This window comes from Chromobacterium phragmitis (genome assembly GCF_003325475.1).
GTDB lineage: Bacteria > Pseudomonadota > Gammaproteobacteria > Burkholderiales > Chromobacteriaceae > Chromobacterium > Chromobacterium phragmitis.
In genome coordinates, this window is record NZ_CP029495.1 from 2,921,475 (window position 1) to 3,035,895 (window position 114,421).

Consider the following 114,421-nt stretch of genomic DNA (forward strand, 5'->3'; position numbering starts at 1 on the left):
GGGATGGTCGAAGGGGTGCTCGCCCAACAGCCACAGCACCGGCGCGGAGATGCGCCGCCAGCAAGCCATCGCTTCCTCCAGCCGGTACAGCACGGGATTGACCATTTTGTGGCGCGGGTCGGCGCGGTAGACCAGGCCGCCATCCACCGGACGGGTCAGCGCGGCCGCCAGCCAGCGCGCCCGCTCCGGCGTCAGCAGCGGGTTGCGCGCGAGCAGCCTGTCCGCGGGTTGCTCCAGGCTCGCCATCGTGTCGAAGCGGATGTCCTGGGCGCTTTCGCGCAGCCAGCGGCCGTAGCGGCCGGGCGCTTCGGCGGGGCGGGTGGGATTGAGGCCGAAGCCTTCGGCCAGCACCAGCTTTTCGATTCTTTCCGGACGGACGCCGGCGTAGATGCCGGCGATCATCGCGCCCATGCTGTGGCCCAGCAGCTTCACCGGGCGGTTGGGCGACAGCTGTCGCAGCAGATCGTCCAGATCGGCCAGGTAATCCGGGAAGTAGTAGCCGCCATCGTTCCATTGGCTGTCGCCGAAGCCCCGCCAGTCAGGCGCCGCCACCTGCCATTCGCCGGCGAGCGCGTCGATCATGAATTGAAAGGTGGCCGAGCTGTCCATCCAGCCGTGCAGCAACACCAGCAACGGCGCGTCTTCCGGCCCCCAGCGGCGGAGGTGATAGCGGCGATGGTTGACGGTCAGGTATTGGCTGCGGCTGTTCAGGCGAGGGCTCATGGCGGAGGGCGCGGGATTAGGGGGAACAGACAGTGTAACCGCAGCCGCGCGGCATAGACAGTCCGTTCGCGCGCGGGCCGGCGACAGGCCGGCCCGGAAGGGAGTCTGGCGTTTGGTCCGCCGTTTTTACATGTAGCGCAGGTCGAACTGCGCCAGGCCGTTCGCGCTGCCCGGCAGGATGCCGCCCGGCTGTCCGGGCGCGGCGGCGGCGCGCGTGGATTCGTACATCGCGTTGAAGCGCAGGCTGTTGCTGCCGTTGGTCAGCCCCACCAGCGGCGAGTATTCTCCCAAGGCGATGTCAGTGCCGCTGGGCGATTGCAGCCGGATGCCGATGCCGGCGGCGCTGCCGGTGATGGCCATCAGTTGGCGGTTTTCGTTGTCTTGCGGCCCGGTGAAGCGCACCGCCACCGTGGTCATGGTGTCGATCGAGCATTCGGTCAGGCGGATGTCGAAGGGCACCGCCTGCGAGCGGTCGCCTATCTTCTTGAAGCGCTGGCTGGACACCAGGCCCAGTCCAACTTCCAGGCGTTGGGAATTGGGGTCCAGGCCGCAGGCGCTGGTGACCAGTTCGCCGTACACGTCCAGGCGGCCGTCGCCGGCATGGGCCAGCGGCGCGGCGATGGCCAGGGCGATCAGGATGGCGCTGAGTTTCATGTGATTTTCTTCCATTTCAAGCCGTCAGATATAGAGCAGGTCGATCGTGATGGTGCCCTTGAACGGTCCCGGCTCAACCATGCCTAGATTGGTCGGCACGATAACGCCGTACATCTGCACGGTTTTGTCGTGGTCGCCCTGCTTGAAGGTGGCGAGGTATTCAGATTGTTCGAAGCGCAGCCGATTGCCGTTGCCGTAAAAGAGCTGTACGCCCAGACCGCTGTCGCTGCCATCCTTCTTCTTGACCAGGGTTGCGGTGTAGTCGTCCTTCTTGCCGTTGAGGCCTCGGAAGTAGCCGTTGATCTGCACGGGGTCGTCGCATGTCTTTTGCAGCCCCAGTGTGAATCCTTTGCTTGGCGCGGAGGGCGTCAGCCCGGTTTTGCTCTTGACGATTCGGCCGAAGTCCAGCGTATTGGTGGCGGGATTGAGCCACACTTTCACCGCGCAGGGTATGAAGCGGATCTTGTCCAGCCCGGTGACCTTGTAGACCAGATTGCTATTGGGTGCGTTGTTGATGCCGTATTTGCCATCGAATTGCAGCACCTGGAATTGGTTGAGGCCGACTAGGCCATTGACTGGATATGGCTTCTTGGTGGCGATCGTCACTTTGAAGCTGAGTGTGAAGTTGACGGTGGGGCACTTGTCCAAGGAGACATTGCTGGGGCACGCAGGTATGTCATATCCGGTGGGAATGCCGTTGCCATTGGGGCTGAGGTCGCTCCGATAATAAGTCTGGCCTTTGTATTCCACACCGAACTTCACCCCTTGCGAGGTATTGTTGTTTCTCGGATTGGGATAGAAGTAAATGCCTTCCGCTTCGCGGATATTGTTGTCCTTGTAACAGAAAACATTGACTGTACGTTGCTGGGAATACCAGATTTCCTTGCCGTCTACTTCCGTGATGGGCACAGCGACAGTGGAGCCGATGTCTTCGCTGATCAGCACATTTCCGCCGCGGCCGCCTTCTTTGCAGGCCAGCGCATGGCTAAGCGTAGGAAACACGGCGAGCGCGGCGAGCAACAGCAGGCGGGCGATACGGACGGTCAACATGGCATTCCCCTGTCAGGCTTAAACGGTTACTGCTTGTCTTCTTGGTAACGGCAGGCGCCGGCGGAGCAGGCGAAGGTGTAGGTGTCCTGCGCGCCGTAGTCGTTGATGTTGCTGAGCTTCAGCGATGCCGGCAGCGCCTTCAGCGGAATGGACGCCTCGCCCTTGGGCGGCACCATCTGGCCGTTCAGGTCGCGCGGCGACTTGTCGCCGGGCAGGCTGATGCCGGTCAGCGTGATGTAGTAGGGACTGGGATTCTTCAGCACCAGTTTGCCAGAAGCGGCATCGAAGGCTGGCTGCAACTGCTTGGCCGGATTTTCGCCGCGCGGCAGTTGCGCGTCCTTGGGACGGTAAAACACCTTGATGCGCGACTTGATCGCCAGTTGCAGCACGTTTTCCTTGTCGCTCTTGGGCGGAATTTCCTGGATGTTCAGGTAAAACAGCGATTCGCGGTCCAGCGGCAGCGCGTTGTCCGGGATGCGGGTCAGGCGCACCACGCCTTTTTCGGCTGCCTCTATCCGTTGCAGCGGCGGCAATACCAGGAAGGGCGAGGCCAGGCGTTTGCCGTCGCCGTCGCTGAGCCAGGATTGCACCAGGAAGGGCTGTTCGCTGTTTTTGTTGGTCAGCACCATGCTGACATTCTTGTCCTGTTCCAGGTAGATGACGCGAGTGCGGTCCAGCAGGATATTGGCCTTGGCGGCCATCGGCAGCGCCAGCGCGGCGAGCATGCCGGCCAGTCCCAGGCCACGTTGCAGCTTGTTCATGTTCGATTCCTTGTTCATTCGGTCGTCGGGGCGCAGACGGCGTCGCGGCCGCCCTGGCTCAGGTCGTAGTCTGCCGGCAGCGGCGCCAGGCGGCAACGTTGCGTGCCCCAGGATATCTCCATCGCGGCGGAAGCATTCAGGCCGGAGACGAAGGTCAGGCCATTGTCGCCCACCATGCCGATGCTGTGCTTGGTGGTCAGGTCGGTGACCGTGGCGCCAAGAGGCGGCGTCTTGCCATCCGGCAAGCGCACTTGCAGCAGCGCCTTGCGGCCCACCTTGACCGGGAATTCGCTCTTGCCCACCGCGCCCTCGGTCAGCACCACGCGGCGCACGGCCGCGCTGGCTTCCACGGTGTCCGGCATGTTGTCGGCGTCCAGGCGGACATCCTGGCCTTGGTAGGGGCTGACGCCAGTCAGCACCGCGTAGCCGTTGCGGTCGGTGGCCGCGGGCGCGCCGTAAACGGGCACGCCGGAGACGCCGCCGGTATCCACCAGCAAGCGGGTTTCGCCGGTGGAGGCGGTGCTCATGCTGACGCCGCCGGCGTGAACCAGCAGCGAGCTGGCGAGGCCGGCCGACAGGCTGCTGTAACCGCCTTGCTGTTTGCTGGCGGACAGGTCGGCGAGCAGCGCCGATCCGGCGTAGTGGTAGTCTCCGGACAGCTGAGGCTTGGCGTCCTGAGTATTGGCGCTGACCGAGACGTTGTAGCTGTGATTCTGGCGGCTATTGTCGGAATAGCTCAGCAGATGGTTGGTGTTGCCGGCGCTGTTCTGCACGTTGTAGTTGATGCGGCGGCTGTTCTCCAGCGGCACGCTGAAGCTCAGCGAGGTGCCTACCTTGTTGCCGCTCTGGTCGCGCAGCGATTGCAGTGACAGGTTGACGCTGACGTTGCGCAGCGGACCCAGGTCCATGTCCCGGTTCAGCGACAGGTCGACGCGCTGGGTGGGCGTGTTGTTCCAATATGTGGCGCGCTCCGCCGATACGAACATGGTGGTGCGGCCGAAGGCCTTGCTCGCGGTCAGGCCCAGACGCTGCTTGTCGTTGTTGGCATAGCTGCCGTTTTGGCTGTTCAGGTATTGGCTGAGCGAGCGGTAGGTCTGTTCGGAGAAGCGGTAATTGAACAGTCTCAGGTCGGCGTCGATGCTTTCCAGCTTCTTGGCGTAGTTGAGGCGATAGGATTTGCCGCTGTAATCCTTGCCGTCCAGCATGTGGGCGGACGCCTGGGTGACGTCGGCGGACAACGCGCCGAAGCTGCCCATGTCCTGGGCCACGCCCAGCGCCAGCGAGCGGTAGTCTGCGCTGGCGATGAAGCCGCTGTACACCGACAGGGTATCGCTCAGACCGTAGGACGCCTCGGCGGTGGCGATGTTCGGCCGCTTGGATGAGTTGGCCATGTCCGCCTGGCCGATGCCGGCCTTGTAGCGCAGCATGCCGCTGCGGGTGAGGAAAGGCACCGAGGAGGTGTTGACGGTGAAGCTTTGCTTGCTGCCGTCGGCCTCTTCCACGGTGACCTCCAGCTGGCCCTGCGCGGTGCTGCCGAGGTCGCGGATGGAGAACGGGCCAGGCGGCACATTGGTGGTGTACAGCACGCGGCCCTGGTTGCGCACGGTGACCTTGGCGTTGGTCTTGGCGATGCCGTTGATCTGCGGCGCGTAGCCGCGCAGGCTTTGCGGGATCATCCGGTCGTCGCTGGACAGCGTGGCGCCGCGCATGGAGAAGGCGTCGAAAATGTCCGAGGTCTTGAATACCTCGCCCAAGGCCAGCCGCGCCTGCAGGCCGCGCAGGTCGCGATAGACCTGCGTGCTGTTCCAGCTCAGCTTGCTGCCGTTCTGGATGCTGTCGTCGTACTGGTAGTTGGAGCGAAAGCGCCAAGGACCGAGGTTGGCGCCGGCCACGCCGTAGCTGGTGACCTTGCTGGTGCTGCTGCCCAGGCCGTTGTCGGTCTTCTGGTAAAACAAGCGGTAATCCAGCATCGCGGCGGGTATGCCGTCGTTCCAGGTTTCCGGCGGCGCGTAGTCTTCATCGCGAAAGGCGAGTTCGGCCTGCGGAATCTGGATGTCCAGCTTGCCCGAGCTTTTGGAGTAGCGGACCTTGGCCTGGCTGACAGCGGCCAGGTCGACGCATTGGCTGTCCTGCGGCCACAGTATGGACGCGCGCAGGCCAAGCTGGCGGACCAGATCGGGCGGCAAGCAGGGGCGTACTTCCTGCTCGGGGCCGTCTGGACGGAAGTCCAGCTCCATTTGCTGCAGGAAGCGTTGATTCAGGTAGATGTCTACGATATAGCGGCCGGGCACGATGTAGCCGGCCTTTTCGAATTGTTCCAGGTTGACGCTGTTGTCGGGACCCAGTTGCAGGAAGGCGTCGTTGAACTCGACCGCATGCGCGAAACCAGGGCCAAGCGCCAGGGCCAGTGCGGCGATGTAGGTGCGTTGTCTGTTCATGCCTGCGGGTATCCCAGTGTCGAGTGAGCGTGCAATCGCCCGAAGCCATTTCCATCCCCACGCCAGCGGCGGGGGCTTGCGCATCTCCGGATCGTTTCTGCTGACAACGGCTCACCCTGCCGCAGACAACGGCGGCATGGCCATTGGACTGATGAGGGAGGGGCTAACCCCGTGCCCTGGTTTGCAGACTACTCATCGCTGACAGCGGACAAACCTGATCCGTGTGGATCATTGGGGCACAAGGAAGCTGAGGCCGGAATGGAGATGCATTCCGTTTAAAGCGTTCGCGAATTAGTTGTAATTCAGGTCGAACTCAGCGTGGCCGTTGGCGGTACCCGGGGTAACGGTAGCGGCGGCGCTGGCGGCGCCCAGGGCTTCGTAAGCGGCGGTGAAGCGCAGGGTGTTGGTGCCGTCAACCAGGTTGACCGGGCTGCCGTATTGACCCAGTTGCAGCAGTTCGCCGGTGGAGTTCTGCAGACGAACGCCTACGCCGGAGGCGGAGCCGGTGGTAGCCATCAGTTGGCTGTTGCCCGGAGCGGCGGCGCCGGCGAAGCGGACGGCGACGGTCTTCAGGGTGCTGGTGTCGCACTCGGTCAGCTTGATGTCGAAGTTTTGGGAGGCGGAACGGTCGCCGCCCTTCTTGAACACGTGAGTCGGCACCTTGCCCAGGTTCACGACCAGGTTGGAGCTTTGCGGATCCACGCCGCAAGCCGCGGTCACGATTTCACCGTTCACGTCCAGGGTGCCGGCGGCGGCGAAGACGGAAGAGGCGGCAACAGCCATCAGGGAACCGGCAAAAACGAGCTTTTTCATGACTTAACTACTCCGTAAAGAAAGGGTCGATTCGGGCCGCGCGGCTGCCGTTTGGATTCGGATGACAGCATTGCAGCGTAGCCATCGGCTCTGTTCGTCAGATTTGATGGCAAGCGAATGTTACCAATAGAGACGATTGCATAGTGAAATTTGTTACATATTAAATATTTTGTTTAAAAAAAAGCCGGCAGTTCGCCTGATCGTAGTTTTAAGTAAATGATTGGTTAACTGTGTGAATTTCCTTTCAAATCATGTATTTATTAACAGATTTGACCTATTTGTAGAAAAACAACATAGAAACAGAAAACCCGGGCAACTTGCGTTGCCCGGGTTGCTTTATCGGGAGCGATTGACTAGCGGGAAGAGGTCAGAAGTAGGCGACTGTGAGGTTGACCGCGCCGGCATGAGCGGTCGCGCCGCGAAGCAACTGGCGGCTGGTATAGCTGTTCTGTCCCTTGTGCACGCTGAGCGCGGCTTGTTGATCACTCAGCGTCAGGGCTGCGGGGCTGGCGCACTCGTTCAGCTCGAGAGCGGACTTGGCGCTTTCTTGCTGGCTCAGTGCATGGGTTTGCGCGCTGCAGCCGCCTTCTACGATGGCTCCGTAGAAGAAGACTTCGCCGCCCTGGGCGGACGCGGCGGCGGAGAAGGCCGAAATCAAGGCTGCGAGAGTCAGCGCATGCAGTTGTTTCATGGTTGGCCTTCCTTTCTTGTTCCAGTTTAAATTAAACAGTTAATCAACTAGGCTTTTTTTGTTGATTAATGTTGTGAATCTATTCTAGTACAAGAAAACTTTAAATTGAAAGCATTATTTTACATATTTATTTACATATTCATTGATGTTATTTGTAATTGTTTGTTGCTAATGGCTGCATATTTAATAATTATCTGTGGTTTCATGGTGGCGGCCTCTCCGGGGATGCTGGGCTTTACTTGTTGCGAAGGCAGCCTGTAATCGAGTTATGGCACATGCGGAAGACTGTGGCAGAGAGGATTGGATACGCGTTTCCGCTTAGCGGCGCTGTCCCGCGGATGCCGCGTTAGCGTTGGGGGGAGCCCGCTTGGCGAAGCTTATGCGCCAAGGCTGCGCTGACGCAGGCCTGCAAGGAATGGCGGCGGCAAGAAGACGCGGCGGGGAGTGCGGGGGCCGCGGCGCAGGGCCATTTCGCGGCGCGAACGGACTGATGGCTGCGCTGTCTTTGGCTGGCAATGCCAGGAACCGCAGGCGATCCCGCCAGCGTCTGCGCCGGACGCGGCGAGGAGAGCCGCGTCCGGTTAGCCGCGAGACGGCGCGGCGCTTGGAATCTACCGGCGCTTAGTGCTGGTGGATGTCATTGCGGAAGGTTTCTTTCAGGAACAGCAGGCTGACGATCAGGCTGACGGCGTAGACCACGATCGGGTACCACAGGCCGTACAGGATATCCCCGGTATAGACCACCAGCGAGAAGGCGACGGTGGGCATCAGGCCGCCTATCCAGCCATTGCCCAAGTGGTAGGGCAGCGACATCGAGGTGTAGCGGATGCGGGTGGGGAACAGTTCCACCATCATTGCGGCCAGAGGGCCGTAGGTCAGCGCGGCGATCGTGGACAGCATCACCAGTATCAGGATCACCATCGCGTGGTTGATCTTGTCGGGATCGGCCTTGTCGGGATAGCCGGCCGCCTTCAGCGCGTCCTGCAGCGTTTTCTTGTCGAAGCTGGTCAGCACGGCATCGCCGATGTGGACCTCGGTCACGCCGACCGCCGCCGCTTTTTGTTGATAGGGCACGCCGTCCTTGGCCAGCAACGCCTTGGCCTGGTCGCATGGGGAATTCAGCTTGGCTTTGCCTATCGGGTCGAACTGGAAATGGCAGACGGAAGGATCGGACACCACGGTGACCGGCGCGCGGACCTGGGCGTCGGCGACATCCGGGTTGGCGTAGGCGGTCATCCAGCGGAAGGCGGGGAAGGTCAGCGCCAGGGCCAGGGCCAGGCCGACGATCAGCACCGGCTTGCGGCCGACGCGGTCCGACAGATGGCCGAAGTACATGAACAGCGGCGTGGTGAGGATCAGCGACGCGATCAGCATCAGGTTGGCGGTTTGCGGGTCCACTTTGAGAATCTGGGTCAGGAAGAACAGCGAGTAGAACTGCGCGCAGTAGAAGGTGACGGCCTGGCCGCCGTTGAAGCCGAACAGCGCGATCAGCACCACCTTGAGGTTGCGCCAGTTGCCGAAAGCCTCGCTGATCGGGGCCTTGGAGTGCTTGCCTTCTTCCTTCATCTTCAGGAAGGCGGGCGACTCCTCCATCGATAGCCGTATCCAGGTGGAGATGGCCAGCAGCACGATGGAAATCAGGAACGGAAGGCGCCAGCCCCATTCGTTGAAGGCGTCGCCGGTGAGCTTGCGGCAGGCCAGAATCACCAGCAGCGACAGCAGCAGGCCGACGCCGGCGGTCACCTGGATCCAGCTGGTGTAGCCGCCGCGCTTGTGGTCCGGCGCGTGTTCGGCCACGTAAATGGCCGCGCCGCCGTATTCGCCGCCGATGGCCAGGCCCTGCAGCATGCGCAAGGATACCAGCGCGATGGGCGCGGCGATGCCCAGCGTCGCGTAGCCGGGCAGCACGCCGACCAGGAAGGTGGACAAGCCCATGATGACGATGGTGGCGAGGAAGGTGTATTTGCGGCCTATCATGTCGCCCAGCCGGCCGAACACCAGCGCTCCGAACGGCCGCACCACGAAGCCGGCGGCAAAGGTCATCAGCGCGAAGATGAAGGCGGTGGTGTCGTTGACGCCGGTGAAGAACTGCTTGCCAATGATGGCGGCCAGCGCGCCATAGAGGAAGAAGTCATACCATTCGAATATCGTGCCCAGCGATGAGGCCAGGATTACCTTGCGTTCGGCGCGGCTGATGCCGACGGCGGAGGCCGTCGATGCCATGCTGTTGCTCATGTCGAAATCTCCTTTGCGGGTGTGGCCGGCGTCCGGATCGGCGCCGGGGTGTCGTTGTCCCGAGCGATCATCAGCGCCGCCTTGGCGGCGATCATCAGCGTCGGGCTGTTGGTGTTGCCGGAAGTGATGGTCGGCATGATGGAAGCGTCGGCCACGCGCAGGCCGGCCACGCCGCGCACGCGCAGCCTGTCGTCGACCACGGCCATGCCGTCCGTTCCCATCTTGCAAGTGCCGACCGGATGGAAGATGGTGGTGCCGATCCGGCCCGCCGCCTCGACCAGCTCCTCTTCGCTCTGAAGCTGAGGGCCCGGAAGATGCTCCTCGGGCTGGTAGCGCGATAGCGCCGGAGACGCGGCGATGCGCCGGGTCAGCCGGATGGCGGCGGCGGCCGCGCGGCGGTCTTCGGCATGGCTCAGGTAATGGGGCTGGATGATGGGCGGCGAGGCGAGGCTGGGGCCGCCGATGGCGACATGGCCTCGGCTTTGCGGCCGCAATTGGCAGACGGAGGCGGTGAAGGCGGGAAAGGGATGCAGCGGTTCGCCGAAGCGCTCCAGCGACAAGGGCTGCACATGATATTCCAGATCGGGCGTGGCGGCGTTTGGCTCGCTGCGGGCGAAGGCGCCTAGCTGGCTGGGCGCCATCGCCAGCGGGCCGCTGCGCGTCCATAGATATTCCCAGGCCATCGCCAGCTTGCCGCTCCAGCTGGCGGCGCGCTGGTTCAGCGTGGCCGCGCCCTGTATTTTGAACACCAGCCGCAATTGCAGATGGTCTTGCAGATTGGCGCCCACGCCGGGGAGGTCGCGCTGCGGCGCGATGCCGCGGCTCGCCAGCAACGGCGCCGGACCGATGCCGCTGCGCTGCAGCAGCAGCGGCGAGCCGATGGCGCCGGCGGCCAGGATGATCTCGCCGCGGCAGCGCGCCTGCTGCCGGCAGCCCTGGCGGATGAAGGAAACCGCGGCGGCGCGTCCATTTTCCAGCATCAGCCGTTCCGCTTCCGCTCCCGTCAGCACCGTCAGGTTGCGGCGATCGCGAGCGGGACGCAGGAAGGCGCTGGCGCTGCTCCAGCGCCAGCCGCTTTTCTGGTTGACCTCGAAATAGCCGCAGCCGGCGTTGTCGCCGCCGTTGAAATCGGCCACCGGGGCGATGCCCTGCTCGGCGGCGGCGTCGCGGAAGGCGTCCAGTATTTCCCAAGACACCCGCTGCTTCTCCACCCGCCATTCCCCGCCATGGCCGTGCAGCGGCCGCTCGGGATCAAAATGATCTTCCATCTCCATAAAGTGGGGCAGCACTTCGCTCCAGCTCCAGCCCTTGTTCCCCTGCGCGGCCCAATGGTCGTAGTCGGCGGCCTGGCCGCGCATGTAGATCATGCCGTTGATCGAGGACGAGCCGCCCAGCACCTTGCCGCGCGGGTAGGCCAGGGAGCGGCCATGCAGCCCATCCTCGGCCGCGGTGCGGTAGCACCAGTCGGTGCGAGGATTGCCGATGCAGAACAGGTAGCCGACGGGAATGTGTATCCAGGGATAGTCGTCCTTGCCGCCGGCTTCCAGCAGCAGCACGCGCTTGGCGGGATCGGCGGACAGCCGGTTGGCCAGCAGGCAGCCGGCGCTGCCGGCGCCGATGATGATGTAGTCGAATTCTGCGCTGAGCATGCGCGGCGCTCGCTTATATATTTGTCATTGGCGTCATGTAAGCAGAATTGCATTAGTCTGAGAATGGCCAAGCGGAAACAACGTATGTTAATTTTTGAACAACGGGCGGCGAGTCGGTTGTCATTTTCGTGTGCAAACGCACAAGCGCGATAGCGAGGGGAAGCATGTTCGATTGGAACGATGTCCGTTTTTTCCTGGCCCTGCAGCGGACGGGCAAGCTGCTGGGCGCGGCCCGGCAATTGGGCACGACCCACGCGACCGTCGCGCGCCACATCGCCGGGCTGGAGCGGGTGTTGGGGCGGCCGCTATTCATCCAACAGACCGACGGCTACGCGCTGACTGCCGCCGGGCGAGAGCTGCTGCCGTTGGCCGAGGCGCTGGAGAATACTGCTTCGCAGATGCTGGACTGCGGCGGGCAGGACCATGCCGAAGTCAGCGGCGTGGTGCGGTTGGGCGCGCCGGAAGGCCTGGGGGGCCTGTTCCTGGCGCGGCACATGCCGGCGCTGATGGCGAAGTACCCGGGATTGGAAATAGATCTGGTGGCGGTGCCGCGCTTCGTCAGCATCATCAGCCGCGAGGTGGACATCGCCATCTCGCTGGAGCGGCCGCAGGCCAATCTGGTGGTGACGCGCAAGCTCACCGACTATCGGCTGGGCCTGTACGCGACGCCGGCCTATCTGGCGGCCCATCCTCCGATACGGGAGCGCGAGGATTTGAACGGCCACGCGATACTCGCCTATGTCGACGACCTGCTGTTCACCCGCGAACTGATGTACCACCACGGCCTGTGCCGCAACCCCCGCATGCCCCTGCGCAGCACCAGCGTGGTGGCGCAGCGGGAGGCTGCCTTGGCAGACGGCGGCATCGCGGTGCTGCCTTACTACATGACTTGCGACGAGCCCAGGCTGCGGCAACTGCTGCCGGAGCTGCGCATCGTCCGCTCTTACTGGATCAGCGCGCGCAGCAACATCCGTCGCACGCTGCGCTACCGCGTGGTGTGGGACTACGTGGTGGAGTTGTGCCAGCGGATGCAATGGCTGCTGTTGCAACAGCCAACTCAGCAAAACGAATCAATCGACGCGAGATAAGCTCACTTCATGAGAACGCTCTATCGCAACGGCGGCCCGGATTCGCCGTATTTGTGGCGGATGCTGCGGGCGCTGGACTACCTGTGGCGCCATCTGGATGGGCCGGTTCCGCTGGAGAGGCTGGCGGAGGAAGCTTGCCTGTCGCCCTTTCACTTTCACCGCGTGTATCGCGGCCTGATGGCCGAAACGGTGGGGGAGACTCGGCAGCGGCTGTTGCTGCATCGCGCGGCCAAGCAGTTGGCCGATGGCTCGCTGCCTTTGTCTAGGGTGGCGGCGCGCGCCGGCTACGGCGGCACCGCGGCCTTCGTCCGGGCCTTCGCCAGGGCTTACGGCGAGAGTCCGGGCCGCTATCGCCAGCGTAGAGCGTTCATTTCTAGGCAAGACTGGGAGACCGTGATGCATGAAGTGACATTGCTCAAGCAGGATAAGGGGCTGAGGGTGCTGATGCGCCGCCATGTCGGCAGTTATATGGAGATCGGCCAGGCCTTCGGCGCTTTGCAGGCCATCAGTCCGGGTTGCGCGGTCGGCGACGAGCCGGGCCGCATATTCGGGATGTATCTGGATGATCCGGAACAGACGGAGGAGGCCAAGCTGCGCTCCATCGCCTGCGTGACGGTGCCGGATGCCTGGCAGGAGCGGCCGCTGCCGGATGGGTTCGAGTGGGGGGAGATTCCCGCCGGTGAGTACGCTTGCGTGACGCATCTGGGACCGTACGCGGAGCTGTCCACTACTTGGTCCTGGCTGTACCGGCACTGGCTGCCCGGCAGCGGGCGCGCGCCCGGCGGCGTGCCGTGCGTGGAAGAGTATTTGAATTCGCCTTACGACAACCCGCCCACGGCTTTGCGCACCCGGCTGATGTTGTCGCTGGCCTGAGTGGCGGACGCAAAAAAGCCCGCGCCATGCGACGCGGGCTTTTGTTTTTCCAGCGCGGGGGCTTAGCGCTCCACGTGGTAGTTCGGCGCTTCCTTGGTGATCTGCACGTCGTGGACGTGGGATTCGCGGATGCCGGCCGAGGTGATTTCGACGAACTGCGCCTTTTCGTGCAGCTCGGCGATGGTTGGGCAACCCAGGTAACCCATCGACGAACGCAGGCCGCCCACCAGCTGGTGGATCACCTGGCCGATCGGGCCCTTGTACGGCACGCGGCCTTCGATGCCTTCCGGCACAAACTTGTCGGCGGCGTTGGAGCTGTCCTGGAAGTAGCGGTCGGCCGAGCCCTGGCTCATCGCGCCCAGCGAGCCCATGCCGCGGTAGGACTTGTAAGAGCGGCCTTGGAACAGCTCCACTTCGCCCGGAGCTTCTTCGGTGCCGGCGAACATGCCGCCCAGCATCACCGCGTTGCCGCCGGCGGCCAGCGCCTTGGCGATGTCGCCGGAGAAGCGGATGCCGCCGTCTGCGATCATCGGCACGCCGGTGCCCTTCAGCGCCTCGGACACGTTGTGGATGGCGGTCAGTTGCGGCACGCCCACGCCGGCTACGATGCGGGTGGTGCAGATGGAGCCGGGGCCGATGCCGACCTTGACGCCGTCGGCGCCGGCCTTGACCAGGTCCTGCGCGGCCTGGGCGGTGGCGATGTTGCCGCCGATCACATCGACTTGCGGGAAGTTCTGCTTCACCCAGCGCACGCGCTCCAGCACGCCCTGGCTGTGGCCGTGGGCGGTGTCGACCACGATCACGTCCACGCCGGCGGCGACCAGCGCCTTGACGCGCTCTTCGGTGTCGGCGCCGGTGCCTACCGCCGCACCCACGCGCAGGCGGCCCTGGCTATCCTTGTTGGCGTTCGGGTGCTCGCTGGTCTTGATGATGTCCTTGACCGTGATCAGGCCCTTCAGCTCCCAGGCGTCGTTGATCACCAGCACGCGCTCCAGGCGGTGGGTGTGCATCAGCTCGCGGGCCTCGTCGATGCTGGCGCCTTCCTTGACGGTGATCAGGCGCTCGCGCGGGGTCATGATGGAGCCGACGGTCTGGTCCAGACGGGTTTCGAAGCGCAGGTCGCGGTTGGTGACGATGCCCACCACCTTGCCGGCTTCGATCACCGGCAGGCCGGAAATCTTGTACTGGCGGGTCAGCAGCACCAGGTCGCGCACCAGCATGTCCGGCGCGATGGTGATCGGATCTTTCACCACGCCGCTTTCATGGCGTTTGACCTTGGAAACTTCGGCGGCCTGTTTTTCCACGCCCATGTTTTTATGGACGATGCCGATGCCGCCTTCCTGCGCCATGGCGATGGCGAGACGGGCTTCGGTCACGGTGTCCATGGCGGCGGAAACCAGCGGCAGGTTCAGCGTGATGTTGCGGGTGAGTTTGGTGCTGAGCGCTACATCGCGCGGCAAAACTTCAGAATGGGCCGGGACGAGGAGGACGTCGTCGAAGGTGTAGGCTTTCTCGATGATGCGCATCGCATTTCCTTAGGCGGCAAAGCCGCATTATACCGGATTGCTGACTGCCCTGCAAAAACAACGCGATGGGGCGTTTTGCGCGGCGGGATGGCAGGCCTTACAATCGAGAATACCGCGACAACAGGCCTGGAATGCAGACATGAAGCCTTACCTAGCATGGGCGTTCGGCATGATCTTGCTGGCGCCGTCTCTGGCCGGCGCCGAGGTTTACTCCTGGACCGACGCCAACGGCAACAAAGTGTATTCCGACCAGCCGCCGCCGCGCGTCAACGCGCAACGGATGAATGTGAGAGCGCCGCAGGCCGCGCGGACGGCCTCCGCGCCGCAGGCCGAAAAGAAGGCGGAGAAAAAGGCCGACAACAAGGCGGTGGCTTCCGACAACGCCGCCATCGCCGCGGCCAACGCCAAGATCAAGGAACAGAATTGCAAGGCGGCCCAGACCAATCTGGCCACGCTGCAGCTGAACGGCCGCATCCGCCTGCCGGGCTCCACCGCGCTGGCCACCGACGCCCAGCGCGGCGAGATGATCCGTCAGGCCCAGAAAGACGTGCAGACTTGGTGCAATAAATAAGTGTCCAAAAACGAATTCGATTACCAGAACGTATTGCAGAACCTGCCGTCGCTGCCCGGGGTCTACCGGATGCTGGATAAGGACGGCAAGGTGTTGTACGTGGGCAAGGCGATAGATCTGAAGCGCCGCGTCAGCTCCTATTTCCAGAAGAACGATCAAAGCCCGCGCATCCGGCTGATGGTGAGGCAGATCGCCGACATCGAAACCACGGTCACGCGTTCCGAGGCCGAGGCGCTGATCCTGGAAAACAATCTGATCAAGGCGCTCTCGCCGCGTTACAACATTCTGTTTCGCGACGACAAGTCCTACCCGTATCTGATGTTCAGCGGCCACGATTTCCCGCAGATGGCTTATTACCGCGGCGAGCCGAAAAAGCCCAACCAGTATTTCGGGCCGTATCCAAACGGCTACGCCGTGCGCGAGAGCATGCAGATTTTGCAAAAAGTATTTCGGCTGCGCACTTGCGAGGACGCGGTGTTCGCCAACCGTTCCCGGCCCTGTCTGCTGTACCAGATCAAACGCTGCTCCGGTCCCTGCGTGGAACATGTCAGTAGGGAGGAATACGCGGCCGACGTGGCCAGCGCGGTGGCCTTTCTCAATGGCCGGCAGAGCGAGCTGATAGACGAACTGACGCGGCGGATGGCGGCGGCGGCCGAGGCGATGGCGTTCGAACAGGCGGCGGAGCTGCGCGACCAGATCCAGGCCTTGGCGCGGGTGCAGGAGAAGCAGTTCGTCGCCAGCAACCAGAGCCAGCAGGATTGCGACGTGGTGGCGGCGGCCATCCGCGACGGCATGCCTTGCGTCAATCTGGTGATGGTGCGCGGCGGACGCCACCTGGGGGACAAGAGCCACTTTCCTGTGGGCGGCGAGGCCGATTCCGCCCAGGAAATCCTGGAGGCCTTCGTCGCCCAGCATTACCAGCATGCCGGGGTGCCGACGGCGCTGGTGGTCAACGGAGAGCTGGACGAGGCGCTGCGACAGTTTTTGCAGGAGCGGGCCGGACGCAAGGTGTACATCGTGGGCAATCCGATAGGTGAGCGCCGGGTCTGGCTGGAGATGGCGGAGAAAAACGCCGAACTGGCCATTCTGCAAAGGCTGGGCAGCAAGGCCACGCAGAACCAGCGGCTGGCGCAGCTGAACGAGGCGCTGGAACTGGAGGACGCAGGCCGTTTCGAATGCTTCGACATCAGCCACACCATGGGCGAGGCCACGGTGGCGTCCTGCGTGGTGTACGACAAGGGCGCGATGCAGCCCGCCGAGTATCGCCGCTTCAATATCACCACCGCCGCGCCCGGCGACGATTACGCCGCCATGCGCGAGGTGCTGACCCGCCGCTACGGAAAACTGGCGGAGGGCGAGGGCAAGCTGCCGGACGCGGTGTTCATCGACGGCGGCAAGGGCCAGGTGGGCGTGGCGCTGGAAGTGATGGGCGAATTGGGGCTGAGTCTGCCCATCGTCGGCATCGCCAAGGGCGAGGAGCGAAAGCCCGGCCTGGAAACGCTGATCCTGCCTTACCTGGAAAAGACGCTACAATTGCGCCAGGATCATCCGGCGCTGCATCTGATACAGACGGTGCGCGACGAGGCCCACCGCTTCGCCATCACCGGACACCGCGCGCGGCGGGCCAAGGCGAGGACCTCGTCGACGCTGGAGGACATCCCCGGCATCGGCGCCAAGCGCCGCCAGCAGTTGTTGACCCGCTTCGGCGGCCTGCGCGGCGTGGCGGCGGCCAGCGTCGATGATCTGGCGCAGGTGGGCGGCATCAGCCGCACGCTGGCGGAAAAGATTTACAATGCTTTGCATTAAATGATGGCAAGCGGTCGCCGCCCCTGATCCAGGCTCGGGGCGGCGGCGGCGTGGTAGACGAGCCTGAAAGCGACAAGACCAAGACCGATGCCCTTCAATTTGCCGATATTACTGACCTGGCTCAGGGTCGCCCTGATCCCGATCTGCGTGGCGGTGTTTTTCCTGCCGGATTCCATCTTGCTGCTGCATAGCCGCAATGCCGTGGGGGCCGGCATTTTCGCGTTGGCGGCTGCCACCGACTGGCTGGACGGATTCCTGGCGCGCAAGCTGGGACAAACCTCGGCCTTCGGCGCCTTTCTCGACCCGGTGGCGGACAAGCTGATCGTCGCCGCCGCGCTGATCCTGCTGGTGCAAATGGGCCGCACCGAAGGCTGGATGGCGATGATCATCATCGGCCGCGAGATCACCATTTCGGCGTTGCGGGAGTGGATGGCCGGCATGGGCAGCCGCAGCAGCGTGGCGGTCGCCTATGTTGGTAAGCTGAAAACGGCGGCGCAGATGCTGGCGATCACGCTGCTGCTGTACGATGGACCGCTTTTCCCGGGGCTGGATGCGCATCGCTTGGGAAATTTTTCGATGTACGTTGCTGTCATATTGACTTTGTGGTCAATGGTTTATTATCTGCAGATGGCGGCCAAGGAGTTCGCGGGTAAAAAAATAGATGTTTGAAGTGTTGACAGGGCGGATCAAATCTCTATAATTCGCAGTCTCTCGCCGCCGCTGACACGGCAGCAGCGAGAAACAAGCAGCGTTGTAGCAAGTTACGCAGCGCGGGAATAGCTCAGTTGGTAGAGCGCAACCTTGCCAAGGTTGAGGTCGCGAGTTCGAGCCTCGTTTCCCGCTCCAGTAGCCTGAAACAATTTGCGATGCGGGAATAGCTCAGTTGGTAGAGCGCAACCTTGCCAAGGTTGAGGTCGCGAGTTCGAGCCTCGTTTCCCGCTCCAGTAGCTTGGAAAATTTGTGATGCGGGAATAGCTCAGTTGGTAGAGCGCAACCTTGCCAAGGTTGAGGTCGCGAGTTCGAGCCTCGTTTCCCGCTCCAAAAAAGTTTGAAAATCTGCAATGCGGGAATAGCTCAGTTGGTAGAGCGCAACCTTGCCAAGGTTGAGGTCGCGAGTTCGAGCCTCGTTTCCCGCTCCAGAATCAAACTTGAAACACTGTGTCGACGCGGGAATAGCTCAGTTGGTAGAGCGCAACCTTGCCAAGGTTGAGGTCGCGAGTTCGAGCCTCGTTTCCCGCTCCAAAATTCATGTAGATCAGATATGATCTGGTCGAAACGCCGGTTAACGGCGGGGTAGCAAAGTGGTTATGCAGCGGATTGCAAATCCGTCTACGCCGGTTCGATTCCGACCCCCGCCTCCAGACAAAACCCCGTAAATCTTTGGATTTACGGGGTTTTTCTTTATTCGTTCCATGATTTGATCCACGGTGAATCGACGGCTACCGCACTTTCCCGGCGGCGGCGGCTCCAAGACACAGGCAGGCGCCGCCTGAGGCGGATGGGCTCGCCCGGCGGTGGGAAAGCGAGAGGATATGGCGGATAGAAGACAATTTCTTCGCGGGGCGGGGCTGGCCGCGATGAGCGGATGGCTGCCGGCGGGCGCGGCGTCGAATGAGGCGGCAACCCTGCGGATAGACGCGACGCGCGAATCGGCGAATCAGGACTCGCGGGTTAGGGTGCTGGTGTTCCATTACACCGCCGAGGATTTCGAGACCTCGCTCAAGCTGCTGACCGAGCCTCGCTACCGGACCAGCGCGCATTATCTGATTCCAGACGCCGGGACGCTGGCAAGGGATCCTTCGGCGCTGAGGCTGGTGACCGAGGAGCGGCGCGCTTGGCATGCCGGAGTCAGCCATTGGCGCGGCGAGCGCTATCTGAACGACAACTCGATAGGCATCGAGATCGTCAACCGGGGCTATCCCTCGCCGGAGCAGGATGATTGGCCGCTGACAAGGCGGCAGTGGCGGGATTTCGACGACGCGCAAATCCGGCTGGCCGGCTGGCTGGCGGCCGACATCGTCGAGCGCCATGGCATCGCGCCGGACAATGTCGTCGGCCATGCCGACATCGCGCCGGGGCGCAAGGCCGACCCTGGTCCCCGCTTCCCCTGGGAGCGCCTCTACCGGGAGTTTGGAGTCGGCGCCTGGCCGGACGGCGACGATGTGCGCAGGCTGCTGGCGGCGCAGCCGCGCGCCGCGGATCCCGTCAGCTGGCAGCGGCGCTTGTCTGCTTATGGTTACGACGCGCCGCTGACCGGCAATTGGGATGGCAAGACCCGGGATGCCATCGCCGCTTTCCAGATGCATTTCCGCCAGTCCCGCTTCGACGGCGAGCCGGATGCGGAGTCGTCGGCGATATTGGACGCCTTGCTGCTTAAATACCGTGGCGCGGACATCGACGAGGGCGAGGGCGGCGGCGCCTGAGCGCGGGTTTCCGGTTACGCCAGTTACGTGTGGCGCGGTTTACGGCGGGAGCGAGGGTTTGTAATTTGACGGGGCTTTCCATTGATTGACGCGCGCCCGGCGAAAGACCGGCGTCGCGCCTTCGCTCAGGAGTTCGTGATGACCTATTCCCGCATATTCAGCCTCGGCGCCGGCCTGTTCGGTTGCCTTGCCCTCTTTTCCACTCCCGCCGCGGCGGCCAGCCAAACCGAGCTTGACCGCGCGGTGGCGGCGACGATTCCGCCCTTGATGCGGGCAAACGACATCCCCGGCATGGCTGTGGCGGTGCTGGCCGGCGGCCAGACCCATTATTTCAATTACGGCGTGGCCTCCAGGGAGAGCGGCCAGCCGGTAACCCGTGACACCGTGTTCGAGCTGGGGTCGATCAGCAAGACCTTTACCGGCATCCTGGGCGGCTATGCGCTGGCCCAGGGGAAGCTGGCGCTGACGGACTCGGCCAGCCGCCATCAGCCAGAGCTCAAAGGAAGCGTGTTCGATCGCGTGTCTATGCTGCAATTGGCCACTTACAGCGCCGGCGGCCTGCCGCTGCAGTTTCCGGACGCGGTGAGCGGCTACAGGGACATGTGGGCGTATTACCGTGACTGGCGACCGGGCTTCGCGCCGGGAGAGCGCCGACAGTATTCCAATCCCAGCATAGGCTTGTTCGGCCATCTGGCTGCGCGCGCCCTAGGCCAGCCGTTCGAGCGGGCGATGGAGGGGACGGTTTTGTCCAAGCTGGGTTTGGCCAGCACCTATCTTCACGTGCCGGCGGCCGCGCAGCCGCGATACGCCTGGGGCTATTCCAAGGCGGGCAAGCCGGTGCGGGTGTCGCCGGGCGCGCTCGACGCCGAGGCTTACGGCGTCAAGTCCAGCGCGGCGGACATGTCGCGCTACCTGCAGGCCAATCTTTCCGGCGCGGCCGATCCGCAGCTGAGCCGCGCGATCGCGGCGAGCCAGACCGCGTACTACCAAGTGGGCAATATGCTCCAGGGCCTGGGCTGGGAGGGCTATCGCTATCCCATCAGCCTGGACGGCTTGTTGGCCGGCAATTCCAATGAAATGGCGTTTCAGCCGCAGCGCGTGTCGTGGCTGAATCCGCCCAAGGCGGGAGAGGGCGAGATGTTGTGGAACAAGACCGGCTCCACCGGCGGTTTCGGCGCCTACGTTTTGTTCGTGCCGGCGCGCAAACTGGGCATCGTGATGCTGGCCAATCGAAACTATCCCATCGCCGAGCGGGTGAGGGCGGCGTACCGGATACTGTCGCAGCTGGATCCGGCGCTGGCCTCCTCCGCCCAGCCTTGACCGGCTTCAGGCCGGCTCGACCAGCAGCAGCATGCTGGGCAATTCCTCGCCATTGTCGGTGGGCAGTATTTGGTAGCGGTCGGTGGCGGCCGGCTCCGGATCATCTCTCAGCCGGCATTCCAGCACATTGCAGACATAGGCGAGCACCGTGGATTGCAGCGGCTGCAGTTCTTCGCTCAGCCGCAACGTGATGTAGGGGATGAAATGCTCGTCGGCGTGGGCGCGCGCGTGAAGGCCAGCCTTGGTCAGCAGGGTGACGATCTGGTCGGCGCGATGGATAAGCGGTTGGCGGACGTAGAGGGCGTCCAATTGGGCGCGGTAACGATCCGCGGCGTTTCTGACCAGTTCGGCGTAAAGGCTCATGGCTTGGCTCCCCGGCTGCCGGAGCGAGGGCGCTCCGGCGGCTATCATGCAGTCCTGTTCTAGGTTTAGCCGTTATGGAGGGGGAGGGCGTTCAGCCGCTTGGACAGTTTTGTCCGTTCACAACATCGCGGCGGCCGCGCGCACGACCGCCGCTTCCCGCCGGTCGCGCATCTGGTCCATTCTTTGCCTCGCCGCCGCCAGCACTTCCGGGCTGGCCAGTTCCGGCCGGCCGGAAGCGAACGGCGGAGCCGGCGCGTACTCCAGAGCCAATTGCACGGTCTGCGCGAACCGACGACCGGCTATCTTGGCCATCAAGGCCAGCGCCATGTCGATGCCGGCGGTGACCCCGCCGCCGCTGATCAGCTTGCCGTCCATGACGATCCGATCGGAACAGGGCTGGGCGCCGAAGGCGGCCAGGCTGTCCAGCCAGGCCCAGTGGCAGGCGGCGCGGCGGCCTCTCAGCAAGCCGGCCGCGCCCAGCAGCAGCGAGCCGGTGCAGACTGAGCTGATGTAATCCGCGCCGGCGGCCAGACGCCGCAGTTCGTCCAGGAATGCCCGGTCCTCCATTGCCTCCACGGTGCCCAGCCCGCCGGGCACCAGCAGCAGATCGCAATGTTCGATATTGGACAAGCGGGCAATATCGGAGAAGACGACGCCGCCATCGGCGCGGATGGCTTCGCCGTGTCGGGAAGCCAGCAGGCAACGGGCGCGGGGCAGCTTGCTCAGAAATTCCAGCGGGCCGGTGAAGTCCAGCTGGGTGACGCCCGGATACAGCGCGAAAACGATGAGATAGGGTTGGTGCATATGGCCTCCCGGCGCGGATTGACCTTTTCATCATCATTTGGCTATGCTTTGTCGTAAATGACAGTATTCCATCTTTTCATGCCATGACACGCGATATTGCCATTCTGCTGTTCGATGGGTTTCAGCTGTTGGACGCGGCGGGGCCGATCTCCGTCTTCGAGAGCGCGCTGCGCTATCGTCCTGGCGCCTACCGCTTGCGGGCGGTATCGTTGCGCGGCGGTTTGGCGCGCAGCTCGTCCGGGATGGCGATGGATAGCGACGCCTGGGGGGCGATGGCGCCGCCGGACACGCTGCTGGCGGCGGGAGGGGAGGGCGTGCCTGCCATTCTCGGGTGCGAGGAGACGCGGACATTCATCCGGCGCTGCGCCGAGCGGTCGCGGCGGGTGGTCAGCGTGTGCACCGGCGCATTTCTGCTGGCGGAGGCTGGCTTGCTGGATGGCCTGAGCGCCACTACGCATTGGGCGCATGGCGCGGACTTCGCGCGTCGCTATCCGCAGGTGTCGCTGGATGTCGACCGCATTTTCATCCGCCAGGGCGCGGTATGGACAGCGGCCGGCGTCAGCGCCGGCATCGACATGGCGTTGGCCTTGGTGGCGGACGATCTGGGCGATGACATCGCGCGGCGCTGCGCGCAGCGTCTGGTAATGTATTACCGCAGGCCGGGTGGGCAATCGCAGTTTTCCTCCTTGCTGGAAATGCAGGCTCCGAATGGCCGTTTCGCGCGGCTGCTCGACCAAGTGCGGCGCAATCTGGAAGCGGCATGGGATGTGGAGTCGATGGCCGCTTTCTGTTGCTTGAGCCCTCGCCATTTCTCGCGTCTGTTCCTGGCCGAAGTGGGCATGCCGCCGGCGAAGGCGGTGGAGCGTCTGCGGGTGGAGGCGGCGCGTGCTGCGTTGGAGAGCGGCACGCGCTCCATGCAGCGGGTGGCGCGGCAGTGCGGTTTCGGCGACGCGGAAAGAATGCGCCGCAGTTTTGTGCGGCAGCTGGGACGGCAGCCATCCGGCTTGTTGCGGCAGGCGGGCGAGGCCTGACTTCAGCGGCGCGCTTGCAGCAGGCGCCGCGCTTCGGCCGCCAGTTCGCGTTGGCTGGACGCCAGCAGCTTGAAGTCCAGGTCCTGGATGGCCAGTTGTTGGGCTTGCTGCTGGTTGACGGTCAGCAGTTGCTGTTCGCGCAGCTCTAGTTGTTCGATGCGGGCCTGCTGCGACGCGCCGCCGCCGAAGAGCTGGTCCAGCAACTGCAGCGGGAACAGCAAGGCCAGCGCGGCGAGGGCGAGGCGAAGCGCGGATGGGATCATGCGACTCTCCTGGCCCGTTCGTGGACCGCGGTCGGACGGGCGTCGTAAAGGGTTTCCAGATAGGCGGGGCCCTGCCGCATCCGCAGCAGCGCGGGCGGTCCCATCGGGGATGGACCAAATCTTCCGCTGGCAGGTCTTGTCTAGTTCCATCGAGCGAGAGTCGGAACGCCTGGGCCTGGGCGTCCGTTATTCTGCGCCGGATTCTCCCGTCTCTGCCGCCAGTCGGAGGAGATGGCCCACTCCGCCTCCAATCCTTGGTAGGCTGCGAGCAGGGCCGCAAAGCTTGGGGGCGAAGCTGTCTTGGCGCCGCGGCTTCGCCACCGCAGCTTCGGTTTCTCTTGCGAACCCGCGGTCGACTTGTCGGTTGGCGCCATGTGCGCAGCGCTTGGCGTGCAGAGCCCTTGCCCTTCTGTCCATGCGAGCCCTGGTGCAATGCGGGCATGCTGTTCTCCAAGTCGGAACGAGTGGCGCGATGGAATGTGACTAGGGCCAGTTTAGGGGCAGGGGCGGAGGGGAGGACAGCGGACGGATGTCAGTGCGAGGAGGCTCTGGCGACGCGCTCGGCATTTTCCGGCCAATGAAATAGGGGGAGAGATCAATATGCCGGCGGATTTTTGTGAAGAAAAGCAAATTTAAAGATATCTGGTTATTGGGCAGGCATTAAACCGAATTTTATTGACGCTTTGTCAATAAAATCCTTGTGTAATCGATTTCGTCGGGAGAGATAGCTATTTATGCATGGCGAGAGTATTGAATTCCGTCAATGAGACGGTTTATGCGCAGCGCATCGAGAGTGGTTCGCATTCCATCGACGCGGCGTTGACAGCTTTCGCCATTGCCGCTAAAGTTCACCACCTCGTTTGACGGCAATACTTTAAAATCAAATTGTTGCCGCTAATGAAAGCCGCCGCAATCCCGTTGTCGGAGCGCTTGGCCGCGAATTAGCATGCTTCGCATGCGGCACGCGGTCTTCCAGCGCAGCCAGGGGCTTGATATTTAAAATGCATTGTCAGTCTGTGTTTCGCTAGGCTACAATTGCCCGCTCTGTGCGGCCCCGGTGGTGAAATTGGTAGACACAAGGGACTTAAAATCCCTCGGCTTCGGCTGTGCCGGTTCGACCCCGGCCCGGGGCACCATCAGCAATCCGGTTGCGAAAACCGTTTTCGCCCTGTCGGCGAATGGCGGCATTCATCCTGCTGGATTAAAATTCACATCCTGGCGACGCCGTCGTCTAACTGGACAAGTGGCCGGTTGCATCGCGCCTCTTGATTGGGCAGCATGCGCTGTCTTTGCATCAACGGATCTAGATAGAAGTTCATGAAGCCAAATACTGAAACGGCACTCGGTGCTGCTCTCAAGTCTGCTGTTCAAAGCCTGTCCAAGAAAAAGCAGACCGAGATGATCGCGGATCACATCTACGGCAAGTTCGACGTGTTTCGTCAGTTCCGGCCGTTGGCGCTTGGCATTCACGAAAGCCTGATCGCGTCGTTGTCGCAGTTCGATCCGAACCTGATTTCCCGCGTGGTGGCCAACCACTGCCGCAAGCCGCGTTATCTGAAATCGCTGGCCCGCGGAGGCAAGCGCTTCGACCTGGCCGGCAAGCCGCAAGGCGAGGTGAGCGCGGAGGAGAAGCGCGCGGCCGAGTTGCAGATGCAGCCCAAGAACGCGACGGCCGCGGAGGCCGACCCGCAGACGGCGCCGACGGACGCCGCGCCCGCAGCCGTGGAAGCGGCGCCGCAGCAGGAAGGCCAAGCCGAGTCCTGATCCGGCCCGCCGCGAAGAAAAGCCCTGTCTTATGACAGGGCTTTTTGCGTCTTGGGTCTTGAAATGCCGGGGACGGACTCCATCTGCCCGCTATCGCCAACCTCAACAACCTTGACGAATATGAGCGCACAGAAAGAAACCCTGGGTTTTCAGACCGAAGTGAAACAGCTGCTGAAGCTGATGATCCACTCCCTGTATTCCAACAAGGAGATTTTCCTGCGTGAACTGATCTCCAATGCTTCCGACGCCGCCGACAAGCTGCGCTTCGAGGGCATGGCCAAGCCGGAACTGTTCGAAAACGATCCGGAGCTGAAGATCGGCATCTTCTTCGACAAAGACGCCCGCACCGTCACTATCGCCGACAACGGCATCGGCATGAGCCGCGACGAAGTGGTGGCCAATATCGGCACCATCGCCAAGTCCGGCACCAAGGCCTTCTTCGATCAGCTGTCCGGCGACGCCAAGAAGGACGCCAACCTGATCGGCCAATTCGGCGTGGGTTTCTACTCCGCCTTCATCGTCGCCGACAAAGTCACGCTGACCAGCCGCCGAGCCGGCGAAGCCGCCGCCACCCGTTGGGAATCGCTGGGCGAAGGCGAATACACGCTGGAGCAGGTGGAAAAGGCCGGCCGCGGCACCGAGATCGTGCTGCACCTGAAAGAGGGCGAGGACGAGTTGCTGAACGACTGGCGCTTGAAGGCCATCGTCCGCAAGTATTCCGACCACATCTCCATTCCGATCGAGATGAAGAAGGGCGCCGGCTACGGCGAAGACGGCGAAGTGACCAACAGCGACGAGCTGGAAGTGGTCAACTCCGCCTCCGCGCTGTGGACCCGTTCCAAGAGCGACATCACGGAAGAGCAGTATCAGGAGTTTTACAAGCACGTCGCGCATGACTTCACCGAGCCGCTGGCCTGGAGCCATGCCCGCGTCGAAGGCCGCCAGGAATACACCGAACTGTTGTATATCCCGTCGCGCGCGCCGTTCGACATGTACGACCGCGAGCGCAAGCAGGGCGTGAAGCTGTATGTGCGCCGCGTCTTCATCATGGAAGACACCGAAAAGCTGATGCCGCATTACCTGCGCTTCGTGCGCGGCGTAATCGACAGCAACGACCTGCCGCTGAACGTGTCGCGCGAAATCCTGCAGGAAAGCAAGGATATCGACGCCATCCGCGCAGGCTGCGTCAAGAAGGTGCTGGGCCTGCTGGAAGACCTGTACGCCAATCAGCCGGAAAAGTACGCCGCATTCTGGAAGGAGTTCGGCCAGGTGCTGAAGGAAGGCGTGGGCGAGGATTTCGCCAACAAGGATCGCATCGCCAAGCTGCTGCGCTTCACCTCCACCGCGTCGGAAGACGGCGCGGAGCCGTCCGTTTCGCTGGCCGACTACATCGGCAGGATGAAGGAAGGCCAGGACAAGATCTATTACATCACCGCCGACACGCTGGCCGCCGCCAAGAACAGCCCGCATCTGGAAGTGTTCAAGAAGAAGGGCGTGGAAGTGCTGCTGTTGACCGACCGCGTCGACGAGTGGGTGACCGGCTCGTTGTTCGAGTTCGATGGCAAGCCGCTGCAGTCCGTCGCCAAGGGCGCGCTGGATCTGGGCGCGCTGGAGGACGAGGCCGACAAGGAGGCGCAGAAGCAGGTGGAAGAAGCCTCCAAGCCGGTAGTGGAAAAAGTGCAGAAGGCATTGGGCGACAAGGTGAAGGAAGTGCGCGCCACCGCCCGCCTGGTGGACAGCCCGGCTTGCCTGGTGGCCGGCGAGCACGATATGAGCGCCCACCTGGAGCGGATGCTGAAGGCCGCCGGCCAGAAGGTGGAAGGCAGCAAGCCGACGCTGGAAATCAACCCGGAGCACGTGCTGGTGAAGAGGCTGGCCGAGGAGTCCGACGAGGCGCGCGCCGGCGATCTGGCCGCTGTGCTGTACGATCAGGCGCTGCTGGCCGAGGGCGGGAAGCTGGAAGACCCGGCTTCCTTCGTCAAGCGCATCAACAAGCTGATGCTGGAACTGTCGGCCTGAGTCCGTCCGCGCCAATGCCGCAAACGAACCGTCCTTTCGCAGGGCGGTTTTTTATTGCCATTGTCCTAACATGAGATTCCCTGCAATGGAACCAGGAGAAGGCGATGAGCGAAACGAGAGCGCTGCCGGGCGTGTATCCCAGCCTGTGCTACGACGACGCGGTGGTGACGATGGAATGGCTGGAGCGGGTGTTCGGCTTTCAGCGCCGCTTCGCCATGATAGAGGACGGCAGAGTGCATCATGCGGAGTTGAGCCTGGGCAATACCGTGATCATGGTGACCAGCCTCAAACCTGAGCAGCGGGATGGCGGCTTGTTCGGGCAGGCGCTGGCCTTGTGCGTCCACGTGGCGGACCCGGCCGCGCATTTCGAGCGGGCCAAAGAACTGGGCGCGAACATCATGCAGCCGCTGAAGCGCGAGGATTACGGCGCCAGCGGTTACCTTGCCCGCGATCCGGAAGGCCAGCAATGGTATTTCAGCGACTATCTGCCGGGCGAGTACTGGGAGTCCTGAGCGTCCTGAGTTTGTAGTGCGCAGTCAGCCGGCGCATGGCATCATGCCATTTTCATCTTCAAGATAGGGCCTGACCGTGCCGCAGCGATTCGCCACTTCCACGCCGCTGTTGTTGCTGATCGACATGCAACAGGCGGTCGATGATCCCAGCTGGGGGCCGCGCAACCATCCGCAGGCGGAGCGGGTGTGCGCCGAGCTGCTGGCCGCCTGGCGCGGGCGGGGCCTGCCGCTGATCCATATCCGCCACGATTCCGTCGAGCCGCGCTCCACTTACCGGCCCGGGCAGCCGGGCCACGCGTTCAAGCCCGAGACCTTGCCGTTGTCCGGCGAGACGGTGATCGGCAAGCAGACCAACAGCGCCTTCATCGGCACCGGTTTGGAGGCCCTGCTGCGCGAGCGCGGCTGGCGGGAACTGGTGGTGGCTGGCGTCAGCACCAGCAACTCGGTGGAAACTACGGCGCGGATGGCCGGCAATCTGGGTTTTAATGTCTGGCTGGCTGAGGATGGCTGTTTCACCTTCGACAAGGTTGATTGGCAGGGGCGTTTGCGCCGCGCGGAAGAGGTGCATGCGATGAGCCTGGCGAATCTTGACGGCGAGTATTGCCGCGTTTGCCGCAGCGAGGCCATTCTGGCGGAGCTGGGCAATATTCCCGCACGCGCGTGATCGCGGCCATCTGGCGTGGACGTGAAGGCGTCGCCCCTCAGGATTTGTCATTGTCATCATGATGAGACTCACGCTTTATCGCGGCTTGCCGCCAGGAGAACCGCGGGTTTTGGATCGCCTCGCGTTGCGGCAGGCTTTGCTATGGCAGCCTGGCTTGTCGGTCGAAGCGCGCATCGAAGGCCTGCTCGGGCCGCTGCGCAGGCTGGATGAGATGCCGCTGAGCCTGGCGGATAGGCTGCACGCGCTGAAGGCCGTGTATGAAGCCTGCCAGCCTCTGCTGTGGCGGGGCGGCGGCGCGGACAGCGATGTCTTGCTGCGCGGCCTGTGGCGCGAACTGCATGAGGCCTGCAAGCTGCTGGCCCAGGCCTGCGCCGCGCGCCGCGCCGGCCGCTTCGGCGACGGCGGTTTGCTGCGGCAGGCGCTGGGCATGGCGCTTGGCAGCGGCTGGCGGCTGCAGTGCGGCCACATGCTGGGTTACGCGCCGCTGTTTCCCGGCTTTTGGCAGGATTGCCACCAACTGTTCGCCGAAGCCCGCCGCCAGGGGTGGGAGGGCCAGCCGGCTCCGGGGGCCTGTTATCGGCAGATGCTGTTGCTGGGCATCACATCCAGCAATCGGCTGGATCCGATGCGGCAGCGACAACTGTTGGACTGGGTGGAGAGCCATGGGCAGGCGTTGAGGCTGGTGGGACCGCCCAAGAGAGGGGAGGGGGCGGAAGCCTGGCTGGTGTCGTTGGAGGCCGACAGTCCCGGCCGCTTCGCCACCATCGCCTCGGCAGAGGCCGCCGGCGGCTATTGGCGGGCGGAAGCTGCCGACGTGGTCCATCGTTTGAGGTCATCGGCCCAAGCGGAGCCGGAATCCTTCACGGCTGGGCAATGGCAGTTGCTGGAGAGGCTGGAGCGGGAATGGAGCCGGCCGCCGCAACGCCGCCATCTGCGGCGCAATCAGCGCAACGGCCAGCGCGTGGCCGTGGTGAGCGGTTTCGACGCCTGCTGGAGGCTGGCGGCGGAAGGGCGCGCGCCGGAAGACGCCGGCGAGCTGCTGTTGGGCAATCTAAGCACTTCGGGCATGCTCCTGTACGGCGATTGCCCGGCAGGCCTGCTGCAGGCCGGAGCGCTGGTGATGCTGAAGCGGCGGGGCTTCGAGTGGCAGCTTGGCTTGGTGCGCTGGATCAGCTTGCCCGGCGGCGACGCGCCGACCGAGTGCGGGGTGGAGTTCGTCGGCAAGCGGCCGCAGGCAATATGGGCCGGCGCGGTGACCAGCCACCCCGCAGGCGAACTGGAGCGGGGCCTGTTGTTGCAGGCGGAGAGGCGGTTCCGCCAGAAAGGCGTGCTGGTGGTGCCGGGAAGGCAATACCAGGCGCTGCGCCCTTTCCGGCTGCGCGCTGAGGCCGGGGAGTGGGCGGTGCGGGCGCAGCGTTTGCTGCAGCAGACGGCGAGCTGTCAATTGATGGAGATACGGCTGGAGGAGGCGCTGGCGACGCAGCCGGCTTAGGGGACGGGCCGACTGCGGAAGAGCGGCATGGCTGTGGTCAGGACCAGGCCGCCAGCGGGCGGGATGGATAGCAGGCCTGGCGGCTGCCGTCGCGGGCGTGGCAGTGGATGCTGAGCACGCGGCCGCTGGCCAAGTCGCCTTGCACCGCGAAGGTGACCCGCTGGGTCTTCCAGCCGTTGCGGGTGGTGCCCGACAGGCGGAAACGGTATTGACCCGAGCCGGTGCCGTCCTCCTGGGCGATCAGGCGGGTGGTTTCCGGATAGCCCAGCTCTTTCTCGATGATGCGGCGGCTCACTTCCTCGATCTCGCGCTTGCGCCAGAAATGGTCAGAGCTGGCGGATAGCCGGCGCGGCTCGGAGACGTGCGTCGCGCCGTCGCCATCCGGTCCGCAGGCGGAAAGGGGCAGGCACAACAAGCCGAGAATGACGGGCAAGGGATTCAGCGACACGCTGGGCGGCTTTCACAGGCGTAAAGCCAATTTGTGCGTCGCAGCGGGCAAAAGTTCAACCGGAGCGAGGCGGCTTGCTGGTATCCTTGTCGCCATGAGCGCCGTTCCCGAGAATCCCACCGCCTCCCCCGCAGCCGATTTCCAGCTGACCTCTCCCGAGCTGCCCCCCAGCGTGCCCATCGCGCACGTGTTCGGCCAGCCGGTGCTGGAGGTGCCGCAAGACCTGTTCATTCCGCCCGACGCGTTGCAGGTGATCCTGGAAAGCTTCGAGGGCCCGCTCGACTTGCTGCTTTATCTGATCCGCCGGCAGAATCTGGACGTGCTGAACATCCCCATGGCCGAAATCACCGCCCAGTACATGTCCTATATCGACGCGATGAAGCACGGACGCCTGGAGCTGGCGGCCGAGTATCTGCTGATGGCGGCGCTGCTGATCGAGATCAAGTCCCGGCTGTTGCTGCCGCGGCCGCAGCTGGACGAGGACGGCGAGCCGGACGATCCGCGCGCCGAGCTGGTGCGCCGGCTGTTGGAGTACGAGCAGATGAAGTTGGCGGCGCTGGCGTTGGACAAGATCCCGCAGGCCGACCGCGATTTCGCCTGGCTGGCGGTGCTGATCGAGCAATCGGCCGAGCAGCGGCTGCCGGACATCGGCGCCGCCGATCTGCGCCAGGCCTGGCTGGCCATCCTGTCCCGCGCCAAGCATCGCCGCCACCACAAGGTGGAAAAGGACGAGCTGTCGGTGCGCGAGCAGATGAGCTGGATTCTGCGCTACCTGGACGGCAAGGAGTATGTGCCGTTCGAGGAGCTGTTCGACGTCGACAAGGGCGTCGCCCACCTGGTGGTCAATTTCATCGCCGTGCTGGAGCTGGTGAAGGAGGGCATGGTCAAGGTCAGCCAGGACGCGCCCTACCAGCCCATCTATGTGCGGATCGCGCTGGTATGAGCATGATCCGTCTGGCCTTGGCGCAGCAGCCTGCTCCTGGCGATCCGTCCCGCCGGCTGCCGCTGCTGCGGCAGTGGTGTCATGAAGCGGCCGCGGATGGCGCGCATCTGCTATTGCTGCCCGAGATGTGGTCCACCGGCTACGCGCCGGAAAGGATGAACGCCGTCCATGCCTGGGACGACGATGAGCCGGTTCTGGCCGTGGTTGCCCGTTTGTCCGGCGAATTTGGGCTGGCCATAGGCTTCACTTACCTGGCCCGCCGCGATGGCGCGCTGCGCAACCGGCTGCGCCTGTACGGCGCTGACGGCTCCGTGGCGCTGCAATACGACAAGGTCCACATCTGCGACTTCACCGAAGGCACGGAAACCGCCTTGCAAGGCGGCGACAGCTTCGTTTGCGCCGACATCGCGCTTGGCGGCGAGACGGTGCGCGTCGGCGCGATGATCTGCTTCGACCGCGAGTTTCCCGAAGCCGGCCGCGCGCTGATGCGGCAGGGGGCCGAACTGGTGCTGGTCCCGAATGCCTGCCTGATGCGCGAGGATGCCGAACTGGGCGATGTCCGCCTGCAGCAGCTGCGCGGGCGGGCGCTGGAAAACCGCTTCGCCGTCGCGCTGTGCAATTATCCGGCTCCGCAGTACGACGGCGCCAGTTGCCTGATCGATGCCCAAGGCCGTTTGTTGGCCGTCGCCGATGAGAAAGTCCAACTGTTGCCGGCAGGCCTGGATCTGGCCGCATTACGGCGCTGGCGGGCCGAGCAGGACGAGGTGTGGGGCGAAACCGCCTTGAGGCCATCCAGCTACCGCTGAGCGTGAAATGTCCTTGTCATTGCCGTGCTATGATCGGCTTTGACCAATCGGACAAGGAGCGGACGCGATGGCGCAGCATCAGGCGGAAGTGATCTGGCGGCGCGGCGAGCAGGATTTTCTCGACCGCCGTTACAGCCGCAAGCATCTATTGAAATTTGACGGCGGGGCGGAAGTGGCAGGCTCCTCGGCGCCGCAGGTTGTGCCGCCACCGTACTCCGATCCGGCCGCGGTGGATCCGGAAGAAGCGTTCATCGCCTCCTTGTCCAGCTGCCATATGCTGTGGTTTCTCGATATCGCCGCGCGCGCTGGTTTCCGCGTCGACGAATACCACGATGTGGCTGTCGGCGAGATGGGGCGGAACGAAGCCGGCAAGGCCTGGGTGTCCCGGGTGACGCTGCAGCCCAGAACGTTCTTTTCCGGCGACAAGCTGCCGACGCAGGAGGATCTGGAGCGCCTGCACTATGCCGCTCATGCCGAATGCTTCATCGCCTATTCCGTTAAAACCGAAGTATTGTGCCAGCCCAGCCTGGCTTGATTTCGGAGAATCCCCATGAAGAAACTGCTGATCCTGTTGTCGCTGCTGCTGGCGAGCGCCGCCGCGCTGGCGGGCGATCTGCAATATGACGAGCAGGCCGATGCCAAGGCCGCATTGAGCCGGACGTTGGACGCGGCCAAGCAGAACCACCAGCCGGTGCTGCTGATTCTGGGGGCGAATTGGTGCCCGGATTGCCGCGCGCTGGATGAGGCGCTGAAGAAAGGCAAGAGCGCCGAGTTGCTGGCGCGCGAGTTCAAGGTGGTGAAGGTGGATGTAGGCAATTTCGACCATAACCTCGACATCGACGCCGAGTACGGCCACCCGATAGGCAAGGGCATTCCGGCCGCGGTGGTGCTGTCGCCGGACAACCAGGTGATCTACGCCACCCGCGCCGGCGAACTGGCCGACGCGCGGCGGATGAGCGAGACCGGCGTCTACGAATTTTTCGAACGGGTGAGCCGACTAGATCGGGTAGGTCAGTAGGCCTTGCTGACCGAAAGGGGCGACTTAGAACCTGTTCAAAGTCTGCTGCGCTTCGTGAAGCGTCGCACGGTGAGTACAAGCTCAAAATGCTCATGTACCACTTGTACATTCCGCTTTTTCGCTCGTTTTCGCCTTGTCTCGCTCTTGCTCGCGAGACTTTGAACAGGTTCTTAGAGCCGCAAAACCCCTGATCCTGCGTTACGCCTCCTTGTCGTACGACTGGTACTGCCTGCGTCGGCGTGCCTTGGCTCAGGCCCTCTGCGAGGTTTTGTTAGCGGCTATTAGTCGGAGTCAACCATATTGAATCGAGGTGGCGGTATGCCAGTTTTACCGGAAAACGCCGTGCTGGGCGATTACCAGCGTTATGTGTTTGAACTGGAAGAGGAACGCGGTTTCAGCCAACAGAATGCCCGAGATAAATGCCTGTTGCTGGGCGAGGAGATCGGTGAGTTGTTCAAGGCCGTGCGCAAGGTGGAAGGCATGGGGATCGATCCCAATGCGAAGATGGGGGAGCTGGAGGGCGAGCTGGCCGACGTTTTCATTTACTTATGCGCGATAGCCAACCGTTTTGACGTCGACTTAGGCATGGCATTTCGACGGAAAGAAGCAATCAATCGCACTCGCCGCTGGGTATAGCTTTTGCTAGCTGAGGCAGGACAAGGCCATAGGCGTGCCCTGCCTTTAGTCTCTCAGTCTCAGGCGCTCCAATTCACCAGGCCGCTCCACCATGTGCCAAGCACCACCAAGCCGAAGGCGATGCGGTACCAGGCGAACACGGCGAAGCTGTGCGTCGAGATGAAGCGCAGCAGCGCGCGGATGGCGAGGAAGGCGAACACGAAGGACGCGGCGAAGCCGACGGCGAACACGCCGATGTCGTCGGCGCTCAGCGCGTCGCGGTGCTTGATGAGGCTGTACAGCGAGGCGGCGCCCAGGGTGGGGATGCCGAGGAAGAACGAGAATTCAGTGGCGGCCTTGCGCGACAGGCCCAGGAACAGGCCGCCGATGATGGTGGCGCCGGAGCGGCTGGTGCCGGGAATCAGCGCCAGGCACTGGCACAGGCCCACTTTCAGCGCGTCCTTCAGGCTCAGGTCGTCGACGGTCTCCACCGCGACTTTATGCTCGCGCTTTTCCGCCCACAGGATGATCAGGCCGCCGACGATGAAGGCGATGGCCACGCATACCGGGTTGAACAGCACGGCCTTGATCTGTTTGGAAAACAGCAGGCCGGCGATGGCGGCCGGAATGAAGGCGATGACGATGCCGAGCAGCAGGTTGCGCTCGCTGCCCGGACGGACGGCGCCGGCCATTGTCGAGCCTATCTTGCGGCGGTATTCCCACACCACGGCCAGCATCGCGCCCAGCTGGATGAATATCTCGTAGACATCGCGTTTTTCCTTGTCGAGAAAGCCCAGCAGGTCGCCGGTGAGAATCAGGTGGCCGGTGGAGGAGATGGGGAGGAACTCGGTGATGCCCTCGACCAGGCCCATGATCAAGGATTGGAACAGCAAGATGGGGTCCATTGCGCGCTCGCGTTTGGTGAAATGATCGCGGCGATTATACGGTCAAAATGCGATTCGGGTGGGACTGGCTGGAATATCTGTCGGATGGGGCGAAAGCGCCCCATCCGTGCGCGCGGTCATAGCCTGAAGCGGGTGGCCACGCTTTGCAGGTTGGCCGACAGAGTGCTCAACTGGCTGGAGGTGGTGGCCAGCTCCTGCACGGTGGCGTTGTTTTCCTCGGCCATCTTCGACACCTTCTCCATGTCCTGAGCCAGGCTCAGACTGGTGCTGCGTTGCTCGGTCAGCGCGCCGGTGATGCCGTGTATCGTGCGCATGATGCTGTCGGCGCTGCTTTCTATCTCCCGCATCGAGTTGGAAGCCTGTTCGGCGGTGCCGGACACGCCCTCCACGCAGTTGAGGCTCTGGCCCATGCTGTGCACTACCTGGCCGACGCCTTGCTGAATGGAGGCTATCATGGTGGTGATCTCCTGGGCGGAGCTGGTGGTGCGCTCGGCCAGCTTGCGCACTTCGTCAGCCACTACGGCGAAGCCGCGGCCCATTTCCCCCGCCCGCGCGGCTTCTATCGCCGCGTTCAGCGCCAGCAGATTGGTCTGGTCGGCCACGTCGCGGATCACGGTGACGATGTTGCCTATCTGCTGCACTTCCTTGGTCAGGCTGTTCATCTGCTTGGAGGTTTCGTCCACCGATGTGGTGACGAAGCGTATCTTGCCCACCGACTCCAGCACCTCATGGCCGCCGCGGTTGGCCAGTTGGCCGGCTGCCTGCGCCTGCTCCGACGCTTCGCTGGAGTTGTCCGCCACCTGGTTGATGCTGACCGTCAGCTGTTCGATGGAAGCCGCCGCGGAGGTGGTGGCTTCAGCCTGGGTCTGGGCGCCGTTGGCCACTTGTTGGGCCATGCCGGACAAGGCGCGGGCGGAATCGGATACCTGATGCGCGTTGTCCTGGATGCTTTGCACCATCAGACGCAGGCCTTCTCGCATTTCCTGGATGTCGCGCGCGATCAGCATCGCCTCGTCCCGGGCTGCGGGAATGGGTTCGTTGAGGCCGGACAGGTCCCCCTCCTTGATCTGGTGGACGAGATCGGCGGAGCGGCGAAGCGGAGTGGTGATCAGGTTGGAGATGGCCAGCGCGACGCCCATCGCCACGAGCAGCGAAACCAGCGCGGTGCCCAGCAGGATGGCGACCGCTTGCCGGCTGGAGTCGTAGGTGATGGCGAGCGAGTTGCGCAGCCGGCCCTGCTGACGGTCGCGCAGCGCTTCGAGGGAAGCGATGTAGCCGTCGTTGGCGGGGCCGAACTTGTCATCCAGGAACGCGCGTGCTGCCTCAATCTGACGCCCTCGGATCAGCGCATACAAGGGGTCGAACAGCGGACGCTGGACTTCCTGCGCGGCGCGGATCTTGGCGAACAGGGCGCGGCCCTCGGGTTGGCGCAGATAGGGTTCCATATTGTCCATGTCTGCGCGCATCTTGGCTCGCAGCGCCTCGACTTTCTGGATGTGCTGCTCGATGGCTTGCGGCGTGCCGGCCAAAATGCCTTCACCCATTTCCCTGCCCATGGACATCAAATTCAGCGCCATGCGGTTGGACAGTTCGATCTTGGGATAACGGTCATCCTTGATCTGGCTGACGTTGTCCTGAATGATCTGCAGCTTGGTATAGGCGATGCCGACCACGATGCATAGCAGCAGAATCAGCAGAGAGAAGCCTCCCAGCAGCTTCTGTCGGACGGTTAATTGATGCAGCATGCGCGCCTCCGGGCAGGTATGTGGATTTTCATACCCATAGTTCTAGTCCAGGAGCTAGTAAAAATTCATACGCGTAAACGCGTAGCGCGTGATGGCGAGGCCAAGAAAAGGCCGGCGAGCGGCCGGCCGGGGGGCTTAATCCAGGCTGGCCTGAAGGCTGGCCGCGTAGTCGGCCACCTGCTGCAGCAGGGTTTGCTGTTCCGGGCTCAGCTCGCCCGCTCTCAGTTCATTCAGCTCTTGCTGGAAGGTTGGCCAGGACCGCTCCATGCGGCTGCGGCACAGCTGCTTCCAGCGCTGCCGCTCGCCGTCGGACAGCGTGTCCGGGAAGTTGCGGGCGCGGTAGCGGAACAGTAATTCCGCCAGTTGCGGGTCCTCGAACAGCGCCATCTCGCCGGCCAGTTGCGGGGCGGAGAGCCGGCGCATCTTCTGCAGCGCCTTGCGGTCGTTATTGGAGACGAAGCCGCCGTACAGGTTTTGGTCTACGTCCTGGGGCTCGCCGGGCTCGCGTTGATAGACGCGGCTCCACAATGCCGATAGATCGGGCAGCGAGCGGGCGGTCTCGGCGTGGCGATGGATGGCGGCGAGGTCCATGCCCCAGCGCTCGGCATTGTCATCGCCCAATGCCTTCAGATTGGCCACCACGAACGGCGACTTGTTGATGTGCACCGTCTTGATCGGCAGCCGCGACGCGCCCTCTGGCAGGTCTTCTGCGCGGCTGAACATGCGCTGGCGGATGTCGTCTGCGGTGAGTCCGCGCAGTTCGGCCGGGTCGTGGGCCAGATCCCAGACGATCACTTCGTTGGCGTTGGTCGGATGGGCGGCCAGCGGCCATATCACAGCCAGGTTGCCGCGCTCCGCGCCATACATGCCGGAGACGTGCAGCGCGGGTTTGGGATCGAGCGGCGACAGCTGCACCTTGACCGCGTCTTTCTTGCGCAGCGTCAGGTAGTAGTCGAACAGTTTCGGCTGTTTCTCGCGGATCAGCCGCGCCAGCGCGATGGTGGCGCGCACATCGGACAGCGCGTCGTGCGCCGATTCGTGCGCCAGGCCGTTGGCGGCGGACAGGTGTTCCAGTTTGAAGCTGGTCCGGCCATCCTCGTGCTTGGGCCAGACGATGTTTTCGGGACGCAGCGCGTAGGTGGCGCGCACCAGATCCAGCAGGTCCCAACGGCCGCATTGGTTTTGCCATTCGCGGGCATAGGGGTCGATCAGGTTGCGCCAGAACAGGAAGCGGGTGACTTCGTCGTCGAAGCGGATGGAGTTGTAGCCGACGCCTATGGTGCCGGGCGCGGCCAGTTCGCGTTCGATCACGCCGGCGAACTCGTGCTCGGCCACGCCTTGCTGGCGGCACTGCTGGGGGGTGATGCCAGTCAGCAGGCAGGCTTGCAGCGTGGGCAGGTAATCGGGGGACGGCTTGCAGTAGAGCATGACCGGTTCGCCGATTTCGTTCAGATCGGCATCGGTGCGGATGCCGGCGAACTGCGATGGACGGTCCTGGCGCGGCACCGCGCCGAAGGTTTCGTAGTCGTGCCAGAAGAATGTGTGCTTTGACATGGGCGGGCGGCTATGGGCAAATGCGGCCATTGTCGCACCGCCGCCGCCCGCGAGGCCAGCCTCTTAGTCCATCCAGCCGGGCTTGCGCATCTCTATCAGCGCGCGCATGCCTTCGCGGCCTTCGTCGCTCAGCCGCACCGCGAGGCTGTGTTCGATGCAGCGCTGCATCACTTGCGGCGTGATTTCCTGTTTGCCGATTTCGCCGATCAAGTGCTTGGTGGCGCGCATCGCTGCCGGGCTGTTCAGCAGAATCTGGCCCACCATGTGCTCGACCGAGGCGTCCAGTTCGTCGTTTTCCACCACTTGATGGATCAGGCCCAGCCGCTTGGCCTTGCCGGCGTTGAAGCGTTCTGCGGTGATGCTGTAGCGGCGGGTGGGCCGCTCGCCGATCGCGCGGATCAAGTAGGGCGCGGTGAGGGCGGGAATCTGGCCGAATTTGACGTCGGCCAGACTGTACAACGCCTCGGACACGCTGATGGCGATGTCGCAACAGGCGACCATGGCCACGCCCAGGCCGAAAGCCGAACCTTGCACCTTGGCCAGCGTAGGTTTAGGCAAGGTGTCCAGCGTGTGCAGCAAGCGCGCGATCTGCTGCGCGTAGCGGTTCAGCTCGTTGGCGGGGAACTGCGCCAGCCGGCGCAACCATTCAGGGTCGTGCCCGGCGGAGAAGCTGATGCCGGTGCCGGTCATCACCACCAGGAGCACCGTGTTGTCTTCGGCCAGCGTTTCCAGCGTGGCGGCCAGCATGCTGATGGTTTCGTCGTCCAGCGCGTTGTGCAGTCCGGGGCGGTTCAGCGTCACGGTGGCGATGCCCCGTTTATCCACTGCCAGCGTTACGGAGTCGGTGCTCATCATGTTTTCCCCTGTCTAGAAATAATGTGGCCGCCTCAGTCCTGGCGGAAGCGGACGATGGCGCGGGCAAAGGCTTCCACCGCCTCGATGTGCAGCACATGGGCCGCGCCGGGAAGGATTTCCAGTTCGGAACCGGGTATCAGCTCCTGCAAGAGGCGAGCCTGGTACAGCGGCGTCAGCCGGTCTTCGTCTCCGACCAGTATATGCGCCGGGAGTTGCAATTGCGGCAGCCAGGTGCGGGCGTCGTGCTGGCGGACGCCGTTGATCAGCCGGATCACCGCGTCCCAGTCCACCATGCCCGCCAGCAGCTTGAGATCGTCCAGCATCGCGGCGTTGCCGGCCAGGAACCGGCTGGAGAACAGCCAGGGAATGCTGACCTGGTAGCGCAGATCGAGTCCACCCTGGCTGTTGGCGGCGATCCAGCTGTCGCCGATATGATGGTTGACGGTGTCGGCCCAGGCCAGCGTGCCGGCCAGCAACAGGCGGCTCAGCCGGCCGGGATGGCGGTGGGCCAGATGCTGCGCCACCATGCCGCCGTAAGAGAGGCCGACCGCGTAGGCCTGCGGCAGTTGCAGCCAGTCTAGCAGCGCGGCCGCCAGATCGGCTTGCTCGGCCAGGGTGTAGAGCTCTCCGGGAGGGTGGTCGCTTTGGCCCTGGCCCAGGAAGTCCAGCCGCAGCACCCGGAAATAGGGTTCCAGATGGGGGGTCATCAGTGTCCAGCCGACGGTGGACATGGTGATGCCGTTCAGCAGCAGCAGCGGCAGGGTGCCGCGGCCGCTTTCCTCGTAGTAGATCTGGTGTCCGGCTAGCTGGGCGTACGGCATGGCGGGCGCTCCTGTCCTAGGCTGTCGTGCTACTCATTCTAGAACCGGCGACGGCAGGCTGAACAGTTGGCGGCGCAAATCGGATCTTTAGTGTCTTTGCCATTTTCAGGGCGTAGAGTGCCCGGCTTGAGCGGAATTCAGGCTGTCGGTTGATTATGCGAACTTGCGTCGGGCCATATCGTGCTGCGCTTGCGGCAGTTGGGCATGCTGAGGTTGGGTCTGGATTTTCTCTCCAAGTGTTTGATGTCTTAAACGTTGGCTTGCCGCAGCGCGGCATTTTTCTGGCTGAGGCGCGCAAACCACAGACGATCGTTCTAGCGCGATCAATCTTGCGATCCCCGCTTGTCAAATTTCTTAAACATGGCATAGGCTGTGTCCACGACTGGCGCATCAGACGCCGGCAGCCGCCCGCACCGCGGCGGGGGAGTGTGAGGATAGTCTTGCCGCAGGCCCGCGTCCCTCCTGTTTCATCGCTCCATCTTTCCCGGCAATGCCGGCAGCGCTTTGCCATGCTGAAAGCGCGCCGGAGGCGCCAAGACGGCGGACGGGCCTGTCCGCCGCATGTCTCAATCGTCCACAACAGCAAGCGGCGCCGGCAGGGCGCCGCAGTCGGAGGGAGTGGGAACATGTCGGAAGCCATCGCGGCCAGCAAGCAAGCAGCCAGCCCCATCGCCAACGCTGCCCCGGCGGGCGCCGTCGCCGCAGGGAGCGAACCGCCGTATCTGAGGATCAGCGGCGTGGTGAAGAAGTTCGGCGACCACCTGGCGGTGGACCATATCGACCTCGACATCCGCCGCAACGAGATCTTCGCCTTGTTGGGCAGTTCGGGCTGCGGCAAGTCCACGCTGCTGCGCATGCTGGCGGGAATGGAAACGCCCACCTCCGGCCGCATCATCCTGGACGGCCAGGACATGCAGGGCCTGCAGCCGTACGAGCGGCCGGTCAATATGATGTTTCAGAATTACGCGTTGTTCCCGCACATGACGGTGGAGCAGAACGTCGCCTTCGGCCTGAAGCAGGATGGCGTGGCCCGGGACGAGATCGCCGAGCGGGTGGCGAAGATGCTGGACCTGGTGCAGATGCGCAAATACGCCGGCCGCAAGCCCCACCAGCTGTCCGGCGGCCAGCAGCAGCGGGTGGCGCTGGCGCGCAGCCTGGTGAAGCGGCCCAAACTGCTGCTGCTGGACGAGCCGCTGGGCGCGCTGGACAAGAAACTCCGGCAACAGACCCAGCTGGAGCTGGTCAACACCATCGAGGCGGTGGGCGTGACCTGCATCATGGTCACCCACGACCAAGAAGAGGCGATGACCATGTCCAGCCGCATCGGCATCATGAGCGAGGGCAAGCTGCTGCAGGTGGGCACGCCGACCGAGATCTACGAATACCCGAGCTGTCGCTTCACCGCCGAATTCATCGGCGAGACCAATATGTTCGAAGGCGCGGTGGTGGTGGACGAGCCGGACCGGGTGGAGATCCATTCCCAGGAACTGGGCGGCGTCATCCACATCGACCACGGCATCACCGGTCCCAAGGGCATGCGCGTATGGGCCAGCGTGCGGCCGGAGGACGTGCGGCTGGACAAGCAGCCGCTGCAGCCCGGCGCCAATCGCGCCGCCGGCACGGTGCGGGATATCGCCTATCTGGGCAGCTACTCCGTCTATCACGTGAAACTGGCCGGCGGCAAGATCGTCAAAGCCGTGGTGCCATCGTCGCGCTGGTGCGACGCCAACGAGACCGCGCCCACCTGGGACGAGACGGTCTACCTCAGCTGGCGTGCCGACTCGCCGGTGGTGCTGACCCAGTGATATCCGCGTCCCCGGCTTGCCGGGGGCTTCCCTTTTGATCCGCCTTGAGGACTTTATGCTGCGTTTCGCCCATCAGCCGCATCCGCCATCCTATTACGCCGCCACCGCCCACGCCTGGGACCCGCAGCCCCCGCTGCGCGGCGAGGCCAGCTGCGACGTGTGCGTGGTGGGCGGCGGGCTGGCGGGGCTGTCGGCGGCGCTGAACCTGCGGGAGAAGGGCTTCTCCGTCCTCCTGCTGGAGGGCTCGCACATCGGCTTCGGCGCTTCCGGCCGCAATGGCGGCCAGGTGATCGCGGGCTATGCCGGCGATGTCGACAGCATCCGCTCCCAGGTGGGTGAAGACGCGGCCAAGGCGCTGTGGGACATGTCGGTGGAGGCGGTGGAAATCATAGACGAGCGCGTCCGCCGCCATGACATCCAGTGCGACTGGCAGCGCGGCTATGTCAGCGCGGCGGTGAAGCCGCGCCATCTACGGGAATTGGAAGACTGGCAGCGCGAGGCCGAGCAACGCTATGGCTACGGCGGGATGCAGCTGTGGGACCGAGATGCGCTGCGCGGCAAGTTGGCCAGCGGGCGTTACCAAGGCGGCTTGTTCGACCCGCGCTCCGGCCATTTGCATCCGCTCAACTACACGCTGGGCCTGGCCCGCGCGGCGCTGGCCGCCGGCGTGGCGATCCACGAGCAGACGCCGGCGCTGCGCATCGAGCAGGGCGACACGCCCTCGGTCTTCACCGAGCACGGCGTCGTGCGTTGCCGCCATCTGGTGCTGGCCTGCAATGCCTACATCGGCGCGCTGGCGCCGCAACTGGAGCGGCGCATCATGCCGGCCGGCACCTATGTGATCGCCACCGAGCCGCTGGGCGAGCAGAGGGCGCGCGCGCTGATCGCCGACAATATGGCGGTGTGCGACACCAATTTCGTGCTGGACTACTACCGGTTGTCCGCCGATCACCGCTTGCTGTTCGGCGGCAAGGTCAGCTACTCCGGCCACGAGCCGCGCGATCTGGCCGGCTCCATGCGCGCTGACATGCTGCGAGTGTTCCCGCAATTGGCCGATGTCGGCATCGACTACGCCTGGGGCGGCTTCTGCGACATCACCGTCAACCGCGCGCCGGACTTCGGCCGCCTGTCGGGCAATGTTTATTACCTGCAAGGCTTCTCCGGCCACGGCGTCAACATCACCGGCCTGGCCGGCAAGGTGGTGGCCGAGGCGATCGCCGGCACCTCGTCGCGGCTGGACCTGTTTTCCAAGATCCGCCATCGCGACTTCCCCGGCGGAAAACTACTGCGCACCCCGGCGCTGGTGTTGGGGATGGCGTACTACCGGATAAGGGATTATTTGTAGATAGCGCTGGCGTAGGTGCTATGTCTGTAGCCCGGGCATGTGATAGCGTGCTCGGGCTATTTATTTTACTGATCGTTTACTGGAAAATAATTTAGGGCTTATTTGCTGTATCATATTGATTTTATAGATATAAGGCTTTTCTCAGCTTGTGTGGTCCTGCTTTCTCGGTAAACGTTGGGCTTCATTTCATTCAGCCCAACTTACGGCCCTACCATCGTTCACGAGGCAACACACCAAAACGGTTTCTTCAACGGGATTCCACAAAATACTCAGTACACTGAGTATCTTGCGTTTAGGAATGAATCCTTGTTCCAGAATGGTGTTTGACCCTCGTTGCAGGAGCGTATGAATATATGGAACGATGTGCAGTCTCTCTACCCAGAATTGCCTCAGGGTAAGTATCCATTTGGAGGCCGATGATGAACCAGATGCTTGCCGACCAACTGTCAAGCGCCGACGCGTTGAAGCATACTCGGGAAGGTGGGGAGCTTTTTTGCCCGGTTTGCCGTGCCAAGCTAAGGACGATTCCTGAAAATTGGAAGCCCGGAGCAGTCCTACGCGGCATCGAATGCCCCGTTAGTCAAAAGCACTTCTTCATTCTTGGCGAAGACGCGGGGGCGATGAAGGAGATGAGGGCGCGGATACGTGAACGGCCCTGATGTATATCTTGCAACCAAGAGTGCAGTAATCTATACGAATAGTGCTAGAGATATATCAGACTTGGCATTCGGTGTTCATTTCTATAATTTAGTTGGGAAGCCAGTTTATTCTTCAGAAACTATTATTCCTCCTGGTGTTAAATTTACAGTAACAGGGATTGAAAGTAGTGGTCGCTTGATTTTGGAGTAAGAATAATGTTAGCAAGAAATAAATTGAAATATATACAGTTGCCTTTTGAAATTACTTCTATTTTTAGCGAGTTAAATTTTATAAAGGGATATGAGTGTTCTGATGATAACTCGTTGATTGTTTGGTTTTTTGATGAAGAGGTAGGGAGGCAAAAGGAAGTAGAATTTTCATTGACAGAGCGCCGCATTTTGTCAAGGGAAGATCGCATACAGCATTTTCCTGTTTCGCAGGAATTATTGCTGCCTGATCTAGGTGTGAGGGTTGCTAAAGATTGCCGCTTGGAGTTAGGTACGGACGTGCGGTATGAAACATATGAGGTGTTTTCTATTTTGAGTGGTGAGAGAGTTTTAATGTGCGAGCAAGTTTACTACTCACTTTTCATGTTTGATGTGGCAGATATTGTTCGTACTGAACTTCAGAAGCAATCATTTCCATTGATTTATCAAAGCTGGTCAGAGAAAGAGAAAATAGATTATTGGGTTTTGTCGCTGTACCGTCTTCGACATAGAACCGGTGAGGCTGGCGCTTCAGAGGATGATGTATTTGGTCTTGGCTTGATCCATGATATGAGGTCTTTGGAGCAAGGGGTTGATAATCTTCTTCCTTTTATTATTCAAGGGCTTTCCGTGATGGAGTCGCGCGACATTAATGAATTAATTCAGTCGTTTAACTCTCGTACAGGAATGTCAATTAAAATTTGATTTATGAAGTTGAGATTTTTGAATTTAATTGATTTGCGAAAAGTATATGTATGAGTGTTTAAATGGCGCATTGCCTTTGATGGCGATGCGCCGTTTTATTTTGGGTCAAGAATCCATTAAGACCCGCTAACAAAACCTGTCGACAAATCGCAGACATATCAATGAGAAAGCCAGCTTGAGCAAGGCATAATACGTATCCAGCCGCCGTTCGAAGCGGATGCGCAACTTGCCGAAGCCAGCTAGCCAAGAATGGGTGCGTTCCACCACCCAACGGTGGCGGCCCAATCTCTCGCTGCTTTCCACCCCGCGCCGAGCAATTCGCACCAAGATTCCGCGTCGGCTCAGGTGTGCACGACAACGGCGGTAGTCATAGCCTTTGTCAGCATGCAGCTTGTAAGGCTTTTGTCTGGGCCGTCCTGGCAAGCCAGGAACGGCAGGAATCGCATCGACCAAAGTTTCGAAGACCATGGAGTCGTGCCGATTGGCGCCGGTAATGCTCAGCGCCAATGGCAAACCTCGGCGATCTACGATGATGTGCCGTTTGCTGCCGCATTTACCTCGATCGGTGGGGTTGGGGCCGGTCTCTTGGCCCCCCGGGGGCTGGCAACGCTAGCCCCATCAATGCTGGCCCGGCTCCAATCAATTTGATCGTGTTGGCGCAGTTGTATCAGCAGAGCCAGGTGTAGGCGGTCCCAAATGCCTTGCGCTTGCCAATCCCGCAGCCTTCGCCAGCAGGTCATCCCGCTGCCAAAACCGAGTTCCTGCGGGAGGTCCTCCCAAGGAATGCCGGTAGTGAGAACAAACAAGATGCCGTTGAGGGCAGCAAAATCATCCAGCCGCGGCCTCCCACCCTGGCGGGAACGCGGCGGCGGAGAGAGTAGCGGCTGCAATGACTTCCAGAGCTTCTGGCTGATGACTTTTCGTTGCATCTTCGCCAGGTGAGGGCATACGCATCTGGCATCAAGAGGTTTTGTTAGCGGCTCTAAGGATGGTCTGAACAAGTCCCATTCCACCCTGTAAAATTGTTTCAACCAACCACTTCCGAGCTCAGCCATGCGCAAGCAGATGTCCTTCTCCGATCTGGAGCAGACCGCCAAGAAGAAGCAGACCCGCCGTGAAATCTTCCTGGCCGAGATGGACCAAGTCATGCCATGGGCTCAGCTCGAAGCCGTGATCGAGCCCGTGTATCCCAAAGCCGGTAATGGTCGCCGACCCTATCCGCTCGCTTCCATGCTGCGCATTTATTGCCTGCAACAGTGGTACAGCTTGTCCGACCCGGCCATGGAAGAAGCCTTATATGAGATCGCCTCGATGCGTCGCTTTGCCAGCATCGACCTCGACCGGGTGCCGGATGAAACCACCATGCTCAACTTCCGCCACCTGCTCGAAGAGCACCAATTGACCCAGGCACTGTTCGACGCGATCAATCAGCACCTGACCGACAAAGGGCTGCTGTTCAAACAAGGCACCATCGTGGATGCCACGCTGATTCATGCGCCCAGTTCGACCAAGAACGCTTCGGGCGAGCGTGATCCCGAGATGCATCAGACCAAGAAGGGCAGCCAGTGGTATTTCGGCATGAAGGCCCACATCGGCGTCGATGCCCATTCCGGCCTAGTTCATCACGTCGAGGGTACGGCAGCTAACGTGGCAGATATCACCATGGTCGACCGGCTGCTACACGGTACCGAGGCTCATGTCTTTGGCGATGCCGGCTATACCGGTATCGAGAAACGGGACGAGCACAGAGGGCGTGTGACGCGTTGGTGGATTGCCATGAAGCCGGGAAAACGCAAGGCGCTCACCAACTCGAAGGACGATAAGCTGGCTGAGTTGGGAGAGATCGTCAAAGCCAAGATCCGGGCCAAGGTCGAGCATCCGTTCCGGGTGAACAAGCGCCAGTTCGGTCACACCAAGACGCGTTACAAGGGGCTGGCCAAGAACACGGCGCAACTCATCATGCTGTTTGGCCTCGCCAACATCTGGATGAAGCGGAAGATATTGGCCACGGTGGCCTGATACGCCCCCAGTGGCGCAGTCCGATGCCGCGCATTGGATTGGTCGGAACAAAAGCGGCGGAATTGAGCTGTTAAAGAACGGAAGCTCGAATGTCAGCACGACTGGTCGAGCGAAAGTGACTTATTCAGGCCATCCTTAACAAGAGTCGTGGTTGGGCCGAGCCAGCGAAGCCCAACGTTTACCGCGAGGTATCGGAATCAATGGTCAGAACAAATACCCGCCGGCATACAGAGCCGTCGCCGCGTTGTTGATGATGGGCGCGTCCGGCGGCAGCCGGTCGGGCAGGAAGTTGGCGCCCAGCGTCGCGCCCATCAGGTAGACCCGGCTGCCGTTGACGTGGAATGCCGGGCCGCCGGAGTCGCCGGTGGCGGTGCTGCTGTTGTTGGATGCCTCGACGATCAGCGCGTCGGTGAAGTAGAGGTTGGGATGGCTTTGGCGCAGCACCTGGGCCTGGCGGGACGCGATGGCGGCGTTGCGGACCTGGAAAGGGTGGGACAGGTTGAGCTGCCCGCCTTGGGCGTTCAGCACATCGCCGAAGCCGGTGACGAACACGCCCTTGCCGGTCGGGTCCTGGCGGTAGAAGGCCTGGTCGCTGTTGCCGTAGGCCACGCGGTGCAGCGGGCTGGCGGCGATGTAGTCGCGTATCGGCAGCTTGGCCTTGAAAGAGATGAACATCAGGTCGTAGTCCCAGCGGCCGTGGCCGTTGCGGAATTCGATGTCGCTGTTGTCCGGAGCCAGAATCTGCTCCTTCGCCGGCAACGGTTGCCGGAGGTTGTCCGGCGCGGCGGCGGGGAAGTCGTAGCCGACTTTCAGGCCGTCCAGAAAGCCGGTGATCAGATTGGCGACCTGGTCTTCGTTCCAAGCCGTCGGCGTGGCGATGTTGGCGCGCACGCACAGATTGTGCTTGGCGGTGACGATGCCCTGGATCTGGTTGGCGTCGATGACCAGCACGCCGGAGCCGGTGAAGCGCTCATTGCTCAGCCTGACCGAACTGAACTGGATCTGCTCCCTGGCCGCTGGCGACAGTTGGGCAAAGGCGTTCAACGCGTCTCGCTTGGCGGTGTCGTTGAATTGCATTTTCCGCTCCTTCAGTCTGGGGCCGGCGGGGCGCGCGACGCTCATTCGCAGGGACGAGGAGGGGGCCGGTTTGTGAAGGGCGGCCGGCGCTGGGCCGCGCGGAGCCATGCCATGTCTGGCTTAAGGGGCGGCACAGCGCTGAAGCCGGGGAGCTTTAGTCGAAGACCAGCCGATTGCCGACGGCGATGTTGGTTTGCCTGGGCAGGAAGTGGCGGGCGTAGCCGCTGCAATGGCAGGCGAAGAGCTGGGTGCCGGCCTGGGACTGGAAATAGCGGCGGACATTCAGCAGCCGCAGCGGGCCGGCGCTGCGCAGGTGGAAGCCGCCTATCACCGCCCGCACGCGGCTGTCGCCGCAGACTTCCATCGCGTAATCGACGGTATGGCGGATGCCGGAGTGGGCGCAGCCGCTGAAGATGATCAGGCCTTTTTCCGTGCGGCAGACCAGAGCGGAGTCGTCTTCCACCCGGTCCGGCGCGCTGCGGCGGGTTTGCGGCCACAGCCGGCCCATGGCGCGCCGGCCTTCGCGGTAAGTCTGGCGAGGAATGCGGCCGAGAAACACGAAGTCGTCGGCGAAAGGGTAAGGCTCGCGGTGCAGCTGAAGATCGAAACGAGTCTCCATATCGGCCGGAATGGCCGGAATGCCGAGCCGCCGCAGCTGCCATGGACCCAGCATGGCGGCGCGCGGCAGCAAGGCGTGCGGATGCGCGATCAGCTGCGGCCGCTTGTCCGCCGGCAGGATGGGGGACAGCGCGGCGAGGCCGCCGCTGTGGTCGTAATGGCCATGGGACAGCACCAGATGGCTGAGCGTGGACAGATCGACATCCATCTTGGCGGCGTTATCCAGCAGCAGGCCGCTGCGTCCGGTGTCGAACAGCACGCGGTGGCCGTTGTGCTCGATCCACAGCGACAGGCCGGCCTCTGCTTGCAAGGCCGGCCGGTGGCTATGGTTTTCCACCAATACGCTGATTCTCATCGGCGTTTGGCGAGCGTGCCGCGTCGCGTCGGGATCCATGCGGGTCTGGTCATGCTATTGGCGCGCATGGATGGGATTACTGGCCGCGCATGAACAGCTTGTCCAGATCGCGCATGGTCAATCGGGTCCAGGTGGGGCGGCCGTGGTTGCATTGGCCGGAGCGTTCGGTGGCTTCCATGTCGCGCAGCAGCGCGTTCATTTCCGGCAAGGTCAGCTGGCGGTTGGCGCGCACCGCGCCGTGGCAGGCCATGGTGGCCAAGAGCTCGTTGCGGCGCTCGGTCAGCACCTGGGTCAGGCCGAACTCGCGCACGTCCTTCAGCACCGCGCGAGCCAGGTCCACTGGATCGCCATCCTTCAGCCATACCGGCACGCCGCGCACGGCGATCTGGGTCGGCGACAGCGGCGCCAGCTCCACGCCCAGCCGTTTCATCTCCTCGCCGTGCTCGTGGGCGGTGGCCACTTCCATGCGGTCGGCGGCGAAGGATACCGGCAGCAGCAGCGGCTGCAGCGGGATGGCGTCGGCTTCCAGCGCGGTTTTCAGCCGTTCGTAGACGATGCGTTCGTGCGCCGCGTGCATGTCCACCAGGATCAAGCCCTCGGCGCACTGGCTGAGGATGTAGACGCCGTGCAGCTGGGCCAGCGCGAAGCCCAGCGGCGGGATGCCGTTTTCGTCGTGGGCGGGCATGGCCAGCACCGCCGGGTGAGGCAGCGGCGCGGCGGGGGAGGGCATGGCCGGCTCGGCGCGCGACAGCGCCCGTTCTTCCTCGCGCAGGCCGCCGAACATCTTGTCGTAAACGCCCACCGCCTCGCGCGCCACATTCAGCGGGATGGATTGCTGCTGATATTGGAAAGGCTGCGGAGCCGGCATGCCGGACGAGACCGGCCGGGGCGAGGCGCTGGCGAACAGCGGCGCCGATTCGCCGCGCGGCAGCTGCGGCGCGGCCGGTTCCGCGCCTTCCACCTGCACTGTCGGCGCGGCGCCGGCGCTGGTGCCGGCCAATGCCTTGTGCACGCTGTGGAACAGGAACTGGTGCACCGCCTGGCTTTCGCGGAAGCGGACTTCGATCTTGGTCGGGTGCACGTTGACGTCTACGCCGGACGGCTCAAGCTGGAAGAACAGCGCGTAAGCTGGATGGCGATCGTGGTGCAGCACGTCGCGGTAGGCTTGGCGCAGCGCGTGCTGGGCGGTCTTGTCGCGGATGAAGCGGCCGTTGACGTAGAAGTACTGGGCGTCGCGGCTGGCCTTGGAGTAAGTGGGCGAGGCGACGAAGCCGGTCAGCGCCAGCGGGCCGGCCTGGCTGTCCAGCGGAATGGCGGCGGCGACGAAGTCCTTGCCCAGCAGCGCCGCCACGCGGTCCTCGGCGCTTTGCGACGGCAAGCGCCATGCCACTTTGCCGTTGTGGCGCAGCAGGAATTCGACGTGGGGATGCGCCAGCGCGATGCGCTCGAAAGTGGCCGCGCAGTGCGCGTACTCGGTGTTCTCGCTCTTCAGGAATTTGCGCCGCGCCGGGGTGTTGAAATACAGGTCCACCACTTCCACGCTGGTGCCGTGCGGATGAGCGGCCGGCTCCACCGGGTGCAGCGTGCCGTCTATCGCGATGATCTGGTGGGCGTGGTCGGCATCGTGCGGCCGGCTGATCAGCGTCAGCCGCGACACCGACGCCACGCTGGCCAGGCCCTCGCCGCGGAAGCCTAGCGTGGAGACCGATTCCAGATCGTCCAGCGAGGCGATCTTGCTGGTGGCGTGGCGGTCCAGAGCCAGCGGCAGGTCGTCGGCGGCGATGCCGGCGCCGTTGTCCGTCACCCGGATCAGCTTGATGCCGCCCTGGGCCAAGTCCACGCTGACCCGCGTCGAGCCGGCGTCCAGGCTGTTTTCCAGCATTTCCTTCAGCGCGGAAGCGGGGCGTTCCACCACCTCGCCGGCGGCGATCTGGTTGACGAGGTGGTCGGGCAGGCGTTGGATGCGTGTCATGGGCGGCGTTTGAGAGTGATGGCAATGCAAAAGGCCGCACTAAGGCGGCCTTGTCGATTCTACTACGGATCAGCCGCGGGCGGCCGCGCGCTTGTGGCGCCAGACTTCGATGATGCCCGGCAGCATGGAAACGATGATGATGCCGAAGATCAGGAATTCCAGATTCTTGCGCACGATGGGCAGGTTGCCGAAGAAGTAGCCGGCGTAGGTGAAGCCGACCACCCAGGCGACGGCGCCCACCACGTTGTATTTCAAAAACTGCGGATAGTGCATCTTGCCGACCCCGGCCACGAACGGCGCGAAGGTGCGGACGATGGGCACGAAGCGGGCGAAGATGATGGTCTTGCCGCCGTGGCGCTCATAGAAGGCGTGGGTCTTGTCCAGGTACTGCGGTTTGAGGATGCGCGGGAATTTCTCGAACAGCTTCATGCCCACGTTGCGGCCGATGGCGTAGTTGGTGGCGTCGCCCAGGATGGCGGCGACGATCAGCAGCAGCACCAGCAGATGCGGGTTCATCTGGCCCATCGCGGCCAGCGCGCCGGCGACGAACAGCAGCGAATCGCCGGGCAGGAAGGGCGTCACCACCAGGCCGGTCTCGCAGAACACGATCAGGAACAGGATGGCGTAAATCCATGGGCCGTAGGCGGCCACCAGCTGGGTCAGGTGGGCGTCGATGTGCAGGATGAAGTCGATCAGAAAAGTGATGGCTTCCATGATTTCCGTTTCGGGCTAGGAGGGTAAGCGCGAAACTGGCCGGACAAGCCGGCCAGTCGCTCAGGGCGCGGGGATCAGACCACCGCTTCCTCTTTTTGTTTCACCGGCTTGATCATGTGCTCGCGCTTCACGCCCAGCCACAGCGCGATCGGGCTGGCCACCAGCACCGACGAGTAGATGCCGAACACGATGCCGATGGTCAGCGCCATGGCGAAGCCGTGCAGCGCCGGGCCGCCGAATACCAGCATCGACACCACCATCATCTCGGTGGAGAAGTGGGTGATGATGGTCCGGCTCATGGTGGAGGTGATGGCGTTGTCGATCACCTCGGCCACTGCGTGGCCGCGCATGCCCGGCTTGCGGAAGTTTTCGCGGATCCGGTCGAACACCACCACCGATTCGTTCACCGAGTAGCCCAGCACCGCCAGGATGCCGGCCAGCACGGTCAGCGAGAACTCCCAGCGGAAGAAGGCGAAGCAGCCGAGGATGATCACCACGTCGTGCATGTTGGCGATGATGGCCGCCACGGCGAAGCGCCATTCGAAGCGGATGGCCAGGTAGAGCATGATGCCCACGCAGACCAGGATCACCGCGGTCAGGCCGTGGGTGACCAGCTCTTCGCCGACGCTGGGGCCGACGAAGTCCACCTTGCGCAGCTGAACGGTGGGCTCGGCGGCCTTGAGCGCGCCCATCACCTTATCCGACAGTTGGGCGGTGCTGGTGCCTGGCTTGTTGGGCAGGCGGATCATCACGTCGCGGCTGCTGCCCAGATTCTGCACCGTGGATTCGCCCAGCTTCAGGCTGTCCACCCGGCTGCGGATCTGGTCAAGATCGGCAGATTGCTGGTACTGCACTTCCAGCACGGTGCCGCCGGTGAACTCCACGCTGAAGTTCAGGCCGCGGGTGGCCAGGAAGAACACGGCGAGCACGAAGGTCACCAGCGAGATCGCGGTGGTGAGCTTGCCGTAGCTCATGAACGGGATGTCCCGTTTGATGCGGAAAAGCTCCATGGTTTAGCCCTTGTTTTCCGGTTTCCACACCTGGCCGATGGCCAGCGAGGTCAGTTTGCGGCGACGGCCGTACCACAGGTGCACCAGGCCGCGCGATACCAGCACCGCCGAGAACATCGAGGTCAGGATGCCCAGGCAATGGACGATGGCGAAGCCGCGCACCGGGCCGGAGCCGAAGATCATCAGCGCCAGGCCGGCGATCAGCGTGGTGACGTTGGAGTCCAGGATGGTGTGCCAGGCGTGGTCGTAGCCGGCGTGGATCGCCGAGTGCGGCGGCATGCCGTTGCGCAGCTCCTCGCGGATGCGCTCGTTGATCAGCACGTTGGCGTCGATCGCCATGCCCAGCGCCAGCGCGATGGCCGCGATGCCGGGCAGGGTCAGCGTGGCCTGCAGCATGGACAGGATGGCGATCAGGAAGAACACGTTCATCGCCAGCGACAGCGCGGAGAACACGCCGAACAGGCCGTAGTAGAGCATCATGAAGACGACGATGGCGGCGAAGCCCCACAGCGTGGCGTGGAAGCCCTTCTCGATGTTTTCCTTGCCCAGGCTGGGGCCGATGGTCCGCTCTTCGATGATGTTCATCGGCGCGGCCAGGGAGCCGGCGCGCAGCAAGAGGGCGGTGTCGTTGGCTTCGGCGCTGTTCATGCTGCCGGAGATTTCCACGCGTCCGCCGCCGATCTCGGTGCGGATCACCGGCGCGGTCACCACTTCCTTGCGGCCTTTTTCCACCAGCACCATCGCCATGCGCTTGCCGACGTTTTCAGCGGTCAGTTGGCGGAAGATGGCGGCGCCGGCGCTGTCCAGATTGATGCTGACGGCGGGCGCGCCGAACTGGTCGAAGCTGGGCTGGGCGTCGTTGATGTTGTCGCCGGTCAGTTCCACGTCGCTCTTCAGCAGGATCTTGCCTTGGCCGCGGGAGGTGACTTCGTCCAAGAGCTCGTAGCCGGCGGGCACGTTGCCGGCCAGCGCTTCGGCCACCTTGCCTTGGTCGTCTTCCACCATGTGCACTTCCAGCGTGGCGGTGCGGCCGATGATGTCCTTGGCGCGGGCGGTGTCCTGAATGCCGGGCAGCTGCACCACGATGCGGTTGGGGCCGTTCTGCTGGATGATGGGTTCGGTGGTGCCCAGCTCGTTGACGCGGTTGTGCAGGGTGGTGATGTTTTGCTTGACCGCGTCGTTCTGGATCTTGGTGATTTCTTCAGGCTTCAGCGACAGGATCAGCTTGTTGCTGGCGTCGTCGGTGCGCACTGCCAGGCTGGGCAGCATGCGGTAGGCCACGTCCTGGGCGGATTTCAGCGTGTCCTCGTCGCGCAGCTGCACTTCCAGCGTGTTGCCGTTGCGCTTGATGTTGCCGTAGCGCACCTGCTTGTTCTTCAGCTCGCGGCGCAGGTCGCCGGCGTAGCGTTCCATCGCCTTGTCGGTGGCCGCTTTCATGTCCACTTCCAGCAGGAAGTGCACGCCGCCGCGCAGGTCCAGGCCCAGGAACATCGGGTTGGCGTGCAGCGAGGACAGCCAGGACGGGGAGGCGGGCAGCAGGTTCAGCGCGATGATGTAGTTGTCGCCCAGCGCGTGTTGGATGGCGTCGCGCGCCTTCAGCTGGGTGTCGGTGTCCTTGAAGCGAACCTTCAGGCTATTGGCGTCGAGATAGACGCCGTCGGGGCTGATGTTCTGCGATTTCAGCGCGTCTTCCACGCGCGCCATCACGGCGGAGTCCACCGGAATGGATTGGCGCGAGCTGGAGACCTGCACCGCGGGGGTCTCGCCGTAGAAATTGGGCAGCGTGTAGATCGCCGAGATGATCAGCGCCACCACGATGACGAGGTATTTCCAGAGAGGGTAGCGGTTCATGTTCTAGTTCTGGAGTGGGAAATGAACAGGCCGCCGCGAAATCTTCCGGGGCGGCCGTGATGGGCTTACAGGGACTTCAGGGTGCCCTTTTCCAGCTTGGCGCTGACCGCCGCGCGCTGAACGTGGATTTCCACGTTGTCGGCGATTTCCAGAGTCAGGAACTGTTCGCTGACCTTGGAGACGCGGCCGACGATGCCGCCCTGGGTGACCACTTCGTCGCCCTTCTGCAGCTCGGACAGCATCTTCTGGGTTTCCTTCATGCGCTTCTGCTGCGGGCGCACCATCAGGAACCAGAACAGCACGAAGATCACGATCATCGGCAGGAAGCCCATCAGGTCGAAACCTGCGGGAGCGGCGCTGCCGGAAGCGAAGGCGGGGGTAATGAACATCAGGATGACTCCTACACCGGTTAGGCTTTTATATAAACAGGGCATTGTAGCCATGCTCCATGGCTTTTCCAACCACGGAACGCGGCAAGGGCATGGGACCGGCGGCGGCCGGCCATGGTTCCCTGCCGCAGGATGAGACGCGGGGCAGATGGGCCGCGAGGCATGGGCGCAAGCCCGCGGCAACCGTGGGAACAACGCGGCGCGGCCGTTTTTGTTGACCGCGCTTAATTGACGCCGCGCGCGCGCTTGGCGGCGAACGCCAGGCGGAAGTCCTCGAAACGGTCTTCCTCGATGGCGCGGCGCATCTCGCGCATCAGCTCCTGGTAGTAATGCAGGTTGTGGATGGTATTCAGCCGCGCGCCCAGAATTTCGCCCACGCGGTGCAGATGGTGCAGGTAGGCGCGGCTGAAGTTGCGGCAGGCGTAGCACGCGCATTCCTCGTCCAGCGGCTTCTTGTCGTCCTTGTAGCGCGCGTTCTTGATCTTGACGTCGCCCCACTGGGTGAAGATCCAGCCGTTGCGCGCGTTGCGCGTCGGCATCACGCAGTCGAACATGTCCACGCCGTTGGCCACGCCGTGCACCAGATCCTCCGGCGTACCCACGCCCATCAGGTAATGGGGTTTTTCCGGCGGCAGCATGTCCTTCAGCTCGGTCAGCATCCGGTACATTTCCGGTTTGGGTTCGCCCACCGACAGGCCGCCGATGGCGATGCCGTCGAAACCGACCTGCATCAGGCCTTCCAGCGACTCCTGGCGCAAATCGGTATATAGGTTGCCCTGGACGATGCCGAACAGCGCGTTGGGGTTTTTCAAGTCGTCGAAGGCGCGGCGCGAGCGCTCGGCCCAGCGCAGGCTCATCTGCAGCGACTTTTGCGCGGTGGCGTGGTCCACCTGGCCCGGCGTGCACTCGTCCAGCTGCATTACGATGTCGGAGTTGAGCACGGTTTGAATCTTCATCGAGATTTCCGGGCTCAGGAACAGCTTGTCGCCGTTGATCGGGCTTTGGAAGGTGCAGCCTTCCTCGGTCAGCTTGCGCATATCGGACAGGCTGAACACTTGGAAGCCGCCGGAGTCGGTGAGGATGGGTTTGTCCCAGCCGATGAACTCGTGCAGGCCGCCGAACTGCTCGACGATCTCCAGGCCCGGGCGCAGCCACAGGTGGAAGGTGTTGCCCAGGATGATCTGCGCGCCGATGTCGTTCAGCTCGACCGGGCTCATCGCCTTGACCGAGCCGTAAGTGCCCACCGGCTGGAATACCGGGGTCTCCACGGTGCCGTGGTTCAGCTCCAGCGTGCCGCGCCGCGCGCCGCCGGAGGTTTTGTGTACGGTAAACTTCAACATTATTCGAAGTGTCGCTTCAGGGTTTGTTTAGCAAAATCAGTCCGCTAGTATACAGCAAGCGCGCGGGCTGCGCCGGGATCGCAAAAAAGTGCTTGCCAAGATGGGAAGGCTCTTATACTATGCACACCTCGACGACAGGCACGTAGCTCAGTTGGTTAGAGCACCACCTTGACATGGTGGGGGTCGTTGGTTCGAATCCAATCGTGCCTACCAAATTAAATGCATGGAGTTACAAGTGAAAGTCTTGCGAACTACCACAACCCGACATACTCACGGAAGCTGAGCCTTGCGGGTTGTACCATGCGAAAAAAGAAGTGCGGCTCAGGCCGCACTTTTTTTTTGTTCTTTTGCTTTAGAATCGCTCACAAAAATCTCTCGCCCTCGTTGGAGTTGACATGCCAGACATTCGCTTGCCGGACGGCTCGGTCCGTTCTTTCGACAAACCGGTAACGGTTCATGAAGTGGCCGCATCCATCGGCGCCGGTCTGGCGCGCGCCGCGCTGGCGGGCCGCGTGGATGGCCAGCTGGTGGATACCAGCTACCTGATAGACCGCAGCGCGGATCTGGCCATCGTCACCGACAAGGACGCCGACGGCCTGTCCATCATTCGCCACTCCACCGCCCACTTGCTGGCCTATGCCGTCAAGGAGCTGTTCCCGGAGGCGCAGGTGACCATCGGGCCGGAAATCGAAAACGGCTTCTACTACGACTTCGCCTACAAGCGCCCGTTCACGCCGGAAGATCTGGCGGCGATCGAGAAGAAGATGGCCGAGCTGGCGAAGAAGGATATTCCGGTCGAGCGCTACGAGCTGCCGCGCGACGAGGCCATCGCCTACTTCAAGAGCATCGGCGAGGCCTACAAGGCCGAGATCATTGAGTCGATTCCGCAGGGCGAGGTGCTGAGCCTGTACCGCGAAGGCGAATTCACCGACCTGTGCCGCGGCCCGCACGTGCCGTCCACTGGCAAGCTGAAGGTGTTCAAGCTGATGAAGGTGGCCGGCGCCTACTGGCGCGGCGACAGCAAGAACGAAATGCTGCAGCGCGTGTACGGCACGGCCTGGGCCAAGAAGGAAGATCTGGACGCCTACCTCTATATGCTGGAAGAGGCGGAAAAGCGCGATCACCGCAAGCTGGGCGTGCAACTGGACCTGTTCCACCTGCAGGACGAGGCCCCGGGCATGGTGTTCTGGCACCCGAAAGGCTGGCAGCTGTGGCAGAGCGTTGAGCAATACATGCGCGACAAGCTGAATCGCGAAGGCTACAAGGAAGTGCGTACGCCGATGATGATGGACGCCCATCTGTGGGAGCGTTCCGGCCATGCCGCCAACTACCGCGAGAACATGTTCATCACCGAATCGGAGAAGCGCGACTACGCGGTGAAGCCGATGAACTGCCCGGGCCATGTGCAGATCTTCAACAGCGGCTTGCGTTCTTATCGCGACCTGCCGCTGCGCTACGCCGAGTTCGGTTCCTGCCATAGAAACGAACCGTCCGGCGCGCTGCACGGCATCATGCGCGTGCGCGGCTTCGTGCAAGACGATGGCCACATTTTCTGTACCGAAGACCAGATCAACCAGGAGGCCAAGGATTTCCACCGCCTGGTGATGGAAGTGTACGACCGATTCGGCTTCGACAAGGTGGCGATCAAGCTGGCCCTGCGTCCGGAAAAGCGCATCGGCGAAGAGTCCACCTGGGACAAGGCGGAGGAAGGCATGCGCGAAGCGCTGCGCGCCTGCGGCGTGGAGTGGACGGAGTTGCCGGGCGAGGGCGCCTTCTACGGTCCGAAGATCGAATACCATATCAAGGACGCGCTGGGGCGCTCCTGGCAGTGCGGCACGCTGCAGCTTGACTTCATGTTGCCGGAGCGTCTGGACGCCGAGTACGTGGCCGACGACAATAGCCGCAAGCGACCGGTCATGCTGCACCGCGCGGCGCTGGGGTCGCTGGAGCGCTTCCTTGGCATTCTGATCGAAAACCACGCCGGCGCCTTCCCGCTGTGGCTGGCTCCGGTGCAGATGGTGGTGATGAATATCACCGAGGCTCAGGCCGAATATGCGGTCGATGTGGCCAAATCTCTTGAGAAACAAGGCTTCCGCGTTGAGCTTGACTTGAGAAACGAGAAGATCGGCTATAAAATTCGCGAACACAGTCTGCAAAAGTTGCCGTATCAGATCATTATCGGCGACAAGGAAAAGGCAGACGGTCTGGTTGCCGTGCGCGCCCGTGGCGAAGATTTGGGCCAGCTCACGCTGGACGCATTCATCGCTCGCCTCAAGGCTGAGATGCCTGGGGTTTGACCCGGCGGCGGCACGCTCATCATTTATTAGGAGATTTCAGCTATAGCTCAGGAACGCGAAGCACGGATCAACGGCGAGATTACCGCTCGCGAGATTCGTCTGGTAGGTAAGGAAGGTGAGCAGATTGGCATCGTCAGTCTGCGTGAAGCAATGGCTCTGGCCGAAGAGAATGATGTGGATCTGGTGGAAATTTCCCCGACCGCTCAGCCTCCGGTGTGCAAGCTGATGGACTACGGCAAGTATAAGTACGAAATGTCCAAGAAGCGCCACGAAGCCAAGCAGAAGCAGAAACAGGTTCAGATCAAGGAAATCAAGTTCCGTCCGGGCACCGACGATGGCGACTACAACGTCAAGTTGCGCAACCTGGTCCGTTTCCTGACTGAAGGCGACAAGGCCAAGGTCACCCTGCGCTTCCGCGGTCGTGAGATGGCTCACCAGGATATCGGCCTCGCGCTGCTCAAGCGCGTGGAAGCCGATCTGGCGGAAGTGGGCACTGTGGAACAGTTCCCGCGACTGGAAGGCCGCCAGATGGTCATGATGATTGCGCCGAAGAAGAAATAATCGGTATAATCATCGTTCGACACGGCAGAGTGCGCTCTGCCGTGTTGGTTTTGTAGGTCGGCAACGATCTGCTCAAAAGCGTGACGCAGTGGTTTCAAGAGCCTTCGGGCCACCCTGTGTCTAATCTAAACAAAATTCAGCAGGAGCATTTCCATGCCGAAAATGAAGACCAAGTCGAGCGCGAAAAAGCGTCTCAAAGTACTGGGTGGCGGTGGTTTCAAGCGTGCACACGCCTTCAAGCGTCACATCCTGACCAAGAAGACCACCAAGAACAAGCGCCAGTTGCGCGGCACCTCCATGGTGGACGCTACCAACGTGGCATCTGTTCGCGCCATGATGCCCTACGCTTAAGGAGACCTGAAATATGCCACGCGTAAAACGCGGTGTAACCGCACGTGCTCGTCACAAGAAAATCCTCGCCCTGGCGAAAGGCTATCGCGGCCGCCGGAAGAACGTCTATCGCATCGCCAAACAGGCGGTGATGAAGGCGGGTCAATACGCCTACCGCGACCGTCGTCAGAAAAAGCGTCAGTTCCGTCAACTGTGGATTGCTCGTATCAACGCAGCTGCTCGTGAAAACGGCCTGCCGTACAGCAAGTTCATGAACGGCCTGAAAAAAGCCGCTATCGAAATCGACCGCAAGGTCCTGGCCGATCTGGCCGTGTTCGACAAGCCGGCTTTTGCGCAGATCGTCGAAAAGGCGAAAGCAAGCCTCGCTGCTTAATCGCCGGGACGGATCTGAAGGGAGGCAACATTGCCTCCCTTTTTTTCTGCCGGGCGCCCTTTTCAGAACGCTGATCAGAGCGGGTACCGAACGTGCCCGATGTGATCAGCCTTCTATTCGCATACGGTGTGGAACACGATGAACAACGTCGACGCGATTCTCCAAGCTGGTCTGTCCGCCGTCGCGGACGTGACCGATCAGATCGAGCTCGAGCAGGTCAAGGCGCGCTACCTTGGCAAGAGCGGCGAGCTGACCGAACTCCTCAAGCAGCTGGGCAAGCTGGCGCCGGAAGAGCGCAAGGCCGCCGGCGCCATCATCAATCAGGCCAAGCAGGCTTTCGAGGCCGCGCACAACGCCAAGCGCGATCAGCTCAACGCCGCCAAACTGGAAGCCCAGCTGGCCGCCGAGGCGCTGGACGTGACCCTGCCGGGCCGCGGCGCGGTGGGCGGCGGCCTGCATCCGGTGGCGCTGACGCTGGAGCGCATCGCCGGCCTGTTCCGCACCATGGGTTTCGAAGTGGCCGACGGCCCGGAGATCGAGAGCGATTTCTATAATTTCCAGGCGCTGAACATTCCGGAAAACCATCCGGCCCGCGCGATGCAGGATACGTTCTACGTGGAAAACGGCGACGTGCTGCGCACCCATACCAGTCCGATCCAGGCGCGTTTCATGGAAAGCCATCAGCCGCCGATCAAGATCGTCGCGCCGGGCCGCGTGTACCGCGTCGATTCCGACGCCACCCATTCGCCGATGTTCCACCAAATGGAAGGCCTGTGGGTGGAAGAGGGCGTGTCCTTCGCCGACCTGAAGGCGGTGGTGACCGACTTCCTGCGCCGCTTCTTCGAGCGCGACGACCTGCAAGTGCGCTTCCGTCCGTCCTTCTTCCCGTTCACCGAGACCTCGGCCGAGATCGACGTGCTGGACGAGCAGGGGCGCTGGCTGGAAGTGGGCGGTTGCGGCATGGTGCACCCGAAAGTGCTGAGCATCGCCAATATCGACCCGGAACAATACACCGGCTTCGCCTTCGGCATCGGCTTGGACCGCTTCGCCATGCTGCGCTACGGCGTCAACGACCTGCGCCTGTTCTTCGAGAACGATCTCAATTTCCTGAAGCAATTCAACTGATCGCGCACGGAGCCGACTATGCAATTTTCCGAACAATGGCTGAGAAGCTGGGTCAATCCGGCGCTGAACACCGAGCAACTGTCCGAGCTGCTGACCATGGCGGGCCTGGAGGTGGAAGAAACCGTCGCTGCCGCGCCCGCTTTCAGCGGCGTGGTCATCGCCGAGGTGAAGGAATGCGTCAAGCATGAGAACGCCGACCGCCTGCGCGTGACCAAGGTCGACGCGGGCACTGGCGAATTGATCCAGATCGTCTGCGGTGCGCCCAACGTCGCCGTCGGCGTGCGCATTCCCTGCGCGCTGCCGGGCGCGGTGCTGCCCGGCGATTTCAAGATCAAGCCGACCAAGATGCGCGGCGTGGAATCGGGCGGCATGCTGTGCTCCGGCAAGGAGCTGGGTGTGCCGGAGGACGTGGACGGCCTGATGCTGCTGCCGGCCGACGCCCCGGTGGGCCAGAGCATCCGCGATTACCTGGGCCTGGACGACCAGCTGTTCACGCTGAAGATCACCCCCAACCGCGCGGACGGGCTGTCGATCCGCGGTATCGCGCGCGAAGTGGCGGCGCTGACCGGCGCCGAACTGAAGCCAGTGGCCATCGCTCCGGTGGCGCCGTCCATCGACGACGTCCGTCCGGTGAAGATCGAATCCCGCCAAGCCTGCGGCCGCTACCTGGGCCGCGTGGTCAAGGGCGTCGACGCCGCCGCGGCCACGCCGGCCTGGATGCGCCAGCGCCTGGAACGTTCCGGCCTGCGCTCGATCTCCGCCATCGTGGACATCACCAATTACATCCTGCTGGAGCAGGGACAGCCGATGCACGCTTTCGATCTGGCCAAGATCGAGGGCGGCATCACCGTGCGCCAGGCGCGCGCGGGCGAGAGCCTGCTGTGCCTGAACGAAAAGACCGTCGAGCTGCAGGACAAGCATCTGGTGATCGCCGACGACGCCAAGCCGCTGGCCATGGGCGGCATCATGGGCGGCGAGCACAGCGGCGTCACCACCGCAAGCCGCGACATCTTCCTGGAATCCGCGTTCTTCGCGCCGGAAGCGATCGCGGGCAAGGCGCGCGAGCTGGGTTTCGGCTCCGATTCTTCCTACCGCTACGAGCGCGGAGTCGATTTCGCGCTGCAGCGCGAAGCGATGGAGCGCGCCACCCGCCTGGTGTTGGACATCTGCGGCGGCGAAGCCGGCCCGGTGGTCGAGGAAGTGGCCGAGCTGCCGAAGCGCCAATCCGTCAAGCTGCGCGTGGCGCGCGTGGCCAAGGTGCTGGGCGTGGCGCTGTCCGCCGAGCAAATCGGCGACATCCTGTCCCGTCTGAGCCTGTCCTACACGCTGGCCGATGAAGTCTTCACCGTGCAGGCGCCGTCCTTCCGCTTCGACATCGAGATCGAGGAAGATCTGATCGAAGAAGTGGCGCGCGTCTACGGTTACAACAATATCCCCGCCGACGCGCCGCGTTCCGGCATGCGCATGCTGGCGCAGCCGGAAGAGAAGCGGCCGGTGGATCAGCTGCGCCACCTGCTGGCCGGCCGCGACTACCAGGAAGTGGTCAGCTACGCTTTCGTCGACGAGCGCTGGGAGCGTGATTTCGGCGGCAACGACAACGCGATCCGCCTGCAGAATCCGATCGCCAGCCAGATGAGCGTGATGCGCTCGACGCTGATCGGGGGGCTGGTGGACGTCTTGGTCGGCAACATCAACCGCAAGCAGCCGCGCGTGCGCCTGTTCGAAGTGGCGCGCGTATTCCTGCGCGGCGAGCAAGGCTTCGAGCAGCCGGAAAAAGCGGCTGGCCTGGCCTGGGGGCCGCGTCTGGCTGAGCAATGGGGCGCCAAGTCCGAGCGCGTCGACTTCTTCGATGTGAAGGCTGATGTCGAGGCGCTGTTGCACCCGGTCAAGGCCGAATACCGCAAGGCTGCCCATCCCGCCTTCCATCCCGGCCGCTGCGCCGAGGTGTGGGTGGATGGCAAGGCGGTGGGCGTGATCGGCGAGCTGCATCCGCAGTGGGTGCAGGCTTATGATCTTGCGACCGCGCCGGTGCTGTTCGAGCTGGATCTGGCCGCTGCCGTCGCGCGCGACCGGATCAAGGCTGCCGTGGTCAGCAAGCTGCAGCCGGTGCGCCGCGACTTGGCGCTGCTGGTGGACGAGTCCGTGACTGTGGCGCAACTGCTGGCCGCGTTTGCCGCCAAACGCGCCCAAATCGTCACCGATATAGCGCTGTTCGACGTTTATCGCGGCAAAGGCGTCGCAGAAGGCAAGAAGAGTCTGGCCTTTAGCGTGCTGATGCAGGACAATAGCCGAACCCTGACCGACGAGGATGTGGAGCCGGCCCTGCAGGCTCTGCTGGACGCCGCGTCGGCGCTGGGCGCGCAGCTGCGCGTTTGATTCAGATGTGGGCGGGCGGATTCCAAGGAGTCCGCCCGTCGATTGTGGTTCAGAAGTTTGAGGGGAATGTCATGACTTTGACGAAGGCTGAACTGGCCGATTTGCTGTTTGACCAGGTTGGTCTGAACAAACGCGAAGCCAAGGACATGGTCGAATCGTTTTTCGAAGAGATCCGGCTGGCTTTGGAGGCTGGCGATTCGGTGAAGCTGTCCGGCTTCGGCAACTTCCAGCTGCGCGACAAGCCGCAGCGTCCGGGCCGCAATCCGAAGACCGGGGAAGAGATTCCCATCACTGCGCGTCGTGTGGTAACGTTCCACGCAAGCCAGAAACTCAAGGGAATGGTTGAGCAATACCATGCTAACAAGCAAGGCTGATCTACCGTCGATTCCGTCCAAGCGTTACTTCACCATCAGCGAAGTCGGCGAACTCGCTGGGGTGAAGCCACATGTGCTGCGCTATTGGGAGCAGGAGTTTTCTCAATTGCGCCAGGTAAAACGGCGCGGCAACCGCCGTTATTATCAGCACCATGAGGTTTTGCTGGTGCGCCGCATTCGGGAATTGCTGTACGACGACGGCTTCACCATCCAGGGCGCTCGTCAGCGCCTCGGCATGGGCGGCGATGACGGCGCGCGTCCGATTACCGCGCAGGAAGTACGCGCCGAATTGGAATCCATTTTGGAATGGTTGGATTCTGGTGTTGGCAAAAAAGAATAAATAGGTTAGACTACGTTTCTCTTGAGTCGGGGTGTGGCGCAGCCTGGTAGCGCATCTGCATGGGGTGCAGAGGGTCGGAAGTTCGAATCTTCTCACCCCGACCATTAAAACTAAAGTCATATCAAATTAAAATGCCAGCGAAAGCTGGCTTTTTTGTTTTCTCCGCGCTATTCGCGCATTTTCTTTTATCCCATCTCTATTCATTGGCATCTGGCTCGCCATTCTCTTGCTGATATACTCGTTCAGGTTTTATCGAGAGCGATAGGCCGTTTTTAAGTCATTGTTTTTCAGAGCTATCCAAATGAATGCAAGTCGTCCCGATTCTCCATGCATCGCCCTGTGCTCCACCGCCTTGGGCGACAATGTTTGCCGCGGTTGTGCGCGCACCTTCGCCGAGGTGGGCCAGTGGTGCTTCCTGACGACAGACGAGCGGGAGGCGGTGTGGCGGCGCCTGCCTGCGCGCCAGCGTTTGCTGCAATTGGCTGCGGCTTGCGGCGCATTATTGGAACTGGACATCCGCGATGGCGCGGAATGGGGCAGATTGCCCGGCGGCGGCCACTATCGGCTGGATGAGGCCGGGTGGTTGCGTTGGCGCGGAGCGGATGCGGAGCCCGAGCAGGCTTGCGATGGCGCGGGACTCACTTTGGAGCAGGCGGCATCCTGGCTGCTGTCGCGCTGAGGCCGGGAGGCTTGCTGGCGATAGCTGATTTTCGTCCGTTACACGAGGGAGGGGCGATGGCGGATAGTTCCAAGGCGGATTTTTGGGAGCAACGGTACCGCGAGGGCGTGATGCCGTGGGAAGGCGCGCGATTGCCGCCGGCTGCGCGCGATTTTTTCTCCGCGCAGCCTCCCTGGCGAGTCTTGATGCCGGGATGCGGCAGCGCGGCGGACATGCCGCCCTTGCTGAGCATGGGGCATGAAGTGCTGGCGGTGGATTTCAGCGAAGCGGCGGTTGAGCTTGCCGCCAGGCAGTGGCCGATGGCGGCGGATAGCTTGCTGCTGGGCGATTTTTTCCATCTTGAGCTGCCCGTTTTCGACTGCGTGTTCGAACGGGCTTTTTTGTGCGCCTTGCCCGCCTTCATGCGAACGCAATATTCTGAGCGTGTGGCGGAGTTGACGCGGCCCGGCGGCGTGCTGGCCGGCGTGTTTTTCGTGGCGGATGCCGAGCGCGGCCCGCCGTTCGGCATCGCCGCAGAGGCATTGCGGGATTTGTTGTCGCCAAGTTTCGAGCTGGAGGAGGATGCGGCGCTGGAGCGAAGCCTGGAGGTGTTTCGCAACCAGGAGCGCTGGATGGTGTGGCGGCGGAAGTGATTTGATCTGGATCAAGCGCGGGGCCGTGAAGCCGCTGGCAATTGTTGCGCGCATCGGAAAGAATAACGTCCTAATAAAAAGTAGCGGCGGGATCAGCCGCATGAGGAGAGCAAATGGAGTGGTTTTGGCGGCTGTATGCGTTCTCGGAAAAGACATTCTGGAATACGCTCAGCAGAAAGCTGTGCAGTTTCTTCTTCATCAGCCTGTTCCAGTTGTTGATGGTGATCTACAGCTACCATGCGTTGTCGGACATTCGCGACAAGCTGCGCGGAGCGGGCGTGTCGTCCGCGGTGATGGCGAGCGTGGAGGCGAGCATAGACAGCGCCTTGTATTGGACGGCTGGCCTGTGGCTGCTCAGCTTCGTCTTCATCGCCTTCATGGTGTGGTATCTGCGTTACCTGATCGTGCGCCCCTTGCGCATGATCATCCAGATTTTCAATGAAATCGGCGCCGGCGCCGGCGATCTGTCGCGCGAGATTCCTACGGTCACCTACGACGAAATCCGCGAACTGTCTCTGTCCTATAACCGCTTCTTGCTGAAAATGCGCGAAATCATCAGCAAGGTGAGGCTGATGACGGTGCGCATCGCGATGGATTCGGCAGTGACGCGGCGCAACGTCACGGAGTCGCTGTGCAGCGCACGGCAGCAGGATGAGTTGGCCAAGGAGGTGAGACAGGCCAGCGACGACTCCACCCGCGGCGCCGGGTTGGTCACCGAGCAGACCGAGGCGATTTCCGCCACCACCGCGGAAAACTTGCGGGTGGCGCGCGATTCTTACCAAGAGCTGCGTGTAGTGACTGACAGCATTCACGACATCAGCCGCAAGGTAGGCCACTTCAATCATACCGTGGCGGAGCTGAGCAGCCGTTCGGCCAGCATCAAGACCATCGTAGACCTGATCAAGGACGTGTCGGAGCAGACCAATCTGCTGGCGCTGAACGCGGCGATCGAGGCGGCGCGGGCGGGTGAGAGCGGCCGCGGCTTCGCCGTGGTGGCGGACGAGGTGCGCAAGCTGGCGGAGCGGGTGAAAACCGCCACCGACGAAATTTCCGGCAACATCGACGGCATGCTGGGGCTGGTGGCCAATACCCGGCAGGAGACCGAGGCGATCACCGCCGATACCAACCAGGCGCGGGAGGTGATCTCGCGCGCATCCGAGCATTTCAGCAAGATGATGGGCGACTTCGAGTCCACCTCCAGCAGTCTGAACCAGATCGCGGCGGCGATGCATGGATTCGCCGACAGCAATCAGCAGGTGAATCGGAATGTGGCCGAGATCCACCAGTTGGGTCAGCTGGTGAATGGCCGGCTGGGGCAGACCGAAAAAGCCGCCACCGAGCTGACCGGCGCGGCGGAGCAAGTGCAGGAGCTGGTTTCCAAGTTCGTCATCGGCGACGGCGCGTTCGACAAGGCGGTGACCGAAGCGCGGGGCGTGCGCGATCAGGTGCAGCGTTTGCTGCAAGAGGCGCTGCAGGGCGGGCTGGATCTGTTCGATCAGCGTTATCAGCCCATCGCCGGCACCGCGCCGGCCAAGTACCGGACCGCCTACGACGCCAAGTTGGAAAAATGGTTGCAGCCGCTGCTGGATCAGGTGGTGGGTTTGATTCCGGGCGGCAAGTTCTGCGTGGCGGTGGATGGCAACGGTTACGCGCCTACCCATAACAGCTGGTACAGCAGGCCGCCTAGCGGCGATCCCGCCAAGGATCTGGTGGAGAGCCGCGACAAGCGCATTTTCAACGATGCCGCGGGTTTGCGCGCGGCGCGCAATGCGCAGCCTTTCCTGCTGCAGACCTATAGCCGGGATACCGGGGAAGTGTTGTCCGAAGTGGTGCTGCCGCTGGAATTGCGCGGCAGGCACTGGGGCGCGCTGAGGGTGGGCTTCGATCCGCGCGCCTTGCTGGAGCAGAATTAGCATTGGCCGGGCGAGAAGAAAAAGGGAGGCGGTGGCCTCCCTTTTTCGCGCCTGCCGCGGCGTTCAAAGCGATAGCGGCGTCATCAGGGTGGCGATGCCCAGGCCGATGAACAGGACGGCGGCAATGCTGTGCATCAACTTCTGCGGCAGCTTTTTGGCGGCGACGTCGCCCAGCAGAACCGCCGGCACATTGGCCAGCATCATGCCCAGCGTGGTGCCGGCCACCACCATGTAAAGCTGCTCCGGGAAGCGGGCGGACAGCGCGACGGTGGCGATCTGGGTCTTGTCGCCCATCTCGGCGATGAAGAAGGCGATGACGGTGGTGCCGAAAATGCCGAAGCGCTCGCTCAGCTTGTCATCGTCGTCCAGCTTGTCGGGTATCAGCATCCAGGCGGCCATCGCGATGAAGGACAGGCCCAGGCCCCAGCGCATGATGTCGGGACCGACCTTGGCCATGATCCATTGGCCGACGGCGGCGGCGGCGAAGTGGTTGACCAACGTGGCCACGAAAATGCCCAGGATGATGGGAACGGGTTTTTTGAAGCGGGAGGCGAGCACCAGGGCGAGCAGTTGCGTCTTGTCGCCGATTTCGGCCAATGCCACCACGCCGGTGGAAATCAGGAAGGCTTGCATGAAAACTCCAGGGGCCGCGGATACGCCATGACAAGCCTGCGCCGCGGCCCCGCTGCGCGCAAACATGTCATGGGTCTTGCCAAACGGAAGATCGTCGCAGCGACCATGGCGAATGCCAAGTGTGTTGATCGCTGCCGGCGCCGTCGAGCGCCGAGGCTACTCCCCCAGAACGGATGCGATTGTAGGGGAATGGCCCGGCGGGGGCAAGCGCTTGAACGGGGCGTCAGTCGAGTTGCGAGGTGCAGCAGGGGCAGCGTGTGGCCTTTTCCGGTATGGCGGACAGGCAGTAGCGGCATTCCTTGGTGGCGGGCGAGGCGGGGGCGGGCGCGGCTTCTTCGCGCTTCAGCCGGTTGATGGCCTTGACCAGCATGAAGATGGCGAAGGCGACGATGGTGAAGCTGACCAGCGCGTTGATGAACAGGCCCAGGTTCAGCGTGGTGGCGCCGGCCTGCTTGGCTGCCGCGACGGAAACGTAGGGGCCTGCTTGCTTGGCGCCGTCCTTCAATACGAAAAACAGGTTGGAGAAATCGACATTGCCGATCAAGAGGCCAATCGGCGGCATGATCACGTCGTCGACCAGCGATTTGACGATGGAGCCGAAAGCGCCGCCGATGACGACGCCGACTGCGAGGTCGATCACATTGCCTTTGACGGCGAATTCCTTGAATTCCTTCAGGACGGACATGGCTTTTCCTTTTATTTGATAGCAAAAATTTTAACTGTTTTTGACGGTGGCTGGCAAAGTCAGCGCGCTTGCGGTTGCGCGCGAGGCCGCTCCGGCAAGGTGCCCAACAGCGCGCCGCCCAGAATCAGCAGGATGGCGACGGCGGCAAGCGAGTTGAGCTCGCCCTGGCCGCTGGCGGTCAGCAGCAGCGTGGACAGCAGCGGGGTGGCATAGGAAAGCGAGCCGATTTGCCGTGGATCGCCCAGGCGCAGCGCGCGCTCCCACAGGAAGAAGGCGCCGCCCATCGGTCCCAGGCCCAGCAGAGCCAACGTCGCCCATTGCGCCGCGCTGGGGGTGGCTGCGGGTTCGAGCAGCGCGTGGCATAGCAGCGACAACAGGCCGGAGGCCAGGCAGAAGCCGCCCATCGCGCTGCCGGAAAATGCCGGCAGCCGGCCCAGCAGCAGGCTGAAGGTGGACCAGACCGCGGCGGCGGACATCGCCAGCAGATAGCCGGACAGGTATTGCTGGGACAGCGCCAGCTGGCCGCCGGTGACGATCAGGCCGGCGCCGATGAAACCCAGCGCGCCGCCGAGGATGTGCCGCCGGCTGAGGCGGGAGCCGGGGCGGAACCGGGGCGTCAGCAGCACGATCAGCAATGGCCACAGGTAATTGAGCAGGTTGGCTTCCAGCGTCGGCGCGTGGCGGAAGGCGAAGAACAGCAGAAAGTGGTAGCCGAACAGGCCGTAGATGCCGGCCAGCAGTGTGGAGAGCGGCACTTTCCAGTCGCGGATGCGGTGGATGGAAAGCAGGCTGCCTGCGCACAGGCTGACGCCGACGACGAAGAAGGGCGGCAGGGTTCGGGTCATCGCGCCCAGCGTGGCGAGCGAAGCCCACAGCAGGATGGCGCCTAGGGCGAGGGGGATGGGGTGCTTCAACATCGTTTCTCCGGTGGGTGGAGACGATTGTAAAAGGGAAACGCCAAACGAAAAAGCCGCAGCTTGCGCTGCGGCTTGTCGTATTCTGGCTCCCCGAGCAGGGCTCGAACCTGCGACCTGCGGATTAACAGTCCGTCGCTCTACCAACTGAGCTATCAGGGAACAAAACTTTGAATTGGGCGCCGTGAGGCGGTGTGGCTCCCCGAGCAGGGCTCGAACCTGCGACCTGCGGATTAACAGTCCGTCGCTCTACCGACTGAGCTATCAGGGAACACATGACACTCAAAATTCGCCAAGATGAACTGGCTCCCCGAGCAGGGCTCGAACCTGCGACCTGCGGATTAACAGTCCGTCGCTCTACCGACTGAGCTATCAGGGAATTGAGTGAGGGCGAACTATATACGGAGCCTGCCTCGCGTGTCAATGCCAGAATGGCGAAAAAATGCCAGGTTTTCCGGGTGCCTGCCAATGCGGTGGCTTAGGTGTTTGTTCCGGAATGATATTTCATCGCGCATATCTTGCGCAGCTGGCGATGGGGCTGTTGTTGGCGGTAAGATCGGCCATCGAAATCCAAGCGGGAGAAGACGGACATGGATGCATTTTGGAACGATTGGCTGGTGGGCCATGGTTTGAGGCGAGATGAAAGCGGAGAGGCGTCGCTGGAGGAGCATATGGCTCAGTTGGCCGCTCTGGAAAATGGCTCAACTCTGGCGCCGTTGTATAACTTCGCGGTGATTCGAGTGGAGGGGGAGGATGCCCAAACTTTTCTGCAGGGCCAACTGTCGAATGACATTCGGGACGTAAGCGAGTCTCGCGCGCAATACAGCACTTACTCCACGGCCAAGGGGCGGATGCTGGCCAGTTTTCTGATTTGGGCCCATGGCGGCGCCTACTATTTGATGACGGCGGCGGATATCGCCGAAACCGTCGCCAAAAGACTGGCCATGTTTGTGTTGCGTTCGAAAGTGAAAGTGATGCTGGACGACAGCTGGTCGTTATTGGGCTTGTCAGGTAATTCGGCCAGGGCCGCATTGCAAAAGCATTTTCCCGCAATTGATCAAATCGACAGCCTGCAATGCGCTGGACAATCGCAGGCGGTGCTGATCGCCTTGCCCAATGGCACGTATTTGCTGGCATTGGGAAGCGGTTGCTCCGTGGGAAAGGAGCTTGCGCAGGAGGAGGGGCTGAGTCCGATTCTGCCCGCAGCTTGGGCATTGAAGGACATTCAAGCGGGTATTGCCTGGGTGACGCGGGCGACACAAGAGCAGTTTGTGGCGCAGATGGCGAATATGGAATTGATCGGTGCGGTCAATTTCAAGAAGGGCTGCTATCCCGGTCAGGAAATCGTGGCGCGCAGCCAGTATCTGGGCAAGATGAAGCGTCGAATGTTCAAGGTGGCTTTCGATTCAGCCTTGGCCGTCGGCGCCAAGCTTTATAGTCCGCAATTGCCGGATCAGTCTGTCGGCATGATGGCGGCGGTTTGCCGACTGGGGGAGCGAGAGTTCCTGGGATTGGCGGTTGCGCAATCTCAAACTTGGGATGCTGGCATATTTGCCGATGAAAGTCATACTGTCGCTTTGCGTCGACTTGAATTGCCTTACGCGATCGAATCCGTAACGGAATAATGGGTAATTCGTTTTCTTTTTTATCCTTGACTTGTTCCATTTCAATTGGCTACATTACATCCTGTAAATCGCTAAACCAATAATCAAGGGAACATGTTATGGATCTGTCCAAGCTGGAATTCACCGCGCTGGTCGCACTGAAGGCTGACGTAGAAAACGAAATCAAGCGTCGCGAAGTCGAAGAAAAGTCCAAGGCCAAAAAGCAGATCATCGAGTTGGCCCGCGCCTATGGTTTGAGCGTGGAAGACGTGCTGAGCAAGGCTGTGGCGGTTCGCAAGCCTGTGGAGGCCAAGTATCGCCATCCGAACGACAACAGCCTGACCTGGACCGGTCGCGGTCGCAAACCGGCTTGGGTTCAGTCCTGGATCGACAGCGGCAAGAAACTGGAAGCCCTGGCCATCTGAGTCTGGATTCAAATAAAAAAAGCGCCTTCAGGCGCTTTTTTTTTGCTTGATCTTTTCTTCGCAAGCGGTGGAGGATGCCGCTTGCTATAAATAATGATGGCAAGCCTGCGCTGGCGGCGCTCCGCCCGGCTCGGGTGTCGAACGAAACTGGACAAAAGCATGCTGGATTTCTTTGCAAGGGGCTCCAAAGGCAAGCAGGATCCCTTGGCCAATGCTGCCGCGGCCAAGGCTTACGCGGAAAAGCTGAAGCAGGAGTTTGGCGCCGGCGCGCATGACAAGGTGGCCGAACTGCTGGCCGGGCTGAATACGCCTTCGCTGGAATTGTCTTCGGACCAATTAGAGGCGGCGCTGGCGTTGAATCTGGAAACCCAGCCGCTGCACGATGCGCTGTGCGTGCAATATTTGATGAACGCGCGCATGCCCAAGGTTCTGGAGACGCAGTTGCGGGGGCAGATACTGAATTATGGCAAGCAATTTACCGATTTCTATCAATATGCATTGCCAATATCTCCTGATCATCCCAATGGCGTTAAGGTGCAGTCCCATTTGCCACTGGTTATGGCGCGTATGTTCCATTACTTGACTGAATATGCCAGATGGCAATACATAAGAAATTATCAACCCGACGATGTATTTTGGCTGAACGTGAACCAGCTGTATCGACTTGCGGAACAGAGGGGGCTGGATACGCGGCCGATTTTCCTGTTTGGGGAAAAGGGCGCGGCGACCACGGTGCAGGATCAATATCTGGGTTTGCAGATGTTATCCGTTTTGAGCAATGGCAACCTCAGCGCCAAGCAGGTGAATTTCGCCTATGAACTGTTGATGTTGCTCAGCAACCGAATGAACCTGAGCAAGGCCTATTTCGCCAATGCGAGTTTTCATGTTTCCCTGGCGGATTCCAAGCCGGCGGCGCGGACCAAGGATGCTGTCGCGAGCGAGTGGGCCCGTTACTGGAACACCGCGGAGATGGTCGAGATTCTGCACGGCTGGGCGGTAGTGATGGAGTCGGGGCGGATTCCAGCCGAGTTGAAGCGCCTGATCGAGCCTGGCATCGACGCCTCGTTGCTGCGGGCGTTGACGCGGGAGTGGGCCTCCAGGCCCTTGGTGTTCGAGCGGGCGGAGCGCGTGTCGGTCAGCAACAAGCAGGTCGAGGTCGCGCATCGGCTGCATTTGCTGCACAAGTTGATCCGCAAGCCTGACGAAGAGCAGATGCAGAGCCAGCGCGGAGTCGAGGGCGACAGTTACGAAGACGCCGCCAATATCCGAATATATGGCTTCGTCACCAGCCGCAAGCGGGATAAGTCATCGTCTCCGCTGCCGGCCACCAGTTCTCTGTCTATGGCGGGTGAGACGGCAGAGGCGCCTCCGCCGCAGGAATTCCAGAAATGGTCGCTGGAAAACGTCAGCCAGACGGGGCTGGGCGTGTCACTGGACGTGATGGGCAATGAGTGGGTGGGCTTGGGCGGTCTGGTAGGCTTTCGCGAGCCCGAGCAGGAGGGATGGAGCCTGGGCATTATCCGCCGGGTTAAACGCACCAGCAGGGAGCGTATTTATCTGGGCGTGGAGACGCTGAGCGCGCGGCCGCTGGCAGCTTCGCTGCGGCCGACGGACGCGCGGTTGATCGATCCCACATTGCCGCCAGACCAGGTCTGGCTGGCCGGCCACATCAGCGTGTTTTTGCCGTACAGGCGCGCCGGCAAGCTGGTCAACGCGTTGATTCTGCCTTTGTCGCTATACATGCTGGGCAAGCAGTTCTACATGACGGTTCGCGGCAAGCATTTCCAGATCGCGCTGGGCAAGGTGTTGGAAAAGGGCAGCGACTGGTGCATGGCTGAGGTGGAGCTGGTGAAGACATTGGATAAGCTTCCCGTGGCGATGTGAGGCGCCATGGTCAAGAAAAAAGCCGGCGGTTGCCGGCTTTTTTGCTGGGGAGGCGATTATTCTGCGCGCGCCAAATCGTTGAGCACCGCATAGATAGGCGACAGCGCGGCTTCGCCCAGGCGCAGGCTGCGCTGGCCGTTCCAGCCGAAATCGTCGTCCGGCAGGTTGTGGTTGTCCTTGAACGGCATTTCCAGCGTGAAGGCGAGGCAACCGAACTGCTCGCAAACCCAGTTGGTGGCGATGCCCATATTGGCCTTGCCCGCCTCGTTGCGCGGGTAGCCGTGCTCAGTCTGGAAATCCGGGCTGGCGAGCAGGAAGTGGTGGCGGAAGCTGTCGGCCAGCGACTCCAGCTTCTCATTCCAGGAAGGCACGCCTTCAGTGCCGGCCAGGAAGACGTAGGGGATGTTCTCGTCGCCGTGGATGTCCAGAAACAGATCCACTCCGGTTTCCAGCATCTTCTGGCGCACCCCCAGCACTTCCGGGCTGGTTTCCGCGCTGGGATTGGCCCATTCGCGGTTCAGGTTGGCGCCGGCGGCGTTGGTGCGCAAATTGCCCAGCACCGAGCCGTCCGGGTTCATGTTCGGCACCACGTAGAAGGTGGCGCGGTCCAGCAACGCGCGGCTGGTCGGGTCCTGGGGGTCGAGCAGGCGGTTTAGGAAGCCCTCGACGAACCATTCGGCCATCGTTTCGCCCGGATGCTGGCGCGCGGTGATCCAGATCTTCAGATCCGACTCCACCTCATGGCCTATGGTCAGCAGGTTCATGTCGCGGCCTTGCACGGTGGAGCCCAGGTCGGACACCTGGCACAGGCCCGAGCCTTGCGCCTGGCCGATCAGGTTCAGGTGCTGATCGTAGGTATAGGGCTCGAAGTAGGCGTAGTAGATGCTGCCGGACAGCGGCACGTGCTCTATGGTCATCACGCCGTCTTCGTAATGCGTCGGCACCCGGAACCAGTTTACGCGGTCGTAGGAGGCCATCGCCTGATAATCCACCCAGCCTTGCGGGTATGCGCATTCGGCCGCGTTGAGGAAGCGGAAGGTGCAGTGTTGGTAGGCAGCACCTTGCACGCGGAAGTAGAACCACTGCGCGAATTCGGCGGCGTTGTCGCGGCGGATGCGCAGTTGGATGTCTTCAAGGCTGTCGACGGAGACGATCTCGATACTGCCGGCGTCGAAGTTGCTGCTGATTTTCATGCGTGGGACCTGTGATGCTTGCTCGATCTGGTAAAACCGGATTGTACCGCCGCCGTCGAGGGCGCGCATCCGTTGAATGCGAAAACCCCGCCGGGAGGGCGGGGTTCTGTGCGATTTGGACCCTTACTCAGACGGTGGCGCCGCGTTTGGCGGAGTTTTTCACCGCGTCCGCGGTGGCGCTGGTGGCGGCCTTGACGCTGCTATCGGTGAACTCTGCGACCTGCTGGGCGGCCTTGCTGAAGGTGTTGACGGCGGCGGCGGCGGCGGCGACCGAAGTCTTGACCGCGTTCAGCGTGGCGTCGGAGCCGGCCGGGGCGTTCTTGGCCACGGATTCGATCGAGCTGATCAGCGACTTGTTGAACAGGCCGACGCTTTCTTCCACCAGCTTGCTCAGCTCGCTTTGCGCGCCGGATACCACTTCATACAGATTACGGGAGTGGCTGACCAGCTTGTCCACCGATTGAGTGGCCAGCTTGTTCAGGTGATTCACCGCTTCTTGGGAGTCCTTGAATTCGGCCAGTTGCTTGGCGGCCTTGGTATGGTCTTCCAGGGATTGCTTGGATGCTTCCAGCTGCAGCTTGATCAGGCGCTCGGTGCTGTCCAGCGCGATCTGGGCGAAGCGCAGCGAGGATTCGATGCCGGTCAGGGAAAGCTTGTTCAGCTGTTCGTTGCTGTAGGACATGGTGTAAAACCTCCATTGCGTGGAAAATGGGGTCCGACTGTGTTCCGTTGAGTGGGATTGTGCATTGCACAATGACGCGTAAATGTAGCACACGGCGTTGGAAGGTGGTAGAAGATTTGCTCTAGTTTGTTGTATTTATGTTAGATTGCCAGCGCACAACACCACGAAAATAAACCAGGAGCGTTAAATGAGTGTTGAGAAACGGGTCATCAAGAAGTACCCGAACCGCCGACTGTATGATACCGCCACCAGTTCCTACATCACCTTGGGGGATGTCAAACAGCTGGTTCTGGACAATGTTGACATTCAGGTGCTGGACGCCAAGACCCAGGAAGACATCACCCGCAGCGTGCTGCTGCAGATCATCCTGGAAGAAGAAAACGGCGGCATGCCGATGTTCAGCTACGAGGTGCTGACCCAGTTCATCCGCTATTACGGCCAGGCGATGCAGGGCATGATGGGGCCGTTCCTGGAGAAGAACCTGCAATTGTTCGCGCAGCTGCAGCAGAAGATGCAGGAGCAGACTCGCGCGATGTATGGCGACAACGCGATGTTGAACACCACGATGTGGGGCGAGTTCATGAAGCTGCAGGGACCGGCCATCCAGAACATGATGGCCAACTACATGGAGCAGAGCACCGGCATGTTCCTGGAAATGCAGAACCGCATGCAGGAGCAGACCAAGCAGCTGTTCGGCGGCTTCGGCTTTCCCGGCTATCCAGGGGCGGAGGAAAAGGACAAGCCCTGATCCGCGGCGCGCGAGATCATCAAAGGCCGGGGCGGCAGTCGCCCCGGCCTTGTCTTTGTCAGCAGGGAGCGATATGGCCGCGAGTGACGAGGAGAGGCTGCGCCGCGCGCTGCGGATGCATCTGGCCGGAGAGGCGGACGCGGCGGAGCGGGCCTACCGCGCCTTGCTGGACGATCCGGCGTTGGGCGCGGCGGCGCGGCATTGGCTGGGCTTTCTGCTTTCGCAGCGGGATAGGCTGGACGAAGCGCTGCCGCTGCTTGAGCAGGCGGTGGCCGCCGAAGACGGCCATGCCGAGTGGCATTTCAATCTGGGTTTGGCCTGCGCGAGGCAGGGACAGGCGGAAGCCGCCGCGGCCGCCTTGCGGCGGGCAACCGAGCTAGACCCGTCACGCTATTTCTATTGGACCAATCTGGGCGCGCAGCTGTTGCGCCTGGCGCGCGGCAGCGATGCCGAGCCAGCCTTGCGCCAAGCAGCCCGGCTGGACCCTGATTGCCCGGATGCCTTTTATCTGTTGACGCAGGCGCTGCTCCAGCAGGGCCGCCATGACGAGGCCAGGCGCTGCAATGCGCAGGGCGTGCTGGCGGAGCCGCCCGGCAAGATGCCGCCGATCGCGCAGGCGCAGGCGCTGTGCGAGTTGGGAAGGATGGAGGAGGCCAGAGCGATGGCGGAAGACTGGCTGCGGCGGCAGCCGGATCATCCGGTGGCAAGCCATCTGTTGGCGGCCTTCGGCGGCGCGGAGGCGCCGAAGGCCTGCGCGGAGATGTACGTGGGCAGCGCCTTCGATGCGGCGTCGCGAAGCTTTGATGACGATCTGGCCCGCTTGCGCTATAGCGGCCCGCAGTGGCTGGCCGACTGCCTGCTCCGACAGGCGCCGGCGCCGAAATCGCTGTCCGCGCTGGATCTGGGCTGCGGCACCGGCCTGGCCGGCGAGCGTCTGCTGCCTTATGCCCTTCGGCTGGATGGCGTGGACCTGAGCGCTGGCATGCTGGCGCAGGCGCAGGCCAAGGGGATATACGACAGCTTGGCGCAGGCAGAGCTGCGCGCCTTTCTGCGGTCGGCGAAGATGAGCTGGCAATTGATCGCCTGCCTGGATACCTTGCCTTACCTGGGCGACCTGGACAATGTCTTCGATTGGCTGGCGCGGCGGACGGAAGCGGGCGGCCTGCTGTTGTTTTGCGTGGAAAGCCTGATTGACGGGGGTGTCGATTATGCCTTGCACCACAGTGGTCGCTACCGGCATGCGCCAAGCTATCTGGACCGTCTGCTGAGCGAGGGGTGGCGCGTGCTGGAGCGGACTGCCATGCCGGTGCGCGATGAGGCGGGCTGCCCGGTAGCGGGGGAGTTTATCTGCGCGCGCAGGCTTGGCAAGGCGAATTTTGATCAATTTTAAATCAAATAAAAATCAATAAGCCTTTTATTTGTAATTAATACGCATTGATCAAATGCTCTAATTTGGATATTCATATGGCTATCGCCACGCGCTAGCGGTTGGCATCGCAGGCGCGTGTTTCTCGTCAATCTCGCTAAGGATGACCGCGATGATAGCCAAAGCCACGCTTCTCTTGCCGTTGCTGCTTTCCTTGTCCCCGCTGGCGCATGCGTTCGGCAAAACGCCCGGCACCTACACCCATTACCGCTTTCCCGCCGTCGCTTCCGCCGGCATGGACGCCGTCGATTTCACCATCACCGTGAACCGCGATCCGGGATACGCCGCCAATGTCTACTGGGCCAATCAGTTCGACCTGGTGGGCACCTCCGGCGCCTATACCGGCATGCAGAGCAATGGCGGCGGCAAGCGCACCTTCCTGTTTTCCGCCTGGGACACCACCGATGCCAAGGCAGGCAGCCCCGGCAGCTACTGCACCACCTTCTCAGGCGAAGGCACCGGCCGCAGCTGCCGCATCCATGTGGATTGGACGCAGGGCCACAGCTACCGCTTCCATGTCGCCTACGAGGCCGGCGGCTGGCTGGGCGTGACCGTCACCGATCAGACCAGCGGCAGTTCGTTCAAGCTGGGCAGCATCAAGACCGCGGCCAGCAAGATTTCGCCGCACAATATGGTCAACTGGGCCGAATACTTCGAATGGAACAGCGAGCGCGCCACGTGCCTGGGCCAGCCGTACAGCAAGGCCACTTTCAGCGCGCCGTCGGGCTGGGTGGCGGGAAGGCTGGCTCCGGCCAGCATCAGCGGCACCTCGGTCAGCAATGCCTGCCCGGCTTTTTCCAAGGTCACTGCCTATAGCCAGAGCAGCGAGCAGGAGAACGGCATCGGCAACAGCACCCGCGGGCTCATCGCCAATGGCGGCCAGTGTCTGGATGCCAGCGGCGGCGCGCGGGACGGCGCGGCGGCGATCACCTACGGCTGCCACGGCGGCGGCAACCAGGCCTGGGTGCACGCGGCTGACGGCTCGCTGCAGCTCAAGGACAATTATTGCCTGGAGGAAAACGGCAGCGGCGTGGACATCCGCAGTTGCAGCGGCAAGTCGGCCTGGAAGCGCAGCGGCAGCCAGATACGCAGCGCGAGCAGCAATCTTTGCCTGAGCGCCAACCGTTCCGGCCAGCCGGTCAGCTTGCTGCAGTGCAGCGGCGCGGCGAATCAGAACTGGAGCCTGCCGACGCCTTGACCGCGCCCAGAGCGAATCCGGCCGTGGCTGGCCGGATTCATTCGACCCGCTAACAGAAAAACGGACCCAGCGTCGCGCCTCCTTGTCGTACTCCTTGCGCTGCCTGCATCGGCGCGCCTTGGCTCAGGTGCTTTGCGAGGGTTTTGTTAGCGGCTCTTGGCCCCGCGCGGACCCGTTCAGGAATTCAGGCTGGAACAAGCACATCCGCAGCGCGCTGCGGTAACGGCCGTTGACGAAGAATTCGTCTATCAGCTCGCCCTCCGGGCGGAAACCCAGCTTCTGATAAACGTGTATCGCCTTGGCGTTCTCCTTGTCGACGATCAGGTACAGCTTGTACAGGTTGAGCACGGCGAAGGCGTAGCGCATCGCCAGTCGGGTCGCCTGGCTGGCGTAGCCGCGACCTTGGCATTCCGGGTGGATGATGATCTGGAATTCGGCGCGGCGGTGGATGTAATCAATCTCCACCAGTTCGACCAGCCCGGCCTTGCGCGCGCCGTCTTCGATCACGAAGCGGCGCTCGTTCTGATCGTGGATGTGCTTGTCGTACAGGTCTACCAGCTCGACAAAGGCCTCGTACGGTTCCTCGAACCAGTAGCGCATGATGTTGGCGTTGTTGTTCATCTCGTGGACGAAGGCCAGATCGTCCCGCTCCAGCGGTCGGAGCTTGAGAGTGGCGGCTTGAGTCGACATGAGTGTTTCCTGTGATGAGTGTGAAGGCGGCATGCGAAGACCGGGTCTGACAGCCGCGCCGCGCGCGAGTTCTGGCATGGCGGGTTCGCGGCCGGTTGGGTTGAAGGTTTGACAAGTTTATGTTTCTTAATATAAGTTTCGTATTTGGCAATTCACTAATATATAGGCACGCCATGACCGCCCTTTACGCCTCGGATCAGAGAGTGACCCGAGCGCGCTCCGCGCAATCGCTAGCGATGAAGCATTGTTCGGAGCCTGATACGGAAGCTTGAGCTTCCGCTCTCATTCATCGCCACGCAGACAGCCGGCTTCCCGCGAAGGGAGGCTGCGCCGCGGCGTGGCGATCAATATGCCAGGGCCGCGGATGATGACTCATCCGCGGCCCTGATCGTTTTCGCCGTCTTCGCTGAAGATGGCGTCTCTCCAAGCGAGCCGGGTCAAACCGGCTCGCTTTTTTCATTTCCGATTCGAAAAAGGCAAAGCTTGAGAAGGCCATGCTGGGCCGCGCGTTTGTATGGCGGCTCGAATCGGCGCTAACTTGAATTGAGTTTCAGAAAGGATGCATCCATGTCCCAGAACATTTACGACGATCCGGGATTTTTCGATGGCTACGCGCAACTGTCGCGCTCCCAGTTCGGGCTGGACGGCGCGCCGGAGTGGCCGGCGCTGCGCGCCATGCTGCCGGAGCTGAGCGGCAAACGCGTGGCCGACCTGGGCTGCGGCTACGGCTGGTTCTGCCGTTACGCCCGCGAAGCCGGCGCCGGCGAGGTGCTGGGGATCGAACTGTCGGAGAAGATGCTGGCCCGCGCCCGCGAGCTGACCTCGGACGACAGGATTATTTACCGCCAGGGCGATCTGGAGCGGTTGGACTTGCCGGCGCAAAGTTTGGATCTGATTTACAGCTCGCTGACCTTGCACTACCTGCCGGACCTCGCTCCGCTGTTCTCCGCCGCGCATCGCGCCCTGAAGCCAGGTGGCTGGCTGGTGTTTTCGATGGAGCATCCCATCCACACCTGCCCAAGCGTTCAACAATGGGTGAGCGACAGCGAGGGGCGCCGTTCCTGGGCGGTCAACGGCTACCAGGCGGAGGGCCGGCGCGTCAGCAACTGGCTGGCGGACGGCGTGGTCAAATACCACCGCACGCTGGGCGCCACGCTCAATGCCTTGATGGCTGCCGGCTTTGCGTTGCGGCATGTCGACGAATGGGGGCCGAGCGCCGAACAGATCGCCGCGCAGCCGGCATTGGCGGAGGAAGCCGAGCGTCCGATGCTGGTGCTGGTTTCTGCGCAAAAATAAGCGGGAGGACGTGGCGGCGGGATCCGCCACGTCTTTTTCTACACCGCTTTTGCTCGCGCGGGCCGCAGGGTTAAGCCAGATGAGTATCGCGAGGCAAACCGTTGTATAATCGCGCGATTTTGTTTTCACGCCTAAGATTTCGACCATGAACAAGACCCCTCGCGTAGGGTTCGTTTCGCTGGGCTGCCCCAAGGCCGCCAGCGATTCCGAGCAGATCCTGACCCGCCTTCGCGCCGAAGGCTATGAAATCGCGCCGTCCTACGACGGGGCGGATTTGGTGGTGGTGAACACCTGCGGCTTCATCGATTCCGCTGTCGAGGAGTCGCTGGACGCCATCGGCGAAGCGCTGAACGAAAACGGCAAAGTGATCGTCACCGGCTGTCTGGGGGCCAAGGGCGATGTGGTGCGCGATGTGCATCCGTCGGTCTTGGCCGTGACCGGCCCGCACGCCACGGAAGAAGTGATGACAGCGGTGCATACCCACCTGCCCAAGCCGCATGACCCCTTCGTCGACCTGGTGCCGGACATCGGCGTGCGTCTGACGCCCAAGCACTACGCTTATCTGAAGATTTCCGAGGGCTGCAACCACCGCTGCACCTTCTGCATCATCCCGTCCATGCGCGGCGATCTCGAAAGCCGCCCCATCCACGACGTGCTGCGCGAGGCCGAGAGCCTGGCCAAGGCCGGCGTCAAGGAAATCCTGGTGATCTCGCAAGACACCTCGGCCTACGGCGTGGACACCAAGTACAAAATGGGCTTCCACAACGGCCGCCCGGTGAAGACCCGCATGACCGAGCTGTGCGAGGAGCTGGGCCGCCACGGCATCTGGGTGCGCCTGCATTACGTCTACCCGTACCCGCACGTGGATGAAGTCATTCCGCTGATGCGCGACGGCAAGATCCTGCCCTACCTGGACATCCCGTTCCAGCACGCCAGCCAGAAGGTGCTGAAGCTGATGAAGCGCCCGGCCAATAGCGACAACGTGCTGGCGCGCATCAAGAAGTGGCGCGAAATCTGTCCGGCGCTGGTGATCCGCTCCACCTTCATCGTCGGCTTCCCCGGCGAAACCGAGGAGGACTTCGAAGAGTTGCTGGCCTTCATCCGCGAGGCCGAGCTGGACCGCGTCGGCTGCTTCACTTACTCCCCGGTGGAAGGCGCCACGGCCAACGAGCTTCCCAATCCGGTGCCGGAAGAGGTGAAGGAAGCCCGCAAGGAGCGCTTCATGGCCGTGCAGGCCGAAATCAGCGCGCGCCGGCTGGAGCGCCGGGTCGGCCAGACCCTGCAAGTGCTGGTGGACGAGATCGACGACGAAGGCACGGCCGTGTGCCGCAGTTATGCCGACGCGCCGGAAATCGACGGCCTGGTGTTCGTCGAGGACGCCGCCGGCATGCAGCCGGGCGAGTTCTACCAAGTGGAGATCGTCGACTGCAGCGAGCACGACCTGTGGGGCGAACGCCGCTGACGCGCGGCCGCGGAGCCTGAAAACGGCGCGGGGTTTCGACCCGGCGCCGTTTTTGTTTCCAAGCCGGCATATTTTTGATATTCCGTCCCTTGTGACAAGAGGGTTAACGGTATAATGGCCGTCAGCTTATGACGAGGCCATGTTTGTCAATGTCCTATCCGATCCAGACCCTGGCGGACATCGCATCCTGCGATCTGCTGTGCTGCCCGCCGTCCCTGCCCATACGCGAAGCCGCCAGCCGGATGATGGCGGCCGCCTGCAGCTCCATCGTGGTGAGGGACGAACTGGGGCATGTGCTGGGTTTGTGGACCGAAAGCGATGCGCTGAAGGCCTCGCTGGGCCGGCGCGATCCTGAGCTGCCGGTAGGTCAGGCGATCAGCGCCCAGTTGGCCAGCCTGCCGCACGACATGACCCTGCCGGACGCGGTGGAGGCTTTCCGCAACCGCCAGTTGCGCCACGCGCTGGTGTGGAAACATGGCCAGCCGCTGGGCATCGTCACGCTGACCGACATCGTCCGCAACCAGGGACTGGAATCCTTTCTGATCGTCAAGCGCATTCGCGATTTGCCGGGGCCGCCCGCGCTGGCCCTGCCGGAGTCGGCCGATCCGCGGGAGGCGATGGCGCAGATGCGCGAGCGCGGCTTGTCGGCGCTGGCGGTGGCGCTGGATGAAGGCGGGCATGGCATCGTCACCCAGCGTGACGTGTTGCGCTGGCTGGCGGCGGACCAACTGCCGGCCACGCTGGGCGAAGGCTGCCGCCGGCCCTTGATCGGCGTGCCTGAATTCTCCAGCCTGTTGCAGGCGCGCCGCCTGCTGCAACAGCACAATATCCGTCATCTGGCGGTGTTCGGCGACGATGGCGGCTTGCTCAGGCTGCTGGGCTTCGACGACATCGTGCAGGGCATCGAGCACGAATACCTGCATGAGTTGAACGAGGCGCTGCGCCTGCGCGACCAGGCGCTGCAGCAGTCCCGGCACAGCCTGCTGCTGGCGGACAAGGTATTCGAGTCTACGATGGAAGGCATCATCATCACCGACCGCGACGGCGTGATCCAGTCGGTGAATCCGGCCTTCGCCCGCATCACCGGCTACAGCCGGGAGGAAGCGCTGGGCAAGACGCCGGCGTTGCTGAAATCCGGCAAGCAGCAACCCGAGTTCTACCAGCAGCTGTGGCGCAGCCTGCTGCGCGACGGCCGTTGGCAGGGGGAGGTGGTGAACCGCCGCAAGGGCGGCTTGCTGTACACCGAGCACTTGAGCATCACCGCGATACGGGACGCGGCGGGCGATTGCCTGCATTACGTGGCGGTGTTCTCCGACATCACCCAGCGCAAGCAGGCCGAGGAAAGGCTGCATTTTCTGGCCAACCACGACGCGCTGACCAGCCTGCCCAACCGCACGCTGTTTCTGGAGAAGCTGCAAGGCGCGGCGGAGCGGGCGGAGCGGGGCGGCCAGCGGCTGGCGCTGCTGTTCATCGATCTGGACCGCTTCAAGCTGGTCAACGACACGCTGGGCCATTACGCCGGCGACCAGCTGTTGATCCACATCGCGCGCCAGTTGCAGTCCTGCCTGTTGCCGGGCGAAACGGTGGCGCGGCTGGGGGGCGACGAATTCACGCTGCTGCTGGAGGATGTGGGCGGCGAGGCCCAGGTGGCGGCGCGGGCGCAGGCGATGCTGGATGCGGTGACCGAGCTGTCCGGCGCGGCCGGCCAGCAGATGTTCATCTCCGCCAGCATAGGCATCAGCATGTTCCCGCTGGACGGCCGCGACGCCGATACCTTGCTGGTGCATGCCGACACCGCGATGTACCGCGCCAAGGAAGGCGGCAAGAACGGCTTCCAGTTCTATACCCCGGACATGAACGCGCGCGCGCTGGAGCGGCTGCGGCTGGAGTACAGCCTGCACCGCGCGCTGGCCCAGCAGGAACTGGAGTTGTGGTATCAGCCCAAGGTGGCGCTGGACAGCGGGGCGCTGATCGGCGCGGAGGCGCTGCTGCGCTGGCGGCATCCGGAAATGGGCCTGGTGCCGCCGGACCGCTTCATCCCCATTGCGGAGGAGAGCGCGCTGATTGCCCAGATCGGCGCCTGGGTGCTGGAAACCGCCTGCGCCGACGCCCGCCGCTGGCGCGACGCCGGGCTGGCGCCGGGCCGGCTGGCGGTGAACGTGTCCGGCCGCCAGCTCAAGCATGGCGATTTCGTCGCCGAGCTGGAGCACGCGCTGGCGCGGCACGGCCTGGATAGCGGCGCGCTGGAGCTGGAAATCACCGAGAGCGTGGTGATGGACGATGCCGGCGGCATGGTGGACACGCTGTTCCGCTTGCAGAAGCTGGGCGTGTATCTGTCCATCGACGATTTCGGCACCGGCTATTCATCATTGTCGTATTTGAAGCGCCTGCCGGTGCGCGGGTTGAAGATAGACCGCTCCTTCATAGACGATCTGCACGCCGGCGGCGACGACGCCGCCATCGCCCGCGCCATCATCTCCATCGCCCGCAGCCTGGGTCTGGATGTGGTGGCGGAGGGGGTGGAGCAAGAGGCGCAGCGCCGCTTTCTGCTGGAGCAGGGCTGCGACTGCGCCCAGGGCTATCTGTTCAGCAAGCCGCTGCCGGCGGGCCAGTTCGAGGCGCTGCTGGTTGAGCGGGCGGTGCCGCGGCAGGAAGGCTGAGCGGTGTTTTCACGCCAGCTGCGCGCCGGCCGCGATCGGCACGAGAACCTGATTGGGGGCGATGCCGTTCCAGCTGATCGTCACATTGATGGGGAAGCCGCCGGCATTGGCCAGCGCGCCGGTTTTCCGTGTATTGGTGATGGTGCCATGCGGCCAGCCATGCTGGGCGGCCTTGATGAACAAGTGCTCTAAGTCGTAGTCCTGGCCATCCAGGCTGATCGTCAGGTTGGCGTCGGCATAGCCGGCGGGATTTTGCCAGCCTGCCGCGCCGTTGTTCCGGTAGCGCATAGTGCCCAGAAAGGCATAGACGCCGTTCAGCACTTGCGGCGCAAAGCCTAGTTCGAAGCATGAGCCCTGCCGGATGCCGAAGCGGTTGCGGAAGTTGTCGGTTACGCCCATGTAGCGATTTTCCTGGCGATTATTCTGGTTGAGTATGAGGTAGAGTCCGGCCTGCGCGACGATGGCGGCGGGCAACGCGGTGGGAACGCCGGCCCGATTGGGCAACATCTGGTTAAGACCCGCTAACAAAACCTGTCGACAAATCGCAGACATATCAATGAGAAAGCCAGCTTGAGCAAGGCGTAATGCGTATCCAGCCGCCGTTCGAAGCGGATGCGCAACTTGCCGAAGCCAGCTAGCCAAGAATGGGTACGTTCTACCACCCAGCGGTGGCGACCTAGTCTCTCGCTGCTTTCCACCCCGCGCCGAGCAATTCGCACCAAGATTCCGCGTCGGCTCAGGTGTGCACGACAACGGCGGTAGTCATAGCCTTTGTCAGCATGCAGCTTGTAAGGCTTTTGTCTGGGCCGTCCTGGCAAGCCAGGAACGGCAGGAATCGCATCGACCAAAGTTTCGAAGACCATGGAGTCGTGCCGATTGGCGCCGGTAATGCTCAGCGCCAATGGCAAACCTCGGCGATCTACGATGATGTGCCGTTTGCTGCCGCATTTACCTCGATCGGTGGGGTTGGGGCCGGTCTCTTGGCCCCCCGGGGGCTGGCAACGCTAGCCCCATCAATGCTGGCCCGGCTCCAATCAATTTGATCGTGTTGGCGCAGTTGTATCAGCAGAGCCAGGTGTAGGCGGTCCCAAATGCCTTGCGCTTGCCAATCCCGCAGCCTTCGCCAGCAGGTCATCCCGCTGCCAAAACCGAGTTCCTGCGGGAGGTCCTCCCAAGGAATGCCGGTAGTGAGAACAAACAAGATGCCGTTGAGGGCAGCAAAATCATCCAGCCGCGGCCTCCCACCCCGGCGGGAACGCGGCGGCGGAGAGAGTAGCGGCTGCAATGACTTCCAGAGCTTCTGGCTGATGACTTTTCGTTGCATCTTCGCCAGGTGAGGGCATACGCATCTGGCATCAAGAGGTTTTGTTAGCGGCTCTAAGAGGGATGGGGGCGCCAAGCAGGTATTGAACTTCGGCCATGTCGGTTCTCCTGAGGATGGTTGCGCAAGCTAGATGCGCCCGGGGTGTCCGGAGGTGCCGCCGCCGGCTGGGCGGGCTGTGAGATAGGAACGGCTTTATCTGTAACGAGACGGCGCAGGCGTCGTGAATGGCGGGAGTGCTTAGGCAGGGGCTGGAGTGAGGGCGTGAAAAACGCCGGCGTGGCGGCCGGCGTCGATTGCAGTTTGCTGGCGAGACCGCCAGGGGCTCAGCCGCCGATCTTGTCCTTGCCCATGAACGGGCGCAGCACGGTCGGGATGGTCACGCTGCCGTCGGCGTTCTGATAGTTTTCCAGCACCGCCACCAGGGTGCGGCCCACTGCCAGGCCGGAGCCGTTCAGGGTGTGCACCAGCTGGTTCTTGCCGCTTTCGTCCTTGTAGCGCGCCTTCATGCGGCGGGCCTGGAAGGCTTCGCAGTTGGAGCAGCTGGAGATTTCGCGGTAGGTGTTCTGCGCCGGCAGCCACACTTCCAGGTCATAGGTCTTGGACGAGCCGAAACCCATGTCGCCGGTGCACAGCGTGATCACGCGATAGGGCAGCTCCAGCGCCTTCAGGATGTTTTCGGCGTGGCCTACCATTTCTTCCAGCGCGGCGTAGGAGTTTTCCGGTTTTTCCACGCGCACCATTTCCACCTTGTCGAACTGGTGCTGGCGGATGAAGCCGCGGGTGTCGCGGCCGTAGCTGCCCGCTTCGGAGCGGAAGCACGGCGAGTGCGCGGTCATCTTCTTCGGCAGCTCGCTCTCTTGCAGGATGGTGTCGGCGACGGTATTGGTCAGCGAGATTTCCGAGGTGGAAATCAGGTATTGCGGCGCAGCCGACTCATCGCCGCCGCGGGTCACCTTGAACATGTCCTCGGCGAACTTGGGCAACTGGCTGGTGCCGTACAGCGCGGTGTCGTTGACGATGTACGGGGTGTAGTGCTCTTCGTAGCCGTGGCTGCCGGTGTGGGTGTTCAGCATGAACTGGGCGATGGCGCGGTGCAGGCGGGCGATGTCGCCCTTCAGCACGGTGAAGCGCGCGCCGGACAGCTTGGCGCCGGTTTCGGCATCCAGGCCCAGCGGGGTGCCCACGTCCACGTGGTCTTTCACTTCGAAGTCGAACTGGCGCGGCACGCCCACGCGGCGCACTTCCACGTTGTCGGTTTCGTCCTTGCCCACTGGCACCGATTCGTGCGGCAGGTTGGGGATGGACATCAACCAGGCGTCCAGCTTACCCTGCACGCCGTCGAAGGCTTGCTCGGCGGCTTTCAGCTCGTCACCCAGGGTGGCTACTTCGGCCATGATGGCGGAGACGTCTTCACCCTTGCTCTTGGCGATGCCGATCTGCTTGGACGTGGCGTTGCGCTTGGCTTGCAGTTCCTGCATCCGGGATTGCAGGGATTTGCGCTCGGATTCCAGCTGATTGAAAGCGGCGGTGTCCAGGGTGTAGCCGCGGTCCGCCAGACGGGCGGCGACGGCTTCGATGTCATTGCGAAGTAGATTGATGTCGAGCATGGTTATTCCTGTTTTTCACTATCGGGATTTTGCTGGGCGTCGGCATCCAGCTGACGCAAAAAGGCCAGTTTGTCCTGAATCTTGCTTTCCAGCCCGCGCGGCACCGGACGGTACCATTCGATGTCTTCCAGTCCATCCGGGAGGTAGGTTTCCCCCGCGGCGTAGGCGTGGGGCTCATCGTGCGCGTAGCGGTAGGCGTGGCCGTAACCCAGTTCCTTCATCAGGCGGGTCGGCGCGTTTCTCAAGTGTACCGGCACCGGACGCGATTTGTCCTGTTTCACGAAGGCGCGGGCCTCATTATACGCCATGTATCCGGCATTGCTCTTGGCCGCCACCGCCAAATAAATCACCGCTTGTCCCAGCGCAAGTTCGCCTTCCGGACTGCCCAGTCGCTCGTAAGTGGCGGCGGCGTCGTTGGCGATCTGCATCGCGCGCGGATCGGCCAGGCCGATGTCTTCCCAGGCCATGCGCACGATGCGCCGAGCCAAGTAGCGCGCGTCGGCGCCGCCGTCCAGCATCCGGCACAGCCAGTACAGCGCCGCGTCCGGATTGGAGCCGCGCACCGACTTGTGCAGCGCCGAGATTTGGTCGTAAAAGGCGTCGCCGCCCTTGTCGAACCGCCGCGCGTTCAGCGTCAGCACCTCTTCCAGGAAGGCCGGGTCGATCTCCGCCGCGCCGCGCGTCTGCGCCGCGGTGCGGATTTGTTCCAGCAAATTCAGGAAGCGGCGGGCGTCGCCGTCGGCGTAGCCGGTCAGCGTGGAGATGGCCGCGTCGTCGAAATTCAGCCCGTCCAGCGCGCCTTCCGCTTGCGCGCGTTCGAACAGCTGCTTCAGCTCATCCTCGCTCAGGCTGTTCAGCACGTAGACCTGGGCGCGCGACAGCAGCGCGGAATTGACCTCGAACGACGGATTTTCAGTGGTGGCGCCGATGAAGGTGAGCAGGCCGGATTCGACAAAAGGCAGGAAGGCGTCCTGCTGGCTCTTGTTGAAGCGGTGGACCTCGTCGACGAACAGGATGGTGCGCCGGCCGGAGCGCTGCAGCGCGGCGTTGGCGCGCTCAACTGCCTCGCGGATGTCCTTGATGCCGGCGAACACAGCCGAGATCGGGATGAACTCAGCGTCGAAGCTGGCCGCCAGGATGCGCGCCAGCGTGGTCTTGCCCACGCCGGGCGGGCCCCACAATATCATCGAGTGCGGCTTGCCGGACGCCACCGCCAGGCTCAGCGGCTTGCCCGGGCCGATCAGATGCTGCTGGCCGATCACTTGTTCTAGCGACTGCGGTCGCAGTGCTTCGGCCAGCGGTTTTTGCGGCTCGACGGAAAAAAGATCGGACATGGCGCGATTTGGGCGGGATGGAGCAAAGAAGCAGTATACCAGTTGGAGGCAAGCATGAAAAAAGCGCCAGCCATGCGCTTTTTTCTTGCATGTCCATGGAATAAAGGTAGGCTGTGGCATCTGGCCCTGTTGAGACAGCCCGGCGCTCAGGCACCGGGGCGAGCGGCATCTGACCCTTGTGCAAAGGACGATTTTCCAAGGCCAGGGGCTGGCTTGCCGTGCTGATTGGAACGGCGTTTTATGGCTGGAAAAATCGGTAGAATTTCAGGGTGGTTTTTTATCTTTAAAAATCAGAAGCTTGAAAATGGTGTGTTCCCCACGCACGTGGGGATGAACCGATCCACCCACAAATGACGCACGCAGGCGCTCAGTGTTCCCCACGCACGTGGGGATGAACCGTAGGCTTTGCTGGATGAATTGCTGTGCCGCCAGTGTTCCCCACGCACGTGGGGATGAACCGTGCTGGACCGTGGGGTCAACCGGCTGCGGCTGGTGTTCCCCACGCACGTGGGGATGAACCGCTCCTCGGCGACCTGCAAAAGCACGCGGCCCTGTGTTCCCCACGCACGTGGGGATGAACCGCATACTGCGCCGGCGAGAACACGCCATCATTCGTGTTCCCCACGCACGTGGGGATGAACCGTTCGAACGATTGTCATACCTGCGTGATGCATAGTGTTCCCCACGCACGTGGGGATGAACCGTCCACGTTTACGAGGGCCGCAGATACCGCGGCGTGTTCCCCACGCACGTGGGGATGAACCGAATTACCCCGACTCAGGGACTGCTGGGCGGGGGTGTTCCCCACGCACGTGGGGATGAACCGGACAACTACATCACGCCCACCGCCATTCGCCCGTGTTCCCCACGCACGTGGGGATGAACCGCCGGTTCGACTCCGGTCCGCTTCAGTGTGAGCGTGTTCCCCACGCACGTGGGGATGAACCGCCGCGGAGATCCGCGCGCTGGACAAGCGGCTGGTGTTCCCCACGCACGTGGGGATGAACCGTCGTACAGCGTGGTTTTGTGGTGATGGATGCCGTGTTCCCCACGCACGTGGGGATGAACCGTCGTCCGTTTGGCGGAACCGCCAGTAGATGTTGTGTTCCCCACGCACGTGGGGATGAACCGTGGATGGGCATTGACGAAATCCACCTGACGAAACGTGTTCCCCACGCACGTGGGGATGAACCGCGTTACGATGCCTGCACGTTTTCGAATGTGAAGTGTTCCCCACGCACGTGGGGATGAACCGCCACCCCTTATATCAATTCGTTATAACACCGAGTGTTCCCCACGCACGTGGGGATGAACCGGGTGTACGTGCTTAAAAAATAGGCAGTGTCCGAGTGTTCCCCACGCACGTGGGGATGAACCGCCGGCAGCTTCGCCAACAGCATCACCAGTCTCGTGTTCCCCACGCACGTGGGGATGAACCGATTTCGTATGACGACAAGTTGGACCCCAGGATGTGTTCCCCACGCACGTGGGGATGAACCGGCAACCGCATGCAGCTTACCGCGCCAGGCGAAGTGTTCCCCACGCACGTGGGGATGAACCGCTTGCTTCATCTGGTGGGCGGCCCGGCCCAGCGTGTTCCCCACGCACGTGGGGATGAACCTGGTGGGCGCCGGCACCGGCCTGGATCTGGATTGTGTTCCCCACGCACGTGGGGATGAACCGCATACGGAACAGCAATCGAGATAAATAACAAAGTGTTCCCCACGCACGTGGGGATGAACCGTCCCTCGCGGTCAGATTCAGCAACGCGGGATTGTGTTCCCCACGCACGTGGGGATGAACCACCATTTTTGAGAATAAAACTCATGAGAATTCCGTGTTCCCCACGCACGTGGGGATGAACCGGCCATTGAAACGTATACGTTTTACGGGCGTACGTGTTCCCCACGCACGTGGGGATGAACCGGCATTGAACACGGCAACACAGGCGGCGTTGCTGTGTTCCCCACGCACGTGGGGATGAACCTATCGCCCGCCTGCTGTTGCTCGCCGCGCTCGCCGTGTTCCCCACGCACGTGGGGATGAACCGCTATGATCCTTTTGAACTTGATAGGTTTCTTTGTGTTCCCCACGCACGTGGGGATGAACCGAATTTCTGAGTCAGGAATCCGCAGAACCGGAAGTGTTCCCCACGCACGTGGGGATGAACCGCCAAAATTTGCATCGTGTGGGTTCAGTTCCGTGTGTTCCCCACGCACGTGGGGATGAACCGTTGGCGCTGCTGGCCGCGTGCTGGTGGCTGCGTGTTCCCCACGCACGTGGGGATGAACCGGCCGCTGACGGGATTGGACCACCTGCGCCAATGTGTTCCCCACGCACGTGGGGATGAACCGTGAATCCGTGTCGCTTGAGCTCGTCACTTTCCGTGTTCCCCACGCACGTGGGGATGAACCGGTTGCCCATTTCGATCAGCTCTGCGGCTGTCGGTGTTCCCCACGCACGTGGGGATGAACCGCACTGATTCGGGCCAAGGGATTGCTTTTGCGGGGTGTTCCCCACGCACGTGGGGATGAACCGGGAATCAGCGATGAGGGTGAGATAGTCGAGTTGTGTTCCCCACGCACGTGGGGATGAACCGTTCCTCGACCCGCGGTTGGCCGACTCCCGCAAGTGTTCCCCACGCACGTGGGGATGAACCGATCCGCTTTCGGCGCCAGGTCATCCGCAGTTAGTGTTCCCCACGCACGTGGGGATGAACCGTTTTCCATGCCGGCCAGTTTGCACAGACCGGCGTGTTCCCCACGCACGTGGGGATGAACCGGTGGAGCCGGCGTTATTCGAGGGCGCAAAAGAGTGTTCCCCACGCACGTGGGGATGAACCCAGCCACGACTGCATCAATTTCCAGTTCCCGACGTGTTCCCCACGCACGTGGGGATGAACCGGTGAAACTAGCGGAGCCAGATAACCATCATCGGTGTTCCCCACGCACGTGGGGATGAACCGCCGGCCGGGGTCAGAGCAAGGGCAGCGCCAGCGTGTTCCCCACGCACGTGGGGATGAACCGTCGATAATGCTGTACGGATCATCTTCCGTCAGGTGTTCCCCACGCACGTGGGGATGAACCGGAACTTATTTCTTTTTTGCCAAAACTTTATTTGTGTTCCCCACGCACGTGGGGATGAACCGTCCCCTGTGTTGCCTGCTTTGCAGCCGCCTCCGTGTTCCCCACGCACGTGGGGATGAACCGCCGCCGCCAGCCGCGAGCTGGCCGGCCAGCTGGTGTTCCCCACGCACGTGGGGATGAACCGGTTCCGGCTGGTTGCACGGTTCCCAACTGTGAGTGTTCCCCACGCACGTGGGGATGAACCGCCATCCTTTTGCTTGCCCAGCAGGGCATCCATGTGTTCCCCACGCACGTGGGGATGAACCGCAGCGCGTTCTGCGCCGGCTTCTGACCAACCCGTGTTCCCCACGCACGTGGGGATGAACCGCCATCACCGGCGACGACAACGTGACGCTGGAGGTGTTCCCCACGCACGTGGGGATGAACCGCCCGCTCAGGCGGGCTTGTAGATCGTGAACAGGTGTTCCCCACGCACGTGGGGATGAACCGGCGGCGGCCATGGCGCGAGTGGACGCCATCAAGTGTTCCCCACGCACGTGGGGATGAACCGAAATGAGTGAAGAAATGGACGAGCTGCGAGAAGTGTTCCCCACGCACGTGGGGATGAACCAGATGCCGACGACGCCGACACGATAGAAACGCCGTGTTCCCCACGCACGTGGGGATGAACCGGTAGTGCATCTGTGGGCCGCGCCGGAATGCGTGTGTTCCCCACGCACGTGGGGATGAACCGCTGGAGGAGGCAGCCGGACGCATCCTGGTGGGGTGTTCCCCACGCACGTGGGGATGAACCGGGCGACCGCTTTCCCGGTGCCGATGCATTGGAGTGTTCCCCACGCACGTGGGGATGAACCGTTTCTATGACGACTGGCGGCTTTTGGGCATGGGTGTTCCCCACGCACGTGGGGATGAACCGGGCATCCCAATGATTACACTGGCCGTTGATTCGTGTTCCCCACGCACGTGGGGATGAACCGGGGATTCATGCGCGCGAGGCAGGGTGTTTTCGGTGTTCCCCACGCACGTGGGGATGAACCGACCTTTCTTGGTAAGGCGGAGATGCGGCGCGCGTGTTCCCCACGCACGTGGGGATGAACCGGGGTTTAAATCATGATTTCATTAATCACTGCTGTGTTCCCCACGCACGTGGGGATGAACCGACCCGCGACAGGCATATGGGGAATTGGCAGACGTGTTCCCCACGCACGTGGGGATGAACCGCGAGGCCGCCGCGCCACAGGTAATGCGATGACGTGTTCCCCACGCACGTGGGGATGAACCGGTCGATCTCGTCGACTGCATGAAGCTGCCACCGTGTTCCCCGCGCACGTGGGGATGAACCGCTGTCCAGCGGTTCTAGTGGCTCGTCTGGATCGTGTTCCCCACGCACGTGGGGATGAACCGCAGCTTTCTTGCCTCAGCCAAGCCAACGGATGGTGTTCCCCACGTACGTGGGGACTCTTTTCCAATGGACTGAGCGGGTATTTTGACGAGCGATCAGGACTGCCATCCATCAGTTCTTGCTAGCCATGCATCGCCGCATCCGTAAAACAAAAAAGCGCCCCGCGGGGCGCTTTTTTTCGGCACAACGATGGAAGGCTTAGGCGCGCTTCTTGAATTCGTTGGTGCGGGTGTCGATTTCGATCTTTTCGCCGGTGTTGACGAAGGCCGGAACCTGAACTTCGAAGGTGGTGCCCACCAGGCGGGCCGGCTTCAGCACTTTGCCCGAGGTGTCGCCGCGCACGGCCGGTTCGGTGTATTCCACTTCGCGGATCACGGTGGTCGGCAGTTCCACGGAGATGGCCTTGCCGTCGTAGAAGGTAACCTGGCACACGTCTTCCATGCCGTCGACGATGTAGTTCAGGGTGTCGCCCAGGTTGTCGGCTTCCACTTCGTACTGGTTGAACTCGGCGTCCATGAACACGTACATCGGGTCGGCGAAGTAGGAGTAGGTGCAGTCCTTGCGGTCCAGCACGACTACGTCGAACTTGTCGTCTGCGCGGTACACGGTTTCGCTGCCGGCGCCGGTCAGCAGGTTCTTCATCTTCATCTTGACGACGGAGGCGTTGCGGCCGGATTTGCTGAATTCAGCCTTTTGCACGACCATCGGATCGCTGCCGACCATGAATACGTTGCCTGCGCGCAGTTCTTGTGCGGTTTTCATGCTTGTCTAATTCCCAAACTCTTGAATTGAAGCCGGGAAAGATTCCCGACAAAACGCGGTATTCTAGCCGATTTCGGCGATGAAGTGCAGCAGTCTGGTCGCCAGATCGCCGTCTTTCAGCAGCCGCTGTTGCCAGTTTGACGCATGTTCGCGCCAGGCCGGCAGCCAGGGCGCGGCTTCGCGCCAGGCGGCGGCGATGTCGCCGTCGCGGTTCCAGGCCAGGTTCAGCGCCTGCAGCGCGGCGGCCATCTCGGCCGGGAGGCCGGCGCAATACTGGTTGAGAAAAGCGTCGAGCTTGGCGATGTGGGCGTCGTCGTCCTGCGGGTAGATGTGCCACAGCATGGGCCGCGCCGCCCATTGCGAGCGCACCAGGCTGTCCTCGCCGCGCACGCAGTTGAGGTCGCAGCCCCACAGCAGGCGGTCGTAATCGTCCTGATCGCTCAGCGGCAGCACGTGAACGTCCAGATTGCCCAGGCGGGCGTGGTCGCCGGCTTTGAGCGCGCGGCCGAGCAGGCCGGCGACATCCGGCAGCACCTTGCCCTCCGGCGCTAGGCAGCGCACCGGCTGCGGGCCGTCGGCCCAGGCGCGCAGCAGCGTGGCCGCGGCCGGGTTGCGATAGGCGAACAGGCTGACGCGCAGCTCGCCCGGGATACGCGGCGGCAGGCCGCGGCGCAGCCAGTAGTCGTTTTGCGCGGCGTCGTCAGCTTGCCAGGCGGCGCGAGCGGCCATCAGCCCGTCCTCGCAGATCAGCCCGCCGCTGGCGGCGTCGAAGCCGGGGAAGAAGAAATGCTTGGTCAGCGGCAGCCTGGGGTGGGGCGAGGGCAGCTTGTGATGGCTGAGGGTCCAGTCCTCGGCCGACAGATACTCCAGATTGATCCACGCCGGCTTGACGGCCTGGGCCGCCATCGCCGCCTCGAAGCTGTCCGGCAGCCGGCAGCCGAAGGCTTCTATCACCGCGTCGGCCGGGACGATGCCGGCGGGGAAGCCCGACGGCGGCCAGCGGTGGATGTCGATGCCGGCCAGCGTTTGCCGCGGCAGCGCCGGGTCCAGCCCGGGCGCGATATGGCCGAAGCTGGCCAGGTCGTCCACCCACAGCCGCACCGCGTGGCCATGATCATGGGCCAGCCGGCGCGCCAGGCGCCAGGCGACGCCGATGTCGCCGTAGTTGTCGATGACGGTACAGAAGATATCCCAGCTGCGAGGTGGCATGAGGCAAACGGAAGAATGGACGAACGCCGGCAGCTTACCACGGAAGCGCGGCGCTGCGGTTCGGAGCCGTCGGGCCTTATAATCGGCTCATGCCGCGCCTTTTCGCCCTGTTCCTGTTTGCCGTCTGCCTGCCGGCCCGCGCCGATGTCGCCGCGCTGGAAGCCGCGTTGCGCGCCGCCTCTGCCCAAGCCGAGACGGCGGTCGCTCCCTTGCAGCAACTGGACGCCGCCTTGTTGCGGCCGGATTCGCTGTACCCGGCGCTAGGCCGGCTGCCGCTGGCCCAGCTGCAAGCGTTGTACCGCCACCGCGGCCAGTGCGGCGCGCCGTGGCCGGCGCTGCCGGCCGATGCGCTTCGTTTCGAGCGCGCGCTGTGCGCCGGGGCGGCGCTGCCGCCGGAGTGGTTCGCCGCCCATCCCATCCATCCGCTGGGCGGCAGCTACGCCTGGCATTACCTGCAGCGCCGTCCCGAATCGGCTTCCGCCTTGCAGCCTTATCTGCACGTGCGGGAGCGGCCGGCGGCCTTCGCCGGCATCGGCAAGCTGAGCGACGACAACCTGGCCGCGCTGCTGGCGGGCGAGCGCTGGCTGCTGGACGACGATGCGCTGTGGCGGCGCGACGGCGCGTTCTGGCGGCGTTATGCGCCGGAGCAATGGCGGCCGTTGGCGGAGGCGGCCGGGCTGGCGCTCAGCCCCTTGGTCGACGGCGACGCCTGTCCGCAGGCCTTGGGCCGGATTTGCGCGCGGCCGTTGCCGCCGTCGCCATGGTGGTGGCGGCTCGCCGCCGGCTTGCCGCTGCTGGCCGCGGCCGGCGTGCTGGCCTATGGCTGGCTGCAGCGCCGCCGGCTGGAGCGTGAGCGGCGTTTCGTGTTGCAGATGCTGACCCACGAGCTGCGCACCCCCATCGCCGGGCTGGGCAATGTGGTGGAAGACTTCCGCGCCGGCTTCGACCAGCTGCCGCCCGCCGCGCAAAGCGGCTTCGGCCGCCTGGCCGACGGCGTGCTCAGGCTGCGTCAGCTGGCCGACGCCAGCCGCCACTACCTGGCCGCGGACCGCCGGCTGGAAGCGCCGCAGCCGCTGCCCTTGGCCGAATGGCTGGACAGCGTGGCGGAACGCCACGGGGCGGCTTACTGTCTGGATCAGGATAGAAACCTGAACCTGCCCGCCTATTGGCTGGGCCTGTGCCTGGACAATCTGCTGCGCAACGCGCGCCAGCACGGCCGGCCGCCGATCCGCATCCTGGCGAGCTGGAAGAAGGGCAGGCTGCGGCTGGCGGTGAGCGACGGCGGCGCGCTGCCGCGCTACCGGCTGTCCTTGCTGCGGCACGAATTGGGCGCCGGCGCGGGCATGGGACTGGGGCTCGCCATCGTGCGGCGGGTGATGAAAAGGCTGGGCGGGCGGCTGACGCTGGAAGGGCCGCCGACCACATTTGCGCTGGAGTTGCCGTGTGACGATATTGCTGATTGAAGACGACGCCGAGCTGGGCGCGGGCTTGCGCCAGTTCCTGCGACAGCAGGGCTACGACTGCCTGTGGCTTCGCGACGGCGGCGAAGTGGCCGCCCACTGGCGGCAGGCCGAGCTGGCGATACTCGACCGCCAGCTGCCGGACGGCGACTCGCTGCGCCTGCTGCCGCAGTGGCTGGCGCTGAAGGCGCTGCCGGTGATCGTGCTCACCGCCCGGGTGGAGCTGGACGACCGGGTGGCCGGGCTGGAGGCCGGCGCGCGCGACTATCTGGCCAAGCCCTTCGCCCACGTGGAGTTGCTGGCCCGCGTGCGCGCCCAGTTGCGTCCGCTGGGCGAGGGGCAACTGGCCTGCGGCGATCTCAAGCTGTTCCCGGCGAGGCAGGCGGCCGCCTGGCGCGGCAGCGAGGTGGCGCTCACCCGCACCGAATTCGACCTGCTGGCGATGTTGGCGCGGATGCCGGGCCGGGTGTTCACCCGCGACGAGCTGTTGAACCAAGTGTGGGGCTACCAGCATTTCCCGTCCACCCGCACTGTCGATACCCATGTGCTGCAACTGCGGCAGAAGCTGCCCGACATCCGGATAGAAACCGTGCGCGGCGTAGGCTACCGGCTCAGCGAGGGCGCGGCGTGAGAGCGCTTCGCTGCGCGGCGCTATTCTGGGCCGCCGCCGCGCCCGCCGCGCCGCTGCTGCCCGCCACGCCGTTGGAGCCGGCTTACCATGCGCTGCTCTCCGGCGATCGAGCCGGCGCCTGGCGTCAGCTGGATGCGCTGGGCGCGGCATTGTCCAGCGCCGCGCAGCGCCAGGCCTGGCTCACGCTGCAGCGCGAACTGGCGTCCGGCCAGTGCGGCCGCGACGCGCCGGCGGCCCCGCCCGCTTGGCTGGGCGATCTGGAACTGGACCTGATCCAGCGCGACATCCCGCTCAGCCGCGTCTACAACATTCGGCTGAGCGGCGTCAGCCCGCGGCGGGACTTGAGCTGGTCGCTGCGGCTGCCGGACGGACGGGAGCTCTTTGCCGGCGCCAAGACGCGTTACGACGGCCGCCAGTTCGAACTGGACAGCGGAGACCAGGCCGCCGCCTTGCCGCCCGGCGTGTACCGGCTCACGGCGCGCAGCGGCGGCGAGATTTGGCGGCAGGATGTGTCTCTGCCCGGCATGGAGGCGCGGGACTGGCTGCGCCGCGACGGCCGCAAGCTGGAGCCGCGTCCGCCCGCCCAGTCGTCCGCCTGCCCCCGGCCCTGGCTGGAGCAAGCGCTGCTGACGCAGCCGGATTTCGATCTCGCCTGGCGGCAAAGGCGGGAGCTTGGCCAGCCGCTGCGATGGCCGGCCAATCCGGCCGGGAAGAAGCTATGGGCCAGCGTGTCGATGCTGCGCGCCGAATTCCGCGGCCCGGTCGCCATCCGCCAGATCCACCGACTCGCCGCGCCGTTGGAGCAGTTCTGACATTATTCTGACAATCGCCTTTTCCTTTCGCGTTGCAATGCAGCCTATCGAAACGACCGATTTGCGGGAGAAGGAATGAAGCGCGTGATTCGAATGCTGCCGTTGGCCGCGGCGCTGGGCATGTCCCTGCCGGCCTGGGCCGGACTGGTGTTGCAAAACCAGGATTGGAAAGTGGAGCTGGAGCCGTCCACGCTGGCGTTGACCGCGGCGGCGGCGGGCGACCCGGCGCGGACGGTATCGGCGGGCGTGCCGGCGCGCAAGGTGAGCGGACTGCGCCAGGACGGCCAGTCGGCGGACTGGCAATGGGATGACGGCCGTTACCGCTGGCAGGCCAGGCTGCAAGGCCGGGACCTGACCTTGACCCTGAACGCCGCCGCGCCCGGCGGCGTGGAGCTGCTGCGCCAGCCGGGCGCGGCCATGGGCAAAGGCCTGCTGCTGCCCCTGGCCGAAGGCAGCTATATTCCGGCTGGCAGCAAGCTGTGGCGCGACTTTCTGCCCGGTTTCGCCGGTGACGGCCTGGACACCGCGGAAAACCTCAGCCTGCCGCTGTGGGGCATGGATTATGGCCGCCGCAGCCTGCACTGGCTGCTGCTGGAGCCGTTCAACAACCGTCTGGCCATCCGCGCCGACGGCCAGAACCTGGCGCTGAGCCTCAGCCACGAATTCAATGCTCTCAACCAGAAACGGCCGATGACGCTGCTGCTGCAGCTGGGCGACGACAACCTGCTGGCCGGCGCCCAGCGTTACAAGCAATGGCTGGAAGCGAAGGGCCGCTACCAGACGCTGGCCGACAAGATCCAGGCGCAGCCGGACACCGCCAAGCTGATCGGCGCCAGCCATGTCTATTTGTGGGGCAACACGCTGCTGGACGCGTCCGATGTGCGCGACTGGCCGGCCTTTCTCAAATTGCTGCGCGGGCCGGACCCGTTGGCCGCCAGCCTGCGCGGCGGCTTCGACGCCGAAGCCGCCAAGGCGTTGCGCCAAGCCGAGGCCAAGCCGGACCGCTACCAGCAGCGGGTACTGATGGAGGCCGTCAACCAGGCGCTGACCGCGGAGGCCCGCGCCGGCTGGCTGGTCCCCAAGCCCGACTGGGCCAGGATGGCCGCGCCTTACCAGCGACTGCGCGCGCGGATCGAGCGGCTGTTCGGCGCGGCGCTGCAGCCGGACGCCTCGCGCTGGGGAGGCGGCCTGTCGCGCAAGACGATGGATGCGCTGCAGGCGGCCGGCCTCAAGCGCTTGTGGCTGGGCGCGGACAATTGGGAAGGCGGGCTGTGGCAGCCGCAGGCGGTGAAGGCGGGCGTGGACGCCGGTTATCTGGTGACGGCTTACGATTCCTATGAAACCGCGCTGAAGCCAGGCTACCGCGAAGACTGGCTTTCCGCCCAGCAGGGAGAGGCCGTCTACCGCCAATGCGGCGTCACTCTGGCCAACGGCAAGAAAAAGGCTGGTTTCCAGCAGTCCGGCTATTACACCAACCCGGATTGCGTGCGCGACACGCTGCAGCGGCGCACCCGTGCGCTGCATGCCGCAGCGGGCTTCAACAGCTGGTTTCTGGATGCCTACGCCACCGGCATGGTGTTCGACGACTATACGGCGGGCCGGCAGACCGGCAAGGCGGAGATGGCGGCCGGCAATGAAAAATCCATGCAATGGGTGGCGGACGCCTACCATCTGCCAGTGGGCTCGGAAAACGGCAACGCCGCCACCAGCCGGGGCATCGCCTTCGCCCATGGCATGCAGGTGCCGGTGATGGGCTGGGGCGACGCGGATCTGCAAAAAAACAAGCAGTCGCCTTACTTTCTGGGCCGCTGGTATCCGGCGGACCAGCCGGAAACCTTCTTCAAGAAAGTGCCGCTGAAGCAGCCGTACCGCGATCTTTACTACGGCGCGCCGTATCGGCTGCCGCTATACCAGGCGGTATTCCATGGCTCGGTGATCACCACCAACCACTGGCTGTACGACAACCTGAAATTCTCCAACGCCTACGCCGACAATCTGCTGGCGCAGTGGCTGTACAACGTGCCGCCCTTGTTCCACCTGTCCGCCGCCAGCCTCAAGGCCAGGTTGCCGCAGCTGCAATGCGCGGACCGCGCCTTTCGGCCGGCGCATGAAAAGCTGGCCCCCCAGCCGCTGACCGGCTTCGCCTGGCTGAACGCCGAGCATACGCTGCAGCAAACCCGTTTCGCCGACGGCAGCCGGATCACCGCCAACTTCGGCGTGGCCCCCGCCGCCTACGGCGAGCGAACCCTGCCGCCGCAAAGCGCTTGGTTGGAGCTGGCCGGCCAGCCGGGACGCTTGCTGAAAGCGGGAGATTGCGCCGGGGCTTGAGTCGCGAGGATAATGCCAATGTTGTTTTCGGCCGCGAAGGGGCATCCCATCCGGCCGGAACGGCATCCTGGCGCTGGGATTCGGGCGGCGGATTTGGCGGGGTGAAATTCGGTAGATTTTTGAGGTGGATTTTTATCTTTAAAAATCAGTAGTTTGAAATTGGTGTGTTCCCCACGCCCGTGGGGATGAACCGGGTGCATTGGCCTCTGGAGCCGCCCAGATCTCGTGTTCCCCACGCCCGTGGGGATGAACCGAGCTCATCGCTCAGGGTTTCATCCGCGAAAACGTGTTCCCCACGCCCGTGGGGATGAACCGCTCAAACTTGAACGGGATGTTTACCATACCGGGTGTTCCCCACGCCCGTGGGGATGAACCGTTCATGTTGGATAACTAACTCACTTCGTTAGCGTGTTCCCCACGCCCGTGGGGATGAACCGTGCGAGCGGTTTTTCACGCGGGAACAGGATGGGTGTTCCCCACGCCCGTGGGGATGAACCGACCGCGTCCTGGCAACGAATGCCATGCTGCTGGTGTTCCCCACGCCCGTGGGGATGAACCGTAGATGATGATGCGTGGCGAGCTTGGAAAGATCGTGTTCCCCACGCCCGTGGGGATGAACCGCCAGGTCAACGCGCGCCCGTTGGTTTGCGCGTGTGTTCCCCACGCCCGTGGGGATGAACCGTGCCGAATTTAGATCTGTTTTTGAAACAAAACGTGTTCCCCACGCCCGTGGGGATGAACCGCCAAGCTCTACGGTCTTGACCGAACGAAACAAGTGTTCCCCACGCCCGTGGGGATGAACCGTTGTCCAGGCTGTGGCTCTCTGCCGACAAGTCGTGTTCCCCACGCCCGTGGGGATGAACCGGGCGGTGTGTCGCACTGCTCCAACGGCAAGTTGTGTTCCCCACGCCCGTGGGGATGAACCGCTATCATCAGTCCTTTTAAGCGATAGCGTGAAGTGTTCCCCACGCCCGTGGGGATGAACCAGCAGGAACCAAGCCCCCTTCTTACCTAGCTGATGTGTTCCCCACGCCCGTGGGGATGAACCGCAATGCAAGAGCAGAACGGCGAGGCAATGAACGTGTTCCCCACGCCCGTGGGGATGAACCGTGCGGCATCAACGGTCTCACGCTGATATGTCGCGTGTTCCCCACGCCCGTGGGGATGAACCGAGCTGACATGCCGATCCCCTTCCCCTTCGACTGTGTTCCCCACGCCCGTGGGGATGAACCGTTGATCGAATGGGCTGGCCGCTCGCCTATGGCGTGTTCCCCACGCCCGTGGGGATGAACCGCTATCTCCTTGAAAAGGTCGTTCTGGTGCAGCGTGTTCCCCACGCCCGTGGGGATGAACCGGCCGTGGCCAGGTGGCGGTGGTTCTCCTTCAAGTGTTCCCCACGCCCGTGGGGATGAACCGACGATTTCGACGGCCTCGCGCTCCTCGTCGGTGTGTTCCCCACGCCCGTGGGGATGAACCGTGACCATCCACCAGGCCGCCGAGGCTAACACCGTGTTCCCCACGCCCGTGGGGATGAACCGTAGCCCTTCGCATCCAGGCGAGCGGCAGCGCGTGTTCCCCACGCCCGTGGGGATGAACCAGCAAAACGCGCAGCGATACGCCGCGCTTTGCCGTGTTCCCCACGCCCGTGGGGATGAACCGGGCGCTAGCAGGTCGCGGGCGATGCGCGCCATGTGTTCCCCACGCCCGTGGGGATGAACCGCTGGGTCTGGTGGAGAATCTGATCATGCGGGTGTGTTCCCCACGCCCGTGGGGATGAACCTTCATTCTGATTAAACGACGCGACGGCGGAAACGTGTTCCCCACGCCCGTGGGGATGAACCGAACCAGCGGCAGCGGCTGACCGCCTGGCGTCGGCGTCAGATGTGTTCCCCACGCCCGTGGGGATGAACCGAGAGTCGAGGAGCTCTTCTGCTCGCGCCGCAGGTGTTCCCCACGCCCGTGGGGATGAACCGTAATTTATGATGGGCAGCATATTATGTATGAAGTGTTCCCCACGCCCGTGGGGATGAACCGTCAATTGCATCTGCCAGTTCCACATATTTGATGTGTTCCCCACGCCCGTGGGGATGAACCGCTGGCGTGACGCGCGGGACCATCTCCACCCTCGTGTTCCCCACGCCCGTGGGGATGAACCGGCCGTCTTATTGATATGGACCTATTGCAGGCCGTGTTCCCCACGTCCGTGGGGATGAACGGTGTCATTAGAAAGCAAGTAAATGGCAAAACGGAGTTCTCTTCGCTAATAGAGACAGCTACTTGGTAGTTGCTGTGTGGATACTTTTAGCGTGAAATGACATTGGGGTTTTTGGCTGCTAATCTGCGCACCTGGGTAGAGTCCAGCGTGCTGACCGATTTCTGCCGGAGGAGCGATGCAGTCAGACTTAAGCGAATTGTTTCCGCCTAATGGGGCGATTGTGATTAGGAGCTTAACTTTTAATACATTGCCGCTTGTTGTCCGACAGCTCTGGGCCAAAAGCGGTGATGCTCAGGGCCATGGTCTGCTATGCCACATGCTGGATGTGGCGGCGGTGACCGGAGCCTTGCTCGACTACTGCGGGATTTCGGCAAAGGAGCTGGCGCGGCGTTTCGGCCTGCCCGAGCATGCGGCGTTTCCATGGCTGGCCGCCTTGGCGGGCTTGCATGATTTGGGCAAAGCCACGCCTGGCTTTCAGGCGAAATGGGATGACGGACGTTTGCTGGATGAGCAGGCGGGTTTGCCGTTTGTGCCGGAAAAGGCGTTGGAGCAGGATCGTCACGACCTGGCTACAGCCAGTCTGTTACCTGCGCTGTTGCAGGCGCGCGATGCGCCTTTTGCCTGGGCCTTGTGCGTGGCCCAGGCGGTCAGCGCCCATCATGGCTTCAACTTCGTCGATATGCGCAAGGGCGCGCCTTTGCGCGAGCCTGACGTATGGAAGCAGGCGCGGCAGCAGCTGTTCGACGTTTATTGGGATACGGTGGCACCGCCGGAATTGCCTCAGGATTGCGATCTATCGTTGACTGCGGTGGAGTGGCTGGCCGGTCTGACCAGCGTATGCGACTGGATAGGCTCCAACTCAGAATGGTTTCCGCCAGGGGAGCGCGGCGCAACGCCGCTCGAACATTTCCAGGGGGCGCAGACAATTGCGCGCGCGGTCCTGATGGATGAAAACAAGCTAGGGTGGCCGCCCAAACATGCTTTGCTGCAACAGCCTGATGTCCATTGCGACGAGTTGTTGACCCGCATCCTGAACGCTCCGCAGCGGCTTGATGCCCGGCCGCTGCAGCGTGTTGCGGACGCGCTACTGGCAGAGGGGGCCGGGCCTGCCTTGATGGTGGTGGAAGCGCCGATGGGCGAGGGCAAGACCGAGTTGGCGTTTCTAGCCAGCCTGCGGCTGCAGGCTAGACAAGGCCATCGCGGCATCTATTTCGCACTGCCGACTCAGGCTACCGGCAACGCTCTGTTCGAACGCGCGCTGGTGTTCTTACGCGCGTTCTCGGATGGCATCCGTTTGGACATCCAGCTAGCGCATGGCGGCGCGGCCATGAATGAAACGGTGGCTAAGCTGCGCAATGTCTGGGGAGATGAAGGGGACGACGCAGTACGCTCGTCCTCCTGGTTTGCGCAGCGCCGACGCGGTTTGCTGTCGCCGTATGGTGTGGGCACGGTGGACCAGGCGCTGTTTGGCGTGATGAATGTCAAACACCACTTTGTCCGCTTGTGGGGCCTGGCAGACAAGGTTGTAGTGCTGGATGAAGTCCATGCTTATGACGCCTATACCAGCACGTTGATCGAAGCCTTGCTGCGTTGGCTCAAGGGCATGGGTTGTTCGGTCATCCTGATGAGCGCCACTTTGCCGGACGCTCGGCGCGCCCGCCTGTTGAATGCCTGGAGCATCGATTTCTCGGACATCCCGGGATTGCCCTATCCAAGAGTTGTATTGGCGGACCATGGTGGCGTGCGGGGCGAGACATTCAACGTACGCGAACAGCAGCCGATCGCGGTGTCCGGCCTGGACGAGTCGCTGGAAAGCATCGCCGCCGCCGCATTGGCGGCATTGGAGCAGGGCGGCTGCGGCGCGGTGATCGTCAATACCGTGGATAGGGCGCAGCAGCTGTACACCATGCTGGTGGGAAGACTGGCGGGGGACGTCGAGTTATTGCTGTTCCATGCCCGTTTCCCCGCTGATGAAAGGCTGTTGCGCGAGCGGCAAGTCTTGCAGACTTTTGGCGCGCCGGATGCTTCCGGTCAACGGCCAGAGCGAGCCTTGCTGATCGCTACGCAAGTGGCGGAACAAAGCCTCGATATCGACTTCGATTTCCTGATTTCCGACCTCGCACCGGTGGATTTGCTGTTGCAGCGCGCAGGCCGGCTGCATCGCCATCGCCGCGAACAGCGGCCTCACTCTCATCAAACGCCGCATTTGCGGGTTGCCGGTCTGCTTCCAGACCGCCTGCCGGAGTTGAAAGAGACCAGATGGGCAAGCATCTATGGCGATTACCTGTGCCTGGTGACTTGGGCCATTTTATTGAATGAGCCTGTCTGGCGTTTGCCGCTGGATATCGACAGGCTGGTGCAGGCGGTTTACGCGCCGTGGCCGGATTTGAGCCATCTGCCGCAAGAACTGCGAGACCGGATCGAGATGGTGGACAAGACTCGCCACGGCGCAAAGACGACCTTCCAGGCCCAGTTGGCCAGCCATATAGCCATCGATCCGAACGCCGAGCCAGCCTATGCCTACGCGGATAAGCCGCATGGCGCGGATGAGGACGACATTCTTGGCCTGCGCAACAAAACGCGGCTGGGCGAAGACGGCGTTACCGCGCTGCCGCTGTGGCCGGATGTCGACGGCAACTGGCGGCTGGCTCCAGATGACGCGCCATTCAGTCCGCAGCAGGCGGTAGATGACGCGCTGGCCAAACGCTTGTACGCGCGCCAGATCAAGCTGTCCCGCAAGGATGTGGTTCAGGCGCTGTTGCAGCAGCCTTTATTTCCCGCGCTGCAGGAACATGCTTTGCTGGCGCATTGCCAGCCGCTGTTGCTGCAGGCCGGAGGCTGCTTGCTGGGCGATACGCTGGTGAGTCTAGATCCGAATCTGGGCCTGATATACGGCCTGGCGTCGAAACAGGAGAAGGCATGAACGCAAGATTCAATCTATTGGACGAGCCCTGGCTGCCGGTGCGCAGGCTGGATGGCCGGGTGGAGATGGTCGGCTTGCTCGAACTGTTTGCTCGAGCGGGAGAAATAAGCGGTCTGGCAGAAACCGATCCACCCAATCTGATCGCGCAATACCGGCTGCTGCTCGCTATCTTTCACAGGGCCTTGGCGCAGGGCAAAGGGCAGTGGTCATCGCGTGACATGGCGGGCTATTACAGAGAGGGGCTGCCGGCCGATCTGATCCACGCTTATCTTGAGCAATGGCGGGAACGCTTCTTCCTGTTTCATCCCGAATTTCCCTTCATGCAGGTGGCGGCATTGGCTACGGCGGAAGAAACCCGCGACAAAACCAAACCGTGGACGCAGATAGCTTTGTCCAGCAGCACCGGCAATGCGCCCGTTGTGTTTGACCACGCGGTGGACACCGCGCCCATATCCATTGCAGCGCCGACCTTGCTGAGACAGTTGCTGGGTTTTCTGCAATTCACGCCTGGTGGTCTGGTGAAAACGCTGCGCGATTCGGACAAGGCCGGCGCGTTGGCCAATACCGCGGCGGCAATGCCGCAAGGCCATAGTTTGGCGCAAACCTTGTGTCTGGCCCTGCACCCCGCGTCGGCGGACATGGGGAAGGACCTGCCAACATGGGAAAAAGGGCCGCTCGCCATTAGCGCGTTGAAGGGCGAGCCTACCTTGGCGACGGGGCCTAATGATCGCTACACCCGTTTGAGCAGGGCAGTGTTGTTGTTGCCGGAGGGTGATGGCCTGACAGTGGCGCGCATCCGCTTCGCGGCAGGGTTGGCGCTGGCCGATGATGAGCACGCGCCGGACTCGATGGCCAGTTACAGAATGGGCAGCAACGGCTTGGTGCGTTTGAGCTTTACCGAAGGACGGGCGCTGTGGCGCGATCTGGCGACCTTTTTGCCGGATGCGGGCGGCAAGCATGCTTTGCCGGCGGCCGTGCTGAGTTGGGCGGAAAAATTGCGGCAGCCAATTGGGCAAACCTCGGCCATGTCTATCTTGGTAGCCGGCTTGGCCAGCGATCAGGCCAAGTTGTTGCGCTGGCGCGCGGAGCGCTTCGTGCTGCCTTGCCGTTTGCTGGAACAAGCGGAAGCCGCCGATGAGTTGCGCGATTTTCTGCGACGGTCGGAGGAGGATTTTTCCGGACTGCGCCAAGCGGCGACTACGCTGTTGGCACGTTCCATGCCGGACGAGTCGCACAAGGATACCCGCAGCCGGGCGCGTACTCTGCTGGACAACGGCCCGGCCGCCGCGCTGTATTTTTCAGCGCTGGAGCGTCAGTTGCCGCGTTTATTGGATTTGATCGGCGAGTCGCGTCTAGATGAGGCGGACGCGCATTGGAACGATGCCCGGCACGTCGCTTTGGAACAGGCTTGGGCAGCCGTCTGCCGCCAGTCTGGAACGACAGCCAAGGCGCTGCGCGCACAGACGCGGGCGGAGCCGGCTTACCGCTCGCTGTTGAAACCGTTGAGGCCCCAATCTTCTGTCGAGGAGCAAGTCCATGTCTGAGCACGCGCAGGATTTCATCCTGCATTTGGAGCAGTTGGCGGAGTGCGATAGAGGTGCGCTGGCCGCTTTGCGCCGTAGCGCCAGTTTCCCGCCTGGCGCTTACCCGCCGGCATTCCCCTATGTCGAGCGCTTTGTGCCGGCAGACAGCCATGCCGACGACAGCTTCCGCTTGGCGCTGTATGTCTCGGCTGGCCTTTTCGCCCTGCTGCCCAGGCATCAAGCAGGCCAAAGCCTAGCCGCCGCCTTCGGCAAACTTTGGCAGCACCGGAAAAGCGACAGCGTGGAAAAGCGCTTCATTGCGTTGCTGGATGCGGAACCGGAACAGTTGCCCAACTATTTGCGCCAAGCGGTGACGCTGCTGGCGGCGGATGGTTACGGACTGGACTACCAGGCTTTACTGCGGGATCTGAATTATTGGCTGTCGCCCTGGCAAAGGGAGCAATACGACGGCACCACCTCGCGCGACAAGGTGCGCCGCAATTGGGCGCGGGACTTCTATCGCCAGCATGAAACCGAGCAAGGCTGATTTTTTTCCATTACCAGAGAGATAGCCATGAGTCTGTTTGTCGAATTCCATTTGATCCAGAATTTCGCGCCGTCCAATCTGAACCGAGACGACACCGGCGCGCCCAAGGACGCGGTGTTTGGCGGTTATCGCCGCGCGCGGGTCAGCAGCCAGTGTTTCAAGCGCACCATTCGGCTGGGCGCAGATTTTCCGTCGCAAAACCAGGGCGTGCGCACCAAGAAGCTGCTGGACCTGCTGCGCAAGCAATTGAGCGAACAATATCGTCGCGAGAGCGAGGACGTGAATGCCCGCATCGAGGCTGCCCTGGCGGCTGCCGGCCTGAAGGTGAAGGACGATGGCAAGACGGAATACCTGCTGTTTCTGGGACAGCAGGAGATCGATGCCTTTGCCAAGCTAGTGAATGAGCATTGGGATGCGCTGGCTGCGCCGGTCAGCAGCGAGAAAAAAAGCAAGAAGGACGCCAAGGCCAGCGCGCCGGCCGAGGTGGTGAAGCAGGCGAAGTCCATCATGAATGGCGGCAAGGCGCTGGATGTGGCCTTGTTTGGGCGAATGCTGGCCGACCTGCCGGAAGTGAACCAGGATGCCGCCTGCCAGGTGGCGCACGCGATCAGCACGCATCGCGTGGAGCGCGAGTTCGACTATTTCACCGCAGTGGACGATATGGGCGGCGCGGATGAGACCGGCGCCGGCATGATAGGGCAGGTGGAATTCAATTCCGCCACCTTCTACCGCTATTCGATGGTGGACCCCGTCAAACTGGCGGCCAATCTGCAGCATGATGGCGAGTTGGCCCTGACTGGCCTGCGAGCCTTGACTCTGGCGACGGCGCGCGCCATTCCCACCGGCAAGCAAAACACCTTTGCCGCGCATAACCCTCCCAGCTTCATCGGCGTGGCCATTCGTCACGCCAGCCCGCTGAATCTGGCCAATGCTTTTGAAAAGCCGGTGTACGCGCGCGGCGGCGAAGCGCTGACCTCGCCATCGGTAGCCGCGCTGGCCGACTACGACAGCAATCTGTCCGGCATCTATGGTGACGCGAACGACGCTTGGGCGTATATCGATTTGTCCGGCGCTTGGCCTGCGGGCAAAGGCGAAAAGCTGCCCAGCTTGAACGCGCTTGCCGATTGGGTGGTGGCGCAGGTCCGCGCCAAGCTGGAGATGTGAAATGGCCACGCTGCTGCTGAGGCTGGCCGGTCCCATGCAGTCCTGGGGCACGACCAGTCGTTTCGATGAGCGCGACAGCGGCCTGGAGCCATCCAAGTCCGGCGTACTGGGTCTGATCTGCGCGGCGCTGGGAAGGGACCGCACCGAGCCGCTGGACGACTTGGCCGCGTTGAAAATGAGCGTGCGCGTGGATCGAGAAGGGCTGTTGATGCGCGATTACCAGACGGCGACCGGCGTCTTGCTCGCCTCTGGTAAGGCAGACGCCAAACGCACGGTGATCAGTCCGCGCTATTACCTGGCCGATTCGGCTTTTTTGGTGGCGTTGGAGGGCGAGCATGGTTTGCTGGCAACCATACAGCAGGCCTTGCAGCGTCCCGTGTGGCCTTTGTCTCTTGGGCGCAAGGCCATGCCTCCATCTTTGCCGGTGTGGTTTCCTCATGGCGTTCAGGACGGAGATGCCCACGCGCTGCTTGCGCATTGGCCGAGAGTGACGGCATGTCGTGCCGAGCATAAGGGCCAGCCCTTGCGCCTGATGAGCGAGCATCCAAGCGAAGGCGCGGTGCGCTTGGACCAACCAGTGGCGCCCTTCGCCGAGCGCCGCTTTGGGCCGCGTTTTGTTAAGCCGGAGGTGGTTAATGTACCTGACGCAATTGAGGCTTGACGCTAGGCAGGCCGCCGCGCGCCGCGATCTGGCCAACGCTTATGACATGCACAGGAGTTTGTGCCGGGCATTTGCGGCAGATGAGCATGCCAAGCCTGCGCGCTTTCTGTGGCGGCTGGAGCGGCATGACGCCACGCAAGGCGAGGCTGTGGTGCTGGTCCAGTCCGAGCAGCCTGGAAACTGGCAACCGCTTTCTCATCTGTTGAATGTCGCCAGCAAGCCGCTGTTGTTGGATACGCTGGTGCAGACCGATAAGCGCTATTTTTTCCGCTTGTTGGCCAATCCCACGGTCACCAGGGAGGGCAAGCGCTACGGTTTGCAGGCGGAGGAGGAACAGCTGACTTGGTTGGCGCGCCAACTGGAGAAGTCCGGCGCGGTGGTCCAACATGTGCAACGTGGCCTAAGCCAACAATGGCGGCTACGCAAGCCTGGTCGCTTGATCACGGTGCAGGCTGTGCGCTTTGACGGGGTGCTGGCGGTGGACGATGCGCAGAAATTGCGCTTGGCCATGGCTTCCGGCTTGGGGCACGCCAAAGCTATGGGGTTGGGCCTGCTGTCTCTGGCGCCGCTGTAAAGGAATTGGGATGAGCCAACCCCTCCCGCCCTTGAAGCCGCTTCCCATCAAGGAGCGGCTTTCGGTTTTGTTTGTCGAGCGCTGCCAGCTGGACGTGCTGGACGGCGCTTTCGTCGCGGTGGACGCCACTGGCGTGCGCACCCACATCCCGGTGGGTGGCGTGGCGTGCTTGATGCTGGAGCCGGGCGTGCGGGTGTCGCACGCCGCCTGCAAGCTGGCGGCTCAGGTGGGCACGCTGTTGGTGTGGGTGGGCGAGGCCGGGGTGCGGCTGTATTCGGCCGGCCAGCCCGGCGGCGCGCGCGCCGACCGGCTGCTGTACCAGGCGCGGCTGGCGCTGGACGAAGACGCGCGGCTGAAGGTGGTGCGGGAGATGTACCGCCGCCGCTTTGGCGAAGAGCCGCCGCAGAAGCGCAGCGTGGAGCAGCTGCGCGGCATCGAGGGCGCGCGGGTGCGGGCCATGTACCAGCAGCTGGCGCAGCAGTACGGCGTCAAATGGCAGGCGCGCAATTACGACCGCGAAGACTGGGACCAGGCCGACATCCCCAACCGCTGCTTGTCCGCCGCCACCGCCTGCCTGTATGGCGTGACCGAGGCGGCGGTGCTGGCGGCCGGCTACGCGCCGGCCATCGGCTTCATCCACAGCGGCAAGCCGCTGTCCTTTGTCTACGACGTGGCAGACGTTTATAAATTCGAAACCGTGGTGCCGGTGGCCTTCGCCGTCGCCGGCAAGCCGGTGCACAACGTGGAGCGCGAAGTGCGCCAGCGCTGCCGCGACATGTTCCGCAAGACGCGACTGCTGGAGCGCATCATCCCGGACATCGAAACCATGCTGGATGCCGGCGGTCTGGACAGGCCAGAGGCCCAAGGGGTGGTGGACGCGGCGTTTCCGGAAGACGAGGGGTTGGGCGATGTTGGTCATCGTGCTTGAAAACGCGCCGCCCCGGCTGCGCGGCCGGATGGCGATCTGGCTCCTGGAAATCCGCGCCGGCGTTTACGTGGGGGCCTACAACCGCAAAATCCGCGACTACCTGTGGCAACAGGTGGAAGAAGGATTGGAAGACGGCAACGCGGTGATGGCCTGGCAGGCTGCTGCCGAGGCCGGCTTCGACTTCGTCACCCTTGGGGCCAACCGCCGCGTGCCGGCGGAGTTCGATGGCGCGAAATTGGTGTCTTTCCTGCCGCCTGCCGTGTCGGAAGAGGCGGGCGAATAGGGGCTGGACGAGGCTGTTTGGAAGAGAGGTTTGGCTCTTTAAAAATCGGTAGATTTTTGAGTGGTATTTTTTCTTTGCAAAATCATTGACTTGTAATTGGAGTGTTCCCCGCATACGCGGGGATGAACCGACCGAAATGACGTTACAAAATTTATTGGAATCGTGTTCCCCGCATACGCGGGGATGAACCGGCGTACCGCTCCAGCATCGATGGCGCGCTGGTGTGTTCCCCGCATACGCGGGGATGAACCGTCTCCAACCTGTGGTTTTTACGTACTCACGCCGTGTTCCCCGCATACGCGGGGATGAACCGTCTGTCGCCGCCGACACCGTTACCACCAGTAGGTGTTCCCCGCATACGCGGGGATGAACCGTTCAACGACCTGACCGCAACAGCGGCGGACAGGTGTTCCCCGCATACGCGGGGATGAACCGACGCTGACCAACAACATCTCGCTGGACCTGTAGTGTTCCCCGCATACGCGGGGATGAACCGGGGGCAGCACCCTGATTTCGGCGCCGGCGAATGTGTTCCCCGCATACGCGGGGATGAACCGCCTCGACGAAATATTGGGAGGCACGGCCGCCAGTGTTCCCCGCATACGCGGGGATGAACCGGCGTTGTGCGATGAGCTGGACGTGATGAAGGCGTGTTCCCCGCATACGCGGGGATGAACCGTAGGACACACCGCGCTGCAGCGCCTCGCCGAAGTGTTCCCCGCATACGCGGGGATGAACCGGCCTGTGCCATCGGTGCGCTTACGATCCACGCGTGTTCCCCGCATACGCGGGGATGAACCGCGTGAATCCATCAATCCATGCGTCCAGCTCGCGTGTTCCCCGCATACGCGGGGATGAACCGCACTACGGTGACCGTGAACGACGTGTATGGCAGTGTTCCCCGCATACGCGGGGATGAACCGTACCCAGCGTTCCATCCCAGCTATTTGCGCCGGTGTTCCCCGCATACGCGGGGATGAACCGCTGGGCTACGACGTGGAATACCGGACGCTGGTGTGTTCCCCGCATACGCGGGGATGAACCGGACCACGCAACCGGCGACGGCGGCACCACCATGTGTTCCCCGCATACGCGGGGATGAACCGCCCTGGATCTGAGCGCAACCCCGCTATGGGCTGTGTTCCCCGCATACGCGGGGATGAACCGGCGCTGGGGGTTTCGCTGACGTGGCTGGAGACGTGTTCCCCGCATACGCGGGGATGAACCGGCCTACCGCTCCAGCATCGACGGTGCGCTGGTGTGTTCCCCGCATACGCGGGGATGAACCGAGCAACGCTGGGCGCCGCGACGCGGCGTACGAGTGTTCCCCGCATACGCGGGGATGAACCAGGGACGCAGGAAGAGCTGGCCCTGATTTGCGACGTGTTCCCCGCATACGCGGGGATGAACCAGCTGACCGCTAATAGTCACCTGGATCATCAAATGTGTTCCCCGCATACGCGGGGATGAACCGCTGGAATCCGAACGCAGCAGCTCCGGCAGCGGGTGTTCCCCGCATACGCGGGGATGAACCATGGATGGACTCAGTCATCGATCTCATGGGCCAGTGTTCCCCGCATACGCGGGGATGAACCGGCCAATGTCAAGCAACGGAGCGAGGCTGGTAAGTGTTCCCCGCATACGCGGGGATGAACCGTACTGGCTGTACAGGCTGCCGGGTGATGCCGCGTGTTCCCCGCATACGCGGGGATGAACCGGTGAGTTCAGCGGCTACGCAAATCACCATTTGGTGTTCCCCGCATACGCGGGGATGAACCGAGCTCGCGACAACTCCAGAGTGTACCTGGAGGGTGTTCCCCGCATACGCGGGGATGAACCGGAAATTGTCACCGTCCATGTTGCTGATAGAGCGTGTTCCCCGCATACGCGGGGATGAACCGGGGCGCTGGGCATGGCGACACATTCATTAAGCGTGTTCCCCGCATACGCGGGGATGAACCGCGTCTACATGCTCTTATGCCTCTGTTCGAGCAAGTGTTCCCCGCATACGCGGGGATGAACCGGATCGGCTCGGGAGACCGCGAAGCGGCGGCCGGTGTTCCCCGCATACGCGGGGATGAACCGCCACATCACGCAGAAAATCGTACAGACGCTGTGTGTTCCCCGCATACGCGGGGATGAACCGTCGTTCAATCAGATCCGTCTGGGATTTTGCCAGTGTTCCCCGCATACGCGGGGATGAACCGTACAACGGAAAGCCTGATGTCTGCCATGTGTGCGTGTTCCCCGCATACGCGGGGATGAACCGCTCGGCATTACCCTTGCGACCCGCCACCGTCAGTGTTCCCCGCATACGCGGGGATGAACCGCCGTTTCAACGACCACGCCCTTTCTCGCCACCGTGTTCCCCGCATACGCGGGGATGAACCGTCAGTCTCAACGACAGCAACGGCAACGCGATTGTGTTCCCCGCATACGCGGGGATGAACCGGTCGCCCAGGTACTGGGAATCGACCCGATGGAGTGTTCCCCGCATACGCGGGGATGAACCGCCGCCGGATACGAGATTATCCTCACGGTGCAGTTGCTGTGGTTCCTGTTTGTTTGACTCATCGGTCTTGGGACGGTTTGCCTGCGCGACCGTTTTCGCCAGCCAGATGCTCCACCAGCCTCAGCGTCAGGCTTTCCCGCGCCGCATTGGCGGGCCAAACGGCGTAGACGCCTAGCGCCTCCACTTGCCATTCCGGCAGGACGGTTGCCAGCCGCCCGGCGGCGATATCCTCCTGCACCAGGAAAGCTGGCGGCGTGGCCAGGCCGCAGCCGGCGATGGCGAGCCGGCAGGCGGCATCTATGCTGTTGACTGTCAGGCGCGGTTGGAAGGCGAAGGTTTGCGCTTCATCGGGGTCCAGGCTCAGCGTTTTGCGATTGGGCCGCATGCGCATGCCCAGCCAAGGCCAGTTGGCCAGTTCCATCGGGACGCGTGGCGCTTCGCGTTCCGCCAGCAGCGAGGGCGCGGCTACGGTGAGGCGCGGCATATCGAACAGGCGGCGGGACTTCAGGGCGCTGTCCGGCAGCTCGCCGATGCGGATGGCCAGGTCTATGCCATCGCGTATCAAGTCTCGCTTTTCATCGCTGAAGTCCAGCGCTAATTCCACTTTGGGATACATCCGGGAGAATGCGGCCAATTGATCGGTGAGCGGGCTGCGGGCGAAGAAAGCGGGAAGGGTCAGACTAAGACTGCCGGAGGGTTCCGCGGCTCTGCCCGCCAGCGCGTTGAGGCCGCTTTCCGCCGCTTGCAGCATGGCCTGGGCATGGCTGTAGAGCGCCTGGCCATCCTGCGTCATCGACAGCTTGCGGGTGGAGCGGTATAGCAAGGCGGTTCCCAGTTTGTTTTCCAGCTGGGAGACATGATGGCTCACTACCGAGGGGGATAGCGCCAGCGTCCGCGCTGCGGCGCGGAAGGAGCCGGTTTCCACTGCTTTGGCGAATACAGCCAGCGCGCGAAGCTCGTCTATCATTGTTCTATTTTTTCGATTAGTGAATTCTATTTGATCTGGATTGTAGCGTAGTTGGCGGGCATGCATAGTGGAGCGGTTCATTCATCACCAGGAGGCTCCATGAGCGCTATCCGCTGCGTTGTCATTATCAATCCCGAACTGCCGCTCGGTATCATCGCCAATACCGCCGCCGTGTTGGCCATGTCTCTGGGCAAGCTCCGCCCGGCGTTGGTGGGGGGGGATTTGCCCGACGCTCAAGGCGGGTTGCGGACGGGCATCACCACGGTGCCCATACCTGTGCTGCGCGGAAGCGCAAGCCAGTTGCGGGAATTGCGCGCCGCCGCCCGCGCTTTTTCCACTGAGCTGACGCTGGTGGAGCTG

General features: G+C 62.8%; 96 protein-coding genes, 12 tRNA genes and 3 CRISPR repeat arrays (2 of these 111 only partly in view). Of the genes, 64 read left to right on the forward strand and 44 right to left on the reverse strand.

Annotation, left to right across the window (positions count from 1 at the left end; genetic code table 11):
* The 9 genes from DK842_RS14000 to DK842_RS14040 all read right to left on the reverse strand — a co-directional run.
* Positions 1 to 723, reverse strand: the 5' portion of a protein-coding gene (locus DK842_RS14000) for an alpha/beta fold hydrolase (protein ID WP_114061991.1). Its footprint begins 156 nt before the window's first position; only the first 723 of its 879 coding nucleotides appear in the window; its start codon is at positions 721 to 723; its stop codon lies off the left edge, out of view.
* A gap of 126 nt (positions 724 to 849) precedes the next feature.
* On the reverse strand, positions 850 to 1,377 hold the full coding sequence (locus DK842_RS14005; protein WP_168191912.1) for a fimbrial protein: 528 nt from the start codon (positions 1,375 to 1,377) through the stop codon (positions 850 to 852).
* A gap of 24 nt (positions 1,378 to 1,401) precedes the next feature.
* Positions 1,402 to 2,427 carry a fimbrial protein gene (locus DK842_RS14010; protein WP_114061993.1) on the reverse strand — a complete coding sequence of 342 codons (1,026 nt, stop codon included), beginning with the start codon at positions 2,425 to 2,427 and terminating at the stop codon, positions 1,402 to 1,404.
* Between the two features lie 26 nt (positions 2,428 to 2,453).
* On the reverse strand, positions 2,454 to 3,188 hold the full coding sequence (locus DK842_RS14015) for a fimbrial biogenesis chaperone (protein ID WP_168191913.1): 735 nt from the start codon (positions 3,186 to 3,188) through the stop codon (positions 2,454 to 2,456).
* 14 nt (positions 3,189 to 3,202) lie between these two features.
* Positions 3,203 to 5,626, reverse strand: coding sequence for a fimbria/pilus outer membrane usher protein (locus tag DK842_RS14020; protein ID WP_168194886.1), 2,424 nt, complete (start codon positions 5,624 to 5,626; stop codon positions 3,203 to 3,205).
* Between the two features lie 291 nt (positions 5,627 to 5,917).
* Complete coding sequence (locus tag DK842_RS14025; protein ID WP_114061996.1) at positions 5,918 to 6,439, reverse strand: fimbrial protein; 522 nt, start codon at positions 6,437 to 6,439, stop codon at positions 5,918 to 5,920.
* 367 nt (positions 6,440 to 6,806) lie between these two features.
* Positions 6,807 to 7,130, reverse strand: coding sequence for a hypothetical protein (locus DK842_RS14030; protein ID WP_114061997.1), 324 nt, complete (start codon positions 7,128 to 7,130; stop codon positions 6,807 to 6,809).
* A gap of 621 nt (positions 7,131 to 7,751) precedes the next feature.
* Positions 7,752 to 9,365 (reverse strand): MFS transporter, encoded by a 1,614-nt coding sequence (locus DK842_RS14035; RefSeq protein ID WP_114061998.1) that lies wholly within the window; start codon positions 9,363 to 9,365, stop codon positions 7,752 to 7,754.
* Entirely contained in the window at positions 9,362 to 11,014 is a 1,653-nt protein-coding gene (locus tag DK842_RS14040) for a GMC family oxidoreductase (RefSeq protein WP_114061999.1), read from the reverse strand. The genes DK842_RS14035 and DK842_RS14040 overlap by 4 nt, the downstream gene beginning before the upstream one ends.
* Positions 11,015 to 11,178: 164 nt before the next feature.
* Between DK842_RS14040 and DK842_RS14045 the strand changes: the two genes are divergently transcribed.
* Positions 11,179 to 12,102: a LysR family transcriptional regulator gene (locus tag DK842_RS14045; RefSeq protein WP_114062000.1), complete on the forward strand. Its 924-nt coding sequence runs from the start codon at positions 11,179 to 11,181 to the stop codon at positions 12,100 to 12,102.
* A gap of 9 nt (positions 12,103 to 12,111) precedes the next feature.
* Positions 12,112 to 12,975, forward strand: a complete 864-nt coding sequence (locus tag DK842_RS14050; protein WP_114062001.1) for an AraC family transcriptional regulator — start codon at positions 12,112 to 12,114, stop codon at positions 12,973 to 12,975.
* 62 nt (positions 12,976 to 13,037) lie between these two features.
* On the opposite strand, the gene guaB is transcribed toward DK842_RS14050, so the two are convergent.
* Positions 13,038 to 14,501 carry an IMP dehydrogenase gene (guaB, locus tag DK842_RS14055; RefSeq protein WP_114062002.1) on the reverse strand — a complete coding sequence of 488 codons (1,464 nt, stop codon included), beginning with the start codon at positions 14,499 to 14,501 and terminating at the stop codon, positions 13,038 to 13,040.
* Positions 14,502 to 14,640: 139 nt separating this feature from the next.
* Here guaB and DK842_RS14060 point away from each other — a divergent pair, with 139 nt between their 5' ends.
* The 11 genes from DK842_RS14060 (at position 14,641) to ampC (ending at position 20,621) form a co-directional block, all read left to right on the forward strand.
* Positions 14,641 to 15,072: a DUF4124 domain-containing protein gene (locus DK842_RS14060; protein ID WP_232538485.1), complete on the forward strand. Its 432-nt coding sequence runs from the start codon at positions 14,641 to 14,643 to the stop codon at positions 15,070 to 15,072.
* Complete coding sequence (gene uvrC / locus DK842_RS14065) at positions 15,073 to 16,878, forward strand: excinuclease ABC subunit UvrC (protein WP_114062003.1); 1,806 nt, start codon at positions 15,073 to 15,075, stop codon at positions 16,876 to 16,878. It begins immediately after the preceding gene.
* An 87-nt stretch (positions 16,879 to 16,965) separates the two neighbouring features.
* Positions 16,966 to 17,547, forward strand: a complete 582-nt coding sequence (gene pgsA, locus DK842_RS14070) for a CDP-diacylglycerol--glycerol-3-phosphate 3-phosphatidyltransferase (protein ID WP_114062004.1) — start codon at positions 16,966 to 16,968, stop codon at positions 17,545 to 17,547.
* A 101-nt stretch (positions 17,548 to 17,648) separates the two neighbouring features.
* Positions 17,649 to 17,724, forward strand: a tRNA-Gly gene (locus tag DK842_RS14075).
* Positions 17,725 to 17,746: 22 nt separating this feature from the next.
* A tRNA-Gly gene (locus DK842_RS14080) sits at positions 17,747 to 17,822 on the forward strand.
* A 21-nt stretch (positions 17,823 to 17,843) separates the two neighbouring features.
* A tRNA-Gly gene (locus DK842_RS14085) sits at positions 17,844 to 17,919 on the forward strand.
* Positions 17,920 to 17,941: 22 nt separating this feature from the next.
* A tRNA-Gly gene (locus tag DK842_RS14090) sits at positions 17,942 to 18,017 on the forward strand.
* A gap of 27 nt (positions 18,018 to 18,044) precedes the next feature.
* Positions 18,045 to 18,120 (forward strand) — tRNA-Gly (locus DK842_RS14095).
* Between the two features lie 45 nt (positions 18,121 to 18,165).
* Positions 18,166 to 18,239 (forward strand) — tRNA-Cys (locus DK842_RS14100).
* Between the two features lie 216 nt (positions 18,240 to 18,455).
* Positions 18,456 to 19,301, forward strand: a complete 846-nt coding sequence (locus tag DK842_RS14105) for an N-acetylmuramoyl-L-alanine amidase (RefSeq protein ID WP_232538486.1) — start codon at positions 18,456 to 18,458, stop codon at positions 19,299 to 19,301.
* Positions 19,302 to 19,439: 138 nt separating this feature from the next.
* On the forward strand, positions 19,440 to 20,621 hold the full coding sequence (gene ampC, locus DK842_RS14110; RefSeq protein ID WP_114062006.1) for a class C beta-lactamase: 1,182 nt from the start codon (positions 19,440 to 19,442) through the stop codon (positions 20,619 to 20,621).
* Between the two features lie 6 nt (positions 20,622 to 20,627).
* Here the strand turns inward: ampC and DK842_RS14115 are convergent, their stop codons facing one another.
* The gene (locus tag DK842_RS14115) at positions 20,628 to 20,984 is read right to left on the reverse strand and encodes a hypothetical protein (protein ID WP_114062007.1); all 357 of its coding nucleotides are present in this window, start codon (positions 20,982 to 20,984) and stop codon (positions 20,628 to 20,630) included.
* A gap of 117 nt (positions 20,985 to 21,101) precedes the next feature.
* Positions 21,102 to 21,788: a DJ-1/PfpI family protein gene (locus DK842_RS14120; protein WP_114062008.1), complete on the reverse strand. Its 687-nt coding sequence runs from the start codon at positions 21,786 to 21,788 to the stop codon at positions 21,102 to 21,104.
* Between the two features lie 83 nt (positions 21,789 to 21,871).
* Between DK842_RS14120 and DK842_RS14125 the strand changes: the two genes are divergently transcribed.
* A complete protein-coding gene (locus DK842_RS14125; RefSeq protein ID WP_114062009.1) occupies positions 21,872 to 22,819 on the forward strand; it encodes a GlxA family transcriptional regulator in 948 nt (315 codons plus the stop codon).
* Positions 22,820 to 22,821: 2 nt separating this feature from the next.
* On the opposite strand, the gene DK842_RS14130 is transcribed toward DK842_RS14125, so the two are convergent.
* A complete protein-coding gene (locus DK842_RS14130) occupies positions 22,822 to 23,082 on the reverse strand; it encodes a hypothetical protein (RefSeq protein WP_114062010.1) in 261 nt (86 codons plus the stop codon).
* A gap of 1,051 nt (positions 23,083 to 24,133) precedes the next feature.
* Here DK842_RS14130 and DK842_RS14135 point away from each other — a divergent pair.
* From DK842_RS14135 to DK842_RS14160, 6 genes are all read left to right on the forward strand, one after another.
* Positions 24,134 to 24,218: transfer RNA gene (locus DK842_RS14135), tRNA-Leu, on the forward strand.
* A gap of 181 nt (positions 24,219 to 24,399) precedes the next feature.
* A complete protein-coding gene (locus tag DK842_RS14140; RefSeq protein WP_114062011.1) occupies positions 24,400 to 24,846 on the forward strand; it encodes a ProQ/FINO family protein in 447 nt (148 codons plus the stop codon).
* Between the two features lie 120 nt (positions 24,847 to 24,966).
* Positions 24,967 to 26,865, forward strand: a complete 1,899-nt coding sequence (htpG, locus tag DK842_RS14145) for a molecular chaperone HtpG (protein ID WP_114062012.1) — start codon at positions 24,967 to 24,969, stop codon at positions 26,863 to 26,865.
* 104 nt (positions 26,866 to 26,969) lie between these two features.
* On the forward strand, positions 26,970 to 27,377 hold the full coding sequence (locus DK842_RS14150; RefSeq protein WP_114062013.1) for a VOC family protein: 408 nt from the start codon (positions 26,970 to 26,972) through the stop codon (positions 27,375 to 27,377).
* Between the two features lie 76 nt (positions 27,378 to 27,453).
* Positions 27,454 to 28,041: a cysteine hydrolase family protein gene (locus DK842_RS14155; RefSeq protein ID WP_232538487.1), complete on the forward strand. Its 588-nt coding sequence runs from the start codon at positions 27,454 to 27,456 to the stop codon at positions 28,039 to 28,041.
* A 109-nt stretch (positions 28,042 to 28,150) separates the two neighbouring features.
* Entirely contained in the window at positions 28,151 to 29,533 is a 1,383-nt protein-coding gene (locus DK842_RS14160) for a hypothetical protein (protein WP_114062015.1), read from the forward strand.
* A gap of 37 nt (positions 29,534 to 29,570) precedes the next feature.
* Here DK842_RS14160 and DK842_RS14165 read toward each other — a convergent pair whose 3' ends face one another.
* Positions 29,571 to 29,981 carry a hypothetical protein gene (locus tag DK842_RS14165; RefSeq protein ID WP_114062016.1) on the reverse strand — a complete coding sequence of 137 codons (411 nt, stop codon included), beginning with the start codon at positions 29,979 to 29,981 and terminating at the stop codon, positions 29,571 to 29,573.
* A 94-nt stretch (positions 29,982 to 30,075) separates the two neighbouring features.
* Here DK842_RS14165 and DK842_RS14170 point away from each other — a divergent pair, with 94 nt between their 5' ends.
* The 5 genes from DK842_RS14170 (at position 30,076) to DK842_RS14190 (ending at position 33,384) form a co-directional block, all read left to right on the forward strand.
* Positions 30,076 to 30,924, forward strand: coding sequence for a segregation and condensation protein A (locus DK842_RS14170; RefSeq protein ID WP_114062017.1), 849 nt, complete (start codon positions 30,076 to 30,078; stop codon positions 30,922 to 30,924).
* Complete coding sequence (locus DK842_RS14175) at positions 30,921 to 31,730, forward strand: carbon-nitrogen hydrolase family protein (RefSeq protein ID WP_114062018.1); 810 nt, start codon at positions 30,921 to 30,923, stop codon at positions 31,728 to 31,730. Before DK842_RS14170 ends, DK842_RS14175 begins: the two co-directional genes overlap by 4 nt.
* A 67-nt stretch (positions 31,731 to 31,797) precedes the next feature.
* On the forward strand, positions 31,798 to 32,265 hold the full coding sequence (locus DK842_RS14180) for an OsmC family protein (protein ID WP_114062019.1): 468 nt from the start codon (positions 31,798 to 31,800) through the stop codon (positions 32,263 to 32,265).
* 15 nt (positions 32,266 to 32,280) lie between these two features.
* Positions 32,281 to 32,748 (forward strand): thioredoxin family protein, encoded by a 468-nt coding sequence (locus tag DK842_RS14185; RefSeq protein WP_114062020.1) that lies wholly within the window; start codon positions 32,281 to 32,283, stop codon positions 32,746 to 32,748.
* A gap of 342 nt (positions 32,749 to 33,090) precedes the next feature.
* Complete coding sequence (locus tag DK842_RS14190; RefSeq protein ID WP_232538488.1) at positions 33,091 to 33,384, forward strand: MazG nucleotide pyrophosphohydrolase domain-containing protein; 294 nt, start codon at positions 33,091 to 33,093, stop codon at positions 33,382 to 33,384.
* A 59-nt stretch (positions 33,385 to 33,443) separates the two neighbouring features.
* Here DK842_RS14190 and DK842_RS14195 read toward each other — a convergent pair whose 3' ends face one another.
* From DK842_RS14195 to DK842_RS14215, 5 genes are all read right to left on the reverse strand, one after another.
* Complete coding sequence (locus DK842_RS14195; protein ID WP_114062022.1) at positions 33,444 to 34,268, reverse strand: undecaprenyl-diphosphate phosphatase; 825 nt, start codon at positions 34,266 to 34,268, stop codon at positions 33,444 to 33,446.
* Positions 34,269 to 34,384: 116 nt separating this feature from the next.
* The gene (locus tag DK842_RS14200; protein ID WP_114062023.1) at positions 34,385 to 36,013 is read right to left on the reverse strand and encodes a methyl-accepting chemotaxis protein; all 1,629 of its coding nucleotides are present in this window, start codon (positions 36,011 to 36,013) and stop codon (positions 34,385 to 34,387) included.
* A gap of 135 nt (positions 36,014 to 36,148) precedes the next feature.
* Positions 36,149 to 37,567: an exodeoxyribonuclease I gene (gene sbcB, locus DK842_RS14205; RefSeq protein WP_114063747.1), complete on the reverse strand. Its 1,419-nt coding sequence runs from the start codon at positions 37,565 to 37,567 to the stop codon at positions 36,149 to 36,151.
* A 63-nt stretch (positions 37,568 to 37,630) separates the two neighbouring features.
* Entirely contained in the window at positions 37,631 to 38,419 is a 789-nt protein-coding gene (locus DK842_RS14210; protein ID WP_114062024.1) for an enoyl-CoA hydratase-related protein, read from the reverse strand.
* A gap of 35 nt (positions 38,420 to 38,454) precedes the next feature.
* Entirely contained in the window at positions 38,455 to 39,243 is a 789-nt protein-coding gene (locus DK842_RS14215) for an alpha/beta fold hydrolase (RefSeq protein WP_114062025.1), read from the reverse strand.
* A gap of 626 nt (positions 39,244 to 39,869) precedes the next feature.
* On the opposite strand from DK842_RS14215, the gene DK842_RS14220 reads away from it, so the two are divergent.
* From DK842_RS14220 to DK842_RS23050, 3 genes are all read left to right on the forward strand, one after another.
* The gene (locus DK842_RS14220; RefSeq protein WP_114062026.1) at positions 39,870 to 41,048 is read left to right on the forward strand and encodes an ABC transporter ATP-binding protein; all 1,179 of its coding nucleotides are present in this window, start codon (positions 39,870 to 39,872) and stop codon (positions 41,046 to 41,048) included.
* Between the two features lie 55 nt (positions 41,049 to 41,103).
* Positions 41,104 to 42,393: an NAD(P)/FAD-dependent oxidoreductase gene (locus DK842_RS14225; protein ID WP_114062027.1), complete on the forward strand. Its 1,290-nt coding sequence runs from the start codon at positions 41,104 to 41,106 to the stop codon at positions 42,391 to 42,393.
* A gap of 854 nt (positions 42,394 to 43,247) precedes the next feature.
* Positions 43,248 to 43,943: a hypothetical protein gene (locus DK842_RS23050; protein WP_145964041.1), complete on the forward strand. Its 696-nt coding sequence runs from the start codon at positions 43,248 to 43,250 to the stop codon at positions 43,941 to 43,943.
* Between the two features lie 126 nt (positions 43,944 to 44,069).
* Here the strand turns inward: DK842_RS23050 and DK842_RS14235 are convergent.
* Positions 44,070 to 44,872 (reverse strand): IS5 family transposase gene (locus DK842_RS14235; protein WP_114062029.1). Its coding sequence is split into 2 segments (ribosomal slippage): positions 44,070 to 44,545 and positions 44,545 to 44,872, totalling 804 coding nucleotides; the frame shifts between segments, so codons are not numbered across the junction.
* Positions 44,873 to 44,996: 124 nt separating this feature from the next.
* On the opposite strand from DK842_RS14235, the gene DK842_RS14240 reads away from it, so the two are divergent.
* Positions 44,997 to 45,962: an IS5 family transposase gene (locus tag DK842_RS14240; RefSeq protein ID WP_114062030.1), complete on the forward strand. Its 966-nt coding sequence runs from the start codon at positions 44,997 to 44,999 to the stop codon at positions 45,960 to 45,962.
* Between the two features lie 204 nt (positions 45,963 to 46,166).
* Here the strand turns inward: DK842_RS14240 and DK842_RS14245 are convergent, their stop codons facing one another.
* The 8 genes from DK842_RS14245 to tgt form a co-directional block, all read right to left on the reverse strand.
* Positions 46,167 to 47,039, reverse strand: coding sequence for a trypsin-like serine protease (locus tag DK842_RS14245; RefSeq protein ID WP_168194887.1), 873 nt, complete (start codon positions 47,037 to 47,039; stop codon positions 46,167 to 46,169).
* Positions 47,040 to 47,193: 154 nt separating this feature from the next.
* Positions 47,194 to 48,012, reverse strand: a complete 819-nt coding sequence (locus tag DK842_RS14250; RefSeq protein WP_168194888.1) for an MBL fold metallo-hydrolase — start codon at positions 48,010 to 48,012, stop codon at positions 47,194 to 47,196.
* A 76-nt stretch (positions 48,013 to 48,088) separates the two neighbouring features.
* A complete protein-coding gene (gene mutL, locus DK842_RS14255) occupies positions 48,089 to 49,984 on the reverse strand; it encodes a DNA mismatch repair endonuclease MutL (RefSeq protein ID WP_114062033.1) in 1,896 nt (631 codons plus the stop codon).
* Between the two features lie 69 nt (positions 49,985 to 50,053).
* Entirely contained in the window at positions 50,054 to 50,698 is a 645-nt protein-coding gene (locus tag DK842_RS14260; RefSeq protein ID WP_114062034.1) for a DedA family protein, read from the reverse strand.
* A gap of 74 nt (positions 50,699 to 50,772) precedes the next feature.
* Entirely contained in the window at positions 50,773 to 51,708 is a 936-nt protein-coding gene (gene secF, locus DK842_RS14265) for a protein translocase subunit SecF (RefSeq protein ID WP_114062035.1), read from the reverse strand.
* A gap of 3 nt (positions 51,709 to 51,711) precedes the next feature.
* Positions 51,712 to 53,559 (reverse strand): protein translocase subunit SecD, encoded by a 1,848-nt coding sequence (gene secD, locus DK842_RS14270; RefSeq protein WP_114062036.1) that lies wholly within the window; start codon positions 53,557 to 53,559, stop codon positions 51,712 to 51,714.
* A gap of 65 nt (positions 53,560 to 53,624) precedes the next feature.
* A complete protein-coding gene (gene yajC / locus DK842_RS14275) occupies positions 53,625 to 53,948 on the reverse strand; it encodes a preprotein translocase subunit YajC (protein ID WP_114062037.1) in 324 nt (107 codons plus the stop codon).
* 224 nt (positions 53,949 to 54,172) lie between these two features.
* Positions 54,173 to 55,288 carry a tRNA guanosine(34) transglycosylase Tgt gene (gene tgt / locus DK842_RS14280; RefSeq protein ID WP_114062038.1) on the reverse strand — a complete coding sequence of 372 codons (1,116 nt, stop codon included), beginning with the start codon at positions 55,286 to 55,288 and terminating at the stop codon, positions 54,173 to 54,175.
* Between the two features lie 136 nt (positions 55,289 to 55,424).
* Between tgt and DK842_RS14285 the strand changes: the two genes are divergently transcribed.
* The 13 genes from DK842_RS14285 (at position 55,425) to DK842_RS14345 (ending at position 66,309) form a co-directional block, all read left to right on the forward strand.
* Positions 55,425 to 55,501, forward strand: a tRNA-Val gene (locus DK842_RS14285).
* Between the two features lie 182 nt (positions 55,502 to 55,683).
* The gene (thrS, locus tag DK842_RS14290) at positions 55,684 to 57,585 is read left to right on the forward strand and encodes a threonine--tRNA ligase (protein ID WP_114062039.1); all 1,902 of its coding nucleotides are present in this window, start codon (positions 55,684 to 55,686) and stop codon (positions 57,583 to 57,585) included.
* Between the two features lie 42 nt (positions 57,586 to 57,627).
* Entirely contained in the window at positions 57,628 to 58,146 is a 519-nt protein-coding gene (gene infC, locus DK842_RS14295) for a translation initiation factor IF-3 (RefSeq protein ID WP_198414723.1), read from the forward strand.
* Positions 58,147 to 58,299: 153 nt separating this feature from the next.
* Complete coding sequence (gene rpmI, locus DK842_RS14300; protein ID WP_011134904.1) at positions 58,300 to 58,497, forward strand: 50S ribosomal protein L35; 198 nt, start codon at positions 58,300 to 58,302, stop codon at positions 58,495 to 58,497.
* Between the two features lie 13 nt (positions 58,498 to 58,510).
* Complete coding sequence (gene rplT, locus DK842_RS14305) at positions 58,511 to 58,870, forward strand: 50S ribosomal protein L20 (RefSeq protein ID WP_011134905.1); 360 nt, start codon at positions 58,511 to 58,513, stop codon at positions 58,868 to 58,870.
* A 138-nt stretch (positions 58,871 to 59,008) separates the two neighbouring features.
* Complete coding sequence (locus tag DK842_RS14310; protein ID WP_114062041.1) at positions 59,009 to 59,995, forward strand: phenylalanine--tRNA ligase subunit alpha; 987 nt, start codon at positions 59,009 to 59,011, stop codon at positions 59,993 to 59,995.
* Positions 59,996 to 60,013: 18 nt separating this feature from the next.
* Positions 60,014 to 62,371 carry a phenylalanine--tRNA ligase subunit beta gene (pheT, locus tag DK842_RS14315; protein ID WP_114062042.1) on the forward strand — a complete coding sequence of 786 codons (2,358 nt, stop codon included), beginning with the start codon at positions 60,014 to 60,016 and terminating at the stop codon, positions 62,369 to 62,371.
* A gap of 71 nt (positions 62,372 to 62,442) precedes the next feature.
* Positions 62,443 to 62,745 carry an integration host factor subunit alpha gene (locus tag DK842_RS14320; protein ID WP_114062043.1) on the forward strand — a complete coding sequence of 101 codons (303 nt, stop codon included), beginning with the start codon at positions 62,443 to 62,445 and terminating at the stop codon, positions 62,743 to 62,745.
* Positions 62,726 to 63,085, forward strand: coding sequence for a MerR family transcriptional regulator (locus tag DK842_RS14325; protein WP_114062044.1), 360 nt, complete (start codon positions 62,726 to 62,728; stop codon positions 63,083 to 63,085). Before DK842_RS14320 ends, DK842_RS14325 begins: the two co-directional genes overlap by 20 nt.
* Before the next feature lie 27 nt (positions 63,086 to 63,112).
* Positions 63,113 to 63,189: transfer RNA gene (locus tag DK842_RS14330), tRNA-Pro, on the forward strand.
* Positions 63,190 to 63,386: 197 nt separating this feature from the next.
* Positions 63,387 to 63,764, forward strand: a complete 378-nt coding sequence (locus DK842_RS14335; protein WP_114062045.1) for a DUF1289 domain-containing protein — start codon at positions 63,387 to 63,389, stop codon at positions 63,762 to 63,764.
* Between the two features lie 56 nt (positions 63,765 to 63,820).
* Positions 63,821 to 64,396: a methyltransferase domain-containing protein gene (locus DK842_RS14340; protein WP_114062046.1), complete on the forward strand. Its 576-nt coding sequence runs from the start codon at positions 63,821 to 63,823 to the stop codon at positions 64,394 to 64,396.
* Between the two features lie 113 nt (positions 64,397 to 64,509).
* Entirely contained in the window at positions 64,510 to 66,309 is a 1,800-nt protein-coding gene (locus DK842_RS14345; protein ID WP_114062047.1) for a methyl-accepting chemotaxis protein, read from the forward strand.
* A gap of 63 nt (positions 66,310 to 66,372) precedes the next feature.
* On the opposite strand, the gene DK842_RS14350 is transcribed toward DK842_RS14345, so the two are convergent.
* From DK842_RS14350 to DK842_RS14375, 6 genes are all read right to left on the reverse strand, one after another.
* Positions 66,373 to 66,942, reverse strand: coding sequence for a TMEM165/GDT1 family protein (locus DK842_RS14350; RefSeq protein WP_114062048.1), 570 nt, complete (start codon positions 66,940 to 66,942; stop codon positions 66,373 to 66,375).
* Between the two features lie 223 nt (positions 66,943 to 67,165).
* On the reverse strand, positions 67,166 to 67,627 hold the full coding sequence (gene mscL, locus DK842_RS14355; RefSeq protein ID WP_114062049.1) for a large conductance mechanosensitive channel protein MscL: 462 nt from the start codon (positions 67,625 to 67,627) through the stop codon (positions 67,166 to 67,168).
* 59 nt (positions 67,628 to 67,686) lie between these two features.
* Complete coding sequence (locus DK842_RS14360; RefSeq protein ID WP_114062050.1) at positions 67,687 to 68,544, reverse strand: DMT family transporter; 858 nt, start codon at positions 68,542 to 68,544, stop codon at positions 67,687 to 67,689.
* Positions 68,545 to 68,627: 83 nt separating this feature from the next.
* Positions 68,628 to 68,703 (reverse strand) — tRNA-Asn (locus tag DK842_RS14365).
* A gap of 33 nt (positions 68,704 to 68,736) precedes the next feature.
* A tRNA-Asn gene (locus DK842_RS14370) sits at positions 68,737 to 68,812 on the reverse strand.
* Between the two features lie 32 nt (positions 68,813 to 68,844).
* Positions 68,845 to 68,920 (reverse strand) — tRNA-Asn (locus tag DK842_RS14375).
* 211 nt (positions 68,921 to 69,131) lie between these two features.
* Between DK842_RS14375 and ygfZ the strand changes: the two genes are divergently transcribed.
* The 3 genes from ygfZ (at position 69,132) to DK842_RS14390 (ending at position 72,454) form a co-directional block, all read left to right on the forward strand.
* Positions 69,132 to 70,166: a CAF17-like 4Fe-4S cluster assembly/insertion protein YgfZ gene (gene ygfZ, locus DK842_RS14380; RefSeq protein WP_114062051.1), complete on the forward strand. Its 1,035-nt coding sequence runs from the start codon at positions 69,132 to 69,134 to the stop codon at positions 70,164 to 70,166.
* Positions 70,167 to 70,264: 98 nt separating this feature from the next.
* Positions 70,265 to 70,570 (forward strand): H-NS histone family protein, encoded by a 306-nt coding sequence (locus DK842_RS14385; protein ID WP_114062052.1) that lies wholly within the window; start codon positions 70,265 to 70,267, stop codon positions 70,568 to 70,570.
* A 279-nt stretch (positions 70,571 to 70,849) separates the two neighbouring features.
* Complete coding sequence (locus DK842_RS14390) at positions 70,850 to 72,454, forward strand: hypothetical protein (protein ID WP_232538489.1); 1,605 nt, start codon at positions 70,850 to 70,852, stop codon at positions 72,452 to 72,454.
* Between the two features lie 56 nt (positions 72,455 to 72,510).
* Here DK842_RS14390 and DK842_RS14395 read toward each other — a convergent pair whose 3' ends face one another.
* Both DK842_RS14395 and DK842_RS14400 read right to left on the reverse strand, forming a co-directional pair.
* Entirely contained in the window at positions 72,511 to 73,647 is a 1,137-nt protein-coding gene (locus DK842_RS14395; protein WP_114062054.1) for a M14 family metallopeptidase, read from the reverse strand.
* A 127-nt stretch (positions 73,648 to 73,774) separates the two neighbouring features.
* Positions 73,775 to 74,329, reverse strand: a complete 555-nt coding sequence (locus DK842_RS14400) for a phasin family protein (protein ID WP_114062055.1) — start codon at positions 74,327 to 74,329, stop codon at positions 73,775 to 73,777.
* A 187-nt stretch (positions 74,330 to 74,516) separates the two neighbouring features.
* Here DK842_RS14400 and phaR point away from each other — a divergent pair, with 187 nt between their 5' ends.
* From phaR to DK842_RS14415, 3 genes are all read left to right on the forward strand, one after another.
* Complete coding sequence (phaR, locus tag DK842_RS14405) at positions 74,517 to 75,077, forward strand: polyhydroxyalkanoate synthesis repressor PhaR (protein WP_114062056.1); 561 nt, start codon at positions 74,517 to 74,519, stop codon at positions 75,075 to 75,077.
* 73 nt (positions 75,078 to 75,150) lie between these two features.
* Positions 75,151 to 76,467, forward strand: a complete 1,317-nt coding sequence (locus tag DK842_RS14410) for a tetratricopeptide repeat protein (RefSeq protein WP_114062057.1) — start codon at positions 75,151 to 75,153, stop codon at positions 76,465 to 76,467.
* A gap of 148 nt (positions 76,468 to 76,615) precedes the next feature.
* Positions 76,616 to 77,701: an RICIN domain-containing protein gene (locus DK842_RS14415; RefSeq protein ID WP_168191918.1), complete on the forward strand. Its 1,086-nt coding sequence runs from the start codon at positions 76,616 to 76,618 to the stop codon at positions 77,699 to 77,701.
* Positions 77,702 to 77,824: 123 nt separating this feature from the next.
* Here the strand turns inward: DK842_RS14415 and speG are convergent, their stop codons facing one another.
* A complete protein-coding gene (gene speG / locus DK842_RS14420; protein WP_114062059.1) occupies positions 77,825 to 78,391 on the reverse strand; it encodes a spermidine N1-acetyltransferase in 567 nt (188 codons plus the stop codon).
* A gap of 567 nt (positions 78,392 to 78,958) precedes the next feature.
* On the opposite strand from speG, the gene DK842_RS14425 reads away from it, so the two are divergent.
* From DK842_RS14425 to DK842_RS14435, 3 genes are all read left to right on the forward strand, one after another.
* Positions 78,959 to 79,687, forward strand: coding sequence for a class I SAM-dependent methyltransferase (locus DK842_RS14425; protein WP_114062060.1), 729 nt, complete (start codon positions 78,959 to 78,961; stop codon positions 79,685 to 79,687).
* 145 nt (positions 79,688 to 79,832) lie between these two features.
* The gene (rimO, locus tag DK842_RS14430) at positions 79,833 to 81,149 is read left to right on the forward strand and encodes a 30S ribosomal protein S12 methylthiotransferase RimO (RefSeq protein ID WP_114062061.1); all 1,317 of its coding nucleotides are present in this window, start codon (positions 79,833 to 79,835) and stop codon (positions 81,147 to 81,149) included.
* A gap of 149 nt (positions 81,150 to 81,298) precedes the next feature.
* On the forward strand, positions 81,299 to 83,809 hold the full coding sequence (locus DK842_RS14435) for an EAL domain-containing protein (protein ID WP_114062062.1): 2,511 nt from the start codon (positions 81,299 to 81,301) through the stop codon (positions 83,807 to 83,809).
* Positions 83,810 to 83,818: 9 nt separating this feature from the next.
* Here the strand turns inward: DK842_RS14435 and DK842_RS14440 are convergent, their stop codons facing one another.
* From DK842_RS14440 to earP, 6 genes are all read right to left on the reverse strand, one after another.
* Positions 83,819 to 84,316: a hypothetical protein gene (locus DK842_RS14440; protein WP_145964042.1), complete on the reverse strand. Its 498-nt coding sequence runs from the start codon at positions 84,314 to 84,316 to the stop codon at positions 83,819 to 83,821.
* A 14-nt stretch (positions 84,317 to 84,330) separates the two neighbouring features.
* A protein-coding gene (locus DK842_RS14445; RefSeq protein WP_114060661.1) for an IS5 family transposase occupies positions 84,331 to 85,133 on the reverse strand; the annotation gives its coding sequence in 2 pieces (ribosomal slippage) (positions 84,331 to 84,806 and positions 84,806 to 85,133; 804 coding nt in all).
* A gap of 323 nt (positions 85,134 to 85,456) precedes the next feature.
* On the reverse strand, positions 85,457 to 86,740 hold the full coding sequence (gene serS / locus DK842_RS14450) for a serine--tRNA ligase (protein WP_114062064.1): 1,284 nt from the start codon (positions 86,738 to 86,740) through the stop codon (positions 85,457 to 85,459).
* Positions 86,741 to 86,742: 2 nt separating this feature from the next.
* Positions 86,743 to 88,074: a replication-associated recombination protein A gene (locus tag DK842_RS14455; RefSeq protein WP_114062065.1), complete on the reverse strand. Its 1,332-nt coding sequence runs from the start codon at positions 88,072 to 88,074 to the stop codon at positions 86,743 to 86,745.
* Between the two features lie 309 nt (positions 88,075 to 88,383).
* Positions 88,384 to 92,564: direct repeats of the CRISPR family, unit length 29 nt; unit sequence GTGTTCCCCACGCACGTGGGGATGAACCG.
* Between the two features lie 196 nt (positions 92,565 to 92,760).
* Positions 92,761 to 93,324 carry an elongation factor P gene (gene efp / locus DK842_RS14460; protein ID WP_114062066.1) on the reverse strand — a complete coding sequence of 188 codons (564 nt, stop codon included), beginning with the start codon at positions 93,322 to 93,324 and terminating at the stop codon, positions 92,761 to 92,763.
* Between the two features lie 63 nt (positions 93,325 to 93,387).
* The gene (earP, locus tag DK842_RS14465; protein ID WP_114062067.1) at positions 93,388 to 94,533 is read right to left on the reverse strand and encodes an elongation factor P maturation arginine rhamnosyltransferase EarP; all 1,146 of its coding nucleotides are present in this window, start codon (positions 94,531 to 94,533) and stop codon (positions 93,388 to 93,390) included.
* 89 nt (positions 94,534 to 94,622) lie between these two features.
* Between earP and DK842_RS14470 the strand changes: the two genes are divergently transcribed.
* From DK842_RS14470 to cas2e, 12 genes are all read left to right on the forward strand, one after another.
* A complete protein-coding gene (locus tag DK842_RS14470; protein WP_114062068.1) occupies positions 94,623 to 95,996 on the forward strand; it encodes an ATP-binding protein in 1,374 nt (457 codons plus the stop codon).
* Positions 95,977 to 96,624 (forward strand): response regulator transcription factor, encoded by a 648-nt coding sequence (locus DK842_RS14475; RefSeq protein ID WP_232538490.1) that lies wholly within the window; start codon positions 95,977 to 95,979, stop codon positions 96,622 to 96,624. Before DK842_RS14470 ends, DK842_RS14475 begins: the two co-directional genes overlap by 20 nt.
* Positions 96,621 to 97,436, forward strand: coding sequence for a DUF2861 family protein (locus tag DK842_RS14480; RefSeq protein WP_114062070.1), 816 nt, complete (start codon positions 96,621 to 96,623; stop codon positions 97,434 to 97,436). Before DK842_RS14475 ends, DK842_RS14480 begins: the two co-directional genes overlap by 4 nt.
* A gap of 75 nt (positions 97,437 to 97,511) precedes the next feature.
* Positions 97,512 to 99,764, forward strand: a complete 2,253-nt coding sequence (locus DK842_RS14485) for a glycoside hydrolase (protein WP_114062071.1) — start codon at positions 97,512 to 97,514, stop codon at positions 99,762 to 99,764.
* 164 nt (positions 99,765 to 99,928) lie between these two features.
* Positions 99,929 to 101,981: direct repeats of the CRISPR family, unit length 29 nt; unit sequence GTGTTCCCCACGCCCGTGGGGATGAACCG.
* A gap of 173 nt (positions 101,982 to 102,154) precedes the next feature.
* Complete coding sequence (gene cas3, locus DK842_RS14490) at positions 102,155 to 104,902, forward strand: CRISPR-associated helicase Cas3' (RefSeq protein ID WP_198414545.1); 2,748 nt, start codon at positions 102,155 to 102,157, stop codon at positions 104,900 to 104,902.
* A 17-nt stretch (positions 104,903 to 104,919) separates the two neighbouring features.
* A complete protein-coding gene (gene casA / locus DK842_RS14495) occupies positions 104,920 to 106,446 on the forward strand; it encodes a type I-E CRISPR-associated protein Cse1/CasA (RefSeq protein ID WP_232538491.1) in 1,527 nt (508 codons plus the stop codon).
* Entirely contained in the window at positions 106,439 to 106,972 is a 534-nt protein-coding gene (gene casB / locus DK842_RS14500) for a type I-E CRISPR-associated protein Cse2/CasB (RefSeq protein ID WP_114062073.1), read from the forward strand. The genes casA and casB overlap by 8 nt, the downstream gene beginning before the upstream one ends.
* A gap of 27 nt (positions 106,973 to 106,999) precedes the next feature.
* Positions 107,000 to 108,136, forward strand: coding sequence for a type I-E CRISPR-associated protein Cas7/Cse4/CasC (cas7e, locus tag DK842_RS14505; protein WP_114062074.1), 1,137 nt, complete (start codon positions 107,000 to 107,002; stop codon positions 108,134 to 108,136).
* A gap of 1 nt (position 108,137) precedes the next feature.
* Positions 108,138 to 108,797 carry a type I-E CRISPR-associated protein Cas5/CasD gene (gene cas5e / locus DK842_RS14510; RefSeq protein WP_114062075.1) on the forward strand — a complete coding sequence of 220 codons (660 nt, stop codon included), beginning with the start codon at positions 108,138 to 108,140 and terminating at the stop codon, positions 108,795 to 108,797.
* Entirely contained in the window at positions 108,772 to 109,371 is a 600-nt protein-coding gene (gene cas6e / locus DK842_RS14515) for a type I-E CRISPR-associated protein Cas6/Cse3/CasE (protein ID WP_114062076.1), read from the forward strand. Before cas5e ends, cas6e begins: the two co-directional genes overlap by 26 nt.
* Positions 109,372 to 109,381: 10 nt before the next feature.
* Positions 109,382 to 110,299, forward strand: coding sequence for a type I-E CRISPR-associated endonuclease Cas1e (cas1e, locus tag DK842_RS14520; protein ID WP_114062077.1), 918 nt, complete (start codon positions 109,382 to 109,384; stop codon positions 110,297 to 110,299).
* A complete protein-coding gene (gene cas2e / locus DK842_RS14525) occupies positions 110,280 to 110,582 on the forward strand; it encodes a type I-E CRISPR-associated endoribonuclease Cas2e (protein ID WP_114062078.1) in 303 nt (100 codons plus the stop codon). The genes cas1e and cas2e overlap by 20 nt, the downstream gene beginning before the upstream one ends.
* Positions 110,583 to 110,683: 101 nt before the next feature.
* Positions 110,684 to 113,095: a CRISPR direct-repeat array (repeat unit 29 nt; unit sequence GTGTTCCCCGCATACGCGGGGATGAACCG).
* Between the two features lie 57 nt (positions 113,096 to 113,152).
* On the opposite strand, the gene DK842_RS14530 is transcribed toward cas2e, so the two are convergent.
* Positions 113,153 to 114,061, reverse strand: a complete 909-nt coding sequence (locus tag DK842_RS14530; protein ID WP_114062079.1) for a LysR family transcriptional regulator — start codon at positions 114,059 to 114,061, stop codon at positions 113,153 to 113,155.
* A 99-nt stretch (positions 114,062 to 114,160) separates the two neighbouring features.
* On the opposite strand from DK842_RS14530, the gene DK842_RS14535 reads away from it, so the two are divergent.
* Positions 114,161 to 114,421, forward strand: the 5' portion of a protein-coding gene (locus tag DK842_RS14535) for a DUF2000 domain-containing protein (RefSeq protein ID WP_114062080.1). The gene runs 153 nt beyond the window's last position; 261 of the gene's 414 nt are visible here — the first part of the coding sequence; its start codon is at positions 114,161 to 114,163; its stop codon lies beyond the right edge, outside the window.

Coding starts and splice junctions, on each gene's coding strand:
- cas6e (WP_114062076.1), top strand. CDS start 108,772: ATGTACCTGACGCAATTGAGGCTTGACGCTAGGCAGGCCGCCGCGCGC.
- DK842_RS14345 (WP_114062047.1), top strand. CDS start 64,510: ATGGAGTGGTTTTGGCGGCTGTATGCGTTCTCGGAAAAGACATTCTGG.
- earP (WP_114062067.1), bottom strand. CDS start 94,533: ATGCCACCTCGCAGCTGGGATATCTTCTGTACCGTCATCGACAACTAC.
- DK842_RS14150 (WP_114062013.1), top strand. CDS start 26,970: ATGAGCGAAACGAGAGCGCTGCCGGGCGTGTATCCCAGCCTGTGCTAC.
- DK842_RS14140 (WP_114062011.1), top strand. CDS start 24,400: ATGAAGCCAAATACTGAAACGGCACTCGGTGCTGCTCTCAAGTCTGCT.
- DK842_RS14210 (WP_114062024.1), bottom strand. CDS start 38,419: ATGAGCACCGACTCCGTAACGCTGGCAGTGGATAAACGGGGCATCGCC.
- DK842_RS14310 (WP_114062041.1), top strand. CDS start 59,009: ATGAACAACGTCGACGCGATTCTCCAAGCTGGTCTGTCCGCCGTCGCG.
- DK842_RS14250 (WP_168194888.1), bottom strand. CDS start 48,012: ATGAGAATCAGCGTATTGGTGGAAAACCATAGCCACCGGCCGGCCTTG.
- DK842_RS14185 (WP_114062020.1), top strand. CDS start 32,281: ATGAAGAAACTGCTGATCCTGTTGTCGCTGCTGCTGGCGAGCGCCGCC.
- DK842_RS14060 (WP_232538485.1), top strand. CDS start 14,641: ATGAAGCCTTACCTAGCATGGGCGTTCGGCATGATCTTGCTGGCGCCG.
- ygfZ (WP_114062051.1), top strand. CDS start 69,132: ATGGATGCATTTTGGAACGATTGGCTGGTGGGCCATGGTTTGAGGCGA.
- DK842_RS14215 (WP_114062025.1), bottom strand. CDS start 39,243: ATGCCGTACGCCCAGCTAGCCGGACACCAGATCTACTACGAGGAAAGC.
- guaB (WP_114062002.1), bottom strand. CDS start 14,501: ATGCGCATCATCGAGAAAGCCTACACCTTCGACGACGTCCTCCTCGTC.
- DK842_RS14340 (WP_114062046.1), top strand. CDS start 63,821: ATGGCGGATAGTTCCAAGGCGGATTTTTGGGAGCAACGGTACCGCGAG.
- DK842_RS14335 (WP_114062045.1), top strand. CDS start 63,387: ATGAATGCAAGTCGTCCCGATTCTCCATGCATCGCCCTGTGCTCCACC.
- DK842_RS14020 (WP_168194886.1), bottom strand. CDS start 5,626: ATGAACAGACAACGCACCTACATCGCCGCACTGGCCCTGGCGCTTGGC.
- DK842_RS14350 (WP_114062048.1), bottom strand. CDS start 66,942: ATGCAAGCCTTCCTGATTTCCACCGGCGTGGTGGCATTGGCCGAAATC.
- DK842_RS14385 (WP_114062052.1), top strand. CDS start 70,265: ATGGATCTGTCCAAGCTGGAATTCACCGCGCTGGTCGCACTGAAGGCT.
- rplT (WP_011134905.1), top strand. CDS start 58,511: ATGCCACGCGTAAAACGCGGTGTAACCGCACGTGCTCGTCACAAGAAA.
- DK842_RS14220 (WP_114062026.1), top strand. CDS start 39,870: ATGTCGGAAGCCATCGCGGCCAGCAAGCAAGCAGCCAGCCCCATCGCC.
- cas3 (WP_198414545.1), top strand. CDS start 102,155: ATGCAGTCAGACTTAAGCGAATTGTTTCCGCCTAATGGGGCGATTGTG.
- efp (WP_114062066.1), bottom strand. CDS start 93,324: ATGAAAACCGCACAAGAACTGCGCGCAGGCAACGTATTCATGGTCGGC.
- DK842_RS14025 (WP_114061996.1), bottom strand. CDS start 6,439: ATGAAAAAGCTCGTTTTTGCCGGTTCCCTGATGGCTGTTGCCGCCTCT.
- DK842_RS14440 (WP_145964042.1), bottom strand. CDS start 84,316: ATGTTGCCCAATCGGGCCGGCGTTCCCACCGCGTTGCCCGCCGCCATC.
- DK842_RS14320 (WP_114062043.1), top strand. CDS start 62,443: ATGACTTTGACGAAGGCTGAACTGGCCGATTTGCTGTTTGACCAGGTT.
- DK842_RS14175 (WP_114062018.1), top strand. CDS start 30,921: ATGAGCATGATCCGTCTGGCCTTGGCGCAGCAGCCTGCTCCTGGCGAT.
- DK842_RS14035 (WP_114061998.1), bottom strand. CDS start 9,365: ATGAGCAACAGCATGGCATCGACGGCCTCCGCCGTCGGCATCAGCCGC.
- mscL (WP_114062049.1), bottom strand. CDS start 67,627: ATGTCCGTCCTGAAGGAATTCAAGGAATTCGCCGTCAAAGGCAATGTG.
- pgsA (WP_114062004.1), top strand. CDS start 16,966: ATGCCCTTCAATTTGCCGATATTACTGACCTGGCTCAGGGTCGCCCTG.
- DK842_RS14030 (WP_114061997.1), bottom strand. CDS start 7,130: ATGAAACAACTGCATGCGCTGACTCTCGCAGCCTTGATTTCGGCCTTC.
- DK842_RS14395 (WP_114062054.1), bottom strand. CDS start 73,647: ATGAAAATCAGCAGCAACTTCGACGCCGGCAGTATCGAGATCGTCTCC.
- pheT (WP_114062042.1), top strand. CDS start 60,014: ATGCAATTTTCCGAACAATGGCTGAGAAGCTGGGTCAATCCGGCGCTG.
- DK842_RS14400 (WP_114062055.1), bottom strand. CDS start 74,329: ATGTCCTACAGCAACGAACAGCTGAACAAGCTTTCCCTGACCGGCATC.
- DK842_RS14050 (WP_114062001.1), top strand. CDS start 12,112: ATGAGAACGCTCTATCGCAACGGCGGCCCGGATTCGCCGTATTTGTGG.
- DK842_RS14005 (WP_168191912.1), bottom strand. CDS start 1,377: ATGAAACTCAGCGCCATCCTGATCGCCCTGGCCATCGCCGCGCCGCTG.
- DK842_RS14225 (WP_114062027.1), top strand. CDS start 41,104: ATGCTGCGTTTCGCCCATCAGCCGCATCCGCCATCCTATTACGCCGCC.
- DK842_RS14425 (WP_114062060.1), top strand. CDS start 78,959: ATGTCCCAGAACATTTACGACGATCCGGGATTTTTCGATGGCTACGCG.
- DK842_RS14120 (WP_114062008.1), bottom strand. CDS start 21,788: ATGCACCAACCCTATCTCATCGTTTTCGCGCTGTATCCGGGCGTCACC.
- speG (WP_114062059.1), bottom strand. CDS start 78,391: ATGTCGACTCAAGCCGCCACTCTCAAGCTCCGACCGCTGGAGCGGGAC.
- DK842_RS14415 (WP_168191918.1), top strand. CDS start 76,616: ATGATAGCCAAAGCCACGCTTCTCTTGCCGTTGCTGCTTTCCTTGTCC.
- DK842_RS14125 (WP_114062009.1), top strand. CDS start 21,872: ATGACACGCGATATTGCCATTCTGCTGTTCGATGGGTTTCAGCTGTTG.
- DK842_RS14180 (WP_114062019.1), top strand. CDS start 31,798: ATGGCGCAGCATCAGGCGGAAGTGATCTGGCGGCGCGGCGAGCAGGAT.
- casB (WP_114062073.1), top strand. CDS start 106,439: ATGTCTGAGCACGCGCAGGATTTCATCCTGCATTTGGAGCAGTTGGCG.
- DK842_RS14045 (WP_114062000.1), top strand. CDS start 11,179: ATGTTCGATTGGAACGATGTCCGTTTTTTCCTGGCCCTGCAGCGGACG.
- secD (WP_114062036.1), bottom strand. CDS start 53,559: ATGAACCGCTACCCTCTCTGGAAATACCTCGTCATCGTGGTGGCGCTG.
- DK842_RS14435 (WP_114062062.1), top strand. CDS start 81,299: ATGTCCTATCCGATCCAGACCCTGGCGGACATCGCATCCTGCGATCTG.
- DK842_RS14040 (WP_114061999.1), bottom strand. CDS start 11,014: ATGCTCAGCGCAGAATTCGACTACATCATCATCGGCGCCGGCAGCGCC.
- DK842_RS14360 (WP_114062050.1), bottom strand. CDS start 68,544: ATGTTGAAGCACCCCATCCCCCTCGCCCTAGGCGCCATCCTGCTGTGG.
- DK842_RS14240 (WP_114062030.1), top strand. CDS start 44,997: ATGCGCAAGCAGATGTCCTTCTCCGATCTGGAGCAGACCGCCAAGAAG.
- DK842_RS14530 (WP_114062079.1), bottom strand. CDS start 114,061: ATGATAGACGAGCTTCGCGCGCTGGCTGTATTCGCCAAAGCAGTGGAA.
- cas2e (WP_114062078.1), top strand. CDS start 110,280: ATGTTGGTCATCGTGCTTGAAAACGCGCCGCCCCGGCTGCGCGGCCGG.
- DK842_RS14245 (WP_168194887.1), bottom strand. CDS start 47,039: ATGCAATTCAACGACACCGCCAAGCGAGACGCGTTGAACGCCTTTGCC.
- DK842_RS14485 (WP_114062071.1), top strand. CDS start 97,512: ATGAAGCGCGTGATTCGAATGCTGCCGTTGGCCGCGGCGCTGGGCATG.
- DK842_RS14015 (WP_168191913.1), bottom strand. CDS start 3,188: ATGAACAAGCTGCAACGTGGCCTGGGACTGGCCGGCATGCTCGCCGCG.
- DK842_RS14455 (WP_114062065.1), bottom strand. CDS start 88,074: ATGTCCGATCTTTTTTCCGTCGAGCCGCAAAAACCGCTGGCCGAAGCA.
- serS (WP_114062064.1), bottom strand. CDS start 86,740: ATGCTCGACATCAATCTACTTCGCAATGACATCGAAGCCGTCGCCGCC.
- ampC (WP_114062006.1), top strand. CDS start 19,440: ATGACCTATTCCCGCATATTCAGCCTCGGCGCCGGCCTGTTCGGTTGC.
- tgt (WP_114062038.1), bottom strand. CDS start 55,288: ATGTTGAAGTTTACCGTACACAAAACCTCCGGCGGCGCGCGGCGCGGC.
- DK842_RS14195 (WP_114062022.1), bottom strand. CDS start 34,268: ATGGACCCCATCTTGCTGTTCCAATCCTTGATCATGGGCCTGGTCGAG.
- sbcB (WP_114063747.1), bottom strand. CDS start 37,567: ATGTCAAAGCACACATTCTTCTGGCACGACTACGAAACCTTCGGCGCG.
- DK842_RS14200 (WP_114062023.1), bottom strand. CDS start 36,013: ATGCTGCATCAATTAACCGTCCGACAGAAGCTGCTGGGAGGCTTCTCT.
- DK842_RS14260 (WP_114062034.1), bottom strand. CDS start 50,698: ATGGAAGCCATCACTTTTCTGATCGACTTCATCCTGCACATCGACGCC.
- DK842_RS23050 (WP_145964041.1), top strand. CDS start 43,248: ATGTTAGCAAGAAATAAATTGAAATATATACAGTTGCCTTTTGAAATT.
- htpG (WP_114062012.1), top strand. CDS start 24,967: ATGAGCGCACAGAAAGAAACCCTGGGTTTTCAGACCGAAGTGAAACAG.
- phaR (WP_114062056.1), top strand. CDS start 74,517: ATGAGTGTTGAGAAACGGGTCATCAAGAAGTACCCGAACCGCCGACTG.
- thrS (WP_114062039.1), top strand. CDS start 55,684: ATGCCAGACATTCGCTTGCCGGACGGCTCGGTCCGTTCTTTCGACAAA.
- rimO (WP_114062061.1), top strand. CDS start 79,833: ATGAACAAGACCCCTCGCGTAGGGTTCGTTTCGCTGGGCTGCCCCAAG.
- DK842_RS14170 (WP_114062017.1), top strand. CDS start 30,076: ATGAGCGCCGTTCCCGAGAATCCCACCGCCTCCCCCGCAGCCGATTTC.
- DK842_RS14325 (WP_114062044.1), top strand. CDS start 62,726: ATGCTAACAAGCAAGGCTGATCTACCGTCGATTCCGTCCAAGCGTTAC.
- cas5e (WP_114062075.1), top strand. CDS start 108,138: ATGGCCACGCTGCTGCTGAGGCTGGCCGGTCCCATGCAGTCCTGGGGC.
- rpmI (WP_011134904.1), top strand. CDS start 58,300: ATGCCGAAAATGAAGACCAAGTCGAGCGCGAAAAAGCGTCTCAAAGTA.
- DK842_RS14010 (WP_114061993.1), bottom strand. CDS start 2,427: ATGTTGACCGTCCGTATCGCCCGCCTGCTGTTGCTCGCCGCGCTCGCC.
- DK842_RS14470 (WP_114062068.1), top strand. CDS start 94,623: ATGCCGCGCCTTTTCGCCCTGTTCCTGTTTGCCGTCTGCCTGCCGGCC.
- cas1e (WP_114062077.1), top strand. CDS start 109,382: ATGAGCCAACCCCTCCCGCCCTTGAAGCCGCTTCCCATCAAGGAGCGG.
- DK842_RS14105 (WP_232538486.1), top strand. CDS start 18,456: ATGAGCGGATGGCTGCCGGCGGGCGCGGCGTCGAATGAGGCGGCAACC.
- DK842_RS14130 (WP_114062010.1), bottom strand. CDS start 23,082: ATGATCCCATCCGCGCTTCGCCTCGCCCTCGCCGCGCTGGCCTTGCTG.
- DK842_RS14115 (WP_114062007.1), bottom strand. CDS start 20,984: ATGAGCCTTTACGCCGAACTGGTCAGAAACGCCGCGGATCGTTACCGC.
- DK842_RS14410 (WP_114062057.1), top strand. CDS start 75,151: ATGGCCGCGAGTGACGAGGAGAGGCTGCGCCGCGCGCTGCGGATGCAT.
- yajC (WP_114062037.1), bottom strand. CDS start 53,948: ATGTTCATTACCCCCGCCTTCGCTTCCGGCAGCGCCGCTCCCGCAGGT.
- mutL (WP_114062033.1), bottom strand. CDS start 49,984: ATGACACGCATCCAACGCCTGCCCGACCACCTCGTCAACCAGATCGCC.
- cas7e (WP_114062074.1), top strand. CDS start 107,000: ATGAGTCTGTTTGTCGAATTCCATTTGATCCAGAATTTCGCGCCGTCC.
- secF (WP_114062035.1), bottom strand. CDS start 51,708: ATGGAGCTTTTCCGCATCAAACGGGACATCCCGTTCATGAGCTACGGC.